The sequence below is a fragment of the Knoellia sp. Soil729 genome, assembly GCF_001427985.1.
Taxonomy (GTDB): Bacteria; Actinomycetota; Actinomycetes; order Actinomycetales; family Dermatophilaceae; genus Knoellia.
In genome coordinates this window covers 1-115,343 of record NZ_LMSA01000005.1, presented here as the reverse complement: position 1 = coordinate 115,343, position 115,343 = coordinate 1, and the positions used below count along the sequence as shown (strand labels likewise).

The 115,343-nt window shown below is 67.9% G+C and carries 76 protein-coding genes, 1 tRNA gene, 6 pseudogenes and 1 other annotated feature (1 of these 84 running past the window's edge); of the genes and pseudogenes, 46 read left to right on the top strand and 37 right to left on the bottom strand.

The genetic code is table 11. The features are described 5' to 3' along the window. The 5 genes in view from ASG74_RS15285 to ASG74_RS17290 are tightly spaced (each overlapping or abutting the next) and all read left to right on the top strand, a layout consistent with a single transcriptional unit that may run on beyond the window. Positions 1-358, top strand: partial view of an enoyl-CoA hydratase/isomerase family protein gene (locus ASG74_RS15285; RefSeq protein WP_056145571.1) — the final stretch only. Its footprint begins 407 nt before the window's first position; 358 of the gene's 765 nt are visible here — the last part of the coding sequence; its start codon lies beyond the left edge, outside the window; its stop codon occupies positions 356-358. Continuing rightward, positions 355-1,335, top strand: coding sequence for a glucosyl-3-phosphoglycerate synthase (locus ASG74_RS15280; protein WP_235499031.1), 981 nt, complete (start codon positions 355-357; stop codon positions 1,333-1,335). The genes ASG74_RS15285 and ASG74_RS15280 overlap by 4 nt, the downstream gene beginning before the upstream one ends. After that, the gene (gene folP, locus ASG74_RS15275; RefSeq protein ID WP_056145568.1) at positions 1,332-2,204 is read left to right on the top strand and encodes a dihydropteroate synthase; all 873 of its coding nucleotides are present in this window, start codon (positions 1,332-1,334) and stop codon (positions 2,202-2,204) included. The genes ASG74_RS15280 and folP overlap by 4 nt, the downstream gene beginning before the upstream one ends. Continuing rightward, a complete protein-coding gene (locus ASG74_RS15270) occupies positions 2,201-2,890 on the top strand; it encodes a hypothetical protein (protein WP_056145565.1) in 690 nt (229 codons plus the stop codon). Before folP ends, ASG74_RS15270 begins: the two co-directional genes overlap by 4 nt. After that, positions 2,890-3,099, top strand: coding sequence for a hypothetical protein (locus ASG74_RS17290; RefSeq protein ID WP_156465437.1), 210 nt, complete (start codon positions 2,890-2,892; stop codon positions 3,097-3,099). Before ASG74_RS15270 ends, ASG74_RS17290 begins: the two co-directional genes overlap by 1 nt. Positions 3,100-3,105: 6 nt before the next feature. Here ASG74_RS17290 and ASG74_RS15265 read toward each other — a convergent pair whose 3' ends face one another. After that, positions 3,106-5,064 (bottom strand): MFS transporter, encoded by a 1,959-nt coding sequence (locus ASG74_RS15265; RefSeq protein ID WP_056145563.1) that lies wholly within the window; start codon positions 5,062-5,064, stop codon positions 3,106-3,108. A gap of 208 nt (positions 5,065-5,272) precedes the next feature. On the opposite strand from ASG74_RS15265, the gene ASG74_RS15260 reads away from it, so the two are divergent. The 6 genes from ASG74_RS15260 (at position 5,273) to ASG74_RS15235 (ending at position 10,203) form a co-directional block, all read left to right on the top strand. After that, positions 5,273-6,205, top strand: a complete 933-nt coding sequence (locus ASG74_RS15260; RefSeq protein ID WP_056145560.1) for an ATP-binding cassette domain-containing protein — start codon at positions 5,273-5,275, stop codon at positions 6,203-6,205. Beyond that, positions 6,202-6,969, top strand: coding sequence for a hypothetical protein (locus ASG74_RS15255; protein WP_056145557.1), 768 nt, complete (start codon positions 6,202-6,204; stop codon positions 6,967-6,969). The genes ASG74_RS15260 and ASG74_RS15255 overlap by 4 nt, the downstream gene beginning before the upstream one ends. 117 nt (positions 6,970-7,086) lie before the next feature. Further along, positions 7,087-7,812, top strand: coding sequence for a HemK2/MTQ2 family protein methyltransferase (locus ASG74_RS15250; RefSeq protein WP_056145554.1), 726 nt, complete (start codon positions 7,087-7,089; stop codon positions 7,810-7,812). Then, positions 7,809-8,042, top strand: a complete 234-nt coding sequence (locus tag ASG74_RS15245) for a CDGSH iron-sulfur domain-containing protein (protein WP_056145551.1) — start codon at positions 7,809-7,811, stop codon at positions 8,040-8,042. The genes ASG74_RS15250 and ASG74_RS15245 overlap by 4 nt, the downstream gene beginning before the upstream one ends. After that, complete coding sequence (locus ASG74_RS17345; protein ID WP_162252816.1) at positions 8,039-9,106, top strand: iron-containing redox enzyme family protein; 1,068 nt, start codon at positions 8,039-8,041, stop codon at positions 9,104-9,106. Before ASG74_RS15245 ends, ASG74_RS17345 begins: the two co-directional genes overlap by 4 nt. Then, on the top strand, positions 9,103-10,203 hold the full coding sequence (locus tag ASG74_RS15235; protein WP_162252815.1) for a carboxylate-amine ligase: 1,101 nt from the start codon (positions 9,103-9,105) through the stop codon (positions 10,201-10,203). The genes ASG74_RS17345 and ASG74_RS15235 overlap by 4 nt, the downstream gene beginning before the upstream one ends. A gap of 2 nt (positions 10,204-10,205) precedes the next feature. On the opposite strand, the gene ASG74_RS15230 is transcribed toward ASG74_RS15235, so the two are convergent. The 5 genes from ASG74_RS15230 to ASG74_RS15210 all read right to left on the bottom strand — a co-directional run bounded on the left by ASG74_RS15230 (position 10,206) and on the right by ASG74_RS15210 (position 13,940). Continuing rightward, a complete protein-coding gene (locus tag ASG74_RS15230) occupies positions 10,206-11,318 on the bottom strand; it encodes an amidohydrolase family protein (protein ID WP_056145544.1) in 1,113 nt (370 codons plus the stop codon). 20 nt (positions 11,319-11,338) lie between these two features. Continuing rightward, positions 11,339-11,998: a UdgX family uracil-DNA binding protein gene (locus ASG74_RS15225; protein WP_056145542.1), complete on the bottom strand. Its 660-nt coding sequence runs from the start codon at positions 11,996-11,998 to the stop codon at positions 11,339-11,341. 126 nt (positions 11,999-12,124) lie between these two features. Next, positions 12,125-12,733 carry a DUF3618 domain-containing protein gene (locus ASG74_RS15220; RefSeq protein WP_056145539.1) on the bottom strand — a complete coding sequence of 203 codons (609 nt, stop codon included), beginning with the start codon at positions 12,731-12,733 and terminating at the stop codon, positions 12,125-12,127. Continuing rightward, positions 12,730-13,188: a phage holin family protein gene (locus ASG74_RS15215; protein WP_056145535.1), complete on the bottom strand. Its 459-nt coding sequence runs from the start codon at positions 13,186-13,188 to the stop codon at positions 12,730-12,732. Before ASG74_RS15215 ends, ASG74_RS15220 begins: the two co-directional genes overlap by 4 nt. After that, positions 13,185-13,940, bottom strand: a complete 756-nt coding sequence (locus tag ASG74_RS15210) for a hypothetical protein (RefSeq protein ID WP_056145533.1) — start codon at positions 13,938-13,940, stop codon at positions 13,185-13,187. Before ASG74_RS15210 ends, ASG74_RS15215 begins: the two co-directional genes overlap by 4 nt. Positions 13,941-14,124: 184 nt before the next feature. On the opposite strand from ASG74_RS15210, the gene ASG74_RS15205 reads away from it, so the two are divergent. Together ASG74_RS15205 and ASG74_RS15200 are read left to right on the top strand one after the other, a co-directional pair. Then, positions 14,125-14,853, top strand: a complete 729-nt coding sequence (locus ASG74_RS15205; protein WP_056145530.1) for a GAF and ANTAR domain-containing protein — start codon at positions 14,125-14,127, stop codon at positions 14,851-14,853. Beyond that, complete coding sequence (locus tag ASG74_RS15200) at positions 14,850-15,548, top strand: ANTAR domain-containing protein (RefSeq protein WP_082569820.1); 699 nt, start codon at positions 14,850-14,852, stop codon at positions 15,546-15,548. Before ASG74_RS15205 ends, ASG74_RS15200 begins: the two co-directional genes overlap by 4 nt. A gap of 40 nt (positions 15,549-15,588) precedes the next feature. On the opposite strand, the gene ASG74_RS17495 is transcribed toward ASG74_RS15200, so the two are convergent. Continuing rightward, positions 15,589-15,744, bottom strand: a complete 156-nt coding sequence (locus ASG74_RS17495; protein WP_200942642.1) for a DUF6131 family protein — start codon at positions 15,742-15,744, stop codon at positions 15,589-15,591. A gap of 233 nt (positions 15,745-15,977) precedes the next feature. On the opposite strand from ASG74_RS17495, the gene ASG74_RS15195 reads away from it, so the two are divergent. Together ASG74_RS15195 and ASG74_RS15190 are read left to right on the top strand one after the other, a co-directional pair. Next, positions 15,978-16,964 (top strand): SDR family NAD(P)-dependent oxidoreductase, encoded by a 987-nt coding sequence (locus ASG74_RS15195; RefSeq protein ID WP_082569819.1) that lies wholly within the window; start codon positions 15,978-15,980, stop codon positions 16,962-16,964. 5 nt (positions 16,965-16,969) lie between these two features. Continuing rightward, positions 16,970-17,506, top strand: coding sequence for an SRPBCC family protein (locus tag ASG74_RS15190; protein ID WP_156465436.1), 537 nt, complete (start codon positions 16,970-16,972; stop codon positions 17,504-17,506). On the opposite strand, the gene ASG74_RS15185 is transcribed toward ASG74_RS15190, so the two are convergent. Beyond that, positions 17,466-19,058, bottom strand: coding sequence for a phytoene desaturase family protein (locus ASG74_RS15185; protein ID WP_056145525.1), 1,593 nt, complete (start codon positions 19,056-19,058; stop codon positions 17,466-17,468). The two genes, ASG74_RS15190 and ASG74_RS15185, sit on opposite strands and share 41 nt — an antisense overlap. 107 nt (positions 19,059-19,165) lie before the next feature. On the opposite strand from ASG74_RS15185, the gene ASG74_RS15180 reads away from it, so the two are divergent. Beyond that, positions 19,166-20,494 carry an MFS transporter gene (locus tag ASG74_RS15180; RefSeq protein ID WP_056145523.1) on the top strand — a complete coding sequence of 443 codons (1,329 nt, stop codon included), beginning with the start codon at positions 19,166-19,168 and terminating at the stop codon, positions 20,492-20,494. After that, positions 20,484-21,902, top strand: a complete 1,419-nt coding sequence (locus tag ASG74_RS15175) for a pyridoxal phosphate-dependent decarboxylase family protein (RefSeq protein WP_056145519.1) — start codon at positions 20,484-20,486, stop codon at positions 21,900-21,902. Before ASG74_RS15180 ends, ASG74_RS15175 begins: the two co-directional genes overlap by 11 nt. A 15-nt stretch (positions 21,903-21,917) precedes the next feature. Here ASG74_RS15175 and ASG74_RS15170 read toward each other — a convergent pair whose 3' ends face one another. Next, complete coding sequence (locus ASG74_RS15170) at positions 21,918-23,279, bottom strand: FAD-dependent oxidoreductase (RefSeq protein ID WP_056145517.1); 1,362 nt, start codon at positions 23,277-23,279, stop codon at positions 21,918-21,920. 97 nt (positions 23,280-23,376) lie between these two features. Beyond that, positions 23,377-24,186 carry a DUF6299 family protein gene (locus ASG74_RS15165; protein WP_056145511.1) on the bottom strand — a complete coding sequence of 270 codons (810 nt, stop codon included), beginning with the start codon at positions 24,184-24,186 and terminating at the stop codon, positions 23,377-23,379. Positions 24,187-24,348: 162 nt separating this feature from the next. Here ASG74_RS15165 and ASG74_RS17960 point away from each other — a divergent pair. After that, a pseudogene (locus tag ASG74_RS17960) lies at positions 24,349-24,953 on the top strand (dihydrofolate reductase family protein). A 39-nt stretch (positions 24,954-24,992) separates the two neighbouring features. Here the strand turns inward: ASG74_RS17960 and ASG74_RS15155 are convergent. Then, positions 24,993-64,916: a Calx-beta domain-containing protein gene (locus ASG74_RS15155; RefSeq protein ID WP_056145508.1), complete on the bottom strand. Its 39,924-nt coding sequence runs from the start codon at positions 64,914-64,916 to the stop codon at positions 24,993-24,995. A 595-nt stretch (positions 64,917-65,511) separates the two neighbouring features. Between ASG74_RS15155 and ASG74_RS15150 the strand changes: the two genes are divergently transcribed. Together ASG74_RS15150 and ASG74_RS15145 are read left to right on the top strand one after the other, a co-directional pair. Further along, on the top strand, positions 65,512-66,750 hold the full coding sequence (locus ASG74_RS15150; protein WP_200942641.1) for a DUF2254 domain-containing protein: 1,239 nt from the start codon (positions 65,512-65,514) through the stop codon (positions 66,748-66,750). 58 nt (positions 66,751-66,808) lie between these two features. Continuing rightward, positions 66,809-67,819, top strand: coding sequence for an aldo/keto reductase family protein (locus ASG74_RS15145; protein ID WP_056145501.1), 1,011 nt, complete (start codon positions 66,809-66,811; stop codon positions 67,817-67,819). Positions 67,820-67,840: 21 nt separating this feature from the next. Here the strand turns inward: ASG74_RS15145 and ASG74_RS15140 are convergent, their stop codons facing one another. From ASG74_RS15140 to istA, 3 genes are all read right to left on the bottom strand, one after another. Further along, positions 67,841-68,611, bottom strand: coding sequence for an FAD-binding protein (locus ASG74_RS15140; protein WP_056145498.1), 771 nt, complete (start codon positions 68,609-68,611; stop codon positions 67,841-67,843). Positions 68,612-68,814: 203 nt separating this feature from the next. Continuing rightward, positions 68,815-69,615, bottom strand: a complete 801-nt coding sequence (istB, locus tag ASG74_RS15135; RefSeq protein ID WP_056145698.1) for an IS21-like element helper ATPase IstB — start codon at positions 69,613-69,615, stop codon at positions 68,815-68,817. Next, entirely contained in the window at positions 69,615-70,832 is a 1,218-nt protein-coding gene (gene istA / locus ASG74_RS15130) for an IS21 family transposase (RefSeq protein ID WP_056145497.1), read from the bottom strand. Before istA ends, istB begins: the two co-directional genes overlap by 1 nt. Positions 70,833-70,849: 17 nt before the next feature. Between istA and ASG74_RS15125 the strand changes: the two genes are divergently transcribed. From ASG74_RS15125 to ASG74_RS17020, 4 genes and pseudogenes are all read left to right on the top strand, one after another. Beyond that, complete coding sequence (locus ASG74_RS15125) at positions 70,850-71,515, top strand: AMP-binding enzyme (protein ID WP_156465435.1); 666 nt, start codon at positions 70,850-70,852, stop codon at positions 71,513-71,515. Between the two features lie 656 nt (positions 71,516-72,171). Beyond that, positions 72,172-72,708 (top strand): annotated as a pseudogene (locus tag ASG74_RS15120) (transposase); the annotation flags it as partial. Positions 72,709-72,745: 37 nt separating this feature from the next. Next, a pseudogene (locus ASG74_RS15110) lies at positions 72,746-74,016 on the top strand (IS3 family transposase). Then, positions 73,026-73,157: a sequence feature (AL1L pseudoknot), on the top strand. Its footprint overlaps the pseudogene before it by 132 nt. Positions 74,017-74,086: 70 nt before the next feature. After that, a pseudogene (locus tag ASG74_RS17020) lies at positions 74,087-74,995 on the top strand (transposase); the annotation flags it as partial. Between the two features lie 172 nt (positions 74,996-75,167). Here ASG74_RS17020 and ASG74_RS15100 read toward each other — a convergent pair. The 3 genes from ASG74_RS15100 to ASG74_RS15090 form a co-directional block, all read right to left on the bottom strand. Continuing rightward, complete coding sequence (locus ASG74_RS15100) at positions 75,168-75,836, bottom strand: N-carbamoylsarcosine amidohydrolase (protein ID WP_056145488.1); 669 nt, start codon at positions 75,834-75,836, stop codon at positions 75,168-75,170. Then, positions 75,833-76,741, bottom strand: a complete 909-nt coding sequence (locus tag ASG74_RS15095; RefSeq protein WP_056145485.1) for a polysaccharide deacetylase family protein — start codon at positions 76,739-76,741, stop codon at positions 75,833-75,835. The genes ASG74_RS15100 and ASG74_RS15095 overlap by 4 nt, the downstream gene beginning before the upstream one ends. 199 nt (positions 76,742-76,940) lie before the next feature. Then, positions 76,941-77,459 (bottom strand): GNAT family N-acetyltransferase, encoded by a 519-nt coding sequence (locus ASG74_RS15090; protein ID WP_156465434.1) that lies wholly within the window; start codon positions 77,457-77,459, stop codon positions 76,941-76,943. Positions 77,460-77,848: 389 nt separating this feature from the next. Here ASG74_RS15090 and ASG74_RS15085 point away from each other — a divergent pair, with 389 nt between their 5' ends. The 11 genes from ASG74_RS15085 (at position 77,849) to ASG74_RS15035 (ending at position 87,222) form a co-directional block, all read left to right on the top strand. Next, positions 77,849-79,306, top strand: a complete 1,458-nt coding sequence (locus ASG74_RS15085) for a Rieske 2Fe-2S domain-containing protein (RefSeq protein WP_056145479.1) — start codon at positions 77,849-77,851, stop codon at positions 79,304-79,306. Next, entirely contained in the window at positions 79,303-79,971 is a 669-nt protein-coding gene (locus tag ASG74_RS15080; RefSeq protein WP_082569815.1) for a 3-phenylpropionate/cinnamic acid dioxygenase subunit beta, read from the top strand. The genes ASG74_RS15085 and ASG74_RS15080 overlap by 4 nt, the downstream gene beginning before the upstream one ends. Continuing rightward, positions 79,968-80,342: a hypothetical protein gene (locus ASG74_RS15075; protein WP_235499029.1), complete on the top strand. Its 375-nt coding sequence runs from the start codon at positions 79,968-79,970 to the stop codon at positions 80,340-80,342. The genes ASG74_RS15080 and ASG74_RS15075 overlap by 4 nt, the downstream gene beginning before the upstream one ends. Further along, positions 80,339-81,151 (top strand): 3-(cis-5,6-dihydroxycyclohexa-1,3-dien-1-yl)propanoate dehydrogenase, encoded by an 813-nt coding sequence (hcaB, locus tag ASG74_RS15070; RefSeq protein WP_056145476.1) that lies wholly within the window; start codon positions 80,339-80,341, stop codon positions 81,149-81,151. The genes ASG74_RS15075 and hcaB overlap by 4 nt, the downstream gene beginning before the upstream one ends. Positions 81,152-81,175: 24 nt before the next feature. Further along, positions 81,176-81,370: a ferredoxin gene (locus tag ASG74_RS15065; protein WP_056145472.1), complete on the top strand. Its 195-nt coding sequence runs from the start codon at positions 81,176-81,178 to the stop codon at positions 81,368-81,370. Between the two features lies 1 nt (position 81,371). Then, on the top strand, positions 81,372-82,604 hold the full coding sequence (locus tag ASG74_RS15060) for an NAD(P)/FAD-dependent oxidoreductase (RefSeq protein ID WP_056145469.1): 1,233 nt from the start codon (positions 81,372-81,374) through the stop codon (positions 82,602-82,604). Next, positions 82,601-83,314, top strand: a complete 714-nt coding sequence (locus ASG74_RS15055; protein WP_056145465.1) for a class II aldolase/adducin family protein — start codon at positions 82,601-82,603, stop codon at positions 83,312-83,314. Before ASG74_RS15060 ends, ASG74_RS15055 begins: the two co-directional genes overlap by 4 nt. Positions 83,315-83,353: 39 nt before the next feature. Continuing rightward, positions 83,354-84,145, top strand: a complete 792-nt coding sequence (locus ASG74_RS15050) for an IclR family transcriptional regulator (protein WP_056145462.1) — start codon at positions 83,354-83,356, stop codon at positions 84,143-84,145. Positions 84,146-84,191: 46 nt separating this feature from the next. Further along, positions 84,192-84,899, top strand: a complete 708-nt coding sequence (locus ASG74_RS15045; RefSeq protein WP_056145459.1) for a class II aldolase/adducin family protein — start codon at positions 84,192-84,194, stop codon at positions 84,897-84,899. 6 nt (positions 84,900-84,905) lie between these two features. Then, positions 84,906-85,793, top strand: a complete 888-nt coding sequence (locus ASG74_RS15040) for a DMT family transporter (RefSeq protein ID WP_056145455.1) — start codon at positions 84,906-84,908, stop codon at positions 85,791-85,793. 73 nt (positions 85,794-85,866) lie between these two features. Then, positions 85,867-87,222, top strand: coding sequence for an IS256 family transposase (locus ASG74_RS15035; protein WP_442910091.1), 1,356 nt, complete (start codon positions 85,867-85,869; stop codon positions 87,220-87,222). A 389-nt stretch (positions 87,223-87,611) separates the two neighbouring features. Here the strand turns inward: ASG74_RS15035 and ASG74_RS15030 are convergent, their stop codons facing one another. From ASG74_RS15030 to ASG74_RS15010, 5 genes are all read right to left on the bottom strand, one after another. Continuing rightward, entirely contained in the window at positions 87,612-88,601 is a 990-nt protein-coding gene (locus tag ASG74_RS15030) for a hypothetical protein (RefSeq protein ID WP_056145452.1), read from the bottom strand. A 79-nt stretch (positions 88,602-88,680) separates the two neighbouring features. Next, complete coding sequence (locus tag ASG74_RS15025; RefSeq protein ID WP_056145449.1) at positions 88,681-89,505, bottom strand: ABC transporter permease; 825 nt, start codon at positions 89,503-89,505, stop codon at positions 88,681-88,683. A gap of 2 nt (positions 89,506-89,507) precedes the next feature. Beyond that, positions 89,508-90,314, bottom strand: coding sequence for an ABC transporter permease (locus ASG74_RS15020; RefSeq protein WP_082569814.1), 807 nt, complete (start codon positions 90,312-90,314; stop codon positions 89,508-89,510). Then, positions 90,311-91,093, bottom strand: coding sequence for an ABC transporter ATP-binding protein (locus ASG74_RS17015; RefSeq protein WP_082569813.1), 783 nt, complete (start codon positions 91,091-91,093; stop codon positions 90,311-90,313). Before ASG74_RS17015 ends, ASG74_RS15020 begins: the two co-directional genes overlap by 4 nt. A 66-nt stretch (positions 91,094-91,159) precedes the next feature. Beyond that, positions 91,160-92,182 (bottom strand): ABC transporter substrate-binding protein, encoded by a 1,023-nt coding sequence (locus ASG74_RS15010; protein WP_082569812.1) that lies wholly within the window; start codon positions 92,180-92,182, stop codon positions 91,160-91,162. A gap of 271 nt (positions 92,183-92,453) precedes the next feature. Here ASG74_RS15010 and ASG74_RS15005 point away from each other — a divergent pair, with 271 nt between their 5' ends. From ASG74_RS15005 to ASG74_RS17010, 10 genes and pseudogenes are all read left to right on the top strand, one after another. After that, positions 92,454-93,122, top strand: a complete 669-nt coding sequence (locus ASG74_RS15005; RefSeq protein WP_056145434.1) for a GntR family transcriptional regulator — start codon at positions 92,454-92,456, stop codon at positions 93,120-93,122. Next, positions 93,122-93,835, top strand: a complete 714-nt coding sequence (locus ASG74_RS15000) for a substrate-binding domain-containing protein (RefSeq protein ID WP_156465433.1) — start codon at positions 93,122-93,124, stop codon at positions 93,833-93,835. Before ASG74_RS15005 ends, ASG74_RS15000 begins: the two co-directional genes overlap by 1 nt. Further along, a complete protein-coding gene (locus tag ASG74_RS14995; protein ID WP_056145430.1) occupies positions 93,832-94,860 on the top strand; it encodes an amidohydrolase family protein in 1,029 nt (342 codons plus the stop codon). Before ASG74_RS15000 ends, ASG74_RS14995 begins: the two co-directional genes overlap by 4 nt. 20 nt (positions 94,861-94,880) lie before the next feature. Further along, positions 94,881-95,570: a 4-carboxy-4-hydroxy-2-oxoadipate aldolase/oxaloacetate decarboxylase gene (gene ligK / locus ASG74_RS14990; RefSeq protein ID WP_056145427.1), complete on the top strand. Its 690-nt coding sequence runs from the start codon at positions 94,881-94,883 to the stop codon at positions 95,568-95,570. A gap of 2 nt (positions 95,571-95,572) precedes the next feature. After that, positions 95,573-96,493, top strand: coding sequence for an amidohydrolase family protein (locus ASG74_RS14985; RefSeq protein ID WP_056145424.1), 921 nt, complete (start codon positions 95,573-95,575; stop codon positions 96,491-96,493). Positions 96,494-96,517: 24 nt separating this feature from the next. Further along, positions 96,518-97,870, top strand: a complete 1,353-nt coding sequence (gene ligA / locus ASG74_RS14980) for a protocatechuate 4,5-dioxygenase subunit alpha (RefSeq protein ID WP_056145421.1) — start codon at positions 96,518-96,520, stop codon at positions 97,868-97,870. Position 97,871: 1 nt separating this feature from the next. Next, positions 97,872-98,861 carry a Gfo/Idh/MocA family oxidoreductase gene (locus tag ASG74_RS14975; protein WP_056145418.1) on the top strand — a complete coding sequence of 330 codons (990 nt, stop codon included), beginning with the start codon at positions 97,872-97,874 and terminating at the stop codon, positions 98,859-98,861. Next, positions 98,858-99,880 carry an aldo/keto reductase gene (locus tag ASG74_RS14970; protein WP_235499027.1) on the top strand — a complete coding sequence of 341 codons (1,023 nt, stop codon included), beginning with the start codon at positions 98,858-98,860 and terminating at the stop codon, positions 99,878-99,880. Before ASG74_RS14975 ends, ASG74_RS14970 begins: the two co-directional genes overlap by 4 nt. Positions 99,881-99,923: 43 nt before the next feature. After that, positions 99,924-99,971: pseudogene (locus ASG74_RS17915) on the top strand (hypothetical protein); the annotation flags it as partial. 86 nt (positions 99,972-100,057) lie between these two features. After that, positions 100,058-100,209: pseudogene (locus tag ASG74_RS17010) on the top strand (acyl-CoA dehydrogenase family protein); the annotation flags it as partial. A gap of 61 nt (positions 100,210-100,270) precedes the next feature. On the opposite strand, the gene ASG74_RS14965 reads toward ASG74_RS17010, so the two are convergent. From ASG74_RS14965 to ASG74_RS14925, 10 genes are all read right to left on the bottom strand, one after another. Next, a complete protein-coding gene (locus ASG74_RS14965; RefSeq protein WP_056145415.1) occupies positions 100,271-100,732 on the bottom strand; it encodes a MarR family winged helix-turn-helix transcriptional regulator in 462 nt (153 codons plus the stop codon). Then, entirely contained in the window at positions 100,729-102,654 is a 1,926-nt protein-coding gene (locus ASG74_RS14960) for an FAD-dependent monooxygenase (RefSeq protein ID WP_056145411.1), read from the bottom strand. Before ASG74_RS14960 ends, ASG74_RS14965 begins: the two co-directional genes overlap by 4 nt. Before the next feature lie 192 nt (positions 102,655-102,846). Further along, a tRNA-Phe gene (locus tag ASG74_RS17280) sits at positions 102,847-102,915 on the bottom strand. A 227-nt stretch (positions 102,916-103,142) separates the two neighbouring features. Continuing rightward, positions 103,143-103,808: an isochorismatase family protein gene (locus ASG74_RS17005; protein ID WP_082569811.1), complete on the bottom strand. Its 666-nt coding sequence runs from the start codon at positions 103,806-103,808 to the stop codon at positions 103,143-103,145. A gap of 20 nt (positions 103,809-103,828) precedes the next feature. After that, positions 103,829-104,698, bottom strand: coding sequence for an HpcH/HpaI aldolase/citrate lyase family protein (locus ASG74_RS14950; RefSeq protein WP_056145405.1), 870 nt, complete (start codon positions 104,696-104,698; stop codon positions 103,829-103,831). A gap of 4 nt (positions 104,699-104,702) precedes the next feature. After that, positions 104,703-105,863 (bottom strand): acyl-CoA dehydrogenase family protein, encoded by a 1,161-nt coding sequence (locus ASG74_RS14945; protein ID WP_056145401.1) that lies wholly within the window; start codon positions 105,861-105,863, stop codon positions 104,703-104,705. A gap of 48 nt (positions 105,864-105,911) precedes the next feature. After that, positions 105,912-107,162 carry a CaiB/BaiF CoA transferase family protein gene (locus tag ASG74_RS14940; RefSeq protein WP_056145398.1) on the bottom strand — a complete coding sequence of 417 codons (1,251 nt, stop codon included), beginning with the start codon at positions 107,160-107,162 and terminating at the stop codon, positions 105,912-105,914. 30 nt (positions 107,163-107,192) lie between these two features. Beyond that, on the bottom strand, positions 107,193-107,726 hold the full coding sequence (locus tag ASG74_RS14935) for a MaoC family dehydratase (protein ID WP_056145396.1): 534 nt from the start codon (positions 107,724-107,726) through the stop codon (positions 107,193-107,195). A 134-nt stretch (positions 107,727-107,860) separates the two neighbouring features. Next, the gene (locus tag ASG74_RS14930; protein ID WP_082569810.1) at positions 107,861-108,637 is read right to left on the bottom strand and encodes a FadR/GntR family transcriptional regulator; all 777 of its coding nucleotides are present in this window, start codon (positions 108,635-108,637) and stop codon (positions 107,861-107,863) included. A gap of 106 nt (positions 108,638-108,743) precedes the next feature. Further along, positions 108,744-109,760: an LLM class flavin-dependent oxidoreductase gene (locus tag ASG74_RS14925; RefSeq protein WP_056145688.1), complete on the bottom strand. Its 1,017-nt coding sequence runs from the start codon at positions 109,758-109,760 to the stop codon at positions 108,744-108,746. A gap of 190 nt (positions 109,761-109,950) precedes the next feature. On the opposite strand from ASG74_RS14925, the gene ASG74_RS14920 reads away from it, so the two are divergent. Beyond that, positions 109,951-111,315: an amidase gene (locus ASG74_RS14920; protein ID WP_162252814.1), complete on the top strand. Its 1,365-nt coding sequence runs from the start codon at positions 109,951-109,953 to the stop codon at positions 111,313-111,315. A gap of 50 nt (positions 111,316-111,365) precedes the next feature. Here the strand turns inward: ASG74_RS14920 and ASG74_RS14915 are convergent, their stop codons facing one another. From ASG74_RS14915 to ASG74_RS14895, 5 genes are all read right to left on the bottom strand, one after another. Continuing rightward, complete coding sequence (locus ASG74_RS14915; RefSeq protein WP_200942637.1) at positions 111,366-112,133, bottom strand: ABC transporter ATP-binding protein; 768 nt, start codon at positions 112,131-112,133, stop codon at positions 111,366-111,368. Next, positions 112,114-112,902: an ABC transporter ATP-binding protein gene (locus tag ASG74_RS14910; protein ID WP_082569808.1), complete on the bottom strand. Its 789-nt coding sequence runs from the start codon at positions 112,900-112,902 to the stop codon at positions 112,114-112,116. Before ASG74_RS14910 ends, ASG74_RS14915 begins: the two co-directional genes overlap by 20 nt. Beyond that, entirely contained in the window at positions 112,899-113,981 is a 1,083-nt protein-coding gene (locus ASG74_RS14905) for a branched-chain amino acid ABC transporter permease (RefSeq protein ID WP_082569807.1), read from the bottom strand. Before ASG74_RS14905 ends, ASG74_RS14910 begins: the two co-directional genes overlap by 4 nt. After that, positions 113,978-114,859, bottom strand: a complete 882-nt coding sequence (locus tag ASG74_RS14900) for a branched-chain amino acid ABC transporter permease (RefSeq protein WP_056145382.1) — start codon at positions 114,857-114,859, stop codon at positions 113,978-113,980. Before ASG74_RS14900 ends, ASG74_RS14905 begins: the two co-directional genes overlap by 4 nt. 39 nt (positions 114,860-114,898) lie before the next feature. Next, positions 114,899-115,343: ABC transporter substrate-binding protein (locus ASG74_RS14895; protein ID WP_156465432.1), on the bottom strand; the 445-nt coding region annotated here is incomplete at its 5' end.

The following is a 115,343-nucleotide window of genomic DNA, read 5'->3' as shown; positions in this document are numbered from 1 at the left end:
GCCCGACGGTGGCGCGACCGCCCTCGTCGCGGCGTCGGTCGGTCGCGCCCGCGCGCTGCGCCTGGCCCTGACGGGCGAGAAGGTCAGCGGTGCTACTGCTGCCGACTGGGGCCTCGTCGCGGAATCCGTTGCGGCAGAGCGCTTCGCGGCCCGCGCCGATGAGCTGACCACCCACTTCGCATCACTGGCGCCGGACGGAACGGCCGAGACGACCAGGGCCATCACCGACGCAGTGCTGGACCTCGAGGGAGCCCTTGACCGTGAGGAGCGGGGTCAGCACGCGCTGCTCCGCACCGATGACTTCGTCGAGGGCCTCACCGCCTTCCGCGAGAAGCGCCCACCGACGTTCGGTCGGTGAGCGCAACGGTGGGTGGTGCGACAGGCTCGGGCGGGCGCGGGTCCCACGCTCTGCGTGGGCCGGCATACGCCGCGTCCGACTGGACTCTCGAAGGCCTGCTGCGCCTCAAGGGCGACCTGACGATCTCGGTCGTCATTCCTGCAAAGAACGAGGAGGCGACCGTCGGCGACGTCGCCGGCCGCATCCTCGCCGACGTCGCCGCCCTCGTCGACGAGGTCGTCGTCATCAACTCCGACTCGACCGACCGCACCGCCGAGATGGCACTCCGCGCGGGAGCAAAAGTGTTCTCCGCCAGCAAGATCCAGCCGCAGCTCGGCAGCGTGACTGGCAAGGGCGAGGCGCTGTGGAAGTCGCAGTTCGTCACCCGTGGCGACCTCGTCGTGTTCGTGGATGCGGACCTGGTCGACTGGGGCACGCATTTCGTCACAGGGCTGCTCGGACCGCTGCTGAGCGACCCGGGCACCCATCTCGTCAAGGCCATCTACGACCGACCGATGCTCGACGCGACGGGTCGAGAGGAGGAAGTGGGTGGGAGGGTGACCGAGCTCGTCGCGCGCCCCTGGCTCGCCCTGCACCGCCCCGAGCTCGCCGGCATCGTGCAGCCACTGTCGGGGGAGTGGGCGATCCGGCGCTCGAGCTTCGCCACGTTCTCGGTGCCCGTCGGCTACGGCGTGGAGATCGCCGCCCTCATCGACACCGCCGACCGCTTCGGCGCCGCGGCGATCGCCCAGGTCGACCTGGGGCGGCGCACCCACCGGCACCACCGGCATGACACGCTCGGGCTCATGGCAGTGCAGGTGTTGGCCGCAGCGGAGCGCCGTCGCGGTGCCCACCGTGGCGGGGTGGCGGGGGACACGGTGGACCTGACGCAGTACACCCGAGGTGCTGCTGGCTTCGAGCCGCAGGTCAGCGCGGTCGCGGTCGGAGAACGGCCCTCGGCCGATTCGGTGCATATGCCGTCCGCGGGCTCGCGATGACCGGCTTCACCTTCCGCCTCGGGTCGCGATCGTTCGACGAGCGTTCGCGGCTCGTCATGGCGATCGTGAACCGGACACCCGACTCCTTCTACGACAAGGGCGCGACGTGGCGTGAGGATGCGGCGTTCGACCGGGTGCGCGAGGTCGTCGCTCAGGGCGCGGACATCGTCGACATCGGTGGCATCAAGGCCGCGCCGGGCGTTGAGATCGGCGCCGACGAGGAGAAGGGACGCGTCGTCGACTTCGTCGCGGCGGTGCGAGCCGAGCACCCCGACCTGTTGATCAGCGTGGACACCTGGCGGGCCTCCGTCGGCCGAGCGGTTCTCGAGGCCGGGGCGGACATCCTCAACGACGCCTGGGGCGGGGCCGACCCGGGCCTGGTCGAGGTGGCGGGAGAGTTCGACGCCGCCGTCGTGTGCACGCACACCGGGGGCGTGACGCCGCGCACGCGGCCCCACCGGATCGAGTACGACGACGTCGTCGAGTCGGTCGTGGAGTCCCTTGTGGCACAGGCGGGTCGCGCCGTCTCGATGGGCGTCGCGCGGGACAGGGTCGTGATCGACCCGGCCCACGACTTCGGCAAGAACTCGTGGCACTCGCTGGAGGTGACCCGGCGGCTCGACGAGCTCGTGGCCCTGGGGTGGCCGCTGCTGGTGTCGTTGTCCAACAAGGACTTCGTGGGGGAGGCGCTCGACCTGCCCGTTGGTGAGCGGCTCACTGGGACGCTGGCGGCCACGGCCATCTCGGCATGGCACGGCGCCCACATCTATCGCGTGCACGAGGTCGTGGAGACCCGGCAGGTGCTCGACATGGTCTCCGTCATCACGGGGGACCTCCCGCCGGCCCGCACCGCCCGGGGGCTCGCGTGATCACCGACGTCGTCATCGTGCCCGGGGCGCCGCTGCTGCTGCCCGAGTACCAGGGGCGGGTGGCTGCCGTGCCGGGCCTGCTCGAGTCCTGCGTCGGGGTGCTCAGCGAGGCCGTCGGGTCCTCGCACCACGTGGTGGTCGTGCACGCCACCGACCGTGAGGCACGCAGTACCAAACCCGCGATCGGGCTGAGGGTGGCCGACCACCTGCTCGCGGCCACCCACCAGGCCTTCGAGGTCGAGCACGTCGCCGTGGCGTGGGACGCATCGGTGCAGGAGTGCATGACGCTGGGGCGAGAGCTCAAAAGCGGTTCTGGGACAACCCTGCTCGTCGTCGGTGACGGGTCGGCTCGACGCACCGAGAAGGCGCCTGGCCACCTCGACACTCGCGCGGCCGATGTCGACGACGCGATCGTGGCGGCGATCTCGGGTGCGGCCGACGGTGACCTCGAGCGGCTCCTCGAGCTGGACCCTGAGGTGTGTGCCGAGCTCCTCGTCGCCGGACGGGCGCCCCTCCAGGTCTTGGCGGCGGCGGTCAGCAGCGACCCGACCCCCGCGCTTGCGTCTGCGGATGTGGTCGCCAGGGCAGCCACCTCCGCAGGCGATGCGAGGTGTGAGGTGGTGTCGTGCGAGGTCACTGACCCGTGTGGCGTGCTCTATGTCGTCGCCCACCTCCGCCTCCACTGATGGCCCGTTCGGCTGGTCGCGGCACCGAAATCCAGTTCGACGCACTGGCCGAACGGGCAATCAGTGGTGTTGTGGCACTGGCCGAACGGGCAATCAGTGGTGTTGTGGCACTGGCCGAACGGGCAATCAGTGACCGTGTGGTGGTGCGCCCTGCGTCCCCTCGGACAGAGGTCGTTGTCCTGTCCGTCCGGGACGTCTCGACCACCTGACCCGCGTCAGCGCCGGAATTCCAGGGCCAGGTCGACGTCGACGACCTCCGACCTCGTCTCCACGGTGAGCTTGCGTGAGGCGGCCCGACCGGAATCCTCGCTGGCGGCCGTGACGATGTAGGGCCCGGGCACCGGCAACGGCATGGTGAACGCGCCTTCGTCGTCGGCATGGTCGGAGAGCACGAAGTCCCCAGTGCCCTGGTGCAGAGTGACCAGGGCGCCGGCCACGGCGCGTCCCCCGTCCGTGACCTCACCCGAGATGGTCAGCTGCCGCGCCAGGGCGACGTCGTGCTGGACGGCACCGTCACGGAACTCGATGACCTGCGCCTGCGGCGCCCAGCCGCGGGCGTTGCCGATGAGGAGGTACTGCCCGGGGCCCGGCAGTGCCAACGAGTAGCGACCGTCGTTGTCACAGCGCGCCCAGTCGACGGGCCGTCCATCCATGCGGGTGACCGTGACGATCGCGATGTTCTGCCGGGGCACGTCGCCACCGGGCAGGATCCGGCCGCGGATGACGCGCTCGTTGCTGTCGCCGGCCGTGGCCACGGCCGGGACCCCTTCACGACCAACGGCGACGGTGGTGAGGCGCGGGATCATCAGGGTGACGACGCAGGCGACGCCGCAGGTCAGCGCGCAGATCCAGAACATCAGCGTGAAGGCCTGCTCGGACGGAATCATCCGGCCGGCGAACCCGACCGTCATCGTGGTCAGGATGGCCGTGAGTGCCGCACTTGAGGTGGACCCACCGACAGCACGCATCAGCGAGTTGAGACCGTTCGCGGAGGCCGTCTCGGTGATCGGCACCGAGGCCATGATGAGGGTCGGCATGGCGGCGAACGCGAAGGCCGTCCCGATGCCGACCACGGTCGAGCCGGCGATGATCTGGGACAGGGAGTCGGACACGAAGACCCGGAACAGGTAGCCGACCGACATGATCCCTGCACCGAGCAGCATCGTGGACCGGCCGCCGTACCGGCTGAGCAGGGCGCCCGAGAACGGGGACAGCAGGACCATGACGAGACCCGTCGGCACCATCGCCAAGCCGGCCGCACTGACGTCGAGACCAAAGCCGTATCCCGTTGCCTCTGGGAGCTCGAGCTGCTGGACGGTCAGCAGCATGTTGACGTACATGGCGAAGGCGATGAGCACTGAGGCGATGTTGGTCAGCAGCACCGGTCTGCGGGCCGACGTCCGAAGGTCGATCAGCGGCTCACCGGAGCGCAGCTCGTAGGGGAACCACGCCGCCATCACGACCGCTGACAAGGCGAAGCAGCCGAGCACCCCCGGGCTGAGCCAGCCCCATGAGCCACCGTTGGTCACCGCGAGCAGGAACGACGTGAGGGCAACCGAGAGGAGAAGTGCGCCGGTGTAGTCGAAGTGTCCGGGGGATCGAACCTCGGACTCGTCGACGAGCAGGTAGACCGCGATGGTGACCACCACCCCGATGGCGGCCGACAACCAGAAGAGGGAGTGCCACCCGAAGTGCTCGAAGAGCACGCCGGACAGGGGAAGACCCAACGCGCTGCCGATCCCGAGGGTGGCGCTCATCAACGCGACGCCGAAGCCGACCCGGGCAGGCGGGAGCTCGTCGCGCATGATGCTGATGCCGACAGGGATCATCGCCGAGGCGAATCCCTGAAGTGCGCGCCCGATCAGTGCGGTCGCGAACACGCTGCCGAGTGCGAGGAGCAGCGAGCCGACCACCATGCAGCACAGGGCGACCAGAATCATGCGCTTCTTGCCGAACATGTCGGCCAGGCGGGAGACGATCGGCGTTGCCACGGCCCCGGTGAGCAGCGTGATGGTCACCATCCACGAGGCGCTCGCCTCCGACACGCCCAAGATGTGCGGGATGTCGGGGGTGAGTGGCACGACCAGCGTCTGCTGCAGCGCGGCCAGCATGCCAGCGAGGGACAGTACGGCGATGACCGCCCAGACAGGCGCCCGTCGCTGGTTCGCGCTCACGCTGGGCTCCTGTCCTGTCCGGTGGGTGGTGATCTGCAGTCTGCAGCACCCACGACCACGACATCAGTCCCCGCCCACTCGATGGTCCTTCGCCGTGACCGTCCAGCGGGCATCTGCACGGAACCTTCACACGTCGCACCCCTCCCGGGCGCGTGCATGGGCCTAGCGTGCGTGGCGTCGGGTTCGGCGGCGCAGAGAGGCGGCAGGGATGATCAGGGTTCAGGGGCTGACAAAACTGTATGCCGGGGTGCCGGCGGTCGACGACCTCACCTTCGACGTGGAGTCGGGGAAGGTGACCGGCTTCCTCGGTCCGAACGGGGCTGGCAAGTCGACGACCATGCGCATGATCCTGGGACTGGACCGGCCCACCGCGGGGACCTCGTCGGTGGGCGGCCGGCGCTACGTCGACTTCCCCGCGCCGCTGCGCGAGATCGGCGCGCTCCTTGACGCGGGTGCCATGCACCCAGGCCGTACCGGCCGCGCGCATCTGCGGATCGGCGCTCGCAGCAATGGAGTTCCGCTCGCCCGGGTGGAGGAGGTCATCGACCAGGTCGGCCTGGGGGGTGCGGCGGGCCGACGGGTGAAGGGCTACTCGCTGGGGATGCGCCAGCGACTGGGCATCGCCGCGGCGCTCCTGGGTGACCCGCCCGTCCTGCTCTTCGACGAGCCGGTGAACGGCCTCGACCTCGACGGCGTGCGCTGGATTCGGACGCTGTTCAGGGGGCTCGCCGACGAGGGTCGCACGGTCCTGGTGTCGAGCCACCTCATGAGCGAGATGCAGCTCATCGCCGATCGCGTCGTCGTCATCGGCAGGGGGCGCCTCATCGCGGACGAGGACATCGCCGGGATGCTCGGCGGCCTGGGCGGCCGCCGCATCCGCGTGCGCACGCCTCAGGTCGATGATCTGGCAAACGCGCTGGGTCCCGACGTCACGGTGACCCGCTCGGGACCGGGGGAGCTCGAGGTCGGTGGCCTGGTCGCGAGCGAGGTCGGAGAGCTCGCGCACGCACACGGCATACCCCTTCACCATCTCGCGGAGGTGGAGCAGTCCCTCGAGGAGGCATATCTCTCCCTGACCGAGGGTGAGGTCGAGCACCAGGGACAGGTGCTGGGCGCGCTTGGTGAAGGAGCGAGCGCATGAGCACGGCCACGGTGGTGGTGCGCGCGAGCCGTGCCGAGTGGAGCCGGATCTGGAGCGTCCGGTCGAGCTGGTTCCTCGTCGCGGCCATCGCGCTGGCAGTGGTCGGGCTGGGGACGGTCGCGGGCCTCGACGTCGCCAACAACCCCGGGCAGGGGCAGGAGGGCGGAGGCACGGCGTGGGACGTCGCGGGCTTCACCACGATGTTCGCCCTCTTCGGGACCGTCGCGTGGTCGGTCGTGGCGAGCACGACCGACCATGCGACCGGCGCGATCGTGCCGACGCTGCAGTGGACGCCACGGCGAGGGCTCCTTCTTGCGGTGCGCAGCACCGTCATCACCGCAACGGTGACCCTCGTGGGGGCCGCCCTCGTGGCGGTCGCGAGTCTCGCGGTCCGGGCGGTCGCCCCAGGGCTGGAGCTACCGCTCGCCGAGGGGGCACGTTCGCTCGGGGACACGGCCATGGTCCTCGCCTGCGCGGCCCTCCTCTCCATCGGGCTCGGGCTGGCGACGCGCAGCACGGCCGCGGCCGTCGTCATCGCCGTCGCCCTCCTGCTCTTCCTGCCGGTGTTCATGGGCCAGCTGCCCTACGAGTGGGCGGTCACCGTGGCCAAGCACCTGCCCGGGTCGAGCGCGCTGTTCCTCATCCTCGGGAACGACCTGTTCGACGACCTCACCGCCACGACTGCGCGGCTCACCCTGGTGTCGTGGGCGGCTGCGGCCCTGGCCGTCGGCGGACGGCGGCTCGTGCGCAGCGACGCGACGTGATCTGCGCCGCAGTCTGCATGGGAAGCGGTTCGCCGGGGTACAGGGCAGGAGAAGTATGGCGGCGTCGGCGTGCTGGTGCCGTTGGACAGTCCCCAGAGCTGCCCCGACAGGAGAACCATGAGCGCCAACCTCGCTGCCGTCACTGCCAGCCCCGCACCGAGCCGCCCCACGCTGATCCGCCTACCGGGGTGCTACCCGGTGCAGGCCGACACCTGGCTGCTCGCCGACACGCTGCGTGAGCTCGACCTCGCCTCCGGCGCCGACGTGCTCGACCTCTGCACGGGCACCGGGGCCCTGGCGGTCGCCGCCGGGCTCGAGGGTGCCGCCAGCGTCACCGCGGTGGACATCTCCCTGCGGTCGGCAGCCAACGCATGGCTCAACAGCCGGCGACATGGCGTGACCGCGAGGGTCCTGCGCGGTGACCTGTTCGAGGCGCTGCTGCCCGGCCAGCAGTTCGACGTGGTGCTGAGCAACCCGCCCTACGTGCCGGGCCACAGCGACCGGCTGCCCCGGCACACGGTCTCGCGGTGCTGGGACGCCGGCGTCGACGGACGCCGGCTGCTGGACCGGATCTGCGCCGGAGCTGCGGATCGGCTGCGGCCCGGCGGGAGCCTGCTCCTGGTGCAGTCCGCCGTGGCGGACCACGCACGATCGGTCCGGCGCCTGCGACGCCAAGGGCTCGACGTCGCGGTCGTCCGGCGTGAACGCGTGCCCTTCGGCCCGGTGATGCGCGCACGCGCCGAGCTGATCCGCGCCCGTGGGCTCGGCTTGGGCGAGCAGGATGTCGAGGAGCTCGTGGTCATCCGGGCCTCGAGGGCCTCCGAGCAGGAGGCGTCCGCATGACGGAGTCGCCTGTCACCGCAAGGACGCCCGCGATCGCCCGGGTGGTCGTCACCGGCGAGGGCCCGGTGCTCGTCGACGGGCCGGTGGAGGTGGTCGCGCCGGACGGCACCATCGTCCGCTCGGACCGCCGCGTCGTCGCGCTCTGCACCTGCCGGCGCAGCAAGATCGCGCCCTTCTGCGACACGAGCCACCGGACCAAGGTCCGGGCCGAGCGACAGGACGGGCCATGACCGCCGCCGCGAGGGACACCGAGAAGTCGGCGTCTGGCCAGCCGCGGACTCCTCCGGAGACGTCGGCGCAGACTGCTCGGGCGACGGAGGCGCCCGTTGCTGTCCGGCCCCGGCTGCCGGCCGCGAGGGGCCCCATCTCGCAGGCCGTGATCGACCTGTGCGCGGGGCGGGACGAGGGCTCGTTCCCGTGCCCCCGCGTCATCGACCCCTACGGGGAGGACCTGCACCTGGCGTTGTACGTCTGCTACGAGCTGCACTACCGCGGGTTCGACGGCGTGCCCGACGCCATGGAGTGGGACGTCCACCTGCTCGGTCTGCGGCTCGAGCTGGAGGCGATCTTCCTCGAGGCCCTGCGCCGTGACGTCCCGGGTGGGGATGACCTCGATGCCGAGCTCGCGGCGCTCCTGCGTGAGTCGGTCGGCCAACCCAGCGTCTCGCAGCACCTGGCCACCCTGGGAACGATCGAGCAGTTCCGTGAGTACGTCTCGCACCGCTCGGCCTACCACCTCAAGGAGGCCGACCCGCAGCTCCTCGTGGTCTCGCGACTGGACGGCCCTGCGAAGGCCGGGCTGGTCGCCGTCGAGCACGACGAGTACGGCGCAGGCCGCCACAGTGCCATGCACTCGGAGCTGTATGCCGAGATGATGCGCGAGCTGGGTCTGCCCTCGGCCTACGGTGCTGAGCTCGACCGCATCAGCGGGACGGTGCTGGCCGAGGTCAACCTCATGACCCTGTGCGGCTTGCGGCGCGAGCTGCGCGGGGCATCGGTCGGACAGTTCGCCGTGATCGAGCTGACCTCCTCGCCGGGCTCGGCCCGGCTGGTGAAGGCAGCGCGACGCCTCGGGTGCGGCCCGCACACCGAGTACTACTACGCCGAGCACGTCGAGGCAGATGCGGTCCACGAGCAGATCCTGCGTCGCGAGGTGCTCGCTCCGCTCGTGGAGCGCGAACCCGAGCTCAGGGCCGACCTGGTGTTCGGCATCCAGGCGAGCCAGCTACTCGGAGGCCGTTTCGCCGACGAGGTCCTCGCGGCTTGGTCGGCCGGCCGGTCGAGCCTGAGGTGACCACCCGGACGGTCGGCGTCGAGGAGGAGTTCCTCCTGGTGGACGCGCGCACCCACCAGCCGGTTCCCCTTGGCCCTGCACTGGTCCGCGATGCGGGCGATCCGTGCATCCGGACCGAGTTCAAGCAGGAGCAGGTGGAGATCACCTCCCGCCCGTGTCGAAGCATGGACGAGCTTGCCGCCGACCTGGCCCACCTGCGACGCCGCGTGGGGGCCCTCGCCGATCTGCGAGATGCGGTCGTCGTGGCTTCGGGGACCTGGCCGGGCGTGCACGAACCGGTGGCGGGCAACTCCCCACGCTTCTCCCGCATCGACCATGCGTTCGGTCAACTGGCACGACAGCAGCTCACCTGCGGCACGCACGTGCACGTCGCCGTGGACTCGCCCGAGGAGGGCATCGTGGCGCTCGACCGGATGCGTCCCTGGTTGTCGGTCCTCACGGCACTCAGCGCGAACTCGCCGTTCTGGCAGGGACGCGACACCGGCTGTGCCAGCTTCAGGTCAGTGGTGCTGTCCCAGCTGCCCACCGCTGGACCGACCGATGCCTGGGGCGACCTCGAGAACTATCGAGGAGTGGCGAAGCAGGTCATCGATGCCGGTGGGGCGTTCGACGAGGGCATGCTGTACTACGACGCCCGGCTCTCCGCCCGCTACCCGACCGTCGAGGTGCGCGTGACCGATGTGAGCCCCGACCCGGAGGTGGCTGTCATGGTCGCGGCCCTCTGCCGGGCCCTCGTGGTGTCGGCCGTGCGGGGTGCGCTGTTGCCGGAGGCGGTGAGTTCCCGCCAGCCCTCCGCGGGTTCCTCGGCCGTCTCCACCGCGGTGCTGCGAGCGGCCGCGTGGCGCTCGGCCCGCCACGGCCTGACCGAGCGGCTCGTCAACCCGGCAACGGCCGAGCTGGTATCTGCCAAGGAAGCCGTCGGCTCTCTTCTCACGGTGACTGGGGACGCACTCGAGGAGGAGGGCGACGTCGAGCGGGTCCGCGCGTGCGTCGACCGTCTCCTCGGCGAAGGCGGCATCGCCGAACGTCAGCGCCGCCTGGTCAATCCGTTGGCAGCCGGCCCGGGGATGGGGATGGGCGACTTCCGGGTTGCCTGACGTCAGGGGAGGGGAGCCGACGGGGTCCGGGCCACCGCTGCCGCGGTCGCGATGATGTCCCAGCCGGGCCGGAACTGGTTGCGCTGCCTCAGCGAGTGGTGGTGCTCCTCGTAGAGGTCGAGAAGCCGGACCACGGACCTCAGCACCGGAGCTTCAGGGTCGTCCTCCTCCACGTCGCAACCGTGGCGGGCCACGACGAGCGGCGTGCCGGGCTCGGCGCCTCGCTGCATGGCCTCGAGCGCCGCCAGCAGGTTGGTCGAGACGATCTCCTGGAACGGGCCCATCGGCTGCAGCTCATGCGCGGGTGGTGGCCCGATGTCGGCCGGCTCGACACCGTCCACCAGCCGGGCGAACTGACCGCCGATGACGGAGGTGATCTGCTCGGGCGTGAGGCCAGCCTGCCAGGCGCACCGTGCCGTCGTCAGAGTGGCGAGCAACGGCGTGCAGTAGGGCAGGTCACTGGCTCCGAGGATGCGCCCGGGCGGGATGAGGCGGAACAGGGCCATGAGGTGGGCGGGCGTCCACCACGACGTGTCGAAGAAGAGGTTGGGGGCCTCCGGGACCCGCCGCCAGAGCCGACCGAGGTCGGCGATGGCGCAGTGGGCAAGGATGAGCCGCAGACCCGGCCATCTGTGACAGAGCTCCATGACCTTGCCGCCCATGGAGTCCACTTCGGGACCCGCGTGCACCAGCACCGGCAGCCGCCGCTCGTCCGCAGTGGCGTAGACCCGCTCCAGACGGGGGTCGTCCAACAGGAACTCGTCGCTGGAGACATGCAGCTTGACCCCGCATGCTCCGGCAGCCAGGGACTCCTCGAGGAGCCCGTCCGAGACCTCCGAGGGAGTGAGCCGGACGAAGGCGCGAAGCCGGCCGTCGCTCTCGGTCGCAACCCTGGCGCACTCCAGGTTGGCGGCCCGGTAGCCGCCGGGCTCATGGAGCGGGAAGACCGCGGCTCGTGCGTCCACCCGGTCGAGCGACTCGACGAGCTCGTCCCAGGTGCCGCTGATGCTGTCGTCGTTGCCGCCGATGTGGGTGTGGGCGTCGAAGATCGAGCGGCTCGGAAGCTGCCCGAGGATGTGATCCAGCCACGGCTGGATCAGGGGGTCTGCATACATGCCTGGTTTCTTCCTACCTTTCAGGCGTCAAGCGCGGCGACGGCGACCTGCAGGTCGGACACGAGTGCGGCCAGGTCCTCATCGCGCTGTCGCGATCGCAGGACGCTCGAGGGGTGCGCCGTGGGGATGCAGACGGGTGCGTCGGCCAGAGGCAGCCGGTCCTGCGGCCAGGGCACCACCGTGCCCCGGCTGGTCCCCACCCGGAACGCGGGGCCGAAGACTGCTTGCCCTGCTGTGGCACCCAGCACCACGACGACGTGGGGCTGCACCCGGCTGAGCTCGGCAACCAGCCACGGCTCGCATGCGGCGACCTGCCAGCGGGCCGGCGACTTGTGGATGCGCTGCTTGCCGCGGGGTCTGGTGAAGCGGAAGTGCTTGACGACGTTGGTGACGTAGACCTCCTCGCGTGCGGTCCCCGCCTTCTCCAGCGCCCGGTCGAGGAGACGTCCGGCGGGACCGACGAACGGCTCGCCGGCCACGTCCTCACGGTCCCCGGGCTGTTCGCCGACGAGTGCCAACCTGGCGGGAACCGGGCCCTCACCGAACACCGTCTGCGTCGCCTCGAGATACAGGTCGCAACCTCGGCATTCTTGGGAGGCGTGCGTCAGCTGGGCCCACGTTGCCTCGGCCGGCACGAAAGCGGTGGCACCGGGGAAGTCGGATGGCCGAAGCGGCGTCATGCTGAGCGGGTACCCGGCTGCGATCGAGCCAAACCGGCCAGCGCCGTCCGGCGACTGGTGGACATGCCGACGGCGTGCCCGAGGCTCATGCCTTGGGCACGCCGTCGACGGGACGCGGCTGCCGCCTCAGCCCTGTTGGTTCGCGCTCTTGACGGTCTGTGCCGAGTCGTCCGCTGACGACTTCACGTCCTGGGCGATGGAGGTCCCTTCCTCCTTGACCACCTGCGCGGAGTCGGCCGCGCTCTGCTTGACCTCCTGGATGGCCTCCTTGGCCGGCTCCTTGAGATCCTGCACGGTCTCCTGCGTCACGCTCTTGACCTCGTCGACCACAGGTTGCGCCTTCTCCTTCAGATGCTCCGTGGCCTGCCGTTCGCGTTGGCTCGCGGGGAGCAGAGAGCCGAGCAGCCAGCCGGCGCCCAGAGCCACCAACCCGGCACCGAGGGGGTTGCCCTTGGTCTGCTGACGCGCCTTCTGGGGCATCTGGGAGGCCCTGTCACCCATCTCCGAGGCCCTGTCCCCGAGCTGGTGCGCCGTGTCGCTGCCGTGCTGGGCCAAGTCGTCGCCGGTTCCCATGACGCGGTCCTTGAGGGCCGACGCGCGGCCGGTCACCTTGTCGGCCTGCCGGCGGGCGACGTTGCCGGGTCGCACGGTTTCGGTCAGGGCGTTGACGTCCTCGCTCAGACGCCCTCGGGTCATCTCGATGTCCTGCCTGATCAGTTCCGGGTTGTTGCTCATGCGCTCTCATGTCCTTTCAACGCGTCGGGAATCTGCTTGGTGGTCTCCACGGTGCGGGGCACACCGCTGACCTTCTTCATCTCGCGGCGACCGATCGAGGCGAGAATCGCTGCGATGATCGCCCACAGGACGGCCACGATGACCGCCGACCAGCCGAGTCCGACCGCGTCACCCAGGGCCCACCACAGCGCAACGGACAGGAAGAGCAGGGCGAAGTGCCCGGCCACCCCTGCGCCCCCGAGCATGCCGGCACCCTTGCCTGCGTCCTTGGCGCTCTCACGTACCTCCGCCTTGGCCAGCGCGACCTCCTGCTGCACCAAGGTCGAGAAGTCACGGCTGATGTTGGACAGCAGGTCGCCGACCGAGCTCAGCGACCGTCCCTCGACCGGCTCATCGGTGGTCCGGATGGTCTCGACGCGGGGAGGCTCACCCCTGACGTCGTACTCGCTGCTCATCGGAGTCCGTCGTCGGCGAGGCCCCCGACGCGGGGCTCTGCGACGGGGCTGGCAAGCGGTGTGGCGGCCGGGGTGAGCACGGGGGGTGTCTCGGTCACACCCACGGTCCCGCCGACCTCGCCGGCCGGGTAGACCGTCTCGATGCTGTCGATGCTGTCGATGCTGTCGATGCCGCCGGTGGTGCCCACGTTCGAGGTCGTGGGCGCCTGGTCCGTGTCGCGGTGCTCGTCGACCATGCTGCGGCTGAGGCGCCCACCGATGACACCGAGGCCAGCGGCGACAGCCAGGAAGGTTCCCGGCCGCCTGCGGGCGAAGCCCTTGAGCTCATCCATGAGGCTGCCCGGCTCGCGGCCCTCGAGGAACTGCGAGGCATCGCGTGCCTGCGTGGCCACGCGCCCCACCAGGTCGCTGGCCATGCCCTGGCTCTGCGTCCCGGACACCATCTCGGACAGCTCGTCGGCCAGTGACCGCAAGCCGCCGGCCAGGCGTTGCTGCTGGGCACCTGCCTGCTCGGTCAGCTCGGACCGGGTCTGGTGCCACAGCGCCTTGGCCTGGTCCACGCTGTCGCTGGCCACGGATGCGGTCTCGTCCTTGGCCACGCCGGCGACGTGCGACGCCCCCTCCTTGGCGTCCTGGGCCACCGAACCGGCCTCCTGCGCGGCGACGTCAGAGGTGGACCCGGGCGAGGACGTGGAGGACGTCGTCGGACCGGTGCTCCCTGGCAGCGCTGTGCTTCCGTAGCTCTCTGTCATGACTGCTCCTTCGTTCGTTCGTGCGTGGATGCGGCTCACGTCGCATGCATCAGGCCTACCCGCGGAAGCGCGGGCGAAACACCGGCCCTCGAGCGGCGGCCAGCTGCCGACGGCGGGTAGATTGGGCAAATCGTCAGAAATCGCGCGCCTCGAGGTGCAGGCGGACGGGATCAAGGGAGAGCCCATGGAGGACCGGGCAACGCTCCTGTCCAGCCTCGCCAGAGCCATGGCGCAGCAGGATCCCTCCACGACGCTGGCCGCTCGGCTGTGCAGCTCGGCGGTCACCCTCCTTGGCGGCGAAGGCGCGTCCATCACGCTCACCTACTCGGGCCACGAGCGGGTGACGCTCTGCAGCTCCGGGGACACGGCGGCTCGTCTCGCAGACCTCCAGGACGTGTTCGGACAAGGCCCGAGCTGGCAGGCCTTCGACTCGGGAGAGCAGCAGCTGTGGATGTCCCACGACGCCTCCGCCGAGCAGCCCTGGCCCGCGCTGGCCCACGAGGTGCGTTCAGGCCTCGGGTCCGTGAGCGTCTGCGCCCTGCCCATCCGCCCCGACCACGAGGTGCTCGGTGTCCTCACGTGCCACTTCCCCACGGGATCGGCGCCGCTGCTCGACCATGCCCACGCCCAGTTCCTGGCTGATGCGATCGGTGTTGCCCTGCTGCGCGACCCCGAGACCACGGCCTCTGACGCGTCCGGCCCGTGGACCGCCCAGGCCCAGATCCACCAGGCCACCGGGATGGTGGTCGCGCAGCTCCACATCGGGCTCGAGGACGCGCTGGCACTCTTGCGGGCCCACGCGTTTGCGGCAGACCAGAGTCTTGCCGCCACTGCCGAGAGTGTCGTCGGCCGTGGACTCGACTTCACAGATCCCGACAGCACAGGCACCACCGACCCGAACGGCACCTCATGAATCGTCGCACTCCCACCCAAGCGCTCGCTCATGCCGCCGGTGCACTCGTGCAGGCCACCGACGTCGCCCACGTCCTCGCCGTGGTCATCGAGGACGCAGCCGACCTCATGCGGGCTGACGCCATCGGCCTGCTCGTGAGGGGACAGGACGATGCCCTGGAGGTGCTGACCGCCACGAGCCACCGCGCCCACGAGCTCGAGCTGCTGCAGGCCCAACAGGCTGCCGGCCCGTGCGTCGACTGCTTCGACACCGCCGCTCAGGTGGTCGAGACGACGGGCCCGGCCATTGAGGCACGCTGGCCCAGCGTGGGGCCGCAGATCGTTGCTGCGGGCTACACAGCGGTGCACACCTTCCCGATGTGCTGGCAGGACCAGACCCTCGGAGCCATGAACGTCTTCCACTCCGGCGCCCTGCCGGAGGACATCGACCTCGCAGTTGTCGGTCAGGCCTTCGCCGACATCGCCACGGCCGTGACGGTGCAGGGCGGGCAGACCCAGGTCGATCCCTTCGAGCGCGTGATGGCGGCGCTGGCGGGCCGCACGCTCATCGAACAGGCCAAGGGAGTCCTGGCCTACCAAGAGGGCATCGACATGGATCAGGCCTATGACCGTCTTCGCTCGATGGCCGACGACGAGACCTCGCTCAGCAACGTCGCGCGACGTGTCATCGACAGGGCCGTCCGCAGCGAGCGGTGACGACGTGAGGCAACCGGGCATGGCCCGACGACCCGCCGGATCAGTAGTAGTGCGAGCGCCCGCCGACGGCACGACCGGTCGCACCGAGCAGCCAGAGCACCAGGCCCACCACGATGAGGATCACTCCGATCGTGAGCAGGATCGAGATGTTGGCGAAGTAGCCGATGAGGGCGAGGATGACACCCAGGATGATCATGGACAGGACTCCTCTCGAGACCTTCGTGGGCTCCGGCTCACGGACTGACCGCCGTGTGACTTGGATACCGCCCGTTGTCATTACCCGCGGAGAACGAGACCAAACCGGTCCATCGCCAGACGCTGTCCACGCACTCGCGGGTGTACCGGGCGCGGCGGGTGGGTAGGTCGGTGATGAAGCCGGAGAAGACCGGGATCGGACCGAGCTTGAGCGCGCAGACAGGAAGGGGCCTGATGGCTGGCGTCGACCTGCGCGGCAGGACCGTCCTCGTCACCGGGGCGTCGAGCGGCATCGGCCGGGCCACCGCCCTGTTGCTCGCCCGAGACGGCGTGCAGCTGGTCCTGGTGGCGCGCTCGCGGACGTCCCTGGACGAGGCCAGCGCCGAGTGCCGGACCTTGGGAGCATCCACCCTCGTCGTCCCAGCCGACGTCACCGACCCGGCTGCGGTCCAAGCCGCCTTCGACGCGGCGCAACGCACCTTCGGCCCCCTGGACGGCGTGGTGCACTCGGCGGCAGCCCTGGCCTACGGCCGCTTCGAGGACATCCCGCCCGACGTCTTCGACCGGTCGGTCGAGACCACTCTGGGCGGCACGGCCACGGTCGCGCGGTGCGCGCTGGCAGCCTTCGGGGAGCGCGGCGGGAGCCTCGTCGTGATCGGCTCGCTCCTGGGCAAGATGGCCACGCCGTTCATGAGCCCGTACACGACTGCGAAGTGGGGCGTCCACGGTCTCGTCCGGACGTTGCAGATCGAGGCTCGGTCGACGCCGGGCGTCGGCATCAGCCTCGTGTGGCCCGGCGCGGTCAACACTCCCGTCTACCAGCAGGCCGGCACCTACCTGGGGCGGCGGGGCAGGCCTCCCGTCCCGGTCGACCCGCCCGAGAGGGTGGCGAGGGCAGCGGTGCGGGCCCTCGGCCGCCCGCGGCGCGAGATCTCGGTAGGCGTGGGCAACCACATCATGGTGGCCGGCTTCCGGCTGGTTCCGGCGCTGTTCGACGTGCTCGCCACGCCGCTCATGCGCATCGCCGGGCTCGAACGTCGCTCGACCGAGGCCACGCCGGGCAACGTTCTCGCCCCCCAGCCCGCCGGTGACGCCGTCCACGGACCGTGGGGCCGGCACTGGTTGCGTCGGCTTGTGCCGAGCGGCCTGGCTCTCGCCGGCCTCGCCATGTGGCATCACCGCCCATCACCGAGTACCCGATCCCCACAACAGAGGACGTGATCTCCATGAACAACCCCGCCGACGAGGTCGACCAGCCCGACCTCGACCTGTCCGAGGTCGTCGTCGTCCACCGCGACGTCGATGCACCCGCCCAAGCGGTCTGGGACGTCCTGGCCGACGGGTGGCTGTATGCCACCTGGGTGGTCGGAGCCTCACGCATCCGGGCCGTCGACCTCAGCTGGCCCACGCCCGGCAGCAAGATCCACCACTCATTCGGCGTGTGGCCGGCCGTGGTCGACGACACCACCGAGGTGCTGCGGGCAGATGAACCCGCAACCATGGTGCTCCAGGCCCGCGGGTGGCCCGTGGGTGAGGCGCAGGTCATCATCCGCATCGAGGAGCGCGGTGCGTCACGCTGCACGGTCTCCATCGGCGAGGATGCAGTCCGCGGGCCCGGAACCGCCGTTCCGCACCCGGTGCGTCAGCTGGCCATCGGTCCGCGCAACGTCGAGTCCCTGCGTCGTCTGGCGTTCCTGTCGGAGGGCCGCCACCGCGAGAGCCTCAGTGATCGGCCAGCAGACGTGCCCACGCCGTCCGGGTGATCGCGCGATGCAGCACACCGGTCCTGCCGTGAGCAACGAGCGCCGAACGTGCCGCATTCCAGCCGCACGCGCCGTGCACCCCGCCTCCGGGGTGGGCCGAGGCGCTCGCCAGGTAGAGCCCGGTGACCGGGGTCTCGGCACGCCCCAGTCCGGGGGTGGGGCGGAAGACCAGCTCCTGGTGCAGTGCGGAGGTCCCCGCGTTGAGGGCTCCGTCGACGAGGTTGGCGTCGGCGTGCTGGAGGTCCTGGGGGGACTGCACGTGGCGAGCCAGGACGGTGTCGCCGAACCCGGGTGCGACCCTCTCGACGGCGGACTGCATCCGATCGACGTGCTCGCTCAGCAGTGACCCCGACCAGTCGTGCCCGTGGGGGACGTGCGTGTACGCCCACGCCGTCTCCCGGCCGGGGGGGCACCGGGTCGGGTCCGCGGTCGCCATCTGGCCGAAGAGCAGGAACGGCCGCTCGGGCACCCTGCCCACCGAGAGGTCGGCAGCCATGTCGACGAATCCGTCGAGGTCCACGCCCAGGTGCACGGTGCCGGAGCCGGCCAGCCGTGAGTCTGCCCATGGCACGGGTCGGTCCAGGGCCCAGTTGACCTTGATCGTCGCGTTGTCCCACTGGAAGCGGCCCAGGTCCCGCAGCAGCCGCGGCGGGAGGTGGTGCTCCGAGAGCAGCTGCTCGTAGAGGGAGGGGGCCGTGACGTCGGCCAGGACTGCGTGACGCGCTTTGATCAACGTGCCGTCCGCGAGGCGGACGCCGGAGGCGCGGCCACCGGAGACGACGACCTGGGTGACCCGCGCGCCGGTGAGTACCTGGACGGAGGCCGACTCCGCGCGGCTGCGGAGGGCCTGCGCCAGCTGGCCGGCCCCGCCCTCGGGCACCGGGAACCCGACGTCCTGTCCGAGCATGGCCAGCAGCCAGCCGAAGACGCCGCTGCCGGCAGCGTCCGGTGGCACGTCGCTGTGCATCGCGTTGCCCGTGAGCAGCAGGCCGGGACCGTCACCCCGGAACCGCTCCTTGGCCAGGCGCCTGACCGGTGTCACGGCGAGGCGGGCGAAGTCGAGGCCGTCGGCCAGTCCGAGGCGCCGGGCCATCCGCAGCCCCGACACCACGGGAGGAAAGGGTGTGAAGAGGGCGTCGAGCAGGGGGTCGCGCACGCGCTGCCACCCGGCGCAGAGGTCGAGCCACGCCGCTCCGTCACCGGCCGCTGCCGCATCGAGCTCCGCTGCTGTCCTGTCCGGGTCTGCGTGCATGACCGCAGCGGGACCGTCCTCGAGCGCATGGGACACGACGTCGGGGGCGCGCCGCCAGACGAGTCCGTGCGCAGCCAGGTCGAGGTCGCGGATCACCGGGCTCGCTGCGGCGAGTGGGTAGAAGGCGCTGAACAGGTCGCTCGAGAAGCCGGGCGCCGTCACCTCGCCACTGGCCACCGCGCCGCCCACCGTGTCATTGGCCTCGACCAACGTGACGTCCCACCCGGCATCCGCCAGGGCGATGGCGGCCACCAGCCCGTTGGGGCCGGCACCGACGACGACCGCGTCTGCTGTCGTCACATCGCCACCTGACCTTTCCTCGCGTGCACATCGACACAGTGGGCCTACCCACAGCATGCCGTGCAAAACCCCGCCCCACACCGCTCGCCGCCCGACATACTTCGGGCATGCCCAGTGCGAGACTCACCCGCGCCCAGACGGCCGGGTATGCCGCGGGAAGTGTCGGCACCGGCGGCTTCGGCACCCTTCCCGGCCTCGTCCTCGCCTACTACCTCACGGACACGCTCGGGGTCGCCGCCGTGCTGGCTGCCGTCGTCGTGCTTCTCCCCAAGGTCTGGGACGTCGTCATCGACCCGGCGATCGGTGCCCGCAGCGACCACGAGCTGTCGTCCCGGGGGTCGCGACACCGGCTCATGGCGCTCGGCGCGCTGACCCTGCCCCCGGGGTTCATCGGGATGTTCGCCGTCCCGTCCGGTCTGTCGAGCGGGCTCGCGGCAGTGTGGGTCGTCGTCGCATTCGTCCTCGCCACCACGTCGTTCAGCCTCTTCCAGGTGCCCTACATCGCGGTGCCGGCGGACCTCACCAACGACTATGCCGAGCGCACTCGGATGATGGCGTGGCGCGTGGGGGTCCTCGCGCTCGCGATCCTTGTCTTCGGTGCCGGCGCCCCGGGGGTTCGCGACGCCCTGGGCGGCGGCCGGTCGGGCTACCTCGTCATGGCAGTCGTGTCCGCGATCGTCCTGTCTCTGGGGATGCTCGCAACGGTGGCCAGCCTGCGTGGTCACGAGAGCCACACGGCACACCGTGGTTCCGGGGAGGCGCCGCCCTCATTCCGGGCCGGGCTGGACGCGATCCGCGAGCTGCCCCGCTACCGATCGCTTCTCGTCGTCTTCGTGCTGCAGGCTTTGGCCACCGGGATCGTCCTCGCGGCGGCGCAGTACGTCGCGACCTACCTGCTCGGTTCGCAGTCGATGGTGAGCGTGCTCTTCGCCGCGGTGGTCGCACCCGCTCTCGTCGTCATGCCGGCGTGGAAGCGGTATGCCGCAACGCATGGCAAGCGGACGGCATACCTTGCGTCGTCGTGGCTCTTCGTCGTGGCGTGCGTGGTGCAGGTGCCGGCGCTCGCGCTCGGGTGGACGTGGCTGTCGGTGCTCGCCCTTGCGGGAGGTGGTGTCGCGTATGCCGGGATGCAGCTCTTCCCGCTGGCGATGCTCCCGGACGTGATCGAGGAGGCCGGCCGGGCCAGGGGTGGGGCGATGAGTGGTGTGTGGACGGCGCTGGAGACGGCCGGCCTCGCGCTCGGTCCGGGAGTGGTGCTGCTCATGCTGGCCGTGGGCGGGTTCGTGTCGAGCACTGGTGACCCGGTGGCCCAGCCGCGTGGTGCCGAGGTCGCCATGGGTCTCGCGTTCACCGTCGTGCCGGCCTTGCTCGCTGTCGTGTCGATCGCGGCGCTGCGCCGTTACGTGGAACCGGAGGTGGTGCTCGATGGCGTCTGACGAGGTGTTGGCCAGGCTGCAGGCCTATCGGCAGAACGACGCGCCGACGCATGGTGGTCGGGTCCTGTCCTACGTCTATGACCACGGGATGCCCGAGCTCGATGAGCTTGCAGCACAGGCGATGCGGATGCTGCAGCCGGTGAACGGGCTGGACCCCACGACCTTCCCCTCGGTGGCCCTCATGGAGTCCGACCTCGTGGCGTTCGGCCGCGCGATGCTCCACGGACCCCGGGCGACCGGGTCGGTGACCTCCGGGGGCACCGAGAGCTGCCTGCTGGCGGTCAAGGCGGCCCGTGACCTCTGGCGTGCACGCGGCGGTGTCGGCCGACCACGGCTCGTGCTCTCGACGTCTACGCACGCCGCCTTCCACAAGGCTGCCCACTACTTCGGCCTCGACGTCACGGTGGTGCCCATCGACGTGGTCTCGGGTCGAGCGCCTGCGGCCGCGCTCGTGGCGGCACTGGATGCGCAGGTGGCGCTCGTCGTCGTGTCCGCACCCTCCTACCCCCACGGAGTCATCGACGCGGTCGTCGACGTCGCGGGTGCTGCGGCGGACCAGAGGATTCCGTGTCACGTCGACGCCTGCGTCGGGGGCTGGGTCCTCCCCTTCTGGGAGGAGGCGGGTGGAGAAGCGTTGCCGCAGTGGGACTTCCGGGTACGTGGGGTGAGCAGCATCAGCGCCGACATCCACAAGTACGGCTACGTGCCCAAGGGCGCGTCGCTGCTCCTCTTTGCGGACGCTGAGCTCGACCTCGCCCGCTACTTCGCCATCACCGACTGGCTCGGCTACCCGGTGGTGAACCCCACGATGCTGGGCACCCGCTCCGCGACGTCGCTCGCCTCGGCCTGGGCGATCGTCCAGACGCTCGGCACACCGGGGTATGCCGGCCTCACCCGACGCGTCGTCGACGCGACTTCCGCCGTGGTGTCGGCCGTCAACGAGGTCGAGGGTCTGCAGGTGCTGGGGGAGAGGCAAGGGCCCCTCGTCGCGGTGGCCACGGACGAGTCCGTCCCGGCCGAGAGCCGAGTCGACCCCCTGCTGTGGACGGCCGCGGCGGCCAAGGGCGGCTTCGTGCTGCAGGGGCAACCGGCGATGACGCAGCCGGACGGGACACGGGTTCCCCACACCGCTCATCTGACGATCACCCCGGTGACGGAGGGACTCCTCGGTGAGCTGCTGCCCGTGCTCGTCGGCGCAGCCGACGTGGTCCGGGGACAAGCCTTGCCGAGCCCTGAGGCGTTGTCGCACAACGGCATACCGGATCCTGTTGTTCTTGCAGACGGGGCGAGGGCGGGAGGTGACCTCGACCTGACGACGGTCCTCTCGCTCATCGAGGCGCTCCCCAGGGAGGACTCGGCCAGGCTGCTGTCGGCCTTCCTGCAGCGCTTCACCGCCCCCCGGGACTGAACACGGGCCCCGGGCTCAGATGGTGCCGAGCACCTCGTTGAGTGCCTCGGTCGAGCTCGGATGCGTCCAGATCGAGTCCCGCAGCTCGGAGGCGGTGACGTCGTGGCGCATGGCCAGGCAGATGAGGTTGATGATCTCCTGGCTGTCGACGCAGAACACCGCCGCGCCGAGGACGAGGTCGGTCTCGGCGTCGACGACCACCTTGAGGAGTCCGCGGGTGTCACCCACGATACGGGCCCGTGGCATGGCGGCGATGGTGTCGATGCTCTTCTTCGCGACCTTGATGGATCGCCCAGCATCGCGAGCCTCCCTCTCGCTCAGCCCGACTCGCGCGAGCGGGGGTGTGATGAACGTCGTGCTGGGGACGGCCACGCGGTCGGTGGTGCTGCGCGTCGCCCCGCCGAGGAGCTGGTCCCTGACGATGCGGTGGTCGTCCAGCGAGGTGTAGGTGAACTGAGGTCCGCCGTTGACGTCGCCCACGGCCCACACGCCCTCGACGGAGGTCCGCAGCTGCTCGTCGACACGCACCGCGCCCTGGTCCGTGGTCTGGATCCCGGCGACGTCGAGCCCGAGGTCGTCCGTCGCAGGACGGCGGCCGACGACGACGAGCACCCGGTCGGCAGCGAGGGACCGCCCTCCGTCGAGGTGGACCACCGCTGCGTCCGTGGTGTCCTCGACGCGGTCGACCCTCGCGCCGAGGACGAAGGCGATCCCCTCCTCCTCCAGGACGTCACGCACCGCCTCCACGACGTCGTCGTCCTCTCGCGGGAGCAGGCGGTCCACCGCGTCGACGACGGTCACCTGCGAGCCGAAGGCGCGGTAGGCCGCGGCGAGCTCCAACCCGATGGCACCCGCACCGATGACGACCAGCCGCGCGGGGAGCTCGGTCTCGTCGACGAGCTCTGTCGAGGTGAGGACCCGTGGTCCGTCGAGGCCCGGGATGGGAGGCAGCACCGGCACTGCTCCGGTGTTGATGAGGATGCGTTCGCTCGTGGCCCGCACGCGCTCGTCGCCGGCGCTGACCTCGATCTCGTGTGGCCCCGCGAAGCGTGCCCGTCCGGTGAGGACGGTCGCGGACTCGTGGGTGTCCACCATCGCGAAGTTCTTGCCGCGCAGCAGGCTCGTCAGGGCGTTCTTGCGCTGGATCGCGTCGAGGTAACGCACGCTGTCGTCCGCCGACAGTGAGGGATGGTTGGCCGACTCGACCATCGCCTTGGTGGGGACGCAGCCGATGTTGATACAGGTGCCGCCGAACATCTGGTCCGACTGCTCGACCATCAGCACGCTGTCACCGCGTGCGGCGAGGAAGGCCGCCAAGGTCTTGCCACCCTTGCCCCAGCCGATGACGATCGCGTCGTATGCCGTGGCACCAGTCATGAGGCGAGCGTAGGCCGCTGAGCGAGCCGGCGGTATCCACCGACGCATGGAGAAGGGCGGGAGTGGACCGTGGTCCACTCCCGCCGTTCCACGACTGCTACTTCCCGTTGCGCGAGAGCTGGATCTTGCCGCTGGCGTCGGCCACCGTGCAGTCGACCAGCCCGCAGGCGAAGGCGAGCGAGAAGTTCGCCGCCTTGCCTCCGGCGAAGAGTCCGTTGTCGGAGAAGACGTAGGCCTCCCAGGTGTGGGTGGATCCGTCGCACTCGAGCGGCGAGGCGAAGAAGTAGCCGTTGATCTTGGTGCGGCCGACGGTCTGGGTCAGCTGACCCTCGATGTCGGAGCTGTAGCCGTCGGCGTTGGTGCAGCTGTAGGTCCCGGAGATGCGGGCCGTGCCGTCCTTGTAGGCGACGCCCTTGGGGTTCACCGTGAGCGAGGCGGTCGGGGCCGGAGGCAGCGCCTCGAAGGCCACCGAGAGCTTGCCGCCCATGGTGGCGGAGTCGGAGAACGCAGCGACGTAGTAGGTCGTGCCGGGTTCACCACGCACGCCCACCTGGTTCGGGCCGCAGGCCACGAGGTTGCCGTCCTTCGGGTCCCCGGCGGTGACGAAGAACCCGCCCGTGTAGTTGGAGGCCGACATGTCCGCGAGGAAGCCGTTGCCCGTCACGTCCGTGTAGCGGAACCAGACGCTGGCGTTGGTGGCCGGGGCGCCGCACAACTCGTTGAGGGCGGTGTCGACCGCATCGGTTGTGGCCTGCGTCGTGTCCTGGCTGAGAGTCGTGGGAAGTGCGCCGACCGTGGTTGCACCTGCGGCAGTGTCGTTGGACGGGGGTGCCGCGAGGGCGGCCGATGCCGTGAACGGCAAGAGTACGAGTGCCGCGGTGACGGCGGCGAATGAGCGGAACTTCATGATGAATCTCCCTCAGTAATGAGGGAACCCCTGCCCCCTCTGGGCTCAGAGTAGGGCTGGCGCGGCTGTGCCAGACGAGGTTGCGGATTATTGGTCAGCGGACCCCATCCGGCGGCATGCGGCGGCATACGCAGGACTGACGGGACGGGCGAAGGGAGGCCCATGCAGAGCGTCATGGTCGACTTCATCACCTCCCTCGACGGCTACGCGGCAGCCGAGGGTTGGCCGGGCTTGTGGGGGGTCGACAGCCCCGAGTACCTCGCCTGGCGCGACTCGCAGACTCGCCACGCCCACGTCCACCTCATGGGTGCGACGACCTATCGACTCATGTCGGGTTTCGCCGAGCAGCTCGGCGACGACCCGGGTTTGCACACCTGGCGTCGACCCCCAAGATCGTCTTCTCCTCGACTCTCGAGATGCCACTGCGGTGGGCGAACTCCGAGCTCGTCACGACCGACGCCGTGGAGTGGGTGCGTGCGGCGAAGCAGTCGGGGGACCGGCCCCTGCGCACGCTCGGAAGCCTTTCGGTTTGCCGTTCACTCGTCACTGCCGGGCTGGTCGACCGCTTCCGGGTGGTCGTCTTTCCGTTCATCACCGGGGCGACGGGGCAGGACCCGATCTTCGCGGGCTATCCCGACGTGCGGCTCGAGCTGGTCGAGCACCGGACGTTCGCGCCGGGGCTGCAGATGCTCGAGTACATCCCCACACTTCTCGACGGTCCCCCGCCCGGCGGCATCTGCGGGCCTGAGCCGCAACCGGATCCGTGATGGTGCGCAACTGCGCGCGGCCGGCGGAGGGACGGTTCACTACCGGGGGCGCGATGTGGCGGGGCGACGAAGGTGTCGGACGCGGCGAGGCAGGAGCACGACGAGCAGGGCGAGGAGCGTCCAACCGAGGAGGGGCTTCGGCTGCCGTGCCGGTGCCGGCGAGGCGACACCTGTGCTGGCGATCGCATCGGTCGCCTGCGTCGCGCTGGCAGTGATGGTCTGGGCGGTGCGACGTCCTGCCATGGTCAACGTGGCGGGGACGGAGGCCAGCGCTGAAGCGGCGGCTGCGGTGACCATCGGTGACCACAGGCCTGGCCGGGGCGCAGCTGCCCTGGTCGATGACCGGAGGCTCACGGGCGCGAGCGAGGCCGGAGCTGGGACAGGTGTCCCTGGGTGGCTCTGGAGCTCTCCCACACCGGTCGCAGCATCCCGGTTGAGGGCCTGCACGAGCTGCGCGTGGTCAAGGCCCAGCAGGTGCCCGAGCTCGTGGACCAGTGCCGCCTGGAGCAGAGTGGGGGTCCAGCCCTGCCCGGCTGCATCGATGTCGAGCTCGACGAAGCCGTCCCCGGCATAACCCACCAGGGTCTCGGGGAGGTCGGTGACGACGACTGCGACACCAAGGATCGCCGAGACGTCGTGACCCCACGCCACCCAGTTGCCCAGCGCGGCCCGCGTGGCCGCGGCGACCGACGTGGCGGTCAGGAGCTGCGCGCTGGCGCTGCCGCTGAGCGCCGCGGGGCTGTGCGCTGCCACCAGGGCGCTCTCGTCGTCGAGGATCGTGACGACGGCAGTTCCCTTGGCGATGGTGGCTCGCACGGGGGAGGAGAGCGTGAGGGTGAAGGTCTCGGTGCCCTCACGAGAGGTGTCGTTGGTGATCCGGACGATGAGCGTCGCGCTGCTCTGGCCCGCGGCGATCGTGACCGACTGGCTCACGGCGGTGAAGTCCTTCTTGTCGGCCGTCCCGTAGGACGAGCGGACCTGGACGGTGACACCCCCGGACGGCGCGGGCGACGAGAGAGCGATGGTCACGAGGACGTACCCCGGGGAGGCGCCCTCGAGCACCGTCGTGTCCGCGATGCTCAGGCTCGGTACGACGGGCACGGGCGGGGCGTCGTTGTCGGTGATCGAGCCGCTCACGGTGCTCGCCGCGCTCGTGGTGTAGCCCGGCCCGGTGCCGATCGTGAGGGTGACCGACTCCGTGGCTTCCGACAGGCTGTCGTCCACGGGGGTGATGCGGACGGTTGCGGTGGACGAGCCCGCAGCGAAGGTGAGTGTCGACCCGGAGAGGGTGCCGCCGGTCACCGTGACGTTGTAGTCGCCCATGGAGGCCGTCCCGCCCATCGACACCGACACCGACAGGGGAGCCGTGGCATCGCCGCTGCGAGTGACGGTGAAGACGATCGGGTCGGCCCCTGCTTCGGCCCCCGCCGGGTCGGTCGCCAGGGCGGTGACGCTCACCGGCGTGGGCACGGGCGGGTTGATGGTGACGGTCTGGGTGCGCACGGTCTGGTTGCCGAAGACGTCGGTGGCGGTCCACGTGATGGTCGTGGTGCCGAGCGCGAAGACGTTGCCGGTCGGCACGCCCTCGCGAACCACGACGACTCCGGGGACGTTGTCGGTGGCAGTCGCCGTCCCGATGGCTGGGTCGCTGACATAGACCGTGCTCGCGCCACTGGGGGCCGTCTGGGTGACGTTCGCCGGCACGGTCAGGGTCGGCACGATGAGGTCGGGCGAGCTGTTGACGTTGATGCCGATGACCACGTGGACGTCGTCGAGGCTGGCCGTGCCGCGCTCCACGAGGGCACCGATGGCCCCGTCGCCGACCGCTCCGTTGAACGAGTAGGACCCCACCTGAACGCCGCCCACCCAGACGACGACCGTCGTGCCACTCAGCGTGAGGGTGACGCGGAGGTCGGAGCCGGCCGGCAGGCTGACCGCAAAGGTGGCGTCGACGACCCGGCGGTTCCTCACGACGTGTCCGATGACGACCTGTCCGGTGGCCTGGTCGAGCGTGAGGAACTTGAAGTCGTTGTCGGCGTAGTGGTCGAAGACCATGCCACCGGAGCCCCCAGCGCTCAGGCGCATCGTGGTGTCGACGCTCGTCGTCGTGCCTCCCCCTGCGCGCGCCGGCAGGTCCATGAGGCGCGTCGCGGACCCGGATCCGGCTGTCCCGGTCAGCCGTCCACCCGTGGTGTTCCAGGTGCCCCGCGACGGGCCGCTGAACTGCCCTGTCCCAGTGGCGAAGTCGTCGGTGGCCTCGTAGGTCGTCTGCGGCGGCAGGGCCTGGATGACGAGGTTGTCGAAGATTCCCCGTGCGTTGTCGGAGCCGAACCCGACAAGGCCCATGTTGAGCCCGTAGGCCCTGCCGTCCACGAAGCGGGGGTCGAACTGGTAGGTCAGCTTCGCGACCCCGTCCACGTAGACCGTGACGACCAGACCGTTCACCGTGACCTGCATGGCGTAGTAGGTGTCGGCGCGGACGTTGCCCACCGCGGCCTGCACGTCGTAGGTCCAGCCGGCAGCGGTCCGGTGCCCCATGACGACCTTGTTGGTCGACTGGTCGAGGCCGGCGAACTTGAAGTCGGAGGCGGAGAAGTAGTCGAAGATGACGAAGGCGTTCGCCTTCCAGCCGGAGGTCGGCTTGGCCAGCTTCACATTGGCGAGAAGCTCGTAGTAGACCGGCAGTGTCTGGTCGACGTAGAAGACGGCGGCGGCGTCGCCGCCGAGGGAACCCGCCGAGACGTCGAGGGCCCCGCCGGTGATGTCCCACACCCCGGAGTCGATGGCGACGGCCGACATCTTGCCGTCGTTGAAGGTCGCGCTGCGCAGGACATCGCGCTTGCCGCCGGGGATGTTGCCGGCCTGCGGGTCCGCCGGGGCACCGCTCTGGTCCTGCCACAGGCCGTGGTCCTTCTGGGTGATGAGCCCGATCTCGCCGTAGGGCTCACCGTTGCGGTCGGCGAAGTCGAGGTTCCAGTCGGCTGCACGCGTCGGGTCCGCGCCCTGGGCGGCCGACAGCGTGTAGAGGAACTCGAACAGGGCCGGGGGGACCTGGCGGCTCACGGTGGCGATCCCGAAGGGGGCGAACGGCACGATGTAGCTGTTGAACTCACCGGTCCAGTCGATGAGCCGGTCGCCGCCGGTGTTGCCGATGAGGATGTCGCGACCGGCGCCACCGAAGGCGCGGTCCTCGTACATCGGGTGGGTGTCCGAGCTGTCGTTCAACCACGACGGGCCCTGCGCCAGGCAGGTGCCGTTGTTGCTGTAGCTCGTGCACCCGACACCCAGGACGTCGTCGGCCTGGAGGAGGTCGTTGCCCCAGCCACCCCACAACGTGTCGTGTCCGGTGCCACCGACGACCCAGTCGTTGCCGAGGTCTCCGAAGAGCACGTCGTTGCCGTCGGTCTGCGCGGCTCCGTTGGGGTTCAGGCAGGCCCCGTTGGGGGCGAAGTCGACGCAACCGATGATGACCGGGCCCTCGTCCCACACGTTGTTGAGGAAGAACTGGCGGGGGAAGAGTGCGACGTCGGTGTTGCCCGTGCAGGTGTGGCCACTCGGCGAGTAGGAGGTGCAGGTCCAGACCTCGGCGGCGTCGTTGAAGAGGATGGCGCGACGCGGCTCGTACTCGTCGTAGAGGTCGAACTCACCGGCCCGGCGGGTGCGGTCGTAGTGCCACCCGTCGATGTCGTCGGGGTTGTAGCGCAGGACGTCGCCCGGGTTGACCGGGTGGCCGAAGTCGATCCGGACCAGGCCGTCGCGCACGGCCGTGCAGCCGGGTGTCGTCCCCGAGCCGCAGGAGGTGACGTACTTCGGTGCGTAGCCCGCCACGAGTGCCTCGGCGCCGGACAGGGCGTCGTCACCCGAACCACCGTGGATGGCGTCGTCCCCGAGGCCGCCGAAGATGATGTCGTCGTAGCCGCCCTCCGGACGGAACAGCGGGTCGAGGTCGGCCGGGTCGACGTTGAACGGTGTGAGGTTGACGCTCTTGTTGATCGCCCCCGCGACGTTGATCGTCTCCTCCTGGACGTGGCCGGGCGTGTAGATGACCTCGCCCAGGACGTTGCCCTCGGAGGTGCGGGTGTTCGGGTCGGTCGGGAACAGCGCGAGTATGCCGTAGAGCGGCTCGGCGTAGCACGTGGTCCCGTTGGCGCTGCAGGCAACGCCTTGGGCGGTCCACCCCGTCGAGCTGTTCCGGCTGGTGGAGATGCGCCCGTCGTCGCCGAGGATGCCGTCGTCGCCGGTGCCGCCGGAGATCCAGTCGTCCCCGTAGCCACCGATGAGGTCGTCGTCCTGGCCGTCGCCGTAGATGACGTCGTTGCCGGTCATGCCATAGGCCTGGTCGTCACCGGACTCGCCGTGGAACTCGTCACCGGCACCGCGGTCGGTCGCCGCCGAGGCCGCGTTGAACGCCGGGCCACCGAAGGTGTAGTCCAGCATCTCGACGGCACGGGGGATGAGACGCAGCCCGCCGGCATACGTGTCGTAGGCGTAGGTGAGGTAGGCGTTGGTCGTCTGCTGCACACCGTTGGTACCCACGAGCCGCAGGATGCGGGCGTTGTCGCCGGCGATGACGTCGGCGTCGCGGGCATGTCCGGTGGCGACGGTGGTGATGACACCGGTCGAGCCGAGCGTGGCGTCGCCGCGGTCGTTGCGCGTGATGTCGGTCCCGGCGCCACCGAAGATCAGGTCGGCACCGGCCGGGCGGCACTGCGGACCGAGGCAGAACGAGCCGATCGTGCGCCAGTCGATGTTGGCCAGCAGGCTGATGCCACCGGGCGTGAGGGTGATGGTGACCTCCAGCGGCTCCTGGATGCCGGCGCCGTAGACGGTGAGGGTCTGGGTGCCGGAGGGGAGGCCGGCTGCAGAGCCGGTGAGCAGGAGCGTGCGGCCGTCGGCCGAGATGCCGACGACGCGCCAGGCGACGGCCTTGCCGGAGGAGTCCTTGAGGAAGGTCGTCGCCCCGGTCACACGGGTGGAGAGGGTGATCCGCTGGTCGTTGCCGAGCCCGTAGAGGTCGGAGGAGTCGCCGATGATGTCGTCCTGACCCAGGTTGCCGAAGATGGTGTCGGCGCCTCCGTTGCCCTCGATGTAGTCGTCACCGTCGGTGGCCAGCTCCACGGACGGGCGCACGACGAGCGTGTCGGTGAGCGTCATGGTCGGGTCCGCGAGCCGCCAGGCGCCGATCCGGGCGCCAGTGGGCCCGTCGGGGAGGAGGGCCGGCCGCGGGTCGGTTGCGGTGATGGTGTGGGGGTACGGGGCGAGGACGAACAGGTCGATGGCGCCGTCGCCCTGGATCACGTCGTGGCCCAGCTGACCGAAGATCTCGTCGTCACCGGCACCACCGGCGAGGTAGTCGTCACCCCAGAGCTCCGGCCGGCCGGACTGGATGGTGTCGCTGTGGTCGAGGAGGGTGACGGAGTACTGGGAGCCGGCCCTCGGGTCGTTCTGCCACGTGCCGGTGACGAGCGCGTGCCCGTCAGTGCCGCCGGGGATGCTCGTGCCGTAGATGGTGCTGCCGAGCAGGGCGCGCACCCGTGGGTCGAGCAGGTCGGGGCGGCGGCAGCAGTCGGCGTTGTCACCGGCGATGAGGTCGTTGCCGGCTCCACCGTCGATGAGGTCGTCGCCGTCGAGGGCGCCGGAGACGTTGGAGCCACCGATGAGGAGGTCGTCACCGCTCTCGCCGTAGATGAGGTCGTTGCCCTGCTGGCCCATGACGATGTCGTTGCCGGAGCCGGCGAAGATGATGTCGTCGCCCGACCCGGTGCTCCTCGCGACGTTGGTGGCGCGGAAGTCGATCGTGCCGCCGAGGTCGACGCACAGGCCGTTGCGCGGGTCGTCCGGCTCGTAGGACGTCGTGGTGCACGTGACCCGGCCCTGGTCGCCGAAGATCAGGTCGTCGCCGCCGAAGCCGTAGATGACGTCGTTCCCGGCGCCGCCGAAGAGGATGTCGCGGGCCTCGCTGCCGTAGATCGTGTCGTCCCCGCCGTCGAGGTCGCCGAAGCCGAACGTCTCGATGATGCAGATGAGGAACTCGTGCACCGAGAAGCTCGAGAGGTGGGTGTCCGGCAGGGCGGGGTTGGTGGAGAGACGGGCGCTGTCACCGAAGAGGAGGTTCTTGCCCTGGCCGGCCCTGAGGACGTCGTTGCCGACGCCGCCGATGATGATGTCGTTGCCCGCACCGGCGATGATCGTGTCGCCGCCACCGAGTCCGGTCGACGTCTCGAACGAGGACACGACCTCGATGTCGTGGGCGTCGTCGGGGATGACGCTGTTGCGCAGGAGGTAGTCGACGTAGCCGTAGTCGCCGAAGACGATGTTGTTGCCGTCGAGGACAGCCGCCGTCTCGCCGCTGTTGACCACGATGGTGTCGCCGGCGGCGCCGCCGAAGACCATGTCGCGCCCGATGCCGGTGGTGATGGTGTCCCCACCACCGAGCTCTCCGCCGACGGGCACGTAGCCCTCGACGAGCTGGAGGACCGGGACCTGGTAGTCGTCGTGCGGATAGGTCGGCGGCAACGTCGACGGCATCGGGCGGTTGAAGACGTTGTTCTCGACGCCCGTGACGCGGCCGTGGTCACCGAACACGATGTTCTGGCCGGTGCCCGCGTCGATCGTGTCGCCCTGCGCACCACCCGCGACGATGTCGTCTCCGAGGCCCGTCGTGATGGTGTCGACGCCGCCCTGCTTCTCGGTGATGCTCTCGACGAGGTGCAGGATCGTCACGCTCGCGGCGCCCTCGAGGTAGAGCATCCGGCCGTGGTCACCGAACACGACGTCGGACTGGCCGTCACCGGAGATCGTGTCGTCACCGTTGCCGCCGAAGATGCGGTCACGACCGCCGTCACCGGTGATGACGTCATGGGCGCCGTCCTCGGCACGCTCGGTGCGGATCTCACGCACCCGACCCACGGTCTGGATCTTCTCGAGCTGGGTGGGACGCGAGTAGCCGGGGGCACCGACGACGGCCTCCTCCGTGTCCTGCCGCACGCTGCCGTAGTCGCCGAAGATGATGTCGTCGTACTCGTCGGCGGTGGCGCCGGTGCTCCCGACCCCGTCCCCGTGCAGGGTGTCCTGGCCGGCCTCGAGCCCGTCGCGGTCGGGGAAGACGCTCGCGTTGCGCCAGGGGATCGTCAGCTGGCGGGTGATGACGTCGACGTTGATGCCGTTGTCGCCGTAGATCTGGTCGCTGCCCCGGCCGCCGATGATGAGGTCGTCGCCCGAGCCGCCGGCCAGGAAGTCCGGAGCCGCGCTGCCGAGGATCGTGTCGTCACCGGCGCCGCCGTAGGCCGTGATCCCGACCGTCGGGAGGGCGCCGGAGGCGACCCCAGCGAGAAGTGCGGAGGCGTCGATCACGTCGTGGCCGGCATACACGAACGGGTTGGCGACGGGGAAGATGAAGCGCGAGTCGCCGTTGCCGATCTCGTTCGGGAAGGGCTTGGTGCCGAAGGCGAGGAAGGACTGCACGCGCGGGTCGCCGCCGTACCACCTGCCGTCCTGCGAGGTGTCGCCGTAGACGACCAGGGGAGAGCTCGGACCGGCACCGCCGGTGATGACGACGGTGTCACCACCGATGCGGGTGGTTCCGGTCTTCGGGTCGCGAGCCGCGACCGTGGCGTCCGCGTAGCCGCCCGCCGCGAAGCTGGCGCCGGCGATGGTGAGGGTGTCACCCGACAGTCCCGAGATGGTGCCGAGGGCCACGCCGTTCACCGTGAGGACCTGACCGACGACGAAGCCCGCGCTGGCCCAGGTGACCCCGTCGTCGCGGCGCAGCGTGGTGGCGCTCGGGCGGCTGAACGTGCCGATCACCCGGATGAGCGAGTTGCCGCCTCCGTGCACCGTGGTGATGCCGCCGTGGACGGCGATGCTCCCGAGGGTGCCATCGGCGTTGTGGTCGCGGCCCGGGACGAGGGTGCTCGTGATGTCGAGGTGGTCGTTGCCCTGGCCGAGGAGGAGGTTGAGGACCTCGATCGTGCTGTGGGCCGCGGTCTGGTCGAACCGGCCGGTGACCGGGTCAACGACGATGGCGCCGTAGGTGATGCCGGCGGGGAAGGTGGTCGGCTCACCGAACGGCATCGCACCGCCGGAACCAGCGACAAGTGCCGCGAAGTCGAGGGGAGTGCTGTTCATGCCCAGACCGGTGATCGCGGTCGCGGTCAGCGTGCCGTTGAGGTCTTCCTGGCTGGAGTCGGCGTAGACGTTGAGCACGTCAACCTGCTGAGCCTCCGGGGGCTGCGGGGCGATCTGGAAGAGCGGGGCGTTGCCCTCACCGGGAAGGATCACGGCCGGGCGCAGTGAGCGGTCGGAGGCGGTGGTCCCACCCTCGACGGCGAGGGGGCCACGGATGCCGGAGAGCAGGTGCGGGCGCTTGGAGAAGGACTTGAGGTTCTCCTGGCCGGGCTGGAGGACGTAGAACGGGTCGGCCACGAGGTTGACGGTGACCGGCTGCCACCAGTTGGTCGAGTCGAACGTGACGACCGCGGCCCACTGCATGACGGTGAGGACCCCGCTGAGGGCGTTCGGGGGGCGGGCCAGGGTGGTCAGCGTCATGAGGTCGAGGACGCCGCCGGTGCTGCTGCTGATGAGCTGGATCTTGTAGCGCGACAGCGACGAGCCGATGGTGACCCGCTGTCCCTCGAGGAAGCCGGCGTCGAGCCAGCTCTGGCCGTCGGTGCGGTGCAGGGTGCCGGTGCCGACGTCGTAGGTGACGCCACCGGTGTAGACGCCACGGGTGACGATCCGGCTGAGCACGGCTGCCGGAAGCGCTGCGGCGGGGGGCGTGGGGCTGGTCCCGAGGACGAGCGTGAGCGACTTGCCGTCGGCGGAGACCGAGCCGATGACGTAGTCATAGGTGGTGCTACCGACGGTGAGGCGGATGCGCTGTCCTGCGGCGAAGCCCTCGTCCCGGAAGTTGCCGAGCGCCGAGTCCCCCGTGCGGGTCAGCGTCGAGCCGCTGAGGGTGAGGGAACCGCTGAACTGCCGGTATGCCGTCTGCCCACCGATGGCCCGGTAGCTCACCCTGCCGCCTGCGACGACATCCGTCTGGCCGTCGGTGACGATGGCGACGTTGACGGGAGTTCCGCTGCCGGGGTTCTGGGTGGGCCGGATCTCGTAGGAGTCGCCGGGGCCGGGTCCGGTGAGCGTGTCGCCGGCGACGACGAGGGTCCTGCCCCCGCTCTCGAGAACGACGATGCCGGGGGTGTCGTCGTCGTAGAGCAGGGCATCGATGCGGGCGGCGAGGGAGCCGGCATACGAGCTCGTGGCGGTGATCGTGGTGGTGTGCGGGTCCTGGCGGACGAAGTCGTCGACCGCGACGAGCGTGACGAGGACACCGCTCTGCCAGCTGCCGGCCGTGATGGTGATGTCGTAGACACCGGCGACGCCGGGGGCGCGGGCGGTGACCGTGTGGATCGTTCCCGCAGGAGCGGTGAGGGTCATGCGGTCGTCGCTCAGGGTGAGCCGGACGACGACGTCCACGCCGGGGTCGGTGGCGAGGCGCACGAGCACCGTGTCCTTGAGGCCGGTGGTGCTGGTGCCCTCGACAAGGATCGTCGTGCTGTCGGGCGTGCCGGAGCGGTCCTGCTCCACGAGCTCCACTGCGGGGAGGTCGTTGTCGCGGATGGTGGCCTCGACGTTGCGCACGACGGCGTGGTCGAACAGCGGGTCGGCGCTGATGACCGAGTGGCTGATGACGACGACGCGGGTTCCCTCGGGGAGGGTGTCGTTGACGGCCATGAGGGAGACCGACTGTGCGTGGGCCTTGTCCCACTCGGTCGGTGTGAAGAGGAGCACGACGGCGTAGGCGGGGACGGGCACCAGCTTGCCGTCGATCCAGACCATGCGGTCGTAGGCCACCGCGTCGAGCACCGGGATGCCCGTCGCGAGGTGGATGGTGTCGCCACCGGCGGCGGCCTCCGCGGACGAGGACCGCGCGGCTGAGACCGTGACGTAGACGTTGGCGGTGGGCTTGTGGGCGAGGTAGACGATGTAGGTGTCGGCACCGACGGCGCCCTCACCTTCGCGCACCGAGGTGAAGCCGCCACTCTCCTCGATGACGACCTGGCCCTGGCTGCCGCGGGCGACGATCGTGTCGACCCCGGGGGCTGCGAGCCCGTCGTAGAGGGGGTTGGTCGAGCTCACGTCGTGGTTGACGGTGCCCGAGGTGCCCTCGATGTCGCGGGAGACGACGCTGCCCGTCACGTCACCGGCGACGTTGATGACGTCGCTGCCGAGGCCGCCGATGACGCGGGTCGCGACACCGGGTGCCGTGGACAGGACATCGAAGAGGTCGTCGCCCTCGAGGCCGTCGATCTCGAGGATCTCCACGTTGGCGTAGGTGACCGCGAGGCCCGCTCCGTAGACGGCCTTGGACGTCACGACGATGTGGTCGGCGAACTCGGTGCCGAGCACCACGACCTTGTCGATGCCGTTGCCGCCGTCGATGGAGACGGGGGCGTTGATGTTGTACTGCACCTGGTTGTTGCCGGCGCCGGTGCGGACCTCGGTGGTCGCGGCGGTCGAGAACAGGCTGGCGCCCAGCAGGGGCATGGCGACCTGGTGGGTGGCGTCGCGCCAGACGATCTCGCCGTTGGCGTCGGTCCTCGCGAGGGCGAAGGCCCGCACGACGAACTGGTCGTTGCCGTCGTCACCCTCGAGCCGCAGCGCTGCCTGGTTCGAGTAGACGATGAAGGTGTCGTCCCCGGTGTCGCCCTGGGCCAGGAGGGCCTGGCTGTTGCCCCTCGAGAGCCAACCGCGCGTCGTCGCCACGGTGCCGAAGACGTCGTTGGGGGCGAGCGAGCCGCCCGTGGTGACACCGGTGGTGTTCGTCGGAGTCGTGCCGGCGTAGGGAGATCCGTCGCGCTGAAGTCCATAGAGCTGGCCGACCTGGAAGCTGTCGTTGCCGCTGCCGCCGTCGAGAGTGGTGATGGCCGAGTTGTCGTCGCTGGCGAAGTAGTCGTTGCCACCGAGGCCGTAGACCGTGAGGCGTCCGTTGACCGCCGTGTCGTAGCCGATGCGCTCCACGTCGAAGGCATTGGCGGCGAGGGTGCTGACCCCGGTCGGCGCGGCCACCCCGAGGGTGGTGTGCAGCAGGGCGACGAAGGCGGGTCGGTCGGCGCTCTCACCGTCGATGGCGTTCACGCGGCGGAGGAGGAAGAGGTCGTCGACGGGGTAGGAGGTCCCGGGGGCGGAGTAGCCCTCGGTGGCAGAGTTCATGCCGTAGACGTACAGCTCGTCCACGCCGTCGTCCGGGGCGCCGGTGTCGAGGACGTGTGCGACGTAGTTGCGCGAGCTGCCGCGGCTGCCGGAGGTGTGGAAGCGGTAGGTGTCGGTCTCGGCCTGTCCGTCGAGCACCAGGGTGTGGCCGGCGCCCACGTTCATCGTCTGGAGGTACCAGATCGTGAAGTCGTCCTCGCCGTCCGCACCCTTCACCACGGCGAGGCCGGCGGAGCCGTGGATGCGGGTGTCGCTGCCGAGGTGGATGTAGCCGGCGGAGTCCACGCTCGTGCCGCCGGCGACGCCGGTGGGGTCACCGAGCTGGAAGCGGTCGACGTCGGTGTCGCCCCAGATGTTGGTGACGTAGGCGTCCGCCTGCGCGGCCGGGGCGCCGTTGCCGGAGGCGATGTCGCCACGCAGGACGATCGTGGTGCCCCAGTGGGCGTCGCCGTTGCTCCAGTCACCGAAGATGTCGACGGTCGTGCCGGCGAGGATCTGGCTGTTCGGGCTGGTCGTGACGTCGTCGCCGACGCGCAGCAGGACCGAGGTGGTGGCGGCGACACGTCCGCGGGTGACGGTGCGCTCGCCGGTCTCGACGAACCTCACCTTGCCGTCGTGCAGGAGCGAGAGGTCCTCGTCGAGGGTGTCGTGGGCGGCCAGGGTCACACCCGTGCGGAGGTCGCCGTGCGCCCACAACGTCGCGCCCAGGGTGAGGCTGGTGTCACTGACGCCCACGATGCTGTAGTCACCGTCATAGGGAGTGCCGCCGGAGATCCGCAGGGCCGTGCCGACGAGGAACCCGTCGGTGATGAAGCTCCCGGTGCTACGCGTGACGGTGGCGCCGTCGAAGGTCACGGCTCCCGTGGAGGACGACGGTGTCGTGCGCGGAGCCCGGTATGCCGTGGGGTTGGCAGCCGTGGTCTCGCGGACCGTGATGCGCACCTGTCCGTCGAGGGCCTCGGCGAGGACGAGGGAGAGGGCCCCGCGGGTCTCGGTGAGCCAGATGGAACCGTCGGCCTCGAGGCCCACATCTCCGAGGCCCGAGTGCTGGGACTCGATCTCGAGGTCGTTGCCCGTCGCGCCGAGGCTCGCGCCTGCGCCGTTGGCGTCGAGGTCGATGGTGTTGCCATAGACCTGCGCGACGTCGGTGACCCCCGGGGTGGCGTTGCGTGCGTCGACGATGGATCCGGCAACGGTGGCCAGAGAGACGTCGCCCAGGGTGTTGACCTCGAACAGTCGCAGGGTCCCGATGGTCTCGGTGAGGAAGATGCCACGACCTGCCGTCGCAGTGCGGTCGAAGGCCCGCAGGACACCCGTCGTGCCACTTCCGTAGGCGACGTCGATCTCGAGGAAGTTCGTGGCGTCCCCGATCCCGCCACGCCCTTGGTCGGTGTCGCTGCACAGGGGGTCGGCGATCGTTCCGTCGAGGACGAGGCCGCTTCCGGCGCACATGGTGATGTTGCGACCGGACACGTCGGCGACGACGCCGTTCTTCGTGTCACCGACGAGCCCGCCGAGGGCGTCCACGATCCGACCCGGTGCATAGAGGAGGACGTCACTGAGGGTCGAGAGGATCCGGCCGACACGCAGGTCGCCGACGTGCTCGTTGAGGGTGATCCAGCCGTTGGTCAGGACGTCGACGTGACCCGTCGTGAGGACGTCGAGGATGCCGAGGACGTTGATCGTCCTGGGGGAGGCGGCGGTGGGCTGGGCCGCCTCGACGACGATGCTTCCGCCTGCGACGATGCCGGGCAGGACGTAGGGCGCACCGGTGAGGGTGAGGTCGCGCGCCCGGATGTCATAGGTGCTGTCCGTCTGCGCGAGGAACGACCCACCCGCGCCCGAGGCCGGTCGAGCGCAGTCGGCAGGGCACGAGGTGTCGGGAGTGAAGTAGACCCGGTGAACCACGCCGCTGGTGGGGCTGCTGGGCCACTTCGCGAGCACGCCCGAGCTGGCGCCGGTCGGGGTCTCCCGCACACTCGGCTGCAGGAGCAGGTCGGCGTCACCGCCCGTGGTCACGGCGTCGATCAGCACGCTGTAGGCCGTGGCCGTCGCGATGCGCTGGACCCCGAGGATGTCGAGGAAGGCGTCGGCGTCGGCCATGACGGTGAAGCGCTGCACCGGAGTGAGGAAGTGCAGCTGCAGCAGGAGGGTCGCCGTGTCTCCCGGCGTGAGGGTGATCGGGGTCAGTGCGCTGGTGGCGGCCAGCTGGATCCCGGTGCCGTCTGCCGTGGGAATCGCGTAGTAGTAGGCGCCACTGGTGAGGCCGCCGATGGCCGTCGCGCCCGGTGCGGCGTCGTAGCGGACGATCTGGCCGAGGAAGAAGACCATGTCCGGACCGAGGGTGATCGTGTTGTCGGCCACCACGACGCGGCGCGTCTGGAACGTGCTGCCGCGGGGTAGAAGGGCGGAGTCGATGATGTCGACGTTCACCCGCGCGGATGAGGAGCCGACCGAGGCGCCGTCGAGCCGCAGGATGTTGGCCCGGATGAGGGAGTAGTGCCGGGGTGTGCCCGCCACGTCCAGGCTGCCGAGGTGGATGGTGCCACGACCGGCGGTCGACGTGATCGCGCCGGTCGCTGCGAAGACCGACGTCGTGCCGATCGGGTTGTCGATCGTCCCGTTGATCGCGACGGAACCGGTGCCGAGGGCCCGGATGTCGACCAGGGACGGCGCCGAGTCGCCCCTGACGTTGAAGCGGATCGTCACGCTGGCCGAGGTGTCGAGCCACACCAGTGGCTGACGCGTCGACACCATGTGGATGTCGTTGATCTGGATGAGCTTGTTGGACAGGTTCGTGATGAGGACCTGGCTGAGCGTGTCCCTGAAGGTCCAGGTGCCGAGGGCGCCGCTGACAAGGGCCTCGGGGGTGCGCGAGATGGCCGACTGGATCTCGAAGTCCCCGCTGCTCCCGGAGGCGTACGGAGCGCGGAAGACCACGTCACCCGGGCCGGCGTTGCTGATGTCGTTCACCACGATGACCGAGCTCTGGATCGTCTGGCCCTCACCGATCTGGCTGCGGCCCGGGCCGTCGTTGACGGTGACCTCGACGGCAGTGGTGATGGTGCCGTTGGCGTCGACCACGAGTACCGGAGTGCGTCCGGAGAGGATGAGGACGTCGGAGGAGAACGGGACCCGGATCGCGATGTCGAGGTTGGACCCGTCCTCGTCGCCGCTACCGGCCGCGAGCGAGCGCCGTGAGACGTGTCCGTCGGAGCCCGCGAACAACGCGCCGTTCTGGGTGTCGACGTAGAAGGCGAGGTGGTTGGACTGGGCCGACGTCTGCAGGTTCGTGCCACTCGAGGCGCGCGGACCCGGACCGGCCGTGACGAGGGCGCCGGAGGCGCCCGAGACCGTCGAGTCGAGGTTGGTGGTGTTGCGCCCGTCGGCGTCGACGTAGCCGAAGAGGCCGGTGGAGCGGGCGAAGGAGTCCGCGAAGGTGTGGACGAATCCGTAGCGGGTCTGGAGGTCGACACCCTCGTAGCCGGTGATCGCGGCGTTCGCACCGATCGTCACGTTGGTCGTGGCGTCGACCTGCGCCGTGGCGTCGTCGATGCCCTCGCTGTAGAACCCGGCACCGTAGGACTCACTGTTCGCCGTGGCCACGAGGCTGGGCACGAGGGCTCGAAGTGCCACGGTGAGACCGGTGACGTCGGCGGAGGCGCCGATGGCCACCACCGTGGCCGCGCCCTCCATGCCGGAGACGTTGCTGTCACCCACCTTGGTCACTGCGTTGGAACGGCCGTCGGCACCGAAACCGAGTCCGCTGGCTGTCGACTTCTGGGCGCCGTTGACGCTCGTGCTGGCCGTGATCGCGACGTCCTTGCGGGCCACGACGTCGGCGTTGCCCAGGACCGAGGCGCTGGTGAGGAAGTCGATGAGGATCGTGCCGTCCTCCGCGTTCGCGACACCGATGCCGCCGGCGGCCCTCGCGTAGTTGGTGCCGTTGGCGGCGATCGAGGTTGTGGCCGACATCGTGAACGTGGTCGTGATGATCCTCGTGCCGTCACCGATCCAGGCCTGGTTGTCGACCCATGTGCGCAGGAAGGTGTCGGAGCTCCCGACGCCCACGATGCCGCCCGTGTTGTTGCTGGAGTTGGTGCGGGCCAGCGTGCTGGCGATCGTGGTGACCGACACCTGCTTGGCACGCACGGTCGTGGCCGCGACGTAGCCGCGCACCGTGCCCTCGATCACGACGTCGGCGTGGTTGCTGCCCGCTGCGATCGCGCCACCGCCCGACCCGGTCGAGGTGGCTGACGTGACACCGTCCCCGACGCGGGGGAGCACCGTCGCGAGGTTGACGCCGCCGGGACCGACGAGCTGGTGCATGCTGCCGGTGGGGATGCCGCCGGTGAGGTCGATCCGCAGCGTCTGCTCGCCGGTGCTGGGTGTCAGGACCACCGTGGAGCGCAGCGAGTGGGTCGCGATCGACGAGAGGCCGTTGATCGAGAGGGACTGTCGTGTCCCTCCCGTCGGTGCCGACCACAGCTCGAAGCTGTTGCCCGACACGTTGCGCACGTAGTAGGTCTGGCCGTCGACCAGGGTGCCGATGGCGGCCCACGGGGCGGGGGTGAGCTGGTGTGTCGTCCGCACGGGCTGGCTGACCGGCAGGCCGTCAACGATGGTGGTCGTGGTCTTGGTGACGCTGAGCGCGATGACCGGCGAGTCGAAGGTGTCGCTGACCAGGCCGTTGACGAGCCGGCTGACCGTGGCGCTGAGGCTGCTGCCGGCGGCGAACGCCGGGGTGCCCTGCAGAGTGGCCGTCTGGCCGGAGACGCTCGCGATCGTGTAGGTGCCGTTGTATCCGGCGCGGTTGGTGACCGTGATGGTCGTCCCCGTGCCGAAGCCGTCCGTCGCCCAGTCGCGCCCGGACCGGGTGATGGTTGCCGACACGGGAGCACCGCCACCCTGGTATGCCGTGAACGTGAAGTTCTCGACGAGCTGGGTGGCCTTCAGGGTGGCGACGGTCAGCCAGAGTGATCCGCCCGAGACCTGGTCGATGGTGAAGGTGCCGTTGGTCTCTGCGCTGGAGATGATGATCTGCTGGTTGGCGTTGAAGCCGTCGGTGAGCCAGTCACCCGTGAGACGGGTGATCTTCATCCTCGAGCCGTCGAGCGTGTAGACGACCTGGAGGTTGTCGAGCTTGTCGCTGTTCTTCAGCGTGATGGTGGTGGAGGTCGCCGACGCGACGCGGTAGGTCTGGCCGGATGTCAGCCCGCCGATGGTGACGTCGCCCGGCTGCGGGTCGACCAGCGTGTAGACGACGCGGTCCCCGACGACCAGGCCGTGTGCGACGGGGTTGCCATTCGCGTCGAGGAACCAGATGTTGTTGGCGTTGGCATCGTTGATGGGTCGCCCGTCGCTGTCGAACCCCGAGACGTCGACGAGCGAGTTCCCGAACTGGTAGGGCTCGGGGGAGTCGTAGATCACGGCATCGCCGTTGACGAACCCGTGTCCGGCGATGGTGATCGTGCTGGCCCCAGTGTTGACGAACGCGGACGTGGGGTTGAACGTCCCGCCGGCGTTCTCCTTGCCGGAGGCGACAAGTCGGATCGTGTCACCGTCGATCACGACGACGAAGTAGCGGCTGCCCATGTCCAGCCCGCCGACCGTGAGGTCTGGGACCACCCAGTCACCGGTCGCCAAGGAGTGGCCCTGCATGGTGATGGTGTTGTTCTGGATGCCCGAGGCGTCGAAGGTGCCACCGAAGGACAGCTTGTTCGGGTCGACGGTTCCGCCGGACATGACGTTGACGACGCTGTACTGCCGCCGGATCACCACGGTGGAGTCGTTGGGGTCGGTCGACACGCCCGTCAGACCGGGAATGGCGCTTCCGGAGTTGACGTACTCCACGAGGTCACCTGTGCTCAGGCCGTGGTTCTCGACGGTGAGCGCGTTGCCCGTGGACCCGTTCGAGGTGTCGACGCCGTCGACGACGTAGTCGGAGGGGGTGTTGGTGCTCGTGGGCGGCTGGAGCGTCGCCGCCACCGACACGTTGCCGCCCGCAGAGATCGTCGCGGACGTGCCGATGTAGGCGTGGACCACGGGCCGGGAGCTGGCTGTGGAGGCCGATCCACCGAACGCGAGCCCGCCGGTGCTCGTGCCCTTGGTGATCGCGTCGGCCTCCGGTCGGGCCGTGGCTGAGAGGTCGACGTTGTTGACGACCCCGATGACAGCAGATCCGCCGAGGTAGGCCCGGACGTCCGGAGAGGCCGTCGCGTTCGAGGCGTTGCTGGTGTTGGCGAACAGCCCGCCGCTGACCGCCTGGGCGAGTGCGCGTGCGTTGCCGGAGGCGAGGGCGGTGATCGTCAGCGAGCTGGCTCCGTTCGTCGTCCTCGACCCGATGACGCCGCCGAACCACGCCCAGGTGGTCCCAGCGGAGGTCGCTGTGGCGGTGGTGCGGCCCACCCCGACCAGGCCACCGGATCGACCCCCGGACTGAGCGGTCGCGACGGTGGTGGCCGCGGCGTCAAAGGTCACTGCGCCGCTCGCCGTCAACGTCCCGAGGCCAGTGGCAGACACGGTCGGGGTGTGCGTGACCGTCGAGGAGGCGCCACTCGAGGCGGCCAGTCCGCCCGAGGAGGCCTCCGCAGCCGCGGAAGCGGTGCCGGGCGACAGCCCGGGGACCGACGGAACGTTGTAGCGCGCCCTGACGCTGATCCCGCCGGAGGAGGACCGGATGGCGCCGCCACTCAATGATGCCGTGACGACCGGCGTGAGCGTGGTGGTGGCGCTCGATCCGCCGGCCGCCACGGTGCCGTACGAGCCGGCGACGGCCGATGTGCCCGCGGAGGAGCTCAGGATCGCCTCCACCGTGAGAGACCCGACAGAGGTGATGGAACCGCCCACGGTGGCGGAGACGACCGGTGCCTGGGTGACCCGTGCGGTGGGTCCGGCCGCCGCAATCGCGATGAGGGATGCGCTCGTCGACGTGGCGATGGCCGTGACGGTGCTGTCGACATCGCCCGTCGCGGTGACGCCCACCAGGCCACCGATGACGAGGACGGAGGCGTCGCTGACGGTGGCTCGAGCGGCCGTGGTGACCGTGGAGCCCACGAGGGCGCCAGAGGAGCTGACGCTGAACACGCTGCCCACCGACTCGGTCGCCGTGCGTCCGGTGGCCAGTGAGTCGATGGTCTGGGTTGCGTCCACGTCCAGCGCGCCGGCCGCGACGTTGGATCGTGAGATGACTGCATCCACGGTGCTGCCCACCGTGTTCGTGTTGACGACCTGCCCGACTGCGACCGACCCGCTGAGGCCGATGGCGATCGCGAGTGACGACGCAGTCGCATCCGTCTTGAGCTTCGTGGTGTCGGTGGCGCTGACCGTGACTGTGCCGTCGACGTCGACGTCGGAGCGGCGGAAGGTCGTTGCGCCCCCGGGGATCGATGGCGGCACCTCGCTCGCCACGATCCCTGCCTTGACGGCGAAGGCCACCGCGTTGAAGGACACGCTGGCCGAGGCGCCGACGGCGAACGAGATGCCGACCGCGAGCGCGAAGGACGAGGTGTTGACCTGGGACTCCACCATCCTCGTCCCGTTGGTGCGCGGCCCGACCTCGGCCGTCACGCTCAGGCCACCCCGACCGGTGATGTGCGAGCCGGAGACGAGGGCGACGATCCGTGCCGGTGCCGGAGTCCCCAGGACGAAGGCGGGTGAGTAGCCCACGAAGTTCCGCGCCCAGGACGAGCCAGCGGCCACAGCCGCGCCGGCCAGACCGATGCTGAGACTTGTCGACATCGCCGCCACCGTGGCCCGGATCTCGACGAGTTCCGTGGCCGACACCGACACGGTGCCTTGGCTGTCGACCGTGCTGTCGACGATCTGGGCGAGCACGCTGCCAAGGATGACGTTGAGGACGTCGGCTCCCGCGTCACTGAACGAGACAGAGATGATGCCACCGCTGGCCGCGACGGCAGACGCCGAACCGGTGGCGTGGATGGTCGATGTGTCGGTGGCGCCGACCGTCACGCCTCCCGTGCGAGCCACCACCCCGCCGAGGTCATCCGTGGTCGCGGCGTCGCCGTCACCATCAGCATTCCGGATCTCCGCCAGGACCTCGGTGGTGATCTCGTTCTCCGTCACGGACCTGGTGACCGCCCCGCCGACGGAGCCGAGGCCGATCGCTATGGCGAGCCCGGCCGCGCCGGTCGTTGCCGTGATGGTCGAGGTGTTCGCTGCCTTCACCGAGATCGAGGCGGCCCCGATGCCCCTGTCCCCGTCACCATCGATGAGGGCCAGCACCGCGGTGGCGATCCGGTTGCGGGTGGATGCTCCGGCACCGGAGACGCCGAAGCCCACGATCCCACCGGAGGCGGCCACGGCACCGGCCTGCACCTCGGCGGTGATGGTCGACGACCCGGTGGCCCAGACGCTGAGCGCACCGCCGGCGTCGATGCTCGAGTCGGTGATCGACGCCTGAACCAGGCCGCGAGTGCTCTCACGGGTGTCAGTGGTGCTGTTCGGGTCGGCTGAGGGGCGCCAGCCGATGAGGTTGCGGGCGATGGAAACGCCGATCGCGGCACCGATCCCAGCAGCCCCGATGGCTGCGCTGGCGGCGAGCCCGAGCACCAGCGCGGAGATCGTGCCGGACAGCGTGGCGAGGACTGCGACGGCTCCAGCCGAGTGCACGTCACTCGTCGAGATATCGGCCTTCACCCGGGCGAGGATGACGTTGCTCGCGAGGGCACCCGCACCTGCGATGCCGATGCTGACACCCGCCCCGATGGCGACGGCGATCGCGGCGGCCACGGTCGTGGAGACGATGGCGCCGGTGTGGCTGGCGGTCAGCGTGATGTCACCGGCGCGCGACGTGAGCTGTTCGTCGGCCCCGGAGACGAGTGCCTGCACCGTGCTCTCGATGGTGTTCTCTGCCCAGGAGATCGCGATGGCGACCGTCACACTGCCGACGAAGCCGATGGCCGCAGCCACCGCCGCCGCGACGACGGTTGCGGTGATGCTCGACGAGGAGGTGGCTGTCAACGAGATCGACCCGGCCTGGATACCCACGTCGGGTGTGGTGTTCGCGTCGGCCCCGTCACGGCTGCCGTCACCCGAGATCGCGGCCTTGACGTCCTGGCGGATCGTGTTGAGGGCCACCGACCCTGCGCCCGCCACGGCGAGGCCGCCGAAGCCGGCCGCCAGCGCGACCGACACCGTGATGACCGTGGCCAGGATCGCACCGGTCGCGGTGGCACTCAGCGCGAGTGCTCCGACGGCGTCGATGCTCGAGTCCTCGACGGTGGCCCAGACCCGGGCGCCGGTGGGCGTGCCACCGACGAGCTTCCAGGTCTGGGTGTCCTGGTAGTTGATCTTGCGCAGGTCGAGCGGGTCGCTCGCGGACGCCGTGATGGTCTTGCTGCCGATGTACTGGTAGACCCGGCCGTAACCGAACCCGTCGAGCACGGCGACCTTGGTGCCCGTGGTGAGGTTCGAGGTGAGGGTGTCGGTCGACGTGTGCGAGTAGACGTCCGAGTCGGTGAGCGTGGACCCGCCGATCTCGTTCGTGGCGAAGGAGAGGCCGAGGGCCGCCCCGATGCCCACCAGCCCGATGGACACAGCAGCCGCCGCGGCAACCACGATGGAGGTGATGGCGCCCGTGGAGGTCGCCGTGAGGGACACGCCACCGTCGGAGTCGACGTTGCTGCCGGAGATCCGGGCGACGACGTCGGAACCGATGAGGTTGCGGGCGACAGCGCCGCCACCGGAGAAGGCGAGAGCCCCGAGCCCGCCCGCGGCGGCGAGCGCTGCGGCGGCGGTGATGGCCCAGATCGCTCCGGTCTGGCGGGCAAGAAGGTTGATGCCGCCGACCCCCGCGTCGACCAGGGTGTCGGCACCGACGATCTCGGCCCGGACCACGTTGTCGATCGTGTTCTGGGCGTACGACACGGCGATGGCCAGGGCCACCCCTGCCCCCCCGAAGCCCCCGGCGATGGAGGCGGCGCCCGTGATGGCATTGACTGCCGAGCTGTCCGTGGCCGTGAGGGCGATGCCGGACGCCTTGACGCCGGTGGCTCCGTCACCGTCGGTGCCCGCATCGTCACTGTCCCCGATGGAGGCCTCGACGAGGGTCGAGATGGTGTTGATCGCGCTCGACCCGGCTCCGGCAAGGCCGATGCCGGCGATGCCGCCCGAGATGGCGACCGCGACGGCGACGACGATGGCGTCGATGGTCGAGGAGGACACGGCGTCGGCGGTGAGGGCGCCACCAGCGTTGACGCTGGAGTCGCTGATGACGGCCCGGACCTCTGCGGGGCTGTCGTTGCCGCTGACGTCCGTCCCGATGAGGTTCCACGCGAGCGAGGCGCCCAGTGCCGCTCCGAAGGCGGCCCCTGCACTGATCGACACGGCTGCCGCGACGGCGGCGATGATGGCGCGGATTGCGCCCTTCATCTCGGCGTCGAGGTCGACCTTGCCGCTGGCGACCACGTCGCTCGAGGCGATGAGCGCGTTGACCTTGGTGAGGATCGTGTTGATGGCCAGTGCACCAGCACCCGAGATCGCGATGGCGGCAGTGCTGCAACAGCCCAGCGCCACTGCAGCGGCCGCACTGATGGCCTCGATCGTCGCGTCCTCGACCGCGGCGATCGTGATGTCGCCACTCGTGGCCCGGACCGTGTCGTCGGCGTTGCGGACTCCGGCCGTCACGGTGTTCGAGATCGTGTTGGCGGCCAGGGCCACGGAGATGGCGAGGGAGGCGCCGCCGGCGCCGATCGCGATGGCCAGGGATGCTGCACCGGTGACCGCCCGGATGGTGGCGGTGTCGGTGGCGCGCAGGGTCACGCTCGTGGCCGTGATCGCCGCAGCGGGGTTCGGCGGTGCCGGGTTGTGGACCACGCCGTCGCCGGTGATCGTCGCCTCGACCTGCATGGCGATGGAGTTGAGCGTGGCCGCGCCGGCGCCGCTGAGGGAGAAGCCGAAGCCGCCCCCGCTGATGGCCGCTGAGGCCGCGACGACGAGAGCCTCGATGGTGGGGCGAGCCTTCGCCTCCACGGTGAGGGAGCCCTCGGTGGCGACGCTCGACCCGATGAGGCGGGCCCGGACCTGTGCCGGGGTCGACGCCAGGTTGGCCAGCTCCCACGCGGTGCTGTTGCGGAAGTCCTCGGTCCGGAGGTCGATGGGGTGGGTCGTCGTGGCCGTGCGGGTGGGTCCGATGTACCCATAGACGTCGCCCGCTCCGGGTCCGGCGACCACGAGCACCGTGTCACCAGCCACGAGGCTTCCGGTGGTGAGCGTCTCGCCGGTGGTGTGGTCGGCGCTGACAAGGCGCCACTTCGAGGTGTCGAGGAAGTTCTGGCGGTTGAGGTCCACACCGCTCGTGGTGACGCCCCTCCAGGCGTAGACCGCGCCCGCCGCGCCGCCGACCAGTACCCACGTGCCGGTGTCGCTGAAGTTGACGCTGTCGAGGTCAGCCGCCGTGAACGTCCCGATGTAGCGGTAGAGCCGCCCCTCGGACGGGCCGCCGACGATGCGCACGATGAGGCCGGGCAGGAGGTAGACGTCGTTGGCGGAGGTGCCGTCACCGTCGTTGCTCTGCAGGTCCGGGCTGACGTGACCAGCGGTGACCCGCACGGTGCTCGGGTCCGTCCCGCCGACCAGGTCGGCGGTCTCGTTGCTCCGGAAGTCGGCACCGATCACGGTGCGGGTGCCACCGATGACGTTCCTCGCCAGCGAGAGTCCGATGGACACTCCGATGCCCGCCGCACCGGCTCCGATGGCGGCCGAGACCGCGGCGATGAGTGCCTGGATGCTGGAGGTGTCGTCCGCGGTGACGGAGATGGCGCCCTTGGCCGTGAGGCTGCTGTCCTCGACGAGCGCGTTCGTGGCGGTCGTGACCACGTTGGACGCGAAGGCACCGGCACCGCTCACGGCGATCCCGGCATACAGGGATGCAGCGGCGGCCAGGGAAGCGGCGGCGGTGAGAGAGAAGATCCGGCCGGTCTCCTTCGCCGCGACGGTGATCCCGCCGTCCGGCGTCCCGGCGGGAGTGGCGACACCGGAGGTGCCGTTGGCCGTGACCGTCACACTGGTGAGCGAGGCCTCGACGGTGTTCGCCACCTGGTTGAGTGCGATCGCGACACCGATGGAGATGGCTGCCGCGGCGTCTGCGGAGAAGGCCGCCGCGATCGAGGCGGCACCGGCGATGGACGAGATGGTGGAGGTGTCGGTCGCGGTCACCGTCACCGAGTGAGCCGTGATCGGCCGGCGGGTCCCGGCGCCCGCGGGGTCGCCGTCGATCGTGCCCTTGACGTCCACCTTGATCGTGTTCTCGGCATAGACCCCCGCTCCGCCGAAGGCGCCGGCCCCCGAGCCCGAGGCGCCGAAGGCGACGGATCCGGCGAGGACGAGGGAGGTGATGACTGCGCCGTCGGTCGCGCTGACCCGCACCGCCCCACTCGTCGAGGTGACCGGGGAGCCCAGGACGGTGGCGACGATCTGCACCCGGTCGTCGGCGTCGCCACCGGACAGGCTGCTGCCGATGAGGTTGCGTGCGACCGAGATCCCGATGGAGGCGCCGACCCCGGCGCTGCCGCCGGCACCGATGGCGACCGAGAGGGCCGCGATGAGGGCATTGACCGTGCTGGTGTTGGTCGCAAGGACGTCGACGTCGCCCCCTGCCGTGACGCTGGCGTTGGAGATGCGGGCGAGCGTGCGGGCGTTGACGACGTTGAGCGCGATGGCGCCGGCGCCGCTGACGGACAGACCCGCGGTGCCACCGAACGAGGCCGCGATCGACGCGGCCGCCGAGATGGCGTCGATGGTCGCGGTCGTCACGTGGAACAGGCCGTTGACCCTGGTGACGTAGAAGCTTTGTGTCTCGAGCTCGTTGTCACCCCGGACGTTCTGCAGCACGACCTGCCAGAGGCTGCCCGGCTGGAGCGCGTAGACCGAGCGCACGGTGTTGAAGCGGGGGAACTGCCCGAGGATCGTGGCCGCGATGCCGCTCTCCGCGTCGGTCATGAGGTCGTCGAGCTCGGCCGTGCGGATGTCCTCGAGTGCGATGGGCTGGTTGACGTACAGCGTCCCGCCGGATGCCATGACGTCGTAGCGGCGCGCCTCGGTTCCGTCCGAGCGGGCAAAGGTGATGCTCCAGTGGTCCGTGGAGACGGTCGCCACCCCGGTGACGGCATACGGCCTGGTCGTCTTCGCGTCCTGCGTGAGCAGCTTCGAGGCGACGAACCACGCGACGAGGGCCGCGTCCGTGGCCGCGTTGGGCCCACCGGCGCGTGAGGCCAGGCTTGCAGCGGTCACCGCTGCCGGGCGCGTCGACATGGTGGCGTCGAACAGCGTGGCGTCGGTCGAGGTGATGAACAGCTCGCTCCCGTGCAGACGAACCTCGAAGCTGCGTATGCCGCCCCCGCCGCTCTTCGCGAAGGTCACCTTCCACAGACCGCTCGCCTTCGTCACGGACGTGAGCTCGTTGGTGCCGCTGGTGGTGAGCAGCTTGAGGGCTTCGAAACGGCCGACGAGGAAGTCCGCGAGGTCGTCGTCCTCCCTGCTGGCGAGGTCGTCGAGCTGGTTGGCGGTGACACCTGACAGGTCGAAGAGCGGGCGTCCCGAGGTGCCCGACTCGACCTTGACCGCGCCGGCGGAGGTGAGCACCACGTCGTCGAGAGCCGCCACGACGGTGTCGCCGACCTGGTTCCACGCGATGCTCAGGCCGATGGAGACCGCCAGACCGGTCGTGCCGCCGAAGCCGCCGGCGATCGAGGCGGCCCCGGAGAAGGAGCGGATCCCGGAGGTGGACGATGCGCCGATGGAGGCGGAGCCGACGGTGACGGTGTCGCGCTGCCCAGTGGTGGCGGTGGGGTCGCTGACCGAGGCCTCGACGTCGGTCTTGATCCGGTTGCCGGCGAAGGCACCGGCGACGCTGATTCCGATCCCGTTGTCGCCACCGGCGATCCCGACAGCACCGGCCGCGACGAACGCGTCAATGGTCTGGGCAGCGGTCGTGGTGACCAGGAGGGCCCCGCTGGACCAGATCGTCGTGTCGATGATGCGCGCCCGCACCTGGGCCGGGTTGGGGGTGCCGATGAGGAACCCGGAAGCGTCCTCGGCATCCTCGACCTGGATGTCGGGGTCGCCGAAGAGGTCGTAGCCGATGAGGTTGAGGGCGATCGAGGCGCCGATGGCGACGGCAACGCCGTTGTTGCCGATGGCGACGGAGGCGGACACCGCCGCGACGAATGCCTGGATGACGGAGGTGCTCTGTGCCGTCACTGTCACGGCGCCCACGCGGGTCGTCGTGTCGACTCCGAGGAGGGAGCGCTCGATCGAGGAGTTCGTCTTCGTGGTGATGCCGTTGAACGCGATCGCGCCGCCGCCCGACACCGCGAGGGAGGTGCCTCCGCCGCCCGAGAGGGCGATGGCAACGGCAACCGTCAGCGCCCTGATGGTCGCCGAGTCGGTCGCCTTGACAGTGACGGCCGACCCGCCGGTGGTCAGCGAGGTGACGTCGGCGATCCGGGCGGTGACCTCGTTGGCCACCCGGTTGTAGGCCAGGGCGATGCCGACGGCGATGGAGCTGGCGCTGGACGTGCCGATGGCCGCTGCCAGGGCCGCGGCTGCCGAGTTGGAGATGATCTCGGTGTGGTCGTCGGCGGTCACCGTGACGCCGCCGCCCTGGGTCCTGACGCTCGTGGCACCGACGATCTCGGCGACGACCCTCACCGAGACCTTGTTCTCGGTCCACAGGCCGCCTGCACTCACCGACGTCGTGGAACCACCCGCGCCTCCGGTGAAGGAGACTGCCGCCGCCACCACGGTTGCGTGGATCGTGGCGGTGGGCGACGAGGCGCCCACGAATATCCCGCGCTGGGCATCCAGGGCCGACGTCTGGGTGCGCGCCCGGACGGTCGCAGGGGTGGGGCCGCCGTACTCCGCCCATCCGATGAGGTTGCGGGCCACCGAGATCCCGATGGCGATGCCCGTGGCGCCGGCGGAGATGCTGCCGCTGACAGCGATGGAGGCTGCGAGGATCAGCGCGTCGATGGTCGCCGTCTGGGTTGCCGTGACCCGGATCGCACCCAAGGGCGCTGCGGTCGCCCGGGCCGTGACGGTGCTGTTGAGAATCTCGGCGTCAGCGGTCCCGGTGAGGAGGTTGATCGCGCTCGCGCCGCCACCGGCGAAGGAGAGGCTGTTGCCCCCGAAGCCAGCGGCGATGGAGACCGACGTGGCCGTCGAGGTCGCCGTGATCGAGGCACCCTGGGTGGCGCTGACGAGGACGTCACCGTTCTTGGCGTCGAGGTCCGCGACCGCGGTGACGAGGGCGTTCATGGCCACGCCGACGTCGTTGCGGGCGATGCTCACCCCGATGCTCACGCTCTTGGACTGCTGCCCGCTGATGGCGATCGAGATCGTCGGGGCGGTGACGGTCGAGGAGATCGAGGCGGTGTTGGACGCCGTCACGGCCACGCTCGTTCCTGCCTGCACGGAAGGGGAGCCCTCCACGACGGCCTTGACCGTCGTACGAAGCCGGTTCATCGAGACCACGACACCCACGCTCACCGACGTGACGTCCTGGTCGATGCTGCTGGCAATGGAGACCGACGAGGCCTCGACCTCGGAGGTGATCTTCGCCGACGAGGTCGCTGTCACCGCGATGGCGCCTCCGGCGGCGAGGTCGGAGCTCGTGACCCTGGCCTCGGTCCTCGCCGGGCGGTCCTGCTCGGTGTCGATGACATCGCCGACGATGGCCTCGAGGATGTTGAACAGGATGTTCTGCGAGTCGATCCCGACCGTGTTGACGGCGATCGTCACGCCCACGGAGACACCGGCCGAGGTGGTGGAGGTCTTGGTCCGGGCGTCGAGGAGGCTGGTGTTCTGCGCCGTCACCGTGATCGTGTCGTCGGCCGCGGTGCCGGCATCGACCTCCGTGTTGAGGACGGAGGCGAGGGCTCCGCTCAGCACGACGTTGCTCGCCACCGCGAAGTTGACGGCGGTGGAGCTCCCCTCGCCGATGAACCCGCCCCCGCCGACCGAGACCGTGCCGGTCGTGACCGCGCGGATCGTCGCGGACTCGAGGGCCGAGACGAGGACGTCGTCGCCGGCCACGACCTTGGCGTTGGCGATCGTCGCGGCGACGTCCCCGCGCACGTCGTTGCGCACGACCATGCCGCCGACTCCGGTGGCGTCCGCCCCCAGGATGCCCGTGACGTCGATGCCGATGGCGGTGAGGGCATCGAGGGTGTCGCCGAGGATGACCTTCGCCCAGAGCGGCGAGGCGCCGAAGTCCGTTGCCCCCAGGTCGAACGAGGTGGGCGTCGAGCCCGTGAAGACGTAGACGTCGCCGGAGTCGAGACGGACGGCCTCACCCTTGGAGACGAGGCGGGTGCCCGAGTTCGTCGTGTACTGGTAGTCCTCGAGGAGGGTGGTGAGCAGGTCGAGGACGATGTTCATGCCAGCGGTGCTGGAGGCCGACGCGGTGACCTCGACGGTGGACGTGGCGTCGATCCCCGCGCTCTCGTCGGCGGTGACGGCGACTGAGCCGCCGGCCTTGACGAGGTTGGGAACGAGGGTCCAGCTGCTGTTCGTGGTGTAGGACTCTGTGCTGAGGTTGATCGTCGTCGATCCGGTCGGGGGAGCACGGGGTCCGCCGGTCCAGCGGTAGACCACGCCCGGACTCACCGCGACCTGGTCGCCGTTCTGGAGGGTCGTCGGCCGGTCGCTCCTGGAGTACGTGTGTGTCGTGTCGCCTCCGCTGAAGAGGATCTGGGAGCGGGTCATGAGGTTGACCATGTTGCTCGCGACGAGGAAGCCGAGGGCGAAGGCCTCCGCCTTGGTGAACGTCACGACCACGCTGGAGGAAGCGTTGCTGGCCTGCGCCGTGACGGACCCTTCGTTCGTGGCGTTGACCCGGACATCCCCGAAGGCGTTGACGGTCGTGTCGACGAGCTGGGCGATGATCTCGGCGGGGTTGTTGTTGTCGAACGCCTCGGCCACCAGCGGGTCGCCGAGGATGGCGTCGACGGTGTTGAAGAGGAAGTTCTGGGTCTTCCACCCAATGGTGTTGAAGGCCAGGGTCAGACCGTAGGAGTCGCCTTCGGACTGGATGCTCGCGAGGGTCTCGGCATCGATCTGCGTGAGGCCGTCCGCGACGACGACCACGTCGCCGCTGGTGGTCACGATGTCCGACCGCAGGACCTCTGCGATGACACTGGACTGGATGACGTTGGTGGCGATGACCGCTCCGACGGCGATCGAGTCACCCTCTCCACCCCACGACTGACCGCCTGAGGAGGTCACGTCGACGTCGGTGCGTGCGCGGATGACCGCCATGGAGCGGGCCGCGACCTCCACCGATGCCGCAGTGAGGTCCAGGTCGGTGATGGCCGCGTGGGTGGTGCTACGGACGTCGTTGAGGACGAGGACGACGCCGACGGCCTTGGAGTCGGATTCATCGATGTTGATGCCCGGCACGATGCTGGTGAGCGGGTTGGGCTTCCAGTAGCCGAGGTCGCCGTAGTTCTGGGTGCCGAGGTCGACGAGGACACCGTCATCGTCGCCGAGCCAGGTGTAGACGTCGCCCGGCGTGCCCGCCAGCTTCCGCCAGAGAGTGGTGTCGGTGTAGTCCTGCAGCGTCAGGTCGACCACGTCGTCCTCGTCGCTCAGGTCGACGCTCGGGCCGAGGTACTCGTAGATCGCGTCGTCCTCACCGCCGACGACAACCCACGGACCAGTGGAGTAGACCTGCGAGCCCAGGTCGATGCGGGCGTTGGGGCCGGTGTAGCGGTAGAGCGTCCCGTCGACGTCGACGACCTCTCCCGTGAGCACCAGTCGGCGACCGGAGTTCTGGGTGAAGCGCGCCTCGCCGTATCCCGCAGCCACACTGACCTTCTGGCCGTTCTCGAGTGCGACCTCGCCGTCGTCCGTCGACCAGTCGGTGTCGACGTAGCCGTCGGCGATCTTCACCGTGCTGCCGAAGACGAGCCGGACCTCACCCTCGCTGGAGAGGAAGTCGGCCGGCAGGGTTCCGGTGATGCTCTGCTGGAGGATGCTCAGTCCACCATCGTTGGTGGTCGTCGAGGAGGAGACCAGCTTGATGTTGGAGTAGACGCCCGACGAGTCGGTGGCGGTGACCACCACGGCGCCGTCCGCATCGATCTCACGCGTGGTCCGGCTGGCATCGCGGGTCGTGAACCCGACGAGGGCTGATGCTGCGCTCGCGACCTTGTTGCTCGCCAGCAGGCCGCCGCCGGCGGAACCCGAGGCGCCGAACAGGGCCGAGGCCTGTGAGATCGCCGTGTTGGAGACGGTGGCGTTGAGCTGCGCCGAGTTGTCGGCCACGACGCGCAGGTCGCCGGTGAGGACCACCGTCGTGTCCCAGAGCTTCGCGCTGGTCGAGGCCGGGTCCATCCCCTTGAAGGCGGTGGCGAGCAACGGGTCGCCGAGCACGGCGTCGATGATGTTGAAGAGCAGGTTCTGCGCCTTCCACCCGACCGTGTTGAACGCGATGGTCACCGAAGCCGAGTCCTCGCCGGAGGTGGCTGAGGTCTCGATGCGGGCGTCGATCCCGGAGGTCGACTTCGCGTCGATGGCGAGCGCAGCCGCGGTGATTCGGCTGTCGTCGACGAGGGCGGTGGTGTGCGCCAGGACGACGTTGGTCACGAGCTGCCCGGTGTAGGCATACACGTCGGGGCCGTCCTCGGGTGTGGCGCCGTTGCCGATCGAGCTGCCCCCGAGGGCCGAGACGTTGACGAGCGCCAGCACCTTGAGCAGGGCGTTCTGCAGCGCGGAGACGGTGAGAGTGCCACCCGACGCCGTGACGACCGCGTGATCGACCGTGGCGTGCACCTCGCTGCGCAGGTCGTTGTAGAGCACGATGATGCCGACGCCGCGGGCCTCGGAGGCGGTGAAGTTCAGGTTGGCGAACCCGGTGATTCCCGGGAAGAGGCTCTCGAGGCTGCCGTCGGTGGCGAGCACCTTCGTCCAGCCGTGCGCGAGGTCATAGACCTGGACGCCGAGGTCGAGCTCACCACCCAGCCCGGTGCGCTTGTAGACGGCACCGACCTGGCCGCCACCGGCATAGGCACCACCGAGCCGGACCTTGTCACCGGTCTTGATGTCCCGGGTGCCCGACGCCGTCGTGTAGTCGTAGTCGCCGGGGATGAGGATGCTGTTGGCGATGTCGACCAGGCCACCGACGGTGTTGGCGACGGTGACGTCCTGGATGACCGTGCTGTGTGCGTCGATGGTTCCGTTGTCAGCGGCGCTCACGGCGATGTTGCGGCCGGCGGAGACCGTGCCGCGAGCGGGACCGGTGAAGGTGACCGTCGCGATGGCCTCGCCGTTGACCTTGTTGCTCGCGATGATGTAGCCGCCGGCTGCACCGCTGGCGCCGTAGCCGTTGGCCTTCTTGCCCTCGGGCTTCTTCTTCTTGTCGTAGTCCGCCTTCTGGCTGGCCCCGGGGAAGACGATGTCGACGACGCCGTCGACCGTGTTGTCGTTGGAGGACACCGCGATGAGCTCGGAGCGGGAGGTCGCGGTGACGGTGATGTCACGTCCGGCCCGCAGGGGACTGTCGGTGACGATGGCGTGGGCTCGCGCCGGGTCGAGCCCGTTGAAGACACCCTCCGAGAGGACGGGTTGGCCCAGGATCGCCTCGATGGCGTTGAAGAGGAAGTTCGAGGTCTTCCAGCCGATGGAGTTGAACGCCACGATGACCGTCTGCGAGTCCCACGTCTCGGTCGAGCTCGACGCGGTGGCATCGAGCCGGGCCGCCAGCACGGCGGTGACGACGATGTCGCCGCCGGCCGTGAGTGGGCTCTTGGTCACCAGGGCGTCCGCGCTGGCGAGGATGAGGTTGGTGACGAGGATGGCACCCTTGGCGCCGAACGCCGAGACGACGCTGTCGTCAAAGGCGGTGATGTATGCCGTGTCGCTGGCCGAGACGGTGATGCCACCGTCGGCGTGGATCACGGAGTTCGTGACCCGGGCCGTGACGGCGCTGCGCACGTCGTTGAGGTCGACGAGGCCGTAGTAGCTCTGCGCGTCTCCGGTGGCGCCGTCCTTGTCGAAGATCAGCCCGGCACTGCCGACGAGCGCGTAGCCCAACGAGTCAGTGATGACCGTTGTCGGCGTGAGCTCCTTCCAGAGCTCGAAGTCCGCGTAGTCCTGCTCGTCGAGCTGGAGGTCGGTGAAGGTGTCCAGGCCCATGTACTGGTAGGTCTTGCCGGAGGTGTCGTCGGTCTCACCGTCACCGTCGAGGTCGTAGTCGTCGGCCACGCGCACGCGGGTGCCGAACTTCACCGGGACCGAGCCGCTGTTGCTGGTGTAGGCGTAGTCGTCGATCGTGTCGCTGGCCCACTGGTTGATGAGGCCGGCGCTCCCGTCGTTCGTCGGCGCCACGTCGGCCACCATCGCGGTCGTGGACTCGATCTCGGAGTCGTCGCTCGCGATGATGGAGGCGTTGCCTCCGGCGGTCACCGTACTGGTGCTGACCGACGCCGTGGCCGAGCTCGCGATCTTGGTGCTCGCCACGACCGCGCCCATGCTCGTGCCGGCGGCTCCGAACATTGCGGCGGGCGCCGACGTGGCGTCGTTGCCGACCTCGGAGCTGACGAGCGCGGCGTTGACGGCCGAGACCATGACGGATCCAGTGGCGACCAACGTGGAGTTGGTGACCGTCGCGTCGGTGTTGGCCGGGTCGGTCCCGTCAAAGGCCTGGCCCAGCACGGGGCCACCGATGATGGCGTCGAGGGCGGCGAAGAAGAGGTTCGTCGCCTTCCACCCGATGGTGGTGAGGGCGACCACGACTCCGACGGAGTCGGCGCCCGAGATGGCCGCCGCGTTGGTGATGGCGTCGATCTGGGTGAGGTTCTGGGCGTCGACCGCGATGTCACCGCCGGTCGAAGTGAGGTCGGAGTCCACGACGGCTGCGCTCAGGTGGCTGATGATCCGGTTGGTCGCGATGGAGGCGCCCACCGCCATCGACGTGCCCTGGCCGTTGAAGGAGCTTCCGCCCGACGACGATGAGGTGGAGTCGACCGTGGCCCGCACTACACCCTGACCGCGAGCCAGCACGGCCACGGAGGCGCCGGTGACGGTGGACCCGTTGCTGATCGACGCATTCACGAGGGTGCGCAGGTCGTTGAGGACGACGGCCCCGCCCAGGCCCATCGAGTCGGAGTTCGTGACGTTCCAGTTCTCCGGCAGGGGAGTGGCCTCGGGGACCGGCTTCCACCAGCCGAGGTCGGCGTAGTTCGCGGTGCCGAGGTCGACGAGCGACTCGTCGGGACCCATCCACTCGTAGGTGGTCCCCGCAGCGCCGCCGATCTCCTCCCACAGGCTCCCGTCGCCGTAGTCGGTGCTGTTGAGGTCGAGCTCGGCAGCGGCGGTGCCGAGGTAGCGGTAGACGCTGCCCGGGGTGCCGGAGACGGGCGCCCAGCGCGAGGCCACGCGGTAGTCCTGGACCGACAGGTCAAGGCGCGCGTTGGGTCCGAGGTAGCGGTAGGACCGACCCCCGTCACCACCGGGCAGGTAGCCGTCCGCGACCGTGACGACGTCGCCGAAGGTGAGCAGGCGGATGCCGGAGTCGGTGGTGAGCCGTCCCTCGCCGTAGCGGTCCCCGACCTCGACCGCGTCGCCCGGGGCGACCGTCACGACCTGGGTGCCGTCAACCTCGGCCGTGGCGACAGCGGAGCCGAAGTCCGCAGCGAGCTGGACCAGGTCACCGAAGTGCAGGGTCTGGCTGCCCTCGTTGCTCATCCAGTCGGGAGTGACGGACTGGCTGCCCAGTGCGCTGTTGATGATGCTTGCGCCACCGTTGTTGGTGCTCGCCGACGAGATGACGATCTTGGTGTTCGAGAAGATGCTCGTGTCGTCCACCGCGTGCACGAGCACAGCGCCACCGGCGGTGACCGTCGAGTCGGCCACGGTGGCCGTGGCCGCGCTCGAGGCCTTGTTGCTCACGAGGATGCCGCCGAAGCTCTTGCCGGTGGCGTTGAAGAGGGCGCTCGCGGTGGAGTCGGCCGCGTTGGACACCGTGGCGTTGAGGCGGGTCGCGTTGTCGGCCCGGACCGTCACGTCACCGTCCGCGGAGATGGCCGAGCCGGTCACGGTGGCCTTCGCCTCCGCGACGTCGTTGCCGTTGAACGCGTCCGAGAGCAGTGGGTCTCCCAGGAGCGCGTCGATCGCGTTGAAGAAGATGTTCTGGCTCTTCCACCCGATCGAGTTGAACGCCAGCACCAACGCCCCGGCGGTTGCACCGCTCGTCGTCGTTGCCATGACGGTGGCGTCGAGGCCGGAGCTCATCACGGCCTCGACGAGCACGCTCACGGCGTCCACGGCGGAGTCGTCGATGGCAGCCACGGCATCCGCAAGGACGGTGTTCGTCGCCGCAATGACGTTGGCGGCAAGGACGTCGCCGGTGCCGTAGAAGCTGCCGCCGGAGGCGTTGACGTTGGTCATCACGTCCGCGACGACCTCGGCATCGAGCACCGCGCGCACGCTCACGCTGCCGCCGGCGACGACCAGGGTCGAGTCGAGGCGAGCGGTGCTGGTGGAGCGGAGGTCGTTGTCGTTGACGAGCACCCCGATCGCGCGGGCGTCGGAGGCCAGGACATTGAGGCCCCCGAACTCGGTGATGCCAGGCAGCAGGTTCTCCAGCCCGGTCACGTCGGTGGCGGGGTGGACCTCGAGCCAGCTGGCGGTGCCGTAGTCGGTCGATCCCAGGGTGAACGTCATCGGTGACGCACCCACGAACTGGTAGATACCGCCCGGGGTGCCGCCCCCGGCATACGACGACCCGAGTCGCACGCGGTCGCCCGAGACGAGCGATCGGGTGCCGGACGCGGTCGTGTACGTGTAGCCGTTCGGGAAGAGCAGCGAGTTCACGGCCGAGAGGATGGCCCCGGTGGAGCTCAAGGAGGTCGCGGACTGGACGACCGTGCTGTGCGAGATGATCGCCGACCGGTCGATCGCCTCGACGAGGACGTCTCCAGCAGCCGTGACCGTGCCGCCGGTGATGGTGGCGACTGCTCCGCCCGAGACCTTGTTGGAGGCGACGACGCCGCCGACGCTCAGGCCGGCCTTGCCGAACCCGCCCACCTTGGGTGCCGGGGCGCCCTTGCCGCCGCTGCGGTCGATGAAGATGGGGGCGCCCGAGCCGGAGATGTTCTCGTTGCCCACGAGCGCGTCCAGCTGGAGCTCGTCGTATGCCGTCACGCTGAAGTTTCCGGCCGCGTCCAGGACGCTGCCGGTCACCGTCGCGGACGCCATGGCCGGGGTCTCGCCGCGGAAGGCCTGTGAGATCGGGGTGGCCCCGAGCACGGCCTCGACGAGGTTGAACAGGACGTTGCTCGGCTGCCAGCCGACGGAGTTGAAGGCCAGGACGACGCTCTTGCCCTCGATGCCCCAGATCGTCGACACCGCGTGGGCCGTGAGTGCGGCGGCGTTGCGTGCGGTGACCGTGATGTCGCCCGTGGTCGTCGTGACGTTGCTGTTCGTGATGCTCGCCGAGGCAGTGGCCAGGAGCACGTTGGTCGTGACGATGCCGCCGGTCCCGCTGACCTCCATCGCGCTGTCGTCCGCGGCCCAGAGCGAAGCGGCCTCCTCGGCGCTGACGAGGACCGCTCCGGCGGCCGCGACGGTCGTGCCGGCGATGCTCGCCGTCGTGCTCGAGGAGAGGAGGGAGAAGGCGAGGAGGGCGTAGTAGCTCTGCGCGGTGCCGTTGAGGGGCTTGCCGGTCACCTTGCTGGCGATGGTGAGAGCGGCGAGGCTCATCTGCTGCGTCACGAGGACGGTGGGCGTGACTTCCTTCCACAGCTCGAAGTCGCCGTAGTCCTGGCCCCCCAGGTCGATGCCGGTCCCCGGGCCCCCGTCGACGCCCATGTAGCGGAAGATCTTGCCCGCCGCGTCGGTGCTCCAGTCGTCGGCGACGCGGACCAGGTCCCCGAAGGCCACGCGCTGGGTGCCGCTGCGGCTCGTGAACCGGTAGTCGTCGAGGACGGATCCCGCCCAGTTGTTGATGATGCCCGCCCCGGCATCGTTGCTCTTGCTGACCGCCCCGTAGATCGAGGTCGTGGCCTCGATGTCGCTGCGGTCCGCCGACGCCACGGTGACCGAGCCACCTGCGCCGACCGTGCTCACCAGCCGCCACATCACGTTGCTGGCGTAGTGCTGCACGCTGTCGCTGAGGCTGACTGGGGGTCCTCGAGGCGCACCGACGAACTCGTAGACGGTCCAGGGGTTGAGGCGCACGCGGTCCCCGATGACGAGGGAGCCGCTTCCGGTGGGGGTGCGGTCGCTGGGCCGGGCGCCGTTCTTGACGCTGCTCGAGACCACGGTCTCGATCCGGTTGCTGGACAGGACGCCGGCGACAGCCAGACCGCTGGCCCCGAAGATCGCTGCGGGTGCGGAGGTGGCGTTGTTGGTCACGGTGGAGCGCACCTGTGCCACGGATGTCGCGCGGACCTCGACGTCGCGACCGGCCGTGATGCGGCTGTCGACGATCTGGGCGATGGCGCCCACGGGGTCCTTGCCGGAGTAGGCGGAGTTGATCGCGGTACTGCCGACGAGGGCGTCCACGGCGGCGAAGAAGAGGTTGGTCGGCTTCCAGCCGATGGTGTTGAGGGCAAGGACGATGGAGATCGACTGCGCGCCGGAGGACATCACCGAGGCGTTGAGTGCCTCGACGACGGAGGTGTTCGAGGCGAGCACGCGCAGGTCGCGCGCGGTGACGTCGCTGTCGCCGACGGTTGCGGTGGCGCTGCCGAGCACGCGGTTCGTGGCGATGATCCCGCCGGCGGCGAGTGAGCGTCCCTGGCCAGTGATGGAGCTGCCACCCGAGGACGACGCGGTGACGTCGACGTCGGAGCGGATGACTCCGGACTGGAGCGCCTCGACCAGCACGTCGCGGGCTGTGACGAGCATCCCGGTGATGGCGGCCGTGGAGTCGCTTCGCACGTCGTTGAGCACGATGACCGCGCCGAGTGCGGCCGAGCGGGACTGCGTGACGTTGAAGCCGGCGGGCAGCACACTCGTCACCGGCACCTTGCGCCAGGAGCCGAGGTCGGCGTAGTCCTGCGCACGCAGGTCGAGGGCGATGGTGCCCGTTCCTGCACCCACCGGTCCGAGGTACTCGTAGACGGTGCCCACCTCACCCGCGAGCATCGTCCAGAGCGTCGAGTCGCCGTAGTTCGTGCTGTTGAGGTCGAGGGTGGCCGCCGTTCCCGTGTAGCGGTAGACCGCTCCTGGGGTGCCGCCCACGAGCGCCCAACGGCTCCTGTCGGTGAAGTTCTGGCTGCCGAGGTCGGTGCGCGCGCTGCTCCCGATGTAGCGGTAGGTCGCGCCCACGATCCCGGGCTTGGCGTGGCCGTCCGCGACGGTGACGACGTCGCCGAGGCGCAGCAGCCGTATGCCGGAGGCGCTCGTGAGCCGACCGGTTCCGTATGCCGTGTCGAGGGCGACGACCTTGCCGGTCGCCAGGGTCGTCTGGTTGGGCCCGTTTGTCCCAGCCACGTAGTCGGCCGCGCCGAAGCCGTCGGCGATGCGGACCCGGTCGCGGAAGGCCACGGCGGTGGTGGTCCCGGCGGCGGCGTCTGCCGTCGTGTGGTCGGCCGCGAGGGAGGCGTACTGCGACTGGCCGATGACGAGGTGGGAGCCACCGTCGGATGTGGTGACCGAGCTCGAGACGACCTTGACGTTGGCGTAGATGCCGGCAGCGCTGGTGGCGCGGACGGTGAGGTCGCCGCTGGCGTGGAGCTCACTGGCCGGTGCCCAGTCCGGGTTGCCAGCGAACGTGATGCCGCCGAGGTCGACCGCACTGCGGTTCGCTCCGAGGTAGCGCATGCTCCGTCCGACACCGATCCGCACCAGCTGGCCGTGGAGGAGGGTGGCCGAGGTCTCGGAGGCCAGGTGGTCGGCGGCTGCCTGGACAAGGGCCTCGGCCCGGGCGAGGACCTTGTTGGAGGCGATGACGGCGCTGGCTCCGGCGGAGGCCGATCCGAAGATGTTGGCCGAGGTCGTCTGCGCGGCGTTGCTCACCGTCGCGTTGACCAGCGGGCTGGCGACGGCCTCGACGGTGACATCGCCGTTGGCGTCGACCACGCTGTTGCGGATGACGGCGGCGACGACGAACGGCTTGGCGGCGGTCCCCGCGATGTCGGCGTCGATCAGGGCACTGAAGACGGAGAGGGCGAGGTCGCTGATCGTGTAGCCGATGAAGTTCACGGCGACGCTGGCGCCGATGGAGAGCCCGGCGCCGAACGCCGACAGCGGGCTGCCGCCGGCCTTGCTGGTGGCACTGAGCTGGCTGGTGGCGTCGACCACGGCTCCGCTGCCGTCGGCCCGGACCGCGATGTCGTCACCGGTGACGGTGCTGTCGACGACCGACGCGCGGGCTCCGCCTGCCAGGGCGTTGACCGACAGCGTGGCCGCGAGGGCCACTGCACCGGCGAGTGCTGGGGCCGAGGAGACCTGCACGATCGTGGTCTCGACCCGGGACCGGAGGCTGGGAGCCGAGGTGGCCAGCACCGACACGCCGCCCGTGGCGTCGACGGTGCTGTCGACGACCTCGGCGGTGACCGGCAGGTCCATGCGGTTGTCGGCCCGGGTGGCCGCGATGGTGATGAGCGCGGTGCCGGGGGTGACGGCCGTGCCGGCAGAGACGGCCTCGAGGGCGGAGCGGTCGGTGGCAGCCACGAGGACCGTGCCGCTCGTCACGCGCGAGTCCCTGATGGCTGCTGCGACGAGTCCGGCCAGGACGTTGACGGCGACCTTGGCCGCGGCCCGCTGCACGGTGTCGCCCGAGGCGCTGACGGCGACCGAGCCCGCCTGTACCTGAGCACCGGTGATCGAGGCCATCACGTTGCTCGTGGCGTCCTGGTGAACCGTGCCGAACAGCTCGGAGAGGATCGCGCTGTCGACGAGGCCGGTGTTCCTGGCGGAGACCGTCAGGACGCCACCGGCGCTGACGGTGTCGGCTCCAGCCGCGCCGCCGATGGTCGCGCCGGTCGTGCGACTGAGGTCGACGTCGACCCCGATGCGGTTGAAGGCCTGGATGATCGCGGAGGGGCTGCTCGTGTCGGTGACCGCGATGGCCACGGTGACGTCGTCGAGCGCCGACACCGCGAGGTCGCCGGTCGAGATGATGTGGGCCCCGCCCGTCACGGCCGCACGGGTGACGTTGGCGCCGGACAGGCTGACGGAGCCGCCCGAGTCGGCGTCTGCCCTGAAGGTGAACGTCGTGTCGGTGCGTGCGCCCAGCGTGACCTTCGACGCCGTGACCGTCGTCGCCGACCCGCGGACGTCGACCGTCGCGCTCGAGCCGAAGCCCTGGGTCAGTGCGGGCGCCACGGGGAGACCGCTCGCGTCACCCGAGTTGGTCGTGTGAGCGGTGAGTGAGACCTCACCTGTCGCGGTGATGGAGCCCGCCACATCGATGTTGGCGGAGAGCGTCCCGAGCCCGGAAGCAGGGTCGTTGGCGTCGGCCGCCTGGAAGTCCACCGATCCCGCAGTGACGGAGCCGGCGGAGGTCACCGTGATGAGCTCGGCGAGGATCCTCAGCAGGATGTCGCCCACGTTGAGGGCACTCGAGATGGTGACCGAGTCACGGCCGTTCCCGCCCTGGATGGTCAGGGAGCTGGTGGGTCGCGCGAACGACGAGTCGGTGAACGTCCCGCTCGTCGAGCGCAGGCGCAGGTTGCCAGCCGTGCCCGGGTCGTTCTCGAGCACCGCTGCGTCGTCACCGTCGCCGAGGTCGTAGACCGCCTCGCTCATCGAGCCCGTGTTGCCCAGTGGTGCGGTCTGGAGCACGAGGCCGGTCGCTGACATGGTCTGCATGAGCGGTGCCGCGGACTCATCCGCGGACGTCGGTGCGGTCGGCTCCTCGGTCGGTGCGGCCGGCTCCTCGACGGGCGCCGCTGGCGCCTCGGCCGGCTTCTCGAGCGTGCTGGGCTCGGCGACGGCGGTGGCGGGTTCTTCGGTGGTGGGGTCCGAAGCCGGAGCGGCCGGCTCCACCGCAGCCGGGGCCGGGGGTTCCTCGCTCGTGGGTGGCTCGGCCACTGGGGCGGGCGTCGCTTCGGCCGTCGTCGCCGGGTCCTCGACGGGGGCCGGCTCGTCGGTGGCGACCGTGGCGGGCGGGGTCTGCGTCGCTGCGACTGGGGTCGCGCCGGAGGGCTCCGCGGCGGTCGTCGCAGGTTGCTGCGTGGTGGCAGTGTCCGCAGCGGTGTCCGTGGTGCTGGCGCCGTCGGCGGTGCTGGCGGTGTCGGTCGTGCTGGCGTCGAGGTGCAGGGCGAACGGCTTGCCGGCGCGCGTCCCGAGAGGCCGGGTGGTGTCGGGCGTCTTGGCCGCGTTCCGCACCCTGGTGCCGGGGCGCAGTTCGGCACCCATGAGCTCTGCGTGCGTGGGCTTGACGTCGTCGAGGCCGACGATGTGACCCATCTCGTGGGACAGGACGCTGAGGAGGTCCATCTTGCCGTGGGCGGGGGACAGCTCTGGGGCGAGGCCGTTGGCGAACTCCTCGTCCTTGCTGGGGCTCAGGTCGACGAACCAGCCCGCCCCGCCGGCGTCTGTGTCGAGATACACCGTTGTCCCCATGGCGACGGCCGTGAGCTTGTCGGGGAGGTCCAGGAGTCGCAGCCTGACGTCCTTGATGAGGCGGCTCTGCTGGGTGGGGAACGATGCGGCAGCCTCGTCCAGGATCGCCGCCGCGAGACGGTCCGTCGGGCTCACGCTCGGCTGGTCCACGGCCGGTCCTGCCGGGACAGGGGCGGCAACGGCGGACGGGGCGTAGGCGAAGGTGGTGATCGCCATGGCAAGAGAGGTCAGGGTCGCGACGGCGCGCGGGAGAGGTGAGAATCGCTCGCCCGATCTCCGTACCGCGCTCATGGATTTCTTTTCCCTGTGGGCATCTCGACGACGCCAGAAATCCTGAACGTAGCGGCATGTCCTCCCCGCGATAACCCTCCCAACGTGCTATGCACCAGATAGTCATGCGGTCGCTCCCCGCAGGCGGGCGCGTCATGATCCGACTCCTTCCAAGCGATCGAGCGAGCTGCTTGTGCCCTTCGACCAAGCACGCGAGAAAGCCTGTCCTGCAACGCTTCGAGGCCGGTCGACCCGGCAGATCGGCCGGGCTCCGTGAACCCACGATTGACCGGTCGCAAACTAACTAGTCATGACGGTCTAGTACTGATGAGTCACATGTCCGCGAAGATGACCATGCCCGTCCCGGAGGTCCGCATCGGGCCACCAGGCCGTCGAGGCGCTACTGGAGAGGGGCGGTCGCCCTCGCTGTGGAGTCTCGATCGACCGACAGCGCGATACCCTCCGAGCCCACGCAACTACGTCCGGGAGGCCACGTGCTCTTCGACCGGCCCTGCGCCCGCGAGCCCGGGGATCGGGCATCGTGAAAGCGAAGCTGAGGAGTGTCGCGCGGCGCTTCTGGGCGGTGCCGCTGCTCTTCGCCATCGGTGCGACCCTGCTCGCCCTCGGCGTGACCGCCATCGACGAGTCGCTCGACACCTCCCTCCGTCTGCCCTTCTTGTTCTCGGGTGGACCCGAGGGGGCACGCGCGCTGCTGGCGGCGATCATCACGTCGATGATCTCTTTCACCGGTCTGGTCTTCTCGATCACGGTCGTGGTGCTGCAGCTCACGAGCAGCCAGTTCTCCCCGCGGGTGTTGCGCTCGTTCCTCGAGGACCGTTTCAACCAGGTCGCGCTCGGTGTCTTCGTGGCGACCTTCGTCTACGGTCTCGTGGTCCTGCGCAGCGTGCGCGGGACCGCTCAGGTCGACCCGTTCGTCCCCCAGTTCGCCGTCGCGCTCGCGTTCGTGCTCGTCCTGGTGTCGGTGCTGGTGTTCCTCAGCTACATCAACCACATCGCGCAGTCGATCCGGGCCGCCACGATCCTGTCGAACATCTCCGACGAGACCCGTGCCCTCATCGACGACCGCTTTCCGGCCGACTCGCAACCGGAACCCTGGCTCAGTGCCGGTGACGGGCCGTCCCGGGTGATCTCTGCCGAGGACCCGGGTGTCGTGGAGTGGATCGACGACACGGCGCTCGCCCGTGCCGCAGAGCGAGCAGAGGTGTCGATCGAGATGCTGCGCGCCGTGGGGGAGTTCGTCGCGACGGGTGCGCCGCTCGCACGCGTGCATGGACGAGCGCAGTTCGACGACGGGCGTCTGCATGCCACCGTGCGCGTGGGCCGCGAGCGCACGATGGACCAGGACGTCGGGTTCGGCCTGCGACAGCTCGTCGACATCGCCGAGCGCGCACTCTCTCCGGGTGTCAACGACCCCACGACGGCGGTGCAGGCGCTGGACCACCTGCACGACATCGTTCGCCGACTCGCCACCCGCGCGCTTCCGCCACGGCAACGCGTCACCGATGAGGGGCGACTTCTCCTGTCCGTGCCCCAGCCGGACTTCGCTGACTACCTCGCCCTGGCGTTCGACGAGATCGCTCACTGGGGCAGGGACAGCCCGCGGATCGAGCGACGCATCGAGATCGCGCTCCGTGACCTCGAGGTCGCAGCTCGACCCGAGCACAGAGGGGCCGTCACCGACGCCATCGCCCGACACCGGTGCGCGGCTCCATCCTCGACGCTGGACGCGCTGTCGCCCTCCGACAGCGGGCTGCGCTGACGCCAGGCGGGCCACCGGCAACGCGAGGCAGCCTCACGAACGGGCGTACGGTCGAGGCATGAACTTCCGATACCTCGGCAACAGCGGGATGAAGATCTCCGAGATCACCTACGGCAACTGGCTGACCCACGGCTCGCAGGTCGAGAACGACGTCGCGACCCAGTGCGTACGCGCCGCCCTCGATGCGGGGATCAGCACCTTCGACACCGCTGACGCGTACGCCAACACCAAGGCCGAGACCGTCCTCGGCGACGCGCTCAAGGGCGAGCGCCGCGAGAGTCTGGAGATCTTCACCAAGGTCTACTGGCCCACCGGCCCGGGCGGCAAGAACGACACCGGGCTCTCACGCAAGCACATCATGGAGTCGATCAACGGCTCCCTCACCCGCCTGCAGACGGACTACGTCGACCTCTACCAGGCCCACCGCTACGACACGGAGACCCCGCTCGAGGAGACGATGACGGCGTTCGCCGACGTCGTCCGCCAGGGCAAGGCGCTCTACATCGGCGTCAGCGAGTGGACCGCCGAGCAGATCCGCGAGGGCCACCGACTCGCGAAGGAGCTGAACATCCAGCTCATCTCGAGCCAGCCGCAGTACTCCATGCTGTGGCGCGTCATCGAGGGCGAGGTCGTGCCGGCGTGCGAGGAGCTCGGCATCAGCCAGATCGTGTGGAGCCCGATCGCGCAGGGCGTCCTGACCGGCAAGTACCAGCCCGGGCAGCAGCCGCCCGAGGGTTCGCGCGCCGCCGACGAGAAGGGCGGCGCCAACATGATCAAGCGCTTCATGAACGACGACGTCCTGACCCGCGTCCAGGCCCTCCAGCCGGTGGCGGATGATGCGGGTCTGACGATGGCTCAGCTCGCGGTCGCCTGGGTGCTGCAGAACCAGAACGTCGCCGCTGCGCTGGTCGGGGCGTCACGGCCCGAGCAGGTGGGCGAGAACGTCAAGGCCGCCGGTGTGAAGCTCGAGCCCGAGCTGATGAAGCGGATCGACGAGGCCCTCGGGGACGTGGTGGAGACCGACCCGGCCAAGACGGCTGAGACGGCGCCCAAGTCCCGCGCCGCCTGACGCGCCGCCTGACGGTCGTCTTCACATCGACTCGTGGGCTCCTGGGTGTGCCCACCCCTGGGTCACACGATGCTCACAGGGCTTCGGCCGCACGACGCCCGCCGTGCGGCCACTGAAGAGGCAGCCACCGAGGAACGTTCCCTCGAGCGAGTTGTAGCCGTGCATTCCGCCACCGCCGAAACCTGAGGCTTCGCCTGCTGCATACAGCCCGGGGATGGGCTCGCCACCGTCGCCCAGCACGCGCCCGGACAGGTCGGTCTCCAGTCCGCCCAAGGTCTTGCGGGTGAGGATGTTGAGCCGCACCGCGATGAGCGGACCATTCTTGGGGTCGAGGAACTTGTGGGGTGTGGCGGTGCGAGTCAGCTTGTCCCCTCGGTAGGTTCGCGAGGCGTGGATCGCGCTGATCTGGGCGTCCTTGGAGTAGCCGTTGTCGACCTGCCGGTCTCGTGCCTCGATGAGCTGGAGGATCGCGACCGGGTCGATGACGGCGTCGGACCCTTCGGTCGTGGCGAGGGCGTTCATCTTGTTCACGAGGACCTCCACCGTGGGCGCCACGAGGAAGTCGTCCCCGTGGTCCAGGAAGGCCTGCACCGGGCCGGCGACGGGGAGGCGGGCTCGCTTGACGACGTCGCGCACCGACTTGCCGGTGAGGTCGGGGTTCTGCTCGGATCCGGAGAGGGTGAACTCCTTGCCGATGAGATCGCCGAAACACGAGCAACCGTGACCAACATGATGGGCTCCATTCCCGCGATACTTTGGCGCCGTCCACCCGAGTCGCTCGAGAGTGTCCATCGGTTGCGGTTAGGAATGGTGCTGCCTCTACCCGCAGAGAGGAAAGAGTTCGAGTCCCGCTTCGGATTCGCGACGACGGAGGTTTACGGGTCGACCGACGCTGGGCTGCCACTCGGCATCCCGTTTGGACAATACCGGTGTCGGCAACGCTCCAAAATGAGGCCGATGCGACGCTCGAAAACGAGGCCACCGGTTCGTGTTGTTTAGTCTGCCGCGTCTTGGGTTCTGATGCTGGGCAGGGTGTCGATGCCGCGGTTGCGGAGCCGGTAGCTGGCGCCTTTGAGGGTGAGGACGTCGGCGTGGTGCACGACGCGGTCGATCATGGCTGCGGCGACGGCTTGGTCGCCGAACACGCCGCCCCAGCCGCTGAATGGCAGGTTGGAGGTGAGGATCAGCGAGGCGTGTTCGTACCGGCTGCTAACGAGTTGGAAGAACAGGTTCGCTGCGTCTTGCTCGAACGGGAGGTAGCCCACTTCGTCAACGATGATCAGCCCGTAGCGCCGTAGCCGGGCAAGCTCTTGCGGGAGGGTGCCGGCGCGGTGGGCGTCGCTCAAGCGGGTGACCCAGTCGGTCGCGGTCGCGAACAGGACTCGGTGGCCGTGGTGGGCGGCGGCGATGCCCAGGCCGGTAGCCAAGTGGGTTTTGCCGGTGCCGGGCGGGCCGAGGAGAACGACGTTGCGGGCTTCGGTGAGGAACCCGCCGGAGGCCAATGAGGCGACTTGTTGGCGCACGGCGGGTTGGGCGTCCCAGTCGAACTCCTCAATCGTCTTGCGCGCGGCGAACCCGGCCGCGCGGATTCGCAGCTGGGCACCGGAGGCGTTGCGGGCGGCGACCTCGCGGTCCAGGACGGCGGCGAGGTACTCCTCATGGGTCCAGCCCGCGTCCCGGGCATGGTCAGCCAACCGGGCCGCTGCCTCGATGATCCGGGGTGCCTTCAACGCGCCAGCCAGGTAGCTCAACTCCTTGAGCGCCTGGGTCGCGTCGTTCTTGGTCGTGGCTGCCATCACGCGACCGCGCCGTCACTGGTGAGGCCGAAGGCGCGGTCGTAGTCGGCCAGGTCCCTCACCAACCCTTCCCCTGGATCGGGTGCTGGTCGGGGTTGCTGGTACTGCTCCCGCAGCACCTTGGCCGCGGCGACGTGGGCGGGGTCGGTGATCGTCATGCCGCGCGCCCACACCCGGTCATGCGCAGCGACCAGGCGCCCATCGTGCCGGACCTGGACCCGGGACAGGTCCGCCGTGACGTCCACGAACCGGCCGATCATGGTGGGATCCACGGAGTAGTCGCTGCTGTCGACGCGGACGTAGTAGTCGCGTCCCAACCGGACCCGGTTGACCCAGCCCACCTGCGGAGCGATCGGCGGCAGGGGCAGCATCGCGGCCCGGTCAGCTCCCAGCAGGTCCACGGGTTTTGCCTTGGTGGTGCGCACGACCCTCCCGTTGGCGATCGTGAGCCACTGCCCGAGTTGGTTGTTGAAGTCGGCTGGGGAGGCGAAGTCGCGTCCGGGCATGAACGAGGTTTCGAAGAACCCGTTGCGTCGCTCGACGATGCCCTTGGATTCCGGGTCGTAGGGCTTGAGCCGCTGGAGGGTGGTCGCCAACGTGCCGGTGACCGCCCCCACACCTTGCGCGTGCCGCTGACCGCGCCCGATGCCGGACTCGTTGTCCCAGATCAACCGGCGCGGAACCGCACCCAGCTGCTGCAGCAGCTCCCACATCCCCAGCAGCAGGTCCGCGGTGTGTCTGGTCGGGATCATCGAGGCGAGGATGAAACGCGAGTACGCGCAGGTGATCACCAGCACCGGCAACAGTGCCCTGGTGCCGTCCTCGAGCGGGACCTTCTGCGGTGGGAACCACAGGTCGCACTGCGCCGCGTCACCGGGCAGCCAGATCAACCGATCCGCTGGGTCGACCCGGCGATGCTGCCGGCGCAGCGCACGGACGTTGTCACGAAACCACGTGATCGACCCCGTCCAGCCGACCCGCTCCGCGATCACCGTCGCCGGCATATCCGGATGGTCTTTCAGCAGCTGGCGCACCAACGGCTCGAACGGCGTGAACGCCGTCGCCACTGGCGGCCGCTCATACTTCGGCGGCCCCTGCGAGGCCAACGCCCGCTTCACCGTTGACCGACCAATTCCCAGATCCCGTGCGACCTGCCGTTGCGGAACACCGTCCGCGACCAGCCGCCGGATCAAAGCCCAATCCTCCACTGAGATCACCCATCCAATCTGTCTGGGTGGCCTCGTTTTCAACCGTCGCTATGGCCTCGTTTTCAAGCGTCGTCGACAACCGGCCCGGTGCATGCGGACTTCCATCGCCCGGCTGGAGGGCGGATGTGTTTGACGAGTACGACAGGCCGGTACCGGCTGATGTCGAGGGCGAGCTGGTCCTGAGACCAGAGCGGCCGTTCATAGGCCAAGCAGGCTACTGGCGTAGCCCCGAAGCGACCGTGCAGGCCTCCCGCAACCTGTGGTTCCACACTGGTGACGTCGTGACCCGAGACCAAGATGGTTGGTACTACTACCGGGGCCGCCAGAAGGACATGATCCGCGTTTCCGGGGAGAACGTCGCGCCAATCCTCGTCGAGACCGCCCTTCTGCGACATCCAGCCGTCGAGGAGGCTGCCGCCTACGGCCTGCCGGGCGACCTCGGTGAGGAGGTTGTGGCGGTGGCCGTCGTGCTCCGAGACGGAAGCGCTCCGACAATGGCCGAACTGAGGCGGTTCGTCGAACCAGACCTGCCGTACTTCGCAGTACCCCGCTACATGATGGCGCTCTCACAGTTGCCGAAGACTCAGACGTCGAAGGTGGTAAAGGCCGAGCTGAAAGCGAGAGGCATCATCGCGGGTCACTGGGACGGCGGCCAGCCCATTCGTGCTCAGCCTGAGGCGGAGGGCACGTAGCGCACTGAGTCGTCATCGGCCTCATCGCCAGCCGGTCACCGGCACATCTAGACACGCCCGCCCCCGGTGACGATCGACGTAGACGGCGCGAAGGAGCGGGTGCCGCTCGCCAAGGCATGCGTCTCGGCTCAACTGTTTGAGGTGATGAGGCAAAGACAGCACGTCGCCGCGATCATCGACAGGGCTGACGGTTCCGGACTACCGACCGACGGCGCGCCCCGGCGTACGAGCCGCCCGCGACATGCTCGCTCCGAGTGAAAGGGCTGAGTTGTGTGGCCCTGGGCGAGTCTCTTGACGTCGTGCGATATGTCGTGCGATAACTCCCGGCGATCCTCGGCATGTCGCGGACATTCCCGGTCACTCGCGTCGGCTTCGACTCGAGCCACGAACGGCTACGGGAACGACAAAACCGCAGGTCAGAGGACTCTGACCTGCGGTTTCGGGTGGTGGCCAGGGACGGGGTCGAACCGTCGACCTTCCGATTTTCAGACATACGTGTAATCGCAGGTCAGCGGGGGTGTGGCGGTCGGCGTGCAACATGTCGTGCAACTTTTCACTGGCTCCGCGTCAGAACTCCTTCGGGAGCTTGGGCCTCTCTGTGGAACACGTCGCGCAAGGGACATGCTGTGCTGGCTTGGCACCAGCCAGCACAGCGCCTCGAGCCGGGGAGCGTGTACGCCTCTCTGGCTGAGTACCGGCATCGGTTGTTCCCGGCGGAGATGTTCGCGGACCTGTTCCCCTCGGGTCGGGGTCGTCCGTCGTTGCCGCCTGAGGTGGTCGCTTCGGTGATCGTTCTTCAGACGCTGCAAGGACTTTCGGACCGGGAGGCCGCCGAGGCGGTGACGTTCGACTTGCGGTGGAAGGCGGCGTGCGGGGTCGCGGTCGACGCGGGCGCGTTCCACCCCTCGACGTTGACGTACTGGCGGCGACGACTGGCAGCAAGTGCTCGTCCGCATCGAATCTTCGAGGTGGTCCGGGCGGTAATCATCGAAACGGGGTCGGCGACCGGCCGGCGTCGGCGGGCGTTGGACTCGACCGTCCTTGATGACGCGGTCGCCCGCCAGGACACGGTCACCCAGCTGGTGGCTGCGGTCCGCCGGGTCGGGCGTGAGGTTCCCGGTGGGGCCGAGCTGGTCGCGGCCAACTGTGTCGCTCTGGAGGCATTGACGGGTCGGGGCTATGAATCGCCCGGGTCTGGTGGACGGTCTGATTCCACGGAAAGGTGGAGTTATGCCAGCACCCAGGAAGTACCCGGACGAGCTGCGTGATCGGGCGCAGCGGTTGGTCGCGGAGGCGATGAGCGAGGACACGTCGTTGTCGCTCAACGCGGCCGTCAAGCGGATTGCGCCGAAGGTCGGGGCGTGCCCGACACGTTGCGCGGGTGGGTCCGTCGAGCAGAGATCGATGAGGGCCGCCGGCCCGGGACCACGAGCACGGACGCGGCGTCGATCAAGGCGTTGCAGGCCGAGGTTCGCGAACTCAAGCGAGCCAACGAGATCCTGCTCGCCGCGTCGTCTTTCTTCGCGCGGGAGCTCGACCCGCGACTGCCGTGGTGACCGCGTTCATCGACGCCCACCACGAGAGGTTCGGGGTCGTGCCGATCTGCAGGGTGCTCACTGAGCACGGTTGCCCGATCGCCCCGAGCACGTACTACGCCGCTCGTGCTCGAGGCCTGTCGGCTCGGGCGATGCGTGACGAGCTGGTCCTGGACGAGGTGTGCCGGGTTCACAAGGCGTCCCGGGGCGGGTTGTACGGGGCGAGGAAGATCTACCACCAGTTGCGTCGTGAGGGCGTCACCGTCAATGGGACGCCGGTGGCGCGATGCACGATCGAACGGTTGATGAAAACCGCTGGGATGCAAGGGTTTCGGCGTAATCGCCGCGTTCGGACCACCATTGCGGACGACGCCGCGATCAGGCCCGCGGACCTGGTCAAACGGGACTTCACCGCGACCCGACCGAACGAGCCGTGGGTGGTCGATTTCACCTACGTCGCCACGTTCGCCGGGTTTGTGTACGTCGCGTTCGCCATCGATGTGTTCTCCCGGATGATCGTGGGCTGGCGGGCAGCTTCGTCGATGAAGACTGACCTGCCGCTGGACGCGTTGGACATGGCTTTGTGGAGCCGGAGCCGTGCAGGGCGCGACGTCACCGGGCTGGTCCATCACTCCGACGCGGGCAGCCAGTACACCTCGATCCGGTACACCGACCGGCTCATCGAGGCTGGCCTTCATGCCTCGATCGGGACCGTCGGCGACTCGTACGATAATGCCCTCGCCGAGAGCGTGAACGGCCTCTACAAGGCCGAACTCGTCTACTGGGAAGGGCCGTAGCGCGGCGCGGACGACCTCGAGCTCGCCACCCTCGGCTGGGTGGACTGGTTCAACCACACCAGGCTCCACTCCTCGCTGGCCTACCAAACCCCCGGCAGAGATCGAGGCCAAGTACTACCGTCACAACCACGCCGACGAGCAACCGCTCCCGGCAGCACTGACCGTCTGACAAACCCGGGGCGATTCAGGCGTTGCTGGCCGTGTTGGACCTGGAGTCGATTGAGAAGGCTGGCGGCACGCCCGCTGAGGCGGTGGCGCTGCTGGCGTTGGTCGCCGGGCAGGATGTCGAGCCCGCGGAAGGTTCCGATGGCACCGATGGGCGGTGGCGGATCGCGCCGGACCGCGCCCGACCGGGTGATCTCCACGGTCGACCCGGACACCCGGCACGCGCACAAGAGCCGGGAGCGGCGTCAGGACGGGTTCAAAGCCCACATTGTCATCGAGCCGGACACCGGGCTGAGTACCGCGTTCGCGGTCACCAAGGCCAGCGGTCCCGAGAACAGCGACGCCGCTGTGGGGCCGCGCTGCTCGAGCGCGACACCACCATCGAGTCCAGCACCGGGAACAGCCCCGGAGCGGGTTCGAAGGACGTCGAAGCGTCGAACACCGTTGAGGTGTTGGCCGATTCTGCGTATGGCACCGGTGACATGCTGGCCCGCCTGGGGAAGGCAGGGCACACCCCGGTGATCAAGCCGTGGCCCAGCCGGCCCGCGGTCGAGGGCGGGTTCATCATCGATGACTTCGCCTACGACCAGGACGCTGGCACGCTAACCTGCCCCGCCGGGGTGACCCGCTCGTTGAGCGCGAAGCGGACCGTGACCTTCGGCGTGGCCTGCCCGGGCTGTCCGCTGCGCGCCCGCTGCACCGCCGCCACCAGCGGCCGCACCGTGAACGTTCATAAGCACGAGCAACTCCAGCGCGAGCACCGGGCCCGCGCCAAAGACCCGGCCTTCCAGGACACCTACCGGACCCATCGGCCGATGGTCGAACGATCGATCGCGTGGCTCGTGCGAGGCAACCGGCGCGTGCCCTACCGCGGCGTCGCGAAGAACAACGCGTGGCTGCACCACCGTGCCGCCGCCCTGAACCTGCGTCGACTCCTGGCCCTGGTACTGACCAACAACAACGGAGCTTGGACGCTGGCCTGAGCAGGCCAGCAGCATGCCCTTGACCGGCCATGCCCTTGACCGGCCCACACAATCGACCACACGGGCAGCGCAAACTCGTTGTCGCGCCCCGTGAGGGCTGACTCAACCACTGCGCATTGGAGAGGTCCTGCCCGTCCCGCTGCTCAAACTGACGCCCCGGACCGCCAGTTGATCAGCAGTCTCCTAGGCCCGAGAGATACGCCACTGCCTCCGCCAACGTGACTACGTCCCCGTATTTGGCATCGATGTCGAAGAGGCTCGCGGCGTGCGGCAGAGCCGCACGGTCACCGACTGCCTCCTCGACGACGATGGTATTGAAGCCGTAGGAGCAGGAGTCGACCGCCGTGGCTCGGACACACCCGCTAGTTGTGCACCCGGCGATGATCAGCGTGTCAACCTTACGGGTGACCAGCCGGGCGGCGAGGTCCGTACCGAAGAAGCACGAGGCGTACTTCTTTATCAGGGTCGTCTCGTTTGCTCGCTGCCCAAGGCGCTTGTCGACCTCTACCCACTCGCTGCCCTCGACCAGCCAACCGTTGGCCGGGATCTTCCGAATCCAGACGCCGGCCTCCTGCAACTCCGCGTCGTACGCGACCGTCGAGAAGATGACCGGAATCCCTGCCGCCCGGGCCGGCTCCAGCAACCGGTTGGTGGCCGCGAGTTGGCTGTCCAGTGCCCCAGCGAGGGGCGAGCGCAGATCAGTGAAACCGGTGATGAAGTCGACCGCGAGCAAGGCTGGCCGCTGGCCAAACCCGACCCGACTGCCGAACCCCTTGTCTCGGAATTCTTGGCGCAGCCGCGCGTACTCTGCCAGCACCAAACTTGCGGAACCTTCGCTCATCGGGACTCCTCCCCCCTACCCTGTGCCGGCGTCGGTCGATCGTCTGCGGCACGTTGGGCGCGATAGGCGTCGGCGATCTCATCGCTTGTCGCCAGCCAAACCCCTTCGTGCCCGGCGATGTATTCGAGCGCCTGATCGAGATACTTGTGCCGGAAGGGCTGGTTCACGCTGAACGGGTGGATGCATAGCGCCATCACTCGGCCGCTCTCGGCGGCATCCGCGTACAGTTGATCGAGTTGGTCCTTTACGGCCTGGAGAAATTCCGGACCGGTGTAGCTCTTGCTGACAAACAGGGTGACGTCGTTCATCTCGATGGAATACGGCACGCTTAGCATGCCCGGAACAGCCAGTTCATAAGGCTGGTCATCGTTGGTCCAGTCCAGTGTGTATCCGAGGCCCAGCTCCGCCAGCAGTGACGGTGTCTCAAACGTCTCGGTCAGCGCCGGTCCCAGCCAGCCTTGGGGGCGGCGGCCCGTCGCCGCCTCGATCGTCGTCACTACATCCGTCAGGTAGGCGCGCTCCTCGTCGCGGCTCATTCCGGCCTCGAAAGTCGAGTTGTCGCGGCCGTGCGCCAGCCAGGCCCAGTTGCGCTCCAGCCCCGCCTGCATGATCTGCGGGTAACGGCTGCACACGTCGGCGTTGAGCAGCACGCTCGCCGGAACTCCGTGCCTGTCTAGGCTTTCGATCAGCCGCCAGATCCCCACCCGCGCCCCGTAGTCGCGCCAGCCGTAGTTGAGAGGGTCAGGAACGAGGCCCGCGGTTCCCCCGAAAATGCTGGTGGACGGCTTGTCAATCTGGTAGTGCTCGATGTTGAGGCCGAGGTAGAAAGCGACTCGCGCACCCCCAGGCCAGATGAGGGGTAGGCGCTCATAGATCGGGCTGTACGGGAAAAGTTGATTGTCCATGGGCGGGCCGTCCTGTCGGCAGAAGTGAGACGGCACTGTCTGCAGCAGAACCGTCTTCTGCCGAATGTCTAGGCGACCTCAGCGCTGCCTGTCAAGCACTACGGGCAGCTCGATGGGTCTTGGAAGCTCACGTCGAAGTTCGCGGTCACGAAGACGGACCATCGGGCTTGGGATGGGTGGCCGTGTACGCTGGAAGGGCTCAGTTGGCGTCCGTGATGCCTCGATGCAGCGCGAAGACGAGTACCTGCCGGTCGTGCAACGCGTCGGTACGCAGGGTGGACATGCCCAGTCTCTGCGCCACGGAGACCGAGGCGTGATTCTCGGGCGCGACGCAAGCGGTTAGGTACGGGACGTCGAGCCGGGCGAGTCCCCAATGCAGCCAGGCGCGACCAGCTTCAGTGGCTAAGCCGCAACCCTGCGCGTCGGTGCGCAGCACCCACCCCACCTCAACCTCGTCGAACTGCGGCCAGTAGTGCAGGCCGCCCCGCCCTAGGAACCTGTCGCTGGCCCGGTCGTGGATGCCCACCCGCCCGTAACCGCGAGTCTCCCACATGGTCTCGGCCTCTTCGAGCCGGCGCTGGTGGCCGGCTTTATCCATAGGCAGCAGGAAGCGGGTCACTTGTGGGTCCGAGTAGAGGTCCAGCATGTCGGGCAGGTAACTAGGGGTGAGCGGCCGCATCACCAGTCGCTCGGTGGTGAGGGCGATCCTGTCTTGCACGAACTCCTCCCGTCGGTAGGTGCTACCAATCTCGGGGCGCACTCTGTCGATCCACGGCTGACGGGTTCCGGCCGCTTGCGGTCTCGGATTCTACGACGGTGGCTGAGACTGCCGAGCAATAGCAACCAACTATCCCCTTTGAAAGGGTCAGCCGGACGCACGGAATGGCCTGACTGTCGACATCCGAAGGCTGGGCCGGAGGCAGTTCGTGAGGAGTCCGTCGACGAAGTCCCCGCCCAGCGACGAGGATGAGGCGTCCTCCTGTCGTGATACCCCAGCGGTGCCACGAAGACCCCCACGAATGCTTGACGTACCCCCTCATGGGGCGCTCTACTTGTCAGAGAGATACTCTTCCTGGCAGAACGACCGTCACCTTAGGGGTTCAACCGATGACAGACCAGACCGGCCTCCTCGCCGATGTCCGACGCGGCATGATTCCCGCGCACGTGTACAACGACCGGGGGATCTTCGAACTCGAAAAGGATCGGGTCTTCTCCCGGGCCTGGGTTTTCGTGGCGCACGAGTCCGAGATCGCTAAGCCCGGCGACTACGTCGTTCGCCGGGTGCTGCAGGACTCCTTCATCGTCACCCGCGACGAGCAGGGCGTCATCCGAGCGCATTTCAACATGTGCTTGCACCGCGGCATGCAGGTGTGTCGGGCGGAGATGGGCAACGCAAGCCACTTCCGCTGTCCCTACCACGGCTGGTCGTACCGTAATGATGGTCGTATCGTCGGGCTACCTTTCCACCAAGATGCCTACGGCGGCGAAGCGGGCTTTGAGCGCAAGGGTCAGCGTCTACTCCCCGCGCCGAACTTGGCGAGCTACAACGGCATGATCTTCCTGTCGATGGATCCTGACGCTCCGCGGCTCGAGGACTTTCTCGGGGACTTCAAGTTTTACCTGGACTTTTACACTAAGCAGAGCTCCAGCGGCATCGAGCTACGCGGTCCGCAGCGATGGCGGATCAAGGCGAACTGGAAGATCGGCGCCGAAAACTTCGCCGGCGACATGTATCACACGCCGCAGACACACACCTCGGTGGTCGAGATCGGCCTTTTCCGTGAACCGAAGGCCGAGAAGCGTAAATCGGGGGCCACCTACTGGGCCGGTGCTGGTGGCGGGACCACCTATAAGCTGCCTGACGGCGACCTGGACCAGCGCCTGCGCTACGTGGGCTACCCCCAGGAGATGGTGGACCGGATGAAGGAGCAGTTATCCGAAGACCAGCTGAAGGTTATCGGCGAAGACGGCTTCATGATCAGTGCTGCGACCGTCTACCCGAACTTGTCGTTCGTGCACAACTGGCCTCGGGTTGGCGAGTCCGATGACGTGCTGCCCTTCATTTCTATTCGGCAGTGGCAGCCAATCAGCGAGGACGAGACCGAGGTGCTGTCCTGGTTCGCCGTGGACGCAGAGGCCTCAGAGGAGTTCAAGGCGCTGAGTTACAAGGCCTACCTGATGTGCTTCGGCTCGACCGGCATGTTCGAACAGGACGACGTGGAGAACTGGGTGTCGCTGACCAACACTGCCGCGGGCTCCATGGCCCGCCGTTTACTGCTCAACAGCCGTATGGGCATTCTGAAGAACGGCTCGGAAGTGAGCCCCGAGTTGACCCAAGAACAGTTCCACGGTCCTGGCTCGGCACGCACCGGGTACTCCGAGCACAACCAGCGGGCGCTGCTAAACCGGTGGGCCGACGACTTGGAAAAGGCCCCAGCCACAGCTTCTACCCTAGAGGTCGGTGGTTCAGACCCGGGTGCGCAGCACTCGGCCGCCGGGGCGACGCCACAGGCCAGTGGGGCAATCCTGGCGGCAGGTGCTTCCGAAGCGGTGGCTGAGTCATGAGCTCCGGCGGACACACCCCCGTGAATCCGGGCACCGCAGCTATCACTGGTCCGCAGGCGGGCCCCACGTCCCAATCGATCGGAGAGTCGGCGGAGACGCTAAGTGAACGATCGGTGCTGGGGAAGCAAGCCTCGCGCGTGCAGAGAGTCGGGCGGAGTCTGCCCTTCAACGACCCGCTCCACCTCCAAGCGCACCACTGGTTGGTAAACGAAGCGTGGCTACTCGATGCGCAGGCTTACGGTGAGTGGCTCGACCTCATGACCGACGACGTGCACTACCTCATGCCTGTGCGGGTCACTACAGCGCTCGGGGCAGGATTCGACACCTCGCCTGGGATGGCGCACTTCGATGAGAACAAGTACTCGCTCTCCCGCCGGGTAGCCCGTTTCCTCACGGAGCACGCTTGGACTGAGGACCCGCCCTCCCGGCTCCGACACCACCTCACTAACGTGCGGACCTTCGCCACCGAGCAGGAGGACCACCTGATTGTGGAATCCGCCACCCTGCTATTCCGCAGCCGGGGCGACGTTCGCGCAGGCTCCTTCGTTTCCGCCGGGAGAGAGGATCTCCTGCGCCGCGTGGACAGTCACTGGTACCTAGCCCGCCGGGTGATCATGGTCGACGACTCCGTCATACGGATGCAGAACCTGGCGATCTTCCTGTGAGCCTGAGCTGGGAAGGAGAGGACGTCGACGCAGCCGCTGCCCGTCGCGCGGCGGCGGAGCACGCGTCGCTCCTGCAGGACGCGCTGGGCGAGGTGATCTCCATCGCCAACGAGTTCGCCGAGGCGCGAGTCCGCCGCGTGGACACTCGCAACGGCAGCCGGCTTCTCATCGAGTCACCAAAATCCGGACAGTGGGTGGCGCTGGACTCGCTTGAGCTCGAGGCGCTCACGTGGCAGACCACAGCCACGTTCTCCGCGATGATCGGCAACCCCTTTGGGCCGCTTTTTCCCGAGGAAACGGGTGGGGTCATCTCCGACGGCTCGATGGGCGAGGCTGGCGAACTGGACGTCCCCAAGGGTCGGCGTCAGTGACTGGGGAGGGTTGGCTGGAGGGCCGACGCGCGCTTGTGGTCGGCGCTGGCTCCGGTATCGGTCGAGCTATCGTAGACGTCTTCCTGGCCCAGGGCGCCCAAGTCGCGGTGCTCGAACGGGACGCCGGGAAAAGCCAGGCGCTGCGTGACTCGCTGCCTCAGGTGCCCGTCACGGTCGGCGACGCCACGAAGCAGCAGGCCAACGACGAGGCCGTGGCCGCAGCGGTGCAAGCCTTTGGGGGGCTGGATGTCTTGGTCAACTGCGTCGGGGTCTTCGATTTTTACCGCAGCATCACCGATCTGGACCCAGATCAGTTGACTACAGCGTTCGAGGAAATCTTTCGAACCAACGTGCTGTCTCATCTGCAGTCTGTGAAGGCCGCGCTGCCGCACCTCCAGGCTTCCGGCCACGGCACCATACTGCTCACCGAATCTACGTCGTCCTACTACCCGGGCCGGGGAGGCGTGCTCTACCTGTCTTCCAAGTTCGCTGTGCGCGGCTTGGTGACCGCGCTTGCCCACGACCTGGCACCCGAGGTAAGGGTTAATGGTGTCGCCCCGGGCGGCACGCTGGGCACCGACCTCCGCGGTTTGTCGAGCCTAGGCGCAGCCGATCGCAGCCTAGGCGACACGCCCGGCCGGGCCGCGGAACTGGCTTCCCGAGTGCCGCTAAAGGTGGCGCTGTCCGGGGAGGACCACGCTTGGAGTTACGTCTTCCTAGCGTCCGACCGCGCTCGTGGCATCACTGGCGGGGTCGTGCACCCCGACGGCGGGATAGGCGTCAGCGCCGCCCCGAAGAAGCGTTCCTGACCCACTACATCGAAAGGATTCCCCATGCCCCGCTTGCTCGCCGACGTCGAGGTCTGTCAGGGATACGGCAACTGCATCACTGGCGCGCCCGATGTCTACGACATCGACGACGACGGCAAGGTGGTGCTCCTCAAGGTAGAGATCGCCGAGCCCGACCGGGGTCGGGTCGAGGAGGCCGCACGGAGTTGCCCGGTCAACGCCCTGACGGTTTTGGACTGACGTGGCATCTTCGAAAGTGGTGGTGATCGTCGGGTCCTCCGTCGCTGGCGTGCGCTGTGCACAGGCCTTGCGTTCGGAGGGCTTCCCAGGCCGGGTCGTCCTAGTCGGGGAGGAGTCCGAACTCCCCTATGACAAGCCCCCACTGTCCAAGCAGTTCCTCGCAGGCGATTGGGACACCGATAGGGTGAGCCTGCTGACCGCCGAGCGTGCAGTTGAGTTGGACGTCGAACTCCGGTTGGGGGTGGCTGCCCAGCGATTGGACGTCGCCGGGCGCCGGGTGTACCTCGCCGACGGGTTGGCGCTCGACTGGGACGCCGTTGTCTTGGCCACGGGCGCCGCCGCGCGTCCCTCGCCGTGGCCTGCGATTTCCGGCGTTCACGTCATTCGCACGCTATCGGATGCCAGGGCGCTGCGAGCCGACCTTGATGCTGACGCACAGGTGGTGGTGGTCGGCGGGGGCTTTATCGGCGCAGAGGTGGCCGCCACAGCGAGTGCACTGGGCCGCAAAGTGACGGTAGTGGACCCGTTACGGACACCGATCGGGCGAGTCGTGGGCACGAGCGTGGGGGAATACTTCACCTCGCTGCACCACCGGCACGGGGTGCGGACCCGGTTCGGCGTCGGCGTCACGTCGGTCTCCGGAACTGCAGGAAATCTGATCGTGGCACTTTCGGACGGCGCTGAGCTTTCCGCCGGCACGGTGGTCGTTGGGATTGGCGCCAGGCCCAACGACGGCTGGCTGATTGGTTCCGGGCTCCTGGTGGAGAACGGCGTCACGTGCGACGAGTACTGCCGCTCGGTCGACGCGCCGGACGTCTACGCGATCGGGGATCTAGCCCGCTGGTTCCGCCCGGGCCTCGACCAGCACGTCAGGGTCGAGCACTGGACCAACGCGGTCGAGACCGCGGTTGTCGCGGCGCACAACATCGCCCATCCGGACGACCTGCGCGCACACGCCCCCGTCGAGTACGTGTGGAGCGACCAGTACGACTGGAAGGTGCAGATCGTCGGCCGCCCGGCCATGTCCACCAGGCACGAACTGATCGGTTCTTGGGACGGCGCCTCCGCTCGGGGAGCTGCCGTGTACAGCGACGACAGCGGCCAGCTCAGGGGGGTGGTCACGGTCAACTGGCCGAAGGCACTGGTCGTGGGCCGGCGATTGATGAGCACCGGCGAGACGTTCGACGAGGCGATGGCGCAGCTCGGGGCACTCCCCTCGGCGGGGACGCGATGACTTTGGACGACGAGCGGCAACTGATTGCCGCAGCCTGCCGGATCCTCGCGGCGCGCGGACTCGCCCCTGGCTACCTCGGTCACGTAAGCTTGCGCGTCGACTCCGAGCGGCTGCTCATCCGCTGCCGTGGACCTCTTGAGCGTGGCTTGGCTTGGACAACGCCGGACGACGTCCGCCTCGTCGACTTCGACGGTGCGCCGGGGGCCGAGGGTGAACTCGACGGTTGGACAGCCCCTAACGAACTGCCGCTGCACAGCGAAGTGCTCCGCACCCGCCCAGACGTCGGCGCCGTGGTGCACGCACACCCGCCGGCCGTGGTCGCCGCCGACCTGGCGGGGCTCGGTGTTAGGCCGATCATCGGCGCGTACGACATCCCGGGTGCCAGACTTGCGGCCGGTGGGGTGCCGGTTTATGGACGCGGCGTTCTGGTGCGCAACCAGAAGCTCGCGGCGGAGATGGTGACGGCGATGGCCGGGCGCCCAGTTGTGATTCTGCGCGGTCACGGCCTCACCAGCGCTGGCACGGGCGTCCGGGACGCTGTGCTCAACGCGATCGCAGTCGACCAGATCGCCCAATTGTCCCTGGCCGTTGTTTCCGCTGGCGGTGTCCTGAAGGATCTGCCCGCAGAGGACATGGCCGAACTCCCCGATCTGGGCGGTGCGTTCAACCACGAGACCGCTTGGCGGCATGAACTGGCCAGGCTCAGGTGATGTTCGTGCGAGGCAGTCAGCGCGCCGTAGGCTCAGCGCATGGATGGTGCCGAGTTCCAGCCCGCGACCGAATACGGTGCGCCCCCCCGTTACCCGATCGAGTCGGTGGACAACGCGCTTCGCATTTTGTTGTTGTTGGGCGAGCGCCCCATGCTGCGGCTGACCGACGTCAGCCAGTACCTTGGAGTGGCTTCCTCGACCGCACACCGGCTGCTGGCGATGCTGCAGTACCGCGGTTTCGTCCGACAGGACGTCCCCACTCGCACGTACTTGCCTGGACCAACACTGAACGGGCTGGCCTTCGGGGTGCTGCGCCAGCTCGACGTCCGGACCTTGGCCCGGCCGGTGTTGGAGAAACTAAACGTAGAGGTGCAGGAGACCGTCCACCTAGGCCGGCTCGAGGCCAGCGACGTGCACTTCATCGACTCCATCGAGAGCTCTCGAGCCCTCCGGGTAGGCAGCCGCTTAGGCCGCTCTATGCCAGCGCACTGCACATCGAACGGCAAGGCGATGCTCGCCACCCTGACCGACGCCCAGTTGCTGACGCTCTACCCGCACGAGGAACTGCGGCAGTTAACACCCCGTTCGGTGAGCACCCGCACTCAGCTGTTGGACGTGCTCGAAGGGGTCCGCGCTCAGGGCTTTGCCAGCAGCGAGGAAGAGAGCGAGGAAGGCGTCAGCTCAGTGGCGGTCGCGCTACCCGCCCGTCGCACGACGCGCCTGGCGGTGACCGCCTCCGCGCCGCAGAGCCGGCTATCGGAGAGCGCGCGCAAGGACATCCTCGGCCACCTCTTCGCAGCCGTCGAGGAGATCGACCGGCTACTACTCTAGGCCTCCGCGGTCGCGGGGCCTTCACCCCAAGGGAACAGAGCACTCCATGACCACCACCAGCCTGACCGATCAATTGCGCGTCGACGTAGCCACCTCCTGCCGGGTGCTGGCGTCCGCCGGGCAGGGTGACCTAATTTGGGGACACTCCTCAGCTCGGGACCCACACGGCCGCGGGGTGTGGTTGAAGGCCGCCGAATGGGGATTGGACGAGGTCGACCGCGACCGCGTGCACTTGGTCAGCCCCGAGGGTGAGGTGCTCGAAGGCGAAGGGACGAGACACAGCGAATACCCCATCCACACGGAGGTGATGGCGGCGCGGCCCGACATCGGCGGTGTGGTGCACACCCACCCGCCGCACGCAGTGGCCTTGGCTGCCACCGGTCAGGACCTGAGGCCAGTGAGCCACGCCGCGAACCTGTTCGTCCCGCCCGGGGTGCCCCGTTTTACCGACACCGCCGACCTCGTGCTGACCAACGAGCTTGGCCGCTCAGTCTCTGCCGTGCTGGGTGAGGCCCGGGGGGTGTTCCTGGTCAACCACGGCATCGTTGCCGTCGGCCCGACCGTGCAGCAGGCGACCGTCGTCGCGGTCGTGCTAGAGCAGGCATGCCGGCAGCAGATCCTCACGCAGACCGCAGGGGGCTGGCCGACCTGGTCGCCGTCCGAGGAGTCCCTAGCCAAACGGGAGCACGTGTACAACGAGCGCGCGCTGAGCGCAGTCTGGGACTACCTGGTTCGCCGGCTGCCGCGGCGCTGACCTGACGTGGGGGAGGCTCTGGCGGTCGCGTCGTTACTGCTGTTCAGCGCTAACGTGCTGGTCATCTCGGCGGCAACCCCTCGGTTAGGTCAGGCCACGGGTTTCCTGATCGCGCTGGCGACCAACGTGGGGGTCGCCCTGCTGTTGCTGGCCGGCCAGTGGGTCCTGCTGCGGCCGCCCGGCCACGTTCAGCCAAAGGCGCTGGCGCTGTTCGCCATCGGCGGCCTGATGACGTCACTGCTGGGGCGGCGTGCGTTCTTCCACTCGATCGCCACCATCGGCCCGACTCGAGCTAGCACGCTGCAGACCACCAACCCGGTCTTCGCGGCTCTCGGCGGGTGGCTGCTACTGGGACAGTCACTGTCGCCGGTGGCGCTGCTGGCCGGGGCGGCGGTGCTAGTCGGCCTCCTGCTGGTGACCCGCGAGCCGAGGGACCGGCGCTCGTCGCGTGGACCTGTCGTCGCGCCCGGTACGGGGTTAGCCTTGCTCGGGGCCGCAGCCTACGGGCTGGGTAACGTGGCCCGGGGGGCGGGAATGCAGCAGTGGCCCGAGCCGGTGGTGGGCAGCCTGGTGGGTGCTGCGGTTGGACTCGTCGGCTATTGCCTCATCGCAGGCGATCGAGGGACCGTGCTTGCTGCCGTCCGGAACGCCGACCCGCAGGGCCGGGCATTGTGGGTGCTGTCCGGCGTGTTGACCATCGGCGCCCAGACCTGTCTCGTGGCGGCCACGGCGACCATCCCGGTGGCCGTGGCGGTGGTCGTATCGGCAGCCGTGCCAGTGGTCGTCCTACCGGTCGGACTGCTGATGCGCAGCCGCGTCGAGCAGGTGGGAGTCTTGACTGGCCTTGGAGTCGTGTTCGTGGCCGGTGGGGTCGTCGCGTTAGTGCTTGGTTGATCCGCTGGAAGGGGCGTGTCAGATGGTCTGTGTAAGCGAGGGGTCTCCTACCTGAAGGAGATTGACTATGGCTATGACCAAGCCGAAGGACGATGCGCAGCGTGAGGAGCCTGAGGCTCGTCGGTTGCGTCGTGAGCTGTTCGACGACGACATGCTCGACAAACTGATGGCCGCGACGGATGAGCGGGGCCTGTCGCTGACGGGTGAGGGCGGGTTCCTACCCGAGATGATCAAGGCTGTCCTCGAGCGCGGGATGCAGGCCGAGCTGACCGACCACTTGGGCTACGAGAAGGGCGACCCGGGCGGGAACGGCTCGGGCAATTCACGCAACGGCACCACCCCGAAGACCGTGGGGACCGAGGTCGGCGACATCGGCTTGGACCAGCCGCGGGATCGTAATTCCACGTTTGGGTCAGCGTTGGTGCCCAAGGGTGCTCGACGGTTGGGCGGGCTCGAGGACATGATCATCTCGCTGTATGCGGGCGGGATGACGATCCGCGATATTCAGCACCATCTGGCTGCGACGCTCGGTACGGAGTTGTCCCACGAGACGATCAGCAATGTCACTGACGCCGTGGCCGACGAGGTCATCGCGTGGCAGACCCGCCCGCTGGAAGCGTTCTACCCGGTCATCTACCTCGACGCGCTGGTGGTCAAGATCCGCGACGGCGCCCACGTGGCCAACCGGGCCGCGCACATCGCCGTCGGCGTGGACATGGACGGCGTCAAGCACGTACTGGGCATCTGGGTCCAAGCCAGCGAGGGCGCGAAGTTCTGGGCATCGGTGTGTGCCGAGCTCGCCAACCGTGGCGTCCAGGACGTGCTGATCGTCTGCTGCGACGGCCTCACAGGCTTCCCTGAGGCCATCGAGGCGACCTGGAGCCAGGCGATGGTCCAAACGTGCGTGGTCCACCTCATCCGCGCCTCGATGCGGTTCGTGTCCTACACCGACCGCAAGGCCGTCGCCACGATGCTGCGCCCGATCTATACCGCTGCGAACGAGGACGCGGCAGCGATCGCGCTGGCCACGTTTGCCGACTCGAAGCTGGGCCAAAAGTACCCCGCCGCCGTGGCGTCATGGAACAACGCGTGGCAGCGGTTCATCCCGTTCCTGGCGTTCGGTCCCGCGCTGCGCAAGGTCATCTACACCACCAACTCGATTGAGTCGCTGAACTTCCAGCTGCGCAAGATCATCAAAAACCGTGGCCACTTCCCCAGCGACGCGGCCGCGATCAAGCTGCTGTGGTTGGCGATCCGCAACATCGAGGACAAGCGTGCTCGTGAACGTGCGAAGGAGGCCGGCACTCCTCGAGGCACTCCCCGAAAGGCCCCCGGCAAGCTCGTCGAAGGCTCCGTCATTCAAGGCTGGAAAGCAGCCCTGGGAGAACTGGCCCTGATCTACCCCGACCGCATCAACACCTACCTGTAACACCCACCGGGACCAGCTCACTAACACAGACAACTCGACAGGCTCGCTGGAAGCGCGTCACAGCGGCCGGCGGTGGGTCTCCAGACGCCAGCGGCCACCCTCGTGTGGCGCCCGGCAAGTCGCCCCACCGGAGATGTCACATCGTCTGTCTAGGTCTTGATCCATCAATAAGCGTAGTGCTGCCCCTAGTGAACCTGAGTGTGAGTTACTTGGAAGAATGGGACGCCCCAGAACCGGTCCCCAGTGCCAGGTAGGGTCCGGCACTTCGAAATATTCCACATGGGCAGGGAAGAATGCAATGCTGACATGCACCGCAGATTATGATGGGCATGTTGAACCACGAATCACCAGCGAACTTCTGGACGTCGTTCACCGTGGCACCGAGGCAATCAGAGCTTGAACGAGCGACTGGCACTCTCGACAAAAATCTCCTCGGGTCGCCAGCGCTTTTTCGCGAGCCCTTGGTCGTAGGAGTAACCGAGAAAAGTCTCGAGCACGTGCCGGTTGGTCTCGATGCCGTAAGTCCAGAAGTCTCGACCCATGGTTTCGACCGTCTCTTCGACGTGATCGGCCAGCCATGGAAGCATAGTCTTTAACGAACTCCGGTACATGAGGTCATCCCTGGCCAACTGCAGCGACTGGTCGAACGCCTTCATCAATGACTTGGCGATCCACGGATGGTTCTCGTAAACGTCCCTCTTGAGGACTACTAGGTGCATGATCGGGAAAATGCCTGTCTTCGCAAAGTAGGCCTTCTCGGCCTCCTTGTAGTTGGGGAAGAGCCTCTTCACGTGGTCGTCCGTATAAAAGCACGATGGAACGTGCGCGGTGAATAAGGCATCGAGTTCCCCGTTCGAAAGCATGGTTGAAAGCGTTTGATCGGGGCCTATTGGTTGCACGGAGACGTCATCGGGCAGATCGAGCGCTATCTTTTCGGACCGACCAGTCTCTTCCACGCCACCCGAGAAGAACTCCATATCGCGCGGATGCACCCCATATTCGTCACGCAGCATGCCACGCTGCCAGACGCCCGCTGTGATCTGGTACTCAGGAACGCCGACGCGCTTGCCCTTGAGATCTTGTGGGTTCGAGATACCACCACGGTCGTTTACGAACATTGTCTGGTGCCGGAAGTATCGCGACGGAAAGGCGGGAAGCGCAACGAATGGAGGGTTCTCCCTGTTCAGGGTGAGCACATAAGACGACATGCTCATTTCGGAAATGTCGAACTCCCTGAAGGAAAGCTGACGAAAGAAGGTCTCCTCTACGGGCAGCGACAAGAAGTTGAGGTCGATGCCCTCCGGAAGCACTCGGTGATCTTCGAGGGCGCGGAATCGGTCGTAATTGACGGACGCAAAGGTGAGTGGGAGGCTGCTCATGCGAATCTACTTCCGATACGGTGCAACTACAACAGCGAGTCTAGGAAGACTCGGTGCAATGGATCCTCACATCCGCCCGTTACTCCGGCTGATACTTGCTGGTGACGCGCGTCTCCAGAGCGCGCAACAGCAAACCGGGTATGACGGCGATGATGATGATGAGCAGGAGTTGTCCCATGATGTGGTCCAGGCGGACTTGGGCAATATTGAGCACCAGTTCATGGCCCAGCCCGTTTGTGGCCGAGATCATGCCCGCGAGCAACAGACCGAGAAGGGTGAGCCCGTATGAAACGCGAATCGCTGTCACCAGCGCGGGCAGCAACGCGGGAATGAGGATTTTGCGCAGCCTCACATACCAAGGCAGCACAAGTACGTCGGCGAGCTTCAGATAGTTTTTGTCGATTGAGGCAGTGGCTACCATGACCAGCAGTGCCATGGGGAAGAAACTGTGGAAGAACGCGAATACTACTCGGCTTTCGTAACCAATTCCCAAGAAGATCAAGAAGATCGGGTAGAGAGTCACCAAGGGTATGGAGTAAAATGCCGAAATAGGCGTCGCGAACACAGCTGCCCAAAATTGCGACATGCCTAGGGCGAAACCTACCAGGGCGCCGAGAGCAATAGCAGCTATTAGACCGACAACGAGCAGGATTAGTGTGATCTCGATGCTCGCTCGATACTCTTCGCGGCCGAAGTCTTGAATCAAGCCTTGGAAGGATTCCCAAGGGCCTGGGAAGACGGCGCTGTGCAATATACCGGCCAGACCCCACCAAATCAGGGTCAATACGGTTGGCAGTAGCAGCAGGTTCACGGCATAAGACAACGGCTTCGGGAACCCCCGCTTGGGAGTGGCGACATTTCCGTTTGTCGTGCGGACGGCGGGAGGGATCTGGGCATCCAACATACTCAACCTTGAATTCTTCGAGTTCTTTTTCGCAACAGCGCGCTGAAAGCCATGTTCAGACCGAAGGCAAATATGAGCACCAGCAGAATGCCGCCGTACATGTTGCCCATGTTGAAGTGTTCACTGGCGTTGGATATAAAGTGGCCTAGACCGTGCGTCGAAAGTATAAATTCGCTAGCGAGCACACCAATGATGCTAAACGATAGAGCGAGTCGGAGCCCCACGTTAATCTGCTCAACCGCGGAGGGAAGAAGGATTTTAACTGTTCGGGCAATAGGTGACAATTGCAGCGAGTCGCTAAGTTTAAGCACCATAGGCGGTGTTGAGTCGAGACCGTCAATGGTCGCGGTGATGACTGCCACAATGGCAAGCAGAGTCGCTAGGAAGACAATCGGCACGAGTCCAACACCAGCAAGGACCACAATCATCGGGTACACCGCGAAGATCGGGATGGCGTAGTAGACGGTCAGCCAGGGATCGACGACCCGGCGCAACGGCGGGAACCGCCACAGAATGAGTCCGATTATCACTCCGAGCAACGAAGCGATCACAAAGCTGAGCCCCATCGCTAGCAACGTCGGGAACAGGTCCGTCGCCCAGAATGGACCGTCTACCAGTAACTTCCCGGCGTGTACCAAGATCTCGCTGAAGGGCGGGAGGGAGAAGGAGTCGATCCAACCCAATCGCGGCGCGAATTCTAGATAGGCCAAAACCAGAATGATCAGCGAAACGATCCAGCCCCTGGGCGTCAGGCCAAGCCGCCGTGGCCTTTGCACGCTTCGGTTAGCACTCCGATGCGCAGCGCTCATACAGAACCACCCTGCCTCGTCAAAGCCTCTTCAGCCTCTGCGCGCAATAGGCCCCAGACCTTCTCAACGAGCTCTGTCGCGTGGGGGTCAGCCAGCAAGGACGGGTCCCGCTCAGCCGGGAGGTGCACGTCCGCATCCAGCACTACTCGGCCGGGCCTCGCACTCATAACAAGAATGCGGTCCGAGAGCAGCACAGCTTCTTGGATGCTATGTGTGACAAAGATGACAGTGGCACCAGTCTGCCGAACCACGCGGAGCAGTTCGAGCCCAAGTATGACCCGAGTTTGCTCGTCAAGCGCACCGAAGGGTTCGTCCGCGAGGATGAGGTCAGGTTCGGTGCTGAGAACTCGCGCGATCGCGACGCGTTGTCGCATGCCACCGGAAAGTTGGTGCGGATACTTCTCAGCGAATTCAGAAAGGCCAACCCGCCGGAGTACCTCAAACGCCACTTCCCGACGTTTTTGGCGGGGGACCTTTTGCGCCTCCAGCGCGAACGCGGCATTGTCGATGACGGTGCGCCAAGGCAGCAGAGCAGCCTCCTGAAAGATGACGCCGGTGTGGGCCCTTGGCCCAGTCAAGGGCGTGCCACCTACGAGAACCTCGCCACCGTAACCTTGGTTGAGCCCAGCGACGATATCGAGAAGGGTCGACTTGCCGCATCCGCTAGGCCCCACTAGCGTCGTGAATGTGCCCGGCGCGAGCGACAGTGTAGTTGGGTCCAGGGCCAGCACCTCGCCATACACCCTGTCGACCTCGTGCAGTTCAACAGCTACGCCCATGTGTTCTTCTCCATCAACTGGTCCGGGGGACCACCGCTTGTCGTAGTCGCTGAAATGGTCTTCTGCCTACTTACCGGGGATGGTGCCTTTGTGGCCTTCGGGCAGGTAGGCGTCGGTGAGAAGGCCGCCCCAGTCAACGGAATCGATGCCGTCAGTGGCCTGTAGGCCCTTTTCGACGGCCTTGAAGGCTTCGGGGTTGAAGGCCAACCCATACACTTTGACTTCGATAAACTTCTTGATGATTTCGGTTGCGGCGGCGACATCAACCTGGGCCATCTTCGCATACCGCTCGCCAGCTTTATCTGGATTGGCGTATATCCACTCGATTGCATCCTGCGCGCCAGCCAGCATGCCCTTCGCGACGTCCGGATTCTTCTCCGCGTATTCTCGTGCCGTCACCATTACTGTGAGTTCGTACGAGGGCAACACTTCACTTGCTTGAAGGATGACCCGGACGTCCTTTTTGTGTTCGAGGGCGGTCAACGGAGGGATAAATGTCACGTCTACGGCACCCGACTGCAGGAGGGCGATCCCTGCCCCAACACCCCCGGTTGAGACGCGCTTAATCGACTTTGTGTCCAACTTCGCAGCTTCAGGCACCAGATAGCTCATTGCTTCTGTCACTGAACCAGCGTTGGTGAAGCCCCAAGTTGTGTTCTTGAGGTCGTCGACAGTTTTGAAACGCGAGTTCGCGGCGACGCCCCAACCGATCTCGTACGGCACTTCAGTGGCGCCCCCGATGATCTTTACTGGCAGGCCTTCCCGGTAGCCGTTGACCACGGCAGCCGTGGCAACTTGACCGAACGGCAGCTTGCCCGCGATCACGTTCTGGAGCGTGGTCCCGCCACCTTCGGCAGGAATCACCTTGTCGACGATCACACCGTGCTTCTCAAAGAACCCCTGCTCAATCCCTACGTTCCACAACAGACCGTTAATGTCCTGAGCCTGAGCGACCGAGACCGTGATGTGGGTGGGTTCCTTGGCGGTTCCGGATGCTGGCTTCGAACCGCCCTCGGAGCACGCCCCGAGAACTATCAGAGCGGAGATGCCTATCACGCCTGCGCGGCTGATCATGCGGTTGGATCTCATGCTGTACTCCTCATTGAGTGAGAAACCCACGTTCGGGTGCTGCGATGCCGATGCTATTCAATCGTTGACAATCCTGTCAACAGTCGCCCAGACTGGGCTAAGGACGTCCGCCGCGGGGGGCCGTCGATGACGAAGAGGTGCCCACGACGGACGTGGTCCACCCCACCCACCTACAGTCGCTCTGGCGGCCCCCCGCTGCATCAGGACCGGGCGCCGCGAGCGTTGCCCGGTCCTTGCGGACAGAAGTATTGACCGAGATTCAGGAGCAATCGTGACGACACAGGCCACCAGGGCACTGTCGGGTGCGCAGGGCAAGCAGGTCGCCTATGACGCACTCAAGCTCGCCGTGTCGCGCGGTGACCTTGCCCCGGCGCAGCGGCTCGTGGAGCAGGAGCTCGCCGAGCAGTACGCCGTGACCCGCGGGAGCATCCGTGCCGCCCTGATCGACCTGTCGGCGGAAGGTCTTGTCGAGCGTGTCCCCAATCGCGGTTCCCGCGTCCGGGTCGTCTCGATCGACGAGGCAGTCGCCATCACCGAGGTCCGGATGATGCTCGAGGGCCTGTTGGCCGGCAAGGCGGCTGAGCGCGCCACGAAGGACGAGTGCCGCCAGCTCCTCGAGATCGGCGCCGAGATGGAGACTGCGGTCGGGCGCGGCGACGGCACGCGCTACGGCCAGCTCAACCTCGCCCTGCACAAGCTCGTCCGCGACGTCGGGCATCAGCCAGTCGCTGCAGACGTCCTGGACCGGCTCAACGGTCAGCTCGTGCGGCACCGGTTCCGGTTGTCCCAACGCGACGGACGGCCCCGCCAGTCAATCATCGAGCACCTCGAGATCATCAACGCGGTCGTCGCAGGTGACCCGGACCGGGCGACCAAGGCCATGCATGCCCACCTCCTCAGCGTCATCGAGGCGCTGAAGTCCACTCCCGAGGGCCAGTGATGGTCGCCCTGCAGATGCTGACCTCGATGGCGACCCGGGCGGTGCTCGAGGAGCTCGCGGCGCCCGGTGTCCTGGCGGGGCTGCCGCCCGTCGAGCTGGAGTCCGCCGGTGGCGTCGTCGTCGCCGAACGCATCCGCTCGGGCGAGTCGGCAGACCTGGTCGTCCTCGCCGCCGACGCGATCCATCGCCTCGTCGACGAGGGGCACGTGCGCCCGAGCGTCGTGGCGCTCTTCACCGCCGAAGCAGTCCTCGCCGTCCCCACCGGCGCACCCGAGCCGCCGCTCACCTCCGCCCAGGACCTGCGCGAAGCCCTGGAGGCCGCGGCCGCGATCGGGTACTCGACGGGTCCGAGCGGGGACGGGCTCCTGCGGCTCTTCGAGCAGTGGGGACTGGCCGACACGCTCCGCGACCGGCTCGTCCGCGCCCAGCCGGGCGTCCCCGTCGGCGCCCTCGTCGCCCAGCGCCAGGTCACCCTCGGCGTGCAGCAGCGCAGCGAGCTCCAGGGCCTCGACGGGGTCCAGGTCGTCGGCCCGCTCCCGGGCGACGCGGCCATCCGCACCACGTTCACCGGCGGCGTCCTCACCGCCTCGAAGCGGCCGGAGGACGGCGCTTCCGCACTGCAGCACCTCGGCCACCTGGCCGGTACGGATCTCGCCGGATCGGGCCTCGTCGACCTCGTTCGACGTCATGGAATGGAGCCCAGTACCCCATGATCATCGACGCCCACGGCCACTACACGACGGCCCCGTCCCAGCTCGAGGACTGGCGCAAGCGCCAGGTCGCCGCGTTCGACGACTCGACCGAGGCGCCCGACCCGGCTGACCTCGTCATCTCGGACGACGAGATCCGCCAGAGCATCGAGGCCAACCAGCTCCGCCTCATGGACGAGCGCGGGTGTGACCTCACGGTGTTCAGCCCCCGCGCGAGCTTCATGGCCCATCACATCGGCGACTACGCCGTCTCGCAGGCGTGGTCCCGCCTCTGCAACGACCTCGTCCACCGCGTCGCTGCCCTCTTCCCGGAGCGGTTCGCCATGGGTGCGATGCTCCCGCAGTCGCCCGGTGTCGAGCCGGCCACCGTGATCCCCGAGCTGCGTCGTGCCGTGCAGGAGCTTGGCGCCGTCGTCGTCAACCTCAATCCCGACCCCTCCGGTGGCCACTGGGACAGCCCGCCGCTCACGGACCGGAGCTGGTACCCCGTCTACGAGGCCCTCAGTGAGCTGGGCGTCCCGGCGATGATCCACGTGAGCACGTCCTGCAACCCGGCGTTCCACACCACCGGCGCCCACTACCTCAACGCGGACACGACGGCGTTCATGCAGCTGGTGCACGGCGACCTCTTCGACGACTTCCCGGACCTCCAGCTCGTCATCCCGCACGGTGGCGGAGCCGCGCCCTACCACTGGGGTCGTTTCCGCGGCCTCGCCGACATGTTGGGCAAGGCAGACCATGCCGAGCAGCTCCTCCGCAACGTCTCCTTCGACACCTGCGTCTACCACCAGCCCGGCATCGACCTGCTCACCCAGGTGATCCCGACCGAGTCCATCCTCTTCGCCAGCGAGATGGTCGGCGCCGTCCGCGGCATCGACTCCCGCACCGGCCACCACTTCGACGACACGAAGCGCTATCTGGATGCCACCCCGCACCTCTCCGACGAAGAACGAACAGCGGTGTATGCCGGCAACGCCCGTCGCGTGTACCCGCGCCTCGACGCGATCCTCACCGGCCAGGGCCGTTGAGCGAAGGGAGCCAGAAGACGATGCAGCACAGTGAAATCGGTGTCGTGCACACCAAGGTCGAACGACCCGACCCGGACCTGGTCGAGCGGCTCAGCGCCTTCGGCGTCGCAACGGTCCACGAGGCGATGGGCCGAGTCGGACTCATGCGGCCCTACATCCGGCCGGTGTATGCGGGCGCGCGTCTCTGCGGTCCCGCCGTCACGGTCCTCCTCCAGCCCGGTGACAACTGGATGCTCCATGTCGCGGCTGAGCAGGTGCAGGAGGGCGACGTCCTCGTCGCCGCCTGCACGACCGAGTGTGAGGACGGGTTCTTCGGCGACCTTCTCGCCACCTCGCTTCGCGCACGGGGCTGTCGTGGACTGGTGATCGACGGGGGGGTGCGTGACGTCGCAGACCTGGAGGAGATGGAGTTCCCCGTCTTCAGCCGAGCGATCAACGCCAAGGGCACGATCAAGGCCACGCTCGGTTCCGTGAACATTCCGGTCGTCCTGGCCAACGCCTTCGTCCGCCCCGGTGACGTCGTCGTCGCCGACGTCGACGGTGTGGTCGTGGTGCCTCAGGAGCGCCTGCTCGAGGTCCTCGAGGCCGCGGCGAAGCGTGAGGCCAACGAGGAGGGCAAGCGCGCGACGTTCGCTGGGGGCACTCTCGGCCTCGACCTGTACGAGATGCGTGAGCCGCTCGCCGCTCTCGGTCTGCGGTACGAGGACTGACGATGACCACACAGTTCGTGAAGACACCGGGATGGCTCGACTGGTACGACGGTCCGAGCAAGCCCACGTTCGTCCTGCCGGCGGGTGCCGTCGACGCCCACTGCCACGTCTTCGGTCCCGGGGCGGAGTTCCCCTTCGCGCCCGAGCGCAAGTACACCCCGGGCGACGCGAGCAAGGCCCAGCTCTTCGCGCTGCGCGACCACCTCGGTTTTGACCGCAACGTGATCGTCCAGGCCACCTGCCACGGCGCTGACAACTCCGCCATGGTCGACGCCGTCCAGGCCTCCGGCGGCAGGGCGCGTGGCATCGCGACTGTCCGGCCGGATGTGGGCGACGACGAGCTGCGCCGACTCCACGAGGCAGGTGTGCGCGGAGTCCGGTTCAACTTCGTCAAGCGCCTCGTCGACGTCCTTCCCATGGAGGGCCTGAGGCACGTGGCCGACCGCATCGCGCCGCTCGGCTGGCACATCGTCATCTACTTCGAGAGCCATGACCTGCCCGAGCTCGCTGACTTCTTCCTCAGCCTTCCCGTCCCGCTCGTCGTCGACCACATGGGGCGCCCCGACGTGACCAAGCCCGTCGACGGGCCCGAGTTCTCTGGCTTCCTCGACCTCCTGCGCGCCAAGGACGACATCTGGTGCAAGGTCACCTGCCCGGAGCGTCTCACCGTGGTCGGGCCACCGGCGCTCGATGGGGAGCGGACGGCATACAGCGACGTCGTCCCGTTTGGCCGCCGCGTCGTCGAGGAGTTCCCCGACCGCGTGCTGTGGGGCACCGACTGGCCGCACCCGAACCTCACCGACCACATGCCCGATGACGGCCTGCTCGTCGACTGGATCCCCCGCATTGCGACCACGGCGGAGCAGCAGCAGGCCCTCTTGGTCGACAACCCCATGCGCCTCTACTGGCCCGAAGAGCTCTAGCAACCCCTCGATTGGAGCACGACCATGGCACTCGACAAGAGCTACCAAAAGGTTCCTGGCACGACGATCTTCGACGCGGAGCAGTCAGCCAAGGGCTACCACCTCAACCAGTTCTGCATGTCGCTCATGAAGGCCGAGAACCGTGAGCGCTTCCTCGCCGACCAGCGTGCCTACCTCGATGAGTGGCCGATGAGCGAGGAGCAGAAGCAGGCCGTCCTGGACCGGGACCTCAACGAGTGCATCCGACTCGGCGGGAACATCTACTTCCTGGCGAAGTGGGGTGCCACCCTCGGCCTGTCCTTCCAGCAGATGGCGGGATCGATGACCGGCATGTCCGAAGAGGACTACCGCGACCTGATGCTCCACGGTGGGCGTGCCATCGAGGGCAACCGCATCGCCGACCAGGAACGCGCCGACGAGAGCCAGCCGGCGCAGCCGCAGGCCGACCCGATGGGCGACGCCGTGAAGGCTGCCGCTGCGGGGGCCGACCAACAGGCGCCGGAGCAGCACGCGCAGATCACCGGTGCCGTGTTCACGTCGCACGTGCCGGCCATCGGGGTGGCGCTCGACTTCGGCAAGGACGAGGAGCCCTACTGGAAGCGCGTCTTCGACGGTTACGAGTTCTCGAAGGCCTGGGAGCAGGAGAACCTCCCCGATGTCATCTTCCTCGTCTACAACGACCATGCCACCGCCTTCGACCTGTCCATCATCCCGACCTTCGTCCTGGGGACGGGTGAGAGCTACCCGGCGGCCGACGAGGGCTACGGTCCCCGTCCCGTCCCCGGCATCGAGGGCGACCCGGAGCTGGCCGCGCACATCGCGCACTCGCTCATCCGCGAGGACTTCGACCTCACCCTGGTCAACGAGATGACGGTCGACCACGGCCTTACCGTGCCGCTGTCGCTGATGTTCGGCCAGGTCGACAAGTGGCCATGCAAGGTCATCCCGTTCCACGTCAACGTCGTCCAGTACCCGGTGCCCTCGGGCGCGCGGTGCTTCAAGCTCGGGCAGGCGCTGCGTCGGGCCATCGAGTCCTACGACCGGCCGATCAAGGTGCAGGTCTGGAGCACGGGCGGGATGAGCCACCAGCTCCAAGGTCCGCGTGCCGGTCTCATCAACCGTGAGTGGGACAACCAGTTCCTCGACCGGCTCATCGAGGACCCGGCCGGGCTGTCGCAGACTCCTCACCTCGAGTACGTCGAGGAGGCCGGCTCCGAGGGCATCGAGATGGTGATGTGGTTCATCGCCCGCGGCGCCATGAGCGACATCGACGGGACCGGTGAGATCGAGGTCGACCACCGCTTCTACCACGTGCCTGCCTCCAACACCGCGGTCGGACACCTCATCCTGTCCGACCACCCCCATGAGAAGGAGTGACATGACCCAGCAGCCCCTCAAGGTCGCCCTCGCCGGCGGAGGTGCTTTCGGCGCCAAGCACGTCAACGCCCTCAAGCGCATCGACGGTGTCGAGGTCGCGGCAGTCGTGAGCTCCAGCCTGGAGTCGGCGACCGAGTTCGCCTCTGAGCACGGCGTCGGCCGCCCGGTCGCCAGCCTCGATGACGTCCTCGCGATGGACGACGTCGATGCGGTCATCCTCGCGACGCCGACGCCGATGCACGCCGAGCAGACCCAGCTGGTCCTTGAGGCCGGCAAGCACGTCCAGGTCGAGATCCCGCTCGCCGACAACCTCGGTGACGCCGAGGCCTGCTTTGCGCTGCAGCAGCAGACCGGCCTCGTCGGGATGGTCGGTCACACCCGTCGCTTCAACCCGAGCCACCAGTGGATCCACAGGCGCATCGAGGCCGACGAGTTCCACATCCAGCAGCTGGACGTGCAGACCTACTTCTTCCGCCGCCAGAACCTCAACGCGCTGGGTCAGCCCCGGTCGTGGACCGACCACCTCCTGTGGCACCACGCAGCGCACACGGTGGACCTGTTCGCCTACCAGACGGGCTCCCCGGTCATCCGCGCCAACGCCATCCAGGGGCCGATCCACGCCGAGCTCGGCATCGCCATGGACCTGTCGATCCAGCTCCTGGCCGAGTCCGGTGCGGTCTGCACCCTGTCGCTGTCGTTCAACAACGACGGGCCCCTGGGGACCTTCTTCCGCTACATCGGTGACACCGGCACTTACCTCGCCCGCTACGACGACCTCGTGACGGGCAAGGAGGAGCCGATCGACGTCAGTGGCATCGACGTGTCGATGGACGGCATCGAGCTGCAGGACCGCGAGTTCGTCGCAGCGATCCGCGAGGGGCGCGAGCCCAACTCCTCCATCGCAGCGGTCATGCCCTGCTACCGGACGCTGGCCGACCTCGAGGGCCAGCTGGCGCAGCAGCCCAGCGCCCAGGCGGGGCAGGCCCAGTGACGGCCGAGGTCGTCGCAGAGCCTCGTCGGATCGGCTCGCTCACGGTGAGCCCGATCGGGCTCGGCTGCATGAACCTCAGCCACGTCTACAAGCCGTTGCCGAGCCCGCAGGAGGCCGAGCGCCTCCTCCGGGACGCGCTGGACGAGGGCGTTGACCACCTGGACACCGCTGCCCTCTACGGGTTCGGGGCAAACGAGGAGCTCGTGGGCCGTGTCCTCGAGGGTTCGGGGCGCCGCGACGAGGTCGTCCTCGCGAGCAAGTGCGGCATGACCGGGGTCGACGGCAAGCGCGTCATCGACGGGCGCCCGGAGACGATCCGCGCCACGGCCGAGCAGGCGCTGCGCAGCCTCCGGACCGCCGTCATCGACCTGTACTACCTCCACCGCATCGACCCCGCCGTCCCGATCGAGGAGAGCGTCGGTGCCCTGGCCGACCTCGTCGCCCAGGGGCTAGTCCGCGAGATCGGCATGTCGGAGGTGTCGGCCGCCACCCTGCGCCGTGCTCACGCCGTGCACCCGATCGCGGCTCTGCAGAACGAGTTCAGCCTCTGGACCCGCAACCCCGAGCTCGGCACGCTCGACGCGTGTCGTGAGCTCGGCATCGCCCTCGTCGCGTTCAGCCCGCTCGGCCGCGGCATCCTCACCTCAACCCCGCCCGACGTGGCAGCCCTGCCCGAGGGCGACCTCCGTCACAGCATGCCGAGGTTTCAGGGCGAGAGATACGCGGCCAATCTCGCCCTCGTTGATCAACTCGGCGCACTTGCCGAGGGCGCCGGGTGCACCACGGCCCAGCTGGCCCTCGCCTGGGTGCTCGCCCAGGACGAGTGCGTCGTCGCCATTCCCGGGACGCGCAGCGTCGAGCACCTCCACGAGGACCGCGCCGCCGCGACCGTCGACGTCCCGCAGGACGTCCTCCTCGCTGCGGGCGAGCTCATCAACGAGCACACCGTCCACGGGCCACGCTACGGCGCCGGCGCCGCAGCGGACATCGACACCGAGGTCTTCCAACACGCCGGCTGACCCGGTATCACGACATAAACCATGAGTACGGACGACCGTCGCCATCGTCGGCGCCGCGCCAGCCGGGCTCCTCGCCGCGCACCTGCTCCACCGGGCCGGCAACAAGACGATCGCCATCGATGGACGCAGCTGCAAGACCATACGACCCACCGCGCCGGCATCCTTGAGGGCTGGTCGGTCACCACCGATGCTCTCCAGCTGTTGGGGGAGCGGGGTACACCAAGGACTTCCCGGTCGAGCGGATGATGCGCGAAGCCAAGATCAGCCAGATCTACGAGGGCACCAACCAGATCCAACGCATCGTCATCGCTCCTGCGCTGATCGCGTAACGCATGGTCAAGGCCGCGACCTCGGGCCCGCAACGCCCTTGGAAGTGGGCCGTTGGGCGTTTCAGCCATCGAGCATCTGTCGCAGCGCCGCGCGCAGTGCGTCTCGGGAGGAGTCCGGAAGCGACCCGGTGAGGGTCTGTTCGACGAGCTCGACGAGTGGCTGGAGCCGCCACCGCTCGGTAGTGCCGTGGGAGGTGAGGCTGACGGTCTTGCGCCGTCCGTCCGCGGGGTCAGGGCGGCGCACGATGAGGTCGCGTCGTTCCATCCGCGCCACCAGATCCGCGATGGTTGAGCGATCCAGGTCGACGGCGTCGCAGAGCTCGCGCTGGCTCATCGGGCCGCCCTGATCCAGGACGACCAGGATCGAGTACTGGACCGTGGAGATCGCGGTGGACACCGTGCGCATCCAGACCTCGACGTGCCGCTGCTGGGCCCGGCGGATCAGGTAGCCGGTGTGCCGCTGGGGCTCGAGCGCGACGCTCCCCGCAGTGTCCGCGCGGTTGGCGCTGTAGGCCTTGATCACGAGACCTGCGGGGGCCGCTGCCCGGTGAGGAACCCCGAGAAGAAGTCGCTGAGCTCCGCCCGGGTCGCCAACGGCAGCACGTGGGCGACGTACTGGTCCGGCCGCACGACCACGATGGCGCCGTCCGCATCGATGCCGCGCTCCATGAAGATGTCGCTGCGTGGATCGATGGCCCAGACCTTCTCCCAGTCCTGGAGCCCGAACGGTCCTGAGCGAGGCACCAGCATCTGCGGCAGGCCGGACATGTCGAGGTCGTGGCTGCCGCATCGGAAGACCGCATGGACGTCGATCACGCTGTCGACGTCTGCCCCGCTCGGCGTGAAGCGCACGACCGGCGACGCGTCAGAGGTGCCCAGCCAGGTCGCGAGGTCGAGGAGACCGGCGCCATGGGCGTCACCGAAGGCGAAGATCCGCCAGCGGCCGTCGGCCCGCTGCGCGTGCCCGAGCTGCATCGGGCGCGCGTCGGCGAGACGGATGACAGGGGCCGAGTGGAACCGTGTCCCGATCTCGAATCCGGCTGCCAATGACTGGTGCTCGTTGCTCGCAGTGAGCGTGGAAGGGCTGTACTTGGTGGCCAGCCCCGCGGTGTAGCGACCTTGGCGGGCGAACTCGGTCTGCATCTCCTCGGTGCTGACGCCACCAAGCTCGGGGTGCGCGGGATCGATCGTGGGCTGGGCGATGAAGGCGGACCAGAACTTGTCGAAGTCGATGAGTTGCTGAGCGACCGCCTGCCGCTCCGCCGAGTACGTGTACAGCAGGGTGGGATCCGAGCGTCCTTCGAGGACGGCGGCCAGCTTCCAGCCGAGGTTGAAGGCATCCTGCATGGAGACGTTCATGCCTTGGCCGGCCTTGGCGGAGTGGGTGTGGCAGGCGTCGCCGGCGATGAAGATCCGCGGTGTGCGGTCAGGGTCGTCGGAGGGGTGGTCGGGCACGTCGTCAAACTTGTCGGTGATTCGCTGGCCCACCTCGTAGACAGATGACCAGGCCACCGCCTGCACCTCGACGCAGTACGGGTGGAGGATCTCGTTGGCCACCTCGACCAGTCGCTCAACGGGTGTGGAGCGCACGTCCTGAAACCCATCAGCGAGAACCTCGCCGAGGTCGATGTAGCAGCGGACCATGTTGCCCCCCTCGCGGGGGATCATCAGCAGGCTGCCCTTGCCCGCCGACTGCACGACGTTCTTCGTGCGCCAGTCCGGGAAGTCGGTGGTCGCCAGGACGTCCATCACGCCCCACGCGTGGTTGGCCGCGTCACCCTTCATCGTGCGGCCCATCAGTTTGCGGACCGTGCTTCGGGCGCCGTCGCAGCCCACCACGTACTTCGCCTGAACCGTGACCGTCTCACCGTCGGTGTCGTCAGTGCCCTGAGTCCGGCGCAGGGTCGCGGTGACCGGGTGGTCGCCGGAACCTACCTCGAGTCCGATGAGCTCCATCCCGTAGTCGGGTGTGAGCCGCGACGCCGACTTGGCCATGTGGTCGAGGAGGAACTGCTGCATGCGAGCCTGGTTGACGATGACGTGGGGGAACTCACTGAGTCCTTCTGGGGTGTCCTCGACCCACCCGGTGCGCACGATCCGTGAGCGGTCGGCCTCCGAGGGGGCCCAGAAACGGACCTCGTTGACCCAATAAGCCTCCCGAAGCAGGACGTCGGCCAATCCGAACGCCTGGAACATCTCCACGGTCCGGCAGGCCACGCCGTCCGCCTGACCGACCAGCAGCGGGCCGTCCCGTCGCTCGACGATGGCCGCGGTGATGCCGGGGAAAACCGCAAGCTGCGCGGCGAGCACTGTGCCCGCAGGGCCGGTTCCAACGACGAGGACGTCGACCTTCTCGGGGATGGGAGTCCTTGGCTCTCGTGCTGTCGGTGATGCGGGGACGATGTCGGGATCTCCCGGGCGGTAGCCATCGCGATAGAACTGCACGTCTGGTCTCCTTTGAACAGCGTGACACTTGCACGCATCAGCAGTATATCGTCAGTACCCCAACGAAATCTAGATCCTGGCCCTATTCACTGGGTCATCACGCAATGCGGGGCATGCAGGGCCAGCCCGCGACGGGAAGCGTCGCAGCACAAAAAACCGCTGGTCAAAGGACTCTGACCAGCGGTTTCGGGGTGGTGGCCAGGGACGGGGTCGAACCGTCGACCTTCCGATTTTCAGACAGAGACATAAGCGCAGGTCAACTAGGGCAATTGAACTGGCGTGCAGCTTCTCGTGCAACTTCTCGGATCGCACTTGCCGGCCAGAGGCGCTTCGTCAGTTGCCCCGTCTGGTGAAACACCTCCGGCCGGGGGCACTTCGCGTTGTTGAGGCGCCAAGCCGTCCAGGCCTGCCCGCTTGGCCTACCCCCGTCAGCCTGCCTCACGAAGGGATCACGTGTGTTGGAGTGGGTGAGCACTTGCACTTCTTGGCTATGTGAGTCCGTCCGTCGGAGCGGCGGCTCCGAAGGGGGAGCCGCCGCGCAGGCTGGTGAGCCACGTGAGCGCCGCCTCAGAGTCGATGATGTCGGCGTAGCGACGACCAACATCTCGAAGGTTCGCCGCGTGGCTCTCAGGTGACTGGTCACCGCAACAGTCAGACACCACCTGCGTGCGGTATCCGTGCGAGAAGGAGTCGACGACGGTGGCCCGAACGCACCCTGACGTGGCGGCCCCCATCACGATGACCGTGTCGATGGACTGCATCTGCAGCGTTGAGCTCAGATCCGTGCCGAAGAATGCAGACGGGTAGCGCTTCAGTAGGCATATATCGGTTGGATCCCAGACGCGCGGGTCGATCTGTGATCCCCACGATCCCGGTGTGACCTCGCGTAGCGAGGGGATTTTCCATCGTCCGAACTCAGCTTCGTTAGCCCACGCCACGTAGGTGTGGATGATGGGCACAGCAGCTGCTCGCGCAGACGCGAGGACCGCCGTGGCCCTCTCGACAGCGGCGTTGATGTGCTCGCCGCCGCCTGTGACAGAGCTTGACGAAGTGAACGCATGCTGGAAGTCAACGACGACGACCGCGGGCCGGAGGCCGAAACCGATGTTCCCGACGCCGTAGCCGGCACGCTGGAAGGCATCTGCCTCTGACATGCCACCGGTCCTGGCCGCGGTCACGACGACCTGACCGGTGCGGCAAGCGGCACATTGGCCAAGCTAAGGGTGCGCCTTGCCTGACGGATCACGGCCTCATCGAGCAGTCGGCCGTTGGCATCGATGAAGACACCCGTGCCTGCGCTCAGCTGCTCGTCGTATAGTCGAAGCACAGAGAGCGCCCGATCTACGGCAGCTGCATCCGGTGTGAAGACACCGTGGACCGTCGCCAACTGAGCCGGGTGGATGCACGCACGCCCGACGAAGCCTTGGCGTGCACACCGTTCGGTAGAGCGGCGAAACGTCTCGACGTCCTTGATCTCTATGGAGACCGGAGCCGCGGGCGGTTGGATGCCCGCCTCGGAACTGGCCAACACGACTTGGGTGCGGATCGCGGCCACCTCGTTCTCGTTGTTGCCTGGCGTGATCCCGGCTTCGGCGCAGAGGTCGTACTCCCCTATCTGCAGTCGCAGCACCTGGGGTTGGCGAGCGATCTCGCGGGCCTCGAAGATCGCTCGAGGCGTCTCGAGCAGGGGGCTCAGTCGAAGATTTTCGTGCCCCCGAGTAGCCAGTACCTCCCCGATACCGCGGACTTCGTCAGCACTCCCCGCCTTGGCGAGGACGAGTCCGGTCAGGGAGGTGATTCCCTCCAGTGCGGCAATATCTTCGAGGGCGGCCTCTCCTGAGTTGATCCGAACCCAAAGCTCCTTGGTGGGGGCCGTCTGTTTGGACAACCAGTGCCGAACCTCGGTGCGCGCTGCGGCCTTGCCTGACCACGGCACTGCGTCTTCTAGATCGATGATCAGCGCGTCGGCGATGCTGGCAGCCGCTTTCGGCAGCTTCTCGGGAGCGTTCCCCGGCACGTAGAGGTAGGAGCGGGCAATTCGCATCTGGTCATCCGACCTTGGTGTCGCCGCGAAGGAGGGACTTGGCCACGACGGTGCGCAGCACGTCGTTGGTGCCCTCGCCGATACTCATTAGCGGGGCGTCGCGGTACAGGCGCTCGATCTCGTACTCGGTCGAGAACCCGTATCCTCCGTGCACTTTCATGGAGTCGATGGCGGCCTCGAGTGCCACATCCGAGCAGAAGATCTTGGCCATGCCTGTCTGGCCGTCCGCGCGCCCGTGGGCGACTGCGTCGGCCGCCCAGTAGGCCATCAGCCGGGCTGCCTGGAGGTTGGTGGCCATCGAGGCGAGTTTGAGCTGGATGGCCTGGAAGTCGGAGATGGGCTGCTTGAATGCCTTGCGCTCCTTCGAGTAGGCCAATGCCTCGTCGAATGCCCGCTGTGCCACCCCGACGGAACGTGCCGCGATGTTGACACGTCCCCACTCGAGCGCCGAGAGCACTTGCTGCATGCCTCGACCCTCGACGCCGCCGACCAGGTTCTCGACCGGCACTCGGACGTCCTCGAACAGGACTTCGCACGACTCTGTGCCTTTGTATCCCAGTTTGGGAATGTCCTTCAGGACGCTGAACCCCGGCGTGCCCTGTTCGACGAGCAGCACGCTCATGCCCTTGTGGGCCGGGGAGGCGCTGGGGTCGGTCTTGACCAGAACTGGCAGTGGGTTGGCGTATCTGGCGTTGGTGATCCACATCTTGGTGCCATTGATGACGTACTCGTCACCTTCGAGGCGGGCCGTCGTGCGGATGCCCTGCAAGTCGGTTCCGGCATCGGGTTCGGTGAGGGCGATGCCCGTTCGACGGACACCGGTGGCAAGCTCGGGAAGATACTTGTTCTTCTGCTGGTCGGTGCCGTGCAAGCTGAGCAGCCGGCAGGCGAGCGAGTGGCTTCCGAGCACGCCCGCGATACCCATCCAGCCGCGAGAGAGCTCCTCGAAGACCAGAGCGAACGAGACGGGGTCCAGGTCGAGGCCGCCGTACTCTTCCGGCACCGTGATGCCGAAGAGCCCCATGTCAGCCAGGCCCTGGACGATCTCCGTGGGATAGCGCCCGGCCTGTTCCCATTCGCGCGCAACCGGAATCACTTCACGGTCTACGAAGTCCCTAAGCAGGGCGCGGAAGTCATTCTGGTCGTCGGTGAACTCAAAGTGCATTGTCGATCCTTCAGTAGCCGTGGTTGGGTCTGCGCGAGCCGGGTGAAGTCAGCGCGCGGCACCTTGGACTTCGTATGCCGGTGAGTCCGGCGTGTGACCGTGCTGATCTCCAAAGGCGCCGTCACGGGCGAGCCCCGCGATGGTGGGCTCGTCGTACGAGGTGATCTCCGAAAGGACGTAGGCCATGTCCTCGTTGCGGAGGGGAGCGCGTCGGTAGGCCGGGACCTCTGTGCCTACGCGGACGGGAGAGGCTACCTGCGAGATCGTCCCGAAGCGCGGATGTTCGGTCTTCACGATGAGCCCGCGGGCGATTGTGTGCTCGTCCTTCAGGGCTTGCTCGACGTCGTTGATCGGTGCGCAGGGGATACCCGAGGCGTACAGATCAGTAAGCCAGTCCTCGACCGTGCGCTTCGACAGCACCTCCTCCAGCATCGGGATCAGTGCGTCTTTGTGGACTCGCCGGTCCGCGAACGTCCTGAACCGGGGGTCGTCGCCCCACTCGGGATGGTCGATCACATCAAGCAACCGGGTCCAGAACTTCTCCTTCGCGCAGCCGATGATCAGCCAGCCATCAGCTGCCTCGAAGGCTTGGAACGGCACGAGAGATGGGTGCGCCGAGTGGGCGGTCCGAGTGGGGGTGAAGCCCTCGTTGAGGTGCCATGCCGCCGGGTAGTTGAGCAGGGAGATGGCCGTGTCGTACAGGCTGACGTCGCAGTCCATGCCCACGCCGTCGCGCTTGGCGGCGTGCAGCCCGCTCAGCAGCGCGATGGCGGCGACGAACCCTCCTGAGTAGTCCACAAGGGACAGGCCCGACTTGGCCGGTGGTCCGCCAGGTTCGCCGGTCAAGTCCATCCAGCCGGCGAGGCCTTGCAAGACGTAGTCGTAGCCAGGTTCCTTCTGCCGTGGGCCGGTCATTCCGAAGCCAGTGAGTGAGCAGCACACGATGGCCGGGTTGAGGTGTTTTAGATCGTCGTACGTGATCCCCATCTTCGCTGGGACGTCCCCGCGCAGATTGGAGTACACGGCGTCAGAGACCTTCACAAGATCCTCGAAGACTCGACGGCCTCCAGGAGTGGATAGGTCCAGGGACAGGCTTCGCTTGTTGCGGTTGAAGGCCTCGAAGAACAGGGAGTCCTCGTCCTCGCCGTAGGGCGGAACGTAGCGGCCGACGTCTCCGCCGAAGCGCGGGTCCTCGATCTTGATCACCTCCGCACCGAGATCGGCCAGGTGCACGCTTCCCCATGGCCCCGCGCCGTACTGTTCGATGGCGATGATGCGCAAATCCTCAAGCGGTCTCATGGGCTTCCGTCCTGTTGCGTTTCGGGGGTGTCAACTGGCTCTCGAGGCCTCGACAGCCAGCGGGACTTCGCCTTGGGGAAAGAGCCCTTCTAGCTGTTCGGCTCCGCGCTTGTAGACGTAGAAGGTGCGGAAGAAGGAGCAAACTTCCTTGCCGTCCTGGTTAAGGGTGCGGGTCTTGACCGTGACAATGCCTGCCTGGGGTCGCGAGCCCGACTCGCGCTTCTCGGTAACAAGTGACTCGCTCCAGAGCGTGTCGCCGGCAAAGACCGGGTGTGTCATGCGGATGTCGTCCCACCCGAGATTGGCAAAGGCGTTCTGGGTGAGGTCGGTGACGCTCTGCCCCACAGCAATGGCCACGGTCAGGGTCGAGACGACGATGGGCCGCTTGAACTCGGAACGCGCTGCGTACTCAGTGTTGAAGTGCATCTGGCTGGTGTTCATGGTCAGCAACGTGAACCACGTGTTGTCGTTGTCCGTGATGGTGCGCCCGAGGGGGTGCTGGTAGATGTCCCCGATTTCGAAGTCCTCGTAGAAGCGGCCCCGCCAGCCATCAACCTTGGTCATCTGTACTCCCTTTACTCGTCGACATGAGAAGACAAGCATAAACATCAGACATATATACGTCAAGGTCGCACTTGCGCAAAAAACGCCCGGATCGTGGTCGATTCGGGCGTCCGCTTAAAGTTCTGACTAATCGATCACGTCTCCGGATCTTGATAGAGTGCCCGCAGTGTGAACAGGTGGTCAAGCATCGCTTGGGCGGCCGCGTCCCCGTTTCCTTGAGCGATGAACTCGAGGATGGCGGTGTGCTCGGAGTCGACCGTGTGCCAGAACGTGGATTCGACGTCTGGACGCAGGAACTTTGCTTGGAGGACCTTGAACACGGGGTCGTTCATGATCTTGAGTAGTCCGTTGCCGGCCGCCTCGACCACGATGCCGTGGAAGTTGCGGTGTTCGCGGAACTTGAGCCCACGTCCCATGCTGGCGACCTCGCGGTCCAGTGCCTCCCGCATTGCCTCGATCTGCTCGGGTGTGGCTCGGCTAGCTGCGAGTCTGGCCGCCGGCACCTCGACGAGTTCCCGAGCCTCGAGGATCTCTGCCACGGTGATCGCATCAGCCCCGGACATCAGCCCGAGGCTGGTCTCAAGGTACTGGCTCACCTTCTTGGCGTCAGTCCTGGACACGAACGTGCCTCCGGTCGTCCCTCGGGCGGTGTGCACGAGGTCTCGTGCGGCCAGCACGCGTAGCGCCTCCCGGATGGTGCTGCGGCTAACGCCGAAGATGGCGCACAGCTCGCCTTCGACCGGAAGGCGGTCCCCGGGTGCCAGTTCTCCTGTGAGGATGAGCTGGCGCAGTTGCTCGGCAACCTGTTCGTACGCTGGCAGTACCTTTTTCACCGACAGTGCATCGGCCACACCGACATGCGGCAGGATGGCCGCTACCTCGAGCGGTTTTTTGGCGACTGAGTCGGCCATCGGGCTCCTTTTGACTTCGTTGTTGAACGGATGGAACGTCGTTTGCTTCGTGAGCGCTGCGACGGCCTCAATGCCAGCGTGATCGTGAGTATGCCGTCCGGGCGTGTCAACCTGCGTGGCCTTTGAGAACCGGGACGACCTCCTGGGCAAGGAGGTTGACCGAGTCCCGAGCGCTGTCCAGCGGCATCCCCGCCCAGTGCGTTCGGAAGATTAAGGCATCCGCACCCACCTCGTCCCGCCAGGGGAGCAGCGCCTCTAGGCAGTCTTCGGGTGAGCCGACGATGAAACGTTGCTGTGCCAACTCCTCGTACGCGATATCGAAGGACTCGTCCCCGGGCATCACCTTGTCCTGACCCCACCTTGCGTAGGTCCGATACTTCTCGGCCAGGTAGGGCGCTGCGCGTTCGACGGCGGTCGCGCGATCCTTGCCGCAGAAGATCTCACGCATCACCGGCAACCCTGCTCCGGCTCCGGTGCCCGCCTCAGAGCGGGTTTCGCGGTAGAGGTCCACCTGTCGACGGATAGTTGATACCGTGGCGTGCGGGTTGACCATCCAGGCGTCTGCCAGTCGGGCGGCCCGTCGCACCGCACCGTCGCTGTTGGCAGCCATCCACAGAGGTGGACGTGGCTGCTGGACGGGCAAGAGGTTCAGCCTGGCCGAGGAGAGCCGGCACCAGGGGAGGTCGGCGTCCACCTCCTCGCCAGCCCACAGCCGCAGCACGATGTCGAGGTTGGCCTCGAATCTGGCGACCCTGCCCGTTCTACCTATGGCGAAGGCGTCGTACTCGACGTCCCTGTAACCCAAGCCGACCCCGAGGGTTAGCCGACCTCCAGTGACGACGTCGAGCGAAGCGAAGTTCTCTGCCACGTCGAGTGGGTTCTGAAGGGCCAGCAGGAGGATGCCGAGCCCGATCCGCATGTCCCCGGCCTCGCTCGACAGTCTGGCGAGGTAGGGCAGTGGCTGGATGTGGGTCAGTGACTCGCTCAGGTAGTGCTGGCCGGCGAACACGGCATCCCACCCAGCGTCGCGCGCAGTCCGCACTAGTTCGAGCTGCTCGTCCAGTGCTCGAACCTGGTCGGTGCCCAGGGGCTGTTGGTTGGTCAGGAACAGGCCGATCTGCATCTGCACTCCCAAGGGCGGGTCTTCCGCCTTTCGTGGACTTGCTCTTGACCCACCAAGGTAAATGTCAGAGGATTCCCTGTCAATCGGGAATGCACCCGAGCGCCTGCGCTTAGGTAGCGGAGCTCCGATACCTCAGAGGTTAGTTGACGCCAGGCGGAATGACCGTTTTCGAGCTATGGAGGTACAACCGATGATCGACCCCGACGAAGACATGGTCTTACACGCGGAGGGGTGTTTGAGTCGTGTCGACGCGTGGGATTCTGTGCTCAGGGCCGTCATCACCCGCATGGACGATGAGGTCCGTGCCGAGGTTGCGAGTCAGATGGCGGCATCCGCAGCGGGCGCTCCACGTTCCCCGCTCGCCGGCATGCTGGTGGCGGTCAAGGACAATATCGACACGCGGGGGACACGCACCACTGCGGGCTCGGACTTCTTTCGGGAGCGAGTCCCCGAGGAGGACGCCTTCGTGATCGCCCGGCTCCGGGAGGCGGGCGCCATCCCCAGTGCCAAGGTCAACCTGGCCGAGTTCGCACTCGGCGCCACTACCCAGAACGCGCACTGGGGGTCATGCCGCAACGCGTGGGACCAGACACGTATCCCCGGGGGGTCCAGTGGTGGCTCGGCCGTCGCGGTGGCCGCCGGGATGGCAGATGCGTCCTTAGGGACCGACACTGGTGGATCCGTGCGCATCCCTGCCTCCGTTAACGGTCTGGTCGGGTTGCGTCCCACGCTCGGAAGGATCTCCAACCGCGGCGTGACCCCTTTGAGTCTCGCCTTCGACACCGTCGGTCCCATGGCCCACACGGCCAGGCTGGCAGCCTCAGTGTTCAGCGAGATTGATGCGTTCGACTTCGATGACCCGAGCAGCCAGGACGGCCCCCGCCGGGACGTCCTCGTGAGCCTGGACGACGGTGTCGACGGACTGCGAATCGGCGTGCCCCGGGAGTTCTTCTTCGATGACGTGGACCCTGCCATCGCCGCAGCGGTCCGTGATGTGGGCGAGATGCTTGCGAAGCAGGGTGGCGAGACCGTTCCGGTGCGACTGGACGGCGCGGAGGAGGCGCAGGGTCACATGTTCCGGATCCTCTATCCCGAAGTCGCGTCCTTCCACGCCCAGCGTCTGGCGGAGGCGCCGCAACTGTTTGGGGAGGATGTTCATCGTCGGCTACAGCTGGGGGTCGGGGTCGATGCCCGGGACATGGCTGTGTCGGTCGCCTGGCGACGTCGATGGCAGCGCGCGGTGGAACGCGTGCTGCTCGATGTCGATGTCATCCTCACACCCACAGTCCCCGTCGACGTGCCTCACGTGGAGGGGGCGGAGATGATCCGGACCACGCATGAGATCACCCGGTTCACCTACGGCTTCTCGATGTACCACGGCCCCTCGATCTCCATCCCGTGCGGATTCCACCCGGAGTCGGGCATGCCCATCGGCGCCCATCTCACGGCCGCGCCCTGGCGAGAAGATGTGCTCTTCCGTGCCGCTGCGGCATTCCAGTCGGTCACCGACTGGCACGAGCGCCGCCCGGCGGCCCTTGAGGTTGGAACGGGCTGACCCGGATGGAGGGGCGGAGGTGAAGACCCCCGCCCCTCCAGGTCTCGGCGTCAGCCCCCGAGGAATGCCCGGCGGACTTCCTCGTCGCCCAGCAGGGCCTCGCCGGTGCCCGTATGGCTCACAAGTCCTCGCTGGATAACGTAGCCGCGATCAGCGAGCTCCAGGGCCGAGCGGGCATTCTGCTCGATGAGGAGGAACGTGATACCTGCGGTATCCCTCAACTCACGAAGCTGCTGGAACATCTCCTTGGTGAGGATGGGGGACAGCCCAACTGATGGCTCGTCCATCAAGATCATGCGGGGGTTCAACATGAGAGACCGGCCAATCTCGAGGGCGCGCCGTTCGCCTCCAGAGAGAGTGCCTGCGTACTGGGCGCGCCGGTCGGCCAACCGGGGGAAGAGGTCGAAGATGTCGTCGATCCGAGTTTTCACGCGCGCTTTGTCCCTGACGAGGTACATCCCCAACTCGAGGTTTTCGTAGACGTTGAGGGAGGGGAAGACGGTCGACAGCTGAGGCACCATGGCCATACCGGTTCTCAGGAGCTCTTGAGGCCCCATCGCAGTGACGTTCTCGCCCTCGAAGACGACCATGCCCTGACGAACGTTGATCAGGCCGTAGATGGCCTTGAACACCGTCGATTTACCCGAACCGTTCGGGCCCACGACGGAGACGATCTCGCCGCGGCGTACCTCCAGATCGATGCCGTGCAGGATGTCGAACCCGCCGTAGCCGGCGATGACACCCGCGGCCTCAAGCATCACTTCGCCGGGCGCGATGGAGGATTCCTTGGTGTGGGTCTCAGGCACCGAGGTAGGCATCAATGACCTCCTTGTTCTCGCTGATCTCGTGGGGGGTCCCATTGGCAAGCTGTTGCCCGTCGTCCAAGACGACGATGCGGTCGGCGATGGAGAATATGAATCCGATGTTGTGCTCGACGACGATGAAGGCCACGTTCTCCTCGTCGTTGAGCACCTTGACGTAGTGCTTCAGCGACTCGATGAGCGTCGGGTTCACCCCGGACGTCGCCTCGTCCAGCAGGACGAGAGTTGGACTTGACATCATCGCCATAACCAGTTCGACGAGCCTCATCTGGCCACCCGAGATGTTCCCGGCGTACAGGTGGGTCAGGTGGGGGATCTCCATCAGGTCGATGAGGTCGCCGGCGCGTTGCCTCGTAGCTGCGTCTGGGGGTCGAAGGAGCTTGCCGAGCCCGACACCCTTCCACTGTCGGCCCAGGAGGGCGTTCTCCCACACGGTCAGCTCGGGAAAGAGACGGACGTTCTGGAAGGTGCGTCCCATGCCCCGCCGCGCGACCTGCATCGTCCGCAGTCCGCCGATGTCCTCGCCGTTGAACTCGATGGTGCCGCGGTCGGCCGGGATGTCTCGAGATAGGCAGCCCAGCAAGGTCGATTTCCCCGATCCGTTGGGCCCCACCAGCCCGACTATTTCGCCGGGCGCGACGCAGAAGTCAACTTCGCGCACCGCGCGGACACCACCAAAGCTCTTGGTTATACCTCGCGCCTCGAGGATGTAGTGGTCTTGTTGACCCTTGGTCAGAGGTGGAGTAGACGTGGCCGACGTAGTCATTGGACACTCCTCACTGCTGTTGCCGTCTCGAGGGAGTCTGCGTCGGCCGCGCCGGCGCCGCGGTGCCGCACCCTGTTGATCAGACGACCGAGAACGGTGCGCTCACCGCGCTGCACGGTCCCGACGATGCCTTCGGGCATGAAGAGCACTATGGCGATGAGAAAGGCGCCGAAGACCACGAGAAAGGAGTTCCCCTGTTCGGCCCATAGGGTGTCTCGCACCATAAGGAAGAGGACCGTCCCGACCACGGGGCCCCAGACGGTGCCGAGTCCTCCGAGCACCGTCATCAACGCGACGTTGATCAAGAAACTGTCACGGAACATGATCTCCGGGTCGATGAACGTGATCTCGTAGGCCCAGCACGCTCCGACCGCGCCCGTGATGGCAGCGGACAGGCAGAAGACAGTGAGCTTCAACAGGGTGGTGTTGATGCCTCTCGCCTCAGCCCCCCGCTCGTCGTCCTTGATGGCCAGCAGCGACATCCCGAACTGCGACCGGCGTAACCACCAGGCGAATGCCACGATCAGCACCGCCCCCCCCAGGAAGAGGTAATAGAAGAACAGGCGGTTGACCTCCGGCGGCAGCACCAATCCCTGAGCACCTTCAGTCAGGGGCGTGGCCATGAGCACCAGCTCGCGCATGGCAAGGAAGGAGCCCAGCATCGCGATGGAGAAATAAACCCCACGAAGCCGCAGAAGTGGAAACCCGATGAGGAGGGCAAAGACGGCGGCAAAGACTGCAGCCAAGGGAACAGTTGTCGCGAATGGCATCTCGGCCTTCACGACGAGCAGGCCCGTCACGTAGCCGCCAAGCCCGAAGAAGACGCCGTGACCGAAGTCGACATACCCGGTGAAGCCCGAAATGAAGTTCCAACTCGAGGACAGGATGATCCACATGAACATCGTGCTGAGAGTGAGCAGGACGCTGTCGTTCAGTCCCGAGTACGGCACTAGGCCCATGCCCACACCTGCGAGCAGCAGCACGATGAGAGAGCGGTATTTGACTACCTTTCTTCGTGGACGGGCCGTAGCTGCGAGAATCCGGCGCTCGGCCTCGGCTGGCTGCACAACGGTACTCATGCCCTCACCCCTCCTAGTCGGGAGATACCTTCCGGTCGAAGCGCCAGGACCACGACCACCAGGACGAATGCAGCGGCGGTCCCTAGGCTCGTGCCAATGTTGGAGACGTAGCCACTAAGACCCGCCTCGATGATGCCGACGAACATCGCCGCAGCGAGTGTGCCGCTGACGCGTCCGCCGCCGCCGAGAACCACGATCACGAAGGCCTTGAGGGTGAAGAGCCCACCCATGAAGGGATGGAAACCCTGGGTGACGCTGAATAGCCCACCAGCAGCGAAGGCGACGGCAGTGCCGAGGCCGAATGCAGAGCAGTACATGCGGGTCACGTTGATGCCCACGATCCGCGCCGCCTCCCGGTTCTGGGCGGTCGCCTTCATGGCCTTGCCCTTCTTTGTCCGGTTAAGGAACAGCGTGAGCATCGTCAACAGGACTAGCGCTGCGACGAGCATGACGGCCTTGCTGACCGATACGCGGTAGTCGAGCAGGCTGATGACCGAGTCGGAGTAGGCGGCCGTGGTCACCTTGGGCGTGGTTGTGAAAGTGACCGTCAGCAGGCCCGCAATCACCGATGCCAGGCCGAACGTGATCAGCAAAGGCATGAGCTCATGTCGCTCTAGGACCGGCATGATCACCACTCGCGAGACGACCCAGCCGAATCCGAAACCGAGGGCGATCAGCAGCGGCAGTGTCATCAGCACATCCAGACCCAGGTACTCTTGGGCCACCCATGCCATGTAGGCACCGAGGATCAAGAACTCCCCGTGCGCGAGGTTGATGACCCGCATGATGCCGAAGATCAGGGACAGGCCTTGGGCCATAAGGGCATAGAAGCCACCGAGTATGACGCCGTCGATGATGACTTGGATGAGAGTATGCACGTTCCTACTCCGCTCGCGCCGTGGTCGGGTTCGCGCGTGTCACCGCTCGTTCCAAGGCTTCAGCGGCTCGATGTCGGCCTTTGCTGCCTCCTTGGGAGCCACGACGACCTGCTTGCCCTGGGCGTCGAGTTGAATGGTCAGCATGGGGCGGTTCACGTTCGCTCCGGTCAGACCGCTGGGGTCGCCCTTCGCCGTGTAGTCGATCATTCCGAAGAAGGTGTCGGCCTTCAGGTCGACCAGCGCCTGACGGACCTTCTCGGAATCGAGGCTGTCGGCCGCCTCGACTGCGAGCTGCAGTGAGAGCCCGGCTGCTGAAGCGCTGGGCGGCAGGTAGGACGGGTTCTCGCCGTACTTCTTCACATAGGAGTCGAAGTACTCCTGAGCCCCCTTCCTGTCAACCTGAGTGTGAGTCACTTGGGAGGTTGGAATGCGGCGGAACTGGTCGTCGGTGGAGAAGGCGTCGATGGTGGCGGAGTACTTGGTG

Excerpts from the sequence above, each read along its gene's own strand:
- ASG74_RS17345 (WP_162252816.1), top strand. The coding sequence starts at position 8,039 with ATGACCGCCGCCGCGAGGGACACCGAGAAGTCGGCGTCTGGCCAGCCG.
- ASG74_RS14930 (WP_082569810.1), bottom strand. The coding sequence starts at position 108,637 with ATGGCCGACTCAGTCGCCAAAAAACCGCTCGAGGTAGCGGCCATCCTG.
- ASG74_RS15050 (WP_056145462.1), top strand. The coding sequence starts at position 83,354 with ATGGATGGTGCCGAGTTCCAGCCCGCGACCGAATACGGTGCGCCCCCC.
- ASG74_RS15045 (WP_056145459.1), top strand. The coding sequence starts at position 84,192 with ATGACCACCACCAGCCTGACCGATCAATTGCGCGTCGACGTAGCCACC.
- ASG74_RS15205 (WP_056145530.1), top strand. The coding sequence starts at position 14,125 with ATGGAGGACCGGGCAACGCTCCTGTCCAGCCTCGCCAGAGCCATGGCG.
- ASG74_RS14935 (WP_056145396.1), bottom strand. The coding sequence starts at position 107,726 with ATGACCAAGGTTGATGGCTGGCGGGGCCGCTTCTACGAGGACTTCGAA.
- ASG74_RS14915 (WP_200942637.1), bottom strand. The coding sequence starts at position 112,133 with ATGCCTACCTCGGTGCCTGAGACCCACACCAAGGAATCCTCCATCGCG.
- ASG74_RS15100 (WP_056145488.1), bottom strand. The coding sequence starts at position 75,836 with ATGAGCGAAGGTTCCGCAAGTTTGGTGCTGGCAGAGTACGCGCGGCTG.
- ASG74_RS15170 (WP_056145517.1), bottom strand. The coding sequence starts at position 23,279 with ATGACTGGTGCCACGGCATACGACGCGATCGTCATCGGCTGGGGCAAG.
- ASG74_RS14985 (WP_056145424.1), top strand. The coding sequence starts at position 95,573 with ATGACCACACAGTTCGTGAAGACACCGGGATGGCTCGACTGGTACGAC.
- ASG74_RS14920 (WP_162252814.1), top strand. The coding sequence starts at position 109,951 with ATGATCGACCCCGACGAAGACATGGTCTTACACGCGGAGGGGTGTTTG.
- ASG74_RS17005 (WP_082569811.1), bottom strand. The coding sequence starts at position 103,808 with ATGTCAGAGGCAGATGCCTTCCAGCGTGCCGGCTACGGCGTCGGGAAC.
- ligA (WP_056145421.1), top strand. The coding sequence starts at position 96,518 with ATGGCACTCGACAAGAGCTACCAAAAGGTTCCTGGCACGACGATCTTC.
- ASG74_RS15055 (WP_056145465.1), top strand. The coding sequence starts at position 82,601 with ATGACTTTGGACGACGAGCGGCAACTGATTGCCGCAGCCTGCCGGATC.
- ligK (WP_056145427.1), top strand. The coding sequence starts at position 94,881 with ATGCAGCACAGTGAAATCGGTGTCGTGCACACCAAGGTCGAACGACCC.
- ASG74_RS15165 (WP_056145511.1), bottom strand. The coding sequence starts at position 24,186 with ATGAAGTTCCGCTCATTCGCCGCCGTCACCGCGGCACTCGTACTCTTG.
- ASG74_RS15255 (WP_056145557.1), top strand. The coding sequence starts at position 6,202 with ATGAGCACGGCCACGGTGGTGGTGCGCGCGAGCCGTGCCGAGTGGAGC.
- ASG74_RS15250 (WP_056145554.1), top strand. The coding sequence starts at position 7,087 with ATGAGCGCCAACCTCGCTGCCGTCACTGCCAGCCCCGCACCGAGCCGC.
- ASG74_RS14995 (WP_056145430.1), top strand. The coding sequence starts at position 93,832 with ATGATCATCGACGCCCACGGCCACTACACGACGGCCCCGTCCCAGCTC.
- ASG74_RS15190 (WP_156465436.1), top strand. The coding sequence starts at position 16,970 with ATGAACAACCCCGCCGACGAGGTCGACCAGCCCGACCTCGACCTGTCC.
- ASG74_RS15155 (WP_056145508.1), bottom strand. The coding sequence starts at position 64,916 with ATGGCGATCACCACCTTCGCCTACGCCCCGTCCGCCGTTGCCGCCCCT.
- ASG74_RS17015 (WP_082569813.1), bottom strand. The coding sequence starts at position 91,093 with ATGGGCGTAGCTGTTGAACTGCACGAGGTCGACAGGGTGTATGGCGAG.
- ASG74_RS15215 (WP_056145535.1), bottom strand. The coding sequence starts at position 13,188 with ATGAGCAGCGAGTACGACGTCAGGGGTGAGCCTCCCCGCGTCGAGACC.
- ASG74_RS15025 (WP_056145449.1), bottom strand. The coding sequence starts at position 89,505 with ATGTTGGATGCCCAGATCCCTCCCGCCGTCCGCACGACAAACGGAAAT.
- ASG74_RS14940 (WP_056145398.1), bottom strand. The coding sequence starts at position 107,162 with ATGAGACCGCTTGAGGATTTGCGCATCATCGCCATCGAACAGTACGGC.
- ASG74_RS17290 (WP_156465437.1), top strand. The coding sequence starts at position 2,890 with ATGGCCCGTTCGGCTGGTCGCGGCACCGAAATCCAGTTCGACGCACTG.
- ASG74_RS14905 (WP_082569807.1), bottom strand. The coding sequence starts at position 113,981 with ATGAGTACCGTTGTGCAGCCAGCCGAGGCCGAGCGCCGGATTCTCGCA.
- ASG74_RS15065 (WP_056145472.1), top strand. The coding sequence starts at position 81,176 with ATGCCCCGCTTGCTCGCCGACGTCGAGGTCTGTCAGGGATACGGCAAC.
- ASG74_RS15260 (WP_056145560.1), top strand. The coding sequence starts at position 5,273 with ATGATCAGGGTTCAGGGGCTGACAAAACTGTATGCCGGGGTGCCGGCG.
- folP (WP_056145568.1), top strand. The coding sequence starts at position 1,332 with ATGACCGGCTTCACCTTCCGCCTCGGGTCGCGATCGTTCGACGAGCGT.
- ASG74_RS14910 (WP_082569808.1), bottom strand. The coding sequence starts at position 112,902 with ATGACTACGTCGGCCACGTCTACTCCACCTCTGACCAAGGGTCAACAA.
- ASG74_RS15095 (WP_056145485.1), bottom strand. The coding sequence starts at position 76,741 with ATGGACAATCAACTTTTCCCGTACAGCCCGATCTATGAGCGCCTACCC.
- ASG74_RS14950 (WP_056145405.1), bottom strand. The coding sequence starts at position 104,698 with ATGCGAATTGCCCGCTCCTACCTCTACGTGCCGGGGAACGCTCCCGAG.
- ASG74_RS15225 (WP_056145542.1), bottom strand. The coding sequence starts at position 11,998 with ATGACGCCGCTTCGGCCATCCGACTTCCCCGGTGCCACCGCTTTCGTG.
- ASG74_RS15030 (WP_056145452.1), bottom strand. The coding sequence starts at position 88,601 with ATGAGCAGCCTCCCACTCACCTTTGCGTCCGTCAATTACGACCGATTC.
- ASG74_RS15000 (WP_156465433.1), top strand. The coding sequence starts at position 93,122 with ATGGTCGCCCTGCAGATGCTGACCTCGATGGCGACCCGGGCGGTGCTC.
- ASG74_RS17495 (WP_200942642.1), bottom strand. The coding sequence starts at position 15,744 with ATGATCATCCTGGGTGTCATCCTCGCCCTCATCGGCTACTTCGCCAAC.
- ASG74_RS15085 (WP_056145479.1), top strand. The coding sequence starts at position 77,849 with ATGACAGACCAGACCGGCCTCCTCGCCGATGTCCGACGCGGCATGATT.
- ASG74_RS15020 (WP_082569814.1), bottom strand. The coding sequence starts at position 90,314 with ATGAGCGCTGCGCATCGGAGTGCTAACCGAAGCGTGCAAAGGCCACGG.
- istB (WP_056145698.1), bottom strand. The coding sequence starts at position 69,615 with ATGGCAGCCACGACCAAGAACGACGCGACCCAGGCGCTCAAGGAGTTG.
- ASG74_RS14945 (WP_056145401.1), bottom strand. The coding sequence starts at position 105,863 with ATGCACTTTGAGTTCACCGACGACCAGAATGACTTCCGCGCCCTGCTT.
- ASG74_RS15010 (WP_082569812.1), bottom strand. The coding sequence starts at position 92,182 with ATGAGATCCAACCGCATGATCAGCCGCGCAGGCGTGATAGGCATCTCC.
- ASG74_RS15195 (WP_082569819.1), top strand. The coding sequence starts at position 15,978 with ATGGCTGGCGTCGACCTGCGCGGCAGGACCGTCCTCGTCACCGGGGCG.
- ASG74_RS15080 (WP_082569815.1), top strand. The coding sequence starts at position 79,303 with ATGAGCTCCGGCGGACACACCCCCGTGAATCCGGGCACCGCAGCTATC.
- ASG74_RS15140 (WP_056145498.1), bottom strand. The coding sequence starts at position 68,611 with ATGGACACTCTCGAGCGACTCGGGTGGACGGCGCCAAAGTATCGCGGG.
- ASG74_RS15180 (WP_056145523.1), top strand. The coding sequence starts at position 19,166 with ATGCCCAGTGCGAGACTCACCCGCGCCCAGACGGCCGGGTATGCCGCG.
- ASG74_RS15175 (WP_056145519.1), top strand. The coding sequence starts at position 20,484 with ATGGCGTCTGACGAGGTGTTGGCCAGGCTGCAGGCCTATCGGCAGAAC.
- ASG74_RS15245 (WP_056145551.1), top strand. The coding sequence starts at position 7,809 with ATGACGGAGTCGCCTGTCACCGCAAGGACGCCCGCGATCGCCCGGGTG.
- ASG74_RS15210 (WP_056145533.1), bottom strand. The coding sequence starts at position 13,940 with ATGACAGAGAGCTACGGAAGCACAGCGCTGCCAGGGAGCACCGGTCCG.
- ASG74_RS15145 (WP_056145501.1), top strand. The coding sequence starts at position 66,809 with ATGAACTTCCGATACCTCGGCAACAGCGGGATGAAGATCTCCGAGATC.
- ASG74_RS14925 (WP_056145688.1), bottom strand. The coding sequence starts at position 109,760 with ATGCAGATCGGCCTGTTCCTGACCAACCAACAGCCCCTGGGCACCGAC.
- ASG74_RS15200 (WP_082569820.1), top strand. The coding sequence starts at position 14,850 with ATGAATCGTCGCACTCCCACCCAAGCGCTCGCTCATGCCGCCGGTGCA.
- ASG74_RS15035 (WP_442910091.1), top strand. The coding sequence starts at position 85,867 with ATGACCAAGCCGAAGGACGATGCGCAGCGTGAGGAGCCTGAGGCTCGT.
- ASG74_RS15230 (WP_056145544.1), bottom strand. The coding sequence starts at position 11,318 with ATGTATGCAGACCCCCTGATCCAGCCGTGGCTGGATCACATCCTCGGG.
- ASG74_RS15220 (WP_056145539.1), bottom strand. The coding sequence starts at position 12,733 with ATGAGCAACAACCCGGAACTGATCAGGCAGGACATCGAGATGACCCGA.
- ASG74_RS14975 (WP_056145418.1), top strand. The coding sequence starts at position 97,872 with ATGACCCAGCAGCCCCTCAAGGTCGCCCTCGCCGGCGGAGGTGCTTTC.